Below are 110694 nucleotides of genomic sequence, written 5' to 3'. Positions count from 1 at the left end.
TCGGTCGATACCCTTCCCCAGCCGTCCATACCGATCACGTCGCCGCTGCGGCCGCGCTTCGGATTCCTCACCTCGACGCCCATCATCGCCACGGCGACGGTCTTGCTCGCGCTGATCGTGCTGGTCTCGATTCTGGCGCCGCTGATCGCGCCGCACGATCCGATCCAGCTCGCGCCGTCGCAACGGCTCAAGCCATCCTCGGCGCAGTTTCTGCTCGGCACCGACGCCTATGGCCGCGACCTGTTGTCCCGTGTCATCTACGGCGGCCGCATCTCGCTGCTGATTGGCGTCGGCTCGGCGATCCTGTCGATCGTCATCGGGCTCGTGATCGGCCTCGTCTCCGGCTTCTTCAAGCTGGTCGATTCCGTCCTGATGCGGATCATGGACGGCCTGATGGCGATGCCGAGCATCCTGCTCGCGATTGCCGTGGTGTCGCTGTCCGGTGCCAGCATCTGGACCGTGCTGATCGCGATCACGATCCCCGAAGTCCCGCGCGTGGCCCGCCTGGTGCGCTCGGTCGTGCTGTCGGCGCGCGAGGAACCCTATGTCGAAGCGGCGATCTCGGTCGGCTCGTCCCTGCCGAAGATCATGTGGCGGCATTTGATGCCGAACACGATCGCGCCTCTGATCGTGCAGGGCAGTTACGTGTGCGCGTCCGCGATCCTCACGGAGGCCATCCTCTCCTTCCTCGGCGCCGGCATCTCGCCGGAGACGCCGACCTGGGGCAACATCATGGCCGAGGGTCGCCAGTACTTCCAGCTCAAGCCGACGCTGATCTTCTGGCCGGGCCTGCTGCTCTCGATCGCCATCCTCAGCATCAATCTGATCGGCGACGCAGCCCGCGACGCACTCGATCCCCGCATGAAGCAGCGGGAGGGCAAGTGATGACCAATCAAGTGATGACCAACCCCATCCTCGACATCAACAATCTCGTCGTCTCCGTCGGCAAGAAGCCGAAGGGCGCGAACATCATCGACGGCATCTCGATCCAGGTGCACGAGCGCGAGACGTTGTGTCTCGTCGGCGAAAGCGGCTCGGGCAAGTCGGTGACCTCGCTCACCACGATGGGACTGCTGCCGAAGGGCACCCTGGTTCCCACCGGCGGCAGCATCAAGCTGGTCGGCGAGGAGCTGCTCACTGCGACCGACCGCCGCCTGCGCCAGCTTCGCGCCACGCAGATGGCGATGATCTTCCAGGAGCCGATGACGGCGCTCAATCCCGTGGTGCCCGTCGGCCGCCAGATCGACGAGGTCCTGCGCGCGCATACCGACCTCGATGCGAGAGCACGGAAGAAGCGCATCCTCGACATGATGGACCAGGTCCGCCTGCCCGAGGTCGAGCGCATCTTCGCCTCCTACCCGCACCGTCTCTCCGGCGGCCAGCGCCAGCGCATCATGATCGCGATGGCGCTCGTGCTGGAGCCGAAGCTTCTCATCGCCGACGAGCCGACCACCGCGCTCGACGTCACCACGCAGAAGCAGATCCTGACCCTGATCCGCGACCTCCAGCGCGATCACGGCACCGCCGTGCTGTTCATCACCCACGACATGGGCGTGGTCGCCGAGATCGCCGACCGCGTCGCGGTGATGCGGCAGGGCCGCCTGGTCGAGACCGGTCCGCTGGAGACCGTGCTGCGCAATCCGACCATGGAATACACCCGCAACCTGCTCTCTGCGGTGCCGAGCCTGGTGCCGCGCGTGGCGCGGCCCGAGACCAAGGAGCCGGTCGTGCTGGAGGCCAACGAGCTCAGCAAGGTCTACAAGGAGCGCGCGTTCTTCGGCAAAGGCCGCGAGGTCGTCGCCGCCGACAAGGTCACGCTGACGCTGCGCAAGGGCCGCACGCTCGGCATCGTCGGCGAAAGCGGCTCGGGCAAGTCGACCGTGGCACGCTGCATCGTCCGCCTAATCGACCCGACCTCCGGCGGCGTGCGCCTGGCCGGCCGCGAGATCGCGGACATCTCGCGCCGCCTGCTCCAGCCGCACCGGCAGAAGATCCAGATCGTGTTCCAGGACCCCTATCGCTCGCTCAACCCGCGCGTCACCGTCGGCGAAAGCATCGCGGAAGGCCCGATCAATTACGGCACCTCGCATGCCGACGCGATGAAGCGCGCCCGCGAGCTGCTCGAGCTCGTCGGCCTGCCCGCGGACGCCGTGGCGCGCTATCCGCACCAGTTCTCCGGCGGCCAGCGCCAGCGCATCGCGATTGCCCGCGCGCTCGCGCTCGATCCGGACGTGCTGGTCGCGGACGAAGCGGTCTCGGCGCTCGACGTCTCCGTGCAGGCACAGGTGCTGGAACTGCTCGACGAGATCCAGACGCGTCTCGGCATCGCCATCCTGTTCATCACCCACGATCTGCGTGTCGCAGCCCAGATCTGCGATGAAGTCGTGGTGATGCAGCACGGCCGCGTCGTCGAGCAGGGCCCGGCCGCCGAAGTGCTGACGCATCCGAAGGAGGCCTACACCAGGGCCCTGCTCGAGGCAGCGCCCGGCCGCAACTGGGACTTTGCGAATTTCCGGCCCGTCGCGGAAGGCGTGGCTGCGACAGCCTAGATCCATCCCTCGTCATTGCGAGCGTAGCGACGCAATCCAGTATCCCTCTGCGGAGACGGTCTGGATTGCCTCGCTACGCTCGCTATGACGGTGATCGCGGCAAGTATTCCCAAAACGGCTTAAGGCCATGCACGGCGCGAGTGCGTCCCACCTTGCTCTCGCCGCAGAGCCAAGGCTAACGTCGCCCGCTTTCAATCGCCTGGACTTGAATTGATGACACGTATCGCCGTCGGCGGCTTCCTGCACGAGACCAACACCTTCGCTCCGACGAAGGCGACTTTCGCGGACTTCCAGCATGGCGGCGGCTGGCCGGCGATGACTGAGGGCGCCGACGTGCTGAAGGTGATGCGGGCCATCAATGTCGGCCTCGCCGGTTTCGTCGACAGTGCAGAAGCCGATGGCTGGGAACTCATCCCGACGATCGCCTGCGGGGCCAGCCCGTCGGCGCATGTCACCAGGGACGCCTTCGAGCGCATCGTCAAGGTCATGGTCGACGGGATCGCCGCCGCCGGCCCGATCGACGCCGTCTATCTCGACCTGCACGGCGCCATGGTCACCGAGCATCTCGACGACGGCGAAGGCGAGATCCTGGCGCGCGTGCGCCGCGTCATCGGCAAGGATGTTCCGCTGGTCGCGAGCCTCGACCTGCACGCCAACGTCACGCCCGAGATGATGGAGCATGCGGACGCGCTGATCGCCTACCGCACCTATCCCCATGTCGACATGGCCGAGACCGGCCGCGCCTCCGCGCGACATCTCGCATTGCTCCTGAAGACAAGGCAGCGCTTTGCAAAAACGTTCCGGCAACTGCCGTTCCTGATCCCGATCAGCTGGCAATGCACCAACGACCACCCCACCAAGGGCATCTACCAGAAGCTCGCCGCACTGGAGGGCGATGCGGTTCCGACGCTCTCCTTCGCGCCCGGCTTCCCCGCTGCCGACTTCCGCGACTGCGGGCCGAGTGTGTTCGCCTATGGCAGGACCCAAGCCGACGCCGACCGCGCGGCGGATGCGATCGTCAAGCTGATCGAAAGCCACGAGGACGATTTCGACGGCAAGATCTGGTCGCCCGACGAAGGCGTGCGCCACGCCATGGAGCTTTGCAAGAGCGCGAGTAAGCCGATCATCATCGCCGACACCCAGGACAATCCCGGCGCCGGCGGCGATTCCGACACCACCGGCATGCTGCGCGCGCTCGTGCGCAACAAGGCCAGCGCCGCGACCGGCGTGATCTACGATCCCGCCTCGGCCAAGGCCGCACACGCGGCCGGCGTCGGCGCCACCGTGACGCTGTCGCTCGGCGGCAAGTCCGGCATTCCCGGCGATGAGCCCTATCGCGAGACCTTCGTCGTCGAAAAGCTGTCCGACGGCCGCTTCGTCGCGCCCGGCCCTTACTACGGCGGCCGCGAGATGGAGATGGGTCCGTCCGCGGCCTTGCGCATCGGCGATGTCCGCGTCGTCGTGAGTTCGCACAAGGCGCAGCTCGCCGACCAGGCGATGTACCGCTATGTCGGCATCGAGCCGACGCAACAGAAGATTTTGGTCAACAAGAGCTCGGTGCACTTCCGCGCCGATTTCGAGCCGATCGCGGAAAAGCTGATGATCTGCGCTGCGCCCGGCGCGATGCCGGCCGACACCGCCACGCTGCCCTGGACGCGGCTGCGTCCGGGCATCCGCATCAAGCCGAACGGCCCCGTTTTCAATCCCCCTTCACGCTAACCGGACAGGAACACATGCCCACGATCGAGCGCATCGACGGCTATGCCGACGAACTCACCGCCATTCGCCGCGACATCCACGCCCATCCCGAGATCGGCTTCGAGGAAGTGCGCACCTCCGGCATCGTCGCCGACAAGCTGAAGAGCTGGGGCATCGAGGTGCATCGCGGTCTCGGCGGCACCGGCGTGATCGGCGTCATCAAAGGCAAAGGTTCGGGCGGCAAGCGCATCGGCCTTCGCGCCGACATGGACGCGCTGCCGATGGAAGAGAACACCAATCTGAAATGGAGCTCGAAAATCCCCGGCCGCTTCCACGGCTGCGGCCATGACGGCCACACCACCATGCTGCTCGGCACCGCGCGCTACCTCGCCGAGACCAGGAACTTCGACGGCACCGTGCATCTGATCTTCCAGCCGGCCGAGGAAGGCCTCGGCGGCGCCCGCGCCATGATCAAGGACGGCCTGTTCGAGAAATTTCCCTGCGACGAGCTCTACGGCCTGCACAACGCGCCCGACCTCAACCACGGCGAGATCGCGATCCTGCCCGGCCCCGCGATGGCCAGCGCCGACTTCTTCGACCTCCGCATCACCGGCTATGGCGCGCATGGCGCGATGCCCGAGCGCTCCAAGGACGCTGTGATCATCGCGACGACGCTGGCGCAGGCGATCCAGACCATCGTCAGCCGCAACGTCGAGCCGCTGCAGGCCGCCGTCGTCTCGATCACGCAGATTCACGCCGGTTCCGCCTACAACGTCATTCCCGGCGACGCGCATCTTTGCGGCACCATCCGCACCTTCTCGAAGGAAGTCCGCACCCTGATCAGCGAGCGCATTCGCACGATCAGCGCCGGCATTGCGAGCGCCTATCAGTGCGTGATCGACGTCGACATCCGCGACACTTTCGATGTGCTGGTCAACCAGGTCGAGCAGTCCAAGGTGGTCGAGGAGGTCGCGCGCACGATCGTCAACCCCGCCAACGTGATCACCCGCGCCCAGCCGAAGATGGGCAGCGAGGATTTCGCCGACATGCTGCAGACCATTCCCGGCGCCTATTTCTGGGTCGGCCATGACGGCTCGGTGCCCGTGCACAACCCCGGTTTCGTGCTCGACGACAAGATCCTGCCGATCGGCGCCAGCATGTTCGCCCGGATCATCGAGACCCGGATGCCGGTGGGTGCCAATGCATAAAAAGGGCGTCGAAGAGGCGGTCACCTCGCTGCATGATCTGTCAGCGGTCGATCTGATCGCGGGCTATCGCGCCAAGCAGTTCTCGCCGAGCGAGGTGCTGGAGGACGTGCTCGCCCACGTCGCTGCGTGGGAGCCGCACCTGAAAGCGCTCTATGCATTCGATCCCGACGGCGCGCGCGAGGCCGCAATGGCCTCGACGGCGCGCTGGTCCGGGGGCGAGCCCTCCGGCGCGCTCGACGGCGTGCCTGTCACGGTGAAGGACAACATCGCGACCAAGGGCGTGCCGGTGCCGCTCGGCGCCGCCAGCGTCAAGCTGGTCCCGGCCGAGAAGGATGCTCCGCCTGCCGCGCGGCTGCGTGAGGCCGGTGCGGTCATCTTCGCAAAAACCACCATGCCCGATTACGGCATGCTGTCCTCGGGCCTCTCTTCGTTCCATGCGCTCGCGCGTAATCCCTGGGACCTCTCCAAGAATCCCGGCGGCTCCAGCGCAGGCGCGGGCGCCGCGGCGGCGGCCGGCTACGGCCCGCTGCATCTCGGCACCGATATCGGCGGCTCGGTTCGCCTGCCCGCGGGCTGGTGCGGCCTCGTCGGATTGAAGCCGAGCTTTGGCCGCGTGCCGATCGACCCCGCTTATGTCGGCCGCGTCGCCGGCCCGATGACCCGCACGGTCGACGATTGCGCGCTGATGATGAGCGTGATCGCAAAGCCCGACCGGCGCGACGGCACCAGCCTGCCCGCAGAGCCGCTCAACTGGAAGGGGCTGGAGAAGTCCCCGCGCAAACTTCGCATCGGTCTGATGCTCGATCCCGGCGTCGGCCTGGCGCTGGAGAAGCCGGTGCGCGAGGTCGCGGTGAAGGCTGCGAAAGCGTTCGAATCCGCCGGCGCGGTCGTGACCGAAGTCGACGGCATCCTCACGCGCGAAATGCTCGACGGCCTCGACAATTTCTGGCGCGCGCGGATGTGGGATGATCTCTCCAAGCTGACGCCGGAAGATCAAGCGAAGGTGCTGCCCTACATCTTCAAATGGGGCGAGTCCGGCGCCAGGCTCTCCGGCATCGACGTCATCCGCGGCTTCAACCAGACCATGGCGATCCGCGCCGCCGCAGGAAAGCTGTTCTGCGAGCTCGACTATGTGATCTCGCCGACCGCGCCGAACGTGAACTACCCGGCCGATTGGGCTTCGCCCACCAATGACCCCATGAAGCCGTTCGAGCACATCGCCTATACCGTGCCGTGGAATATGTCCGAGAACCCTGCCCTGTCCATCAACGGCGGCTTCGACGCCAAGGGCTTTCCCATCGGCGTGCAGATCGTCGGCCGCCGCTTCGACGATATCGGCGTGCTCGGCATGGCCAAGGCCTTTGAGGGCTTGCGCGGTCCGCAGCGGCCCTGGCCGCGCCCGCCGGCGAAGTAGCGACTAAGCACAAGTCGTCATGCGCGGGCTCGACTCGCGCATCCATCCCTCGTCAAAAAAGATGGATTGCCGGGTCAAGCCCGGCAATACACAATCGATTCAAGAATGACAGGGAAGGAAATCACCATGGCGTATGAGACGATCAAATACGAGGTCGCCGAACAGATCCTCACCATCACCCTGAACCGACCCGACAAGCTCAACGCCTTCAACGCGCAGATGCAAGCAGAGCTGATCGACGCGTTCGACGCCGCCGACAAGGACGACAACGTCCGCGCCATCATCGTCACCGGCGCCGGCCGCGGTTTTTGCGCGGGCGCGGACCTCTCCTCCGGCGCCGACACGTTCGATCGCGACGCGCGGCGCGGGCCGGTCAAGCGCTTCGCCGACGGCAAGGTCGACTACAGCGATCCGCAGGTGCGCGACGGCGGCGGCCAGGTGACGCTGCGTATCTTCAAATGCCTCAAGCCGGTGATTGCCGCAGTGAATGGTCCCGCCGTCGGCATCGGCGTCACCATGCAGCTCGCGATGGACATCCGCATCGCGTCGGACGCCGCACGCTTCGGCTTCGTGTTCTCCCAGCGCGGCATCGTGCCTGAGGCGGCATCGAGCTGGTTCCTGCCGCGCATCGTCGGCATCTCGCAGGCCCTGGAATGGTGTTATTCGGGCCGCGTCTTCCCGGCGCAGGAAGCGCTCGCGGGCCGTCTCGTCAGCAAGGTCGTGGCCCCGGATGATCTGCTGCCGACCGCGCGCGCGCTTGCCAAGGAGTTTGCGGCGAAGACAGCGCCGGTGTCAGTGGCGCTGATCCGACAGATGATGTGGCGCATGATGGGCGCCGACGATCCGATGGAAGCCCACAAGGTCGACAGCCGCGGCATCTACGCCCGCGGTCGCTCCGACGATGTGAAGGAAGGCGTGGTTTCGTTCCTGGAGAAGCGGCCGGCGCAGTTCAAGAACAAGGTGTCGAGCGACATGCCGGATTATTTCCCGTGGTGGACGGAGCGGGAGTACAAGTGATGCGAAGCGAAATTCCGGGTCTTGCGCAGCTCTCGTAGGGTGGGCAAAGCGCAGCGTGCCCACCATATCGACATCAGTTGCCGATAGCTGGTGGGCACGGCGCAAGGGCGCCTTTGCCCACCCTACGGCACCGTCACTACGGAACCGTCAATCCATCACCAGCGCGACACGCCCGATCGCCTTGCGGTCGAGCAACAGCCGCATCGCCTTGGCATAATCCTCCAGCGGCAGGCGGTGTGAGACGTTGGGGCGCAGCTTGCCCTCCTCCGCCCATTGCAGCAACGCCTCCAGGCGAACCTCGCCGAGTGCAGGATTTTTCCGGACAGCCTCACCAGCGCGCACGCCGAGCACGCTCGCACCCTTGATCAGCAACAGATTGGTCTTGGCCGAGCCGATGCCGCCGGTAAAACCGATCACCAGCAGCCGCGCGCCCCAGGCGATGCAACGCATCGAGTCTTCAAAAACCTGGCCGCCGACCGGATCGAACACGACGTCCGCGCCGCGGCCGTCGGTGAGGCGCTTGACGGCGTCGCGAAACGGTTCGCGATCGTAGCGCACGAGATGATCGGCGCCGCGCGATTTCGCAACGGCGAGCTTCCCGTCGCTGGAGGCGGTCGCGATCACGGTCGCGCCCAGCATCTTGCCGATCTCGACGGCAGCAAGTCCGACGCCGCCGCCGGCGCCGTGCACCAGCAGCACCTCGCCCGGCTCGACCCGGCCGCGATCGATCAGGGCGTGATAGGCGGTGCCGTGGCCGGCGAGATAGGTCGCGGCCTCCGCGTAGTCGAAAGTCGACGGCATCGGCGTGAGCTGCGACGGCGCGACGATGGCTTCGTCGGTGAAGGCACCATGGCGCATCTTGACGATGACCTTGTCGCCGACGGCAACGCCCCCCACCTCCGCGCCCACTTCGGTGACGTCGCCCGCCGCCTCCATGCCCGGCGTGAACGGCAGCTCCGGCTTGAGCTGGTACTCGCCGGCGGCCATCAGCACGTCAGGAAAATTCAGCCCGGCAGCCCGGATCGCAACGCGCACCTCGCCCGGCTTCAGCGCGCGCGACGGAAACGCTTCCAGCCGCAACGTCTCGGGCGCGCCGAGCGCGCGGCAGACGACTGCCCGCACCATCAGGCCGCGCTCGCTTTGCGGCGCAGGATCGCCTCGCGGATCAGCGGCAGACGATCATTGCCGAAATACATGTCGGTCTTGCCGACGAAGATCGTCGGCGAGCCGAAGCCGCCGCGCGCGACGACCTCCTCGGTGTTGGCCTTGAGCTGATCCTTGATCCCCTGCTCCGAGATGCCGGCAAAGAATTTTGGCTCGTCGACGCCGACCTTCCGGCAAATCCCGGCGAGCACTGCGTCCTGCGAGATGTCTTGATCGTCACCCCAATAGGCCTCGAACAATGCGGTCGCGAACGGCACCATGTCCTTGCCGAGCCAGATGCAGCCGCGCATCGCCTTCACGCTGTTCACCGGAAACACCGTCGGCGGCATCTTGATCGACAGGCCGGCCGATCGCGACCAATCGGCGAGGTCCTTCTTCATGTAGCGCGCCTTCAGCGGCACCGGCGTCTCCCGCTGCGCGTAGACGCTCGGGTTGACCGTGTTGAAGATGCCGCCGACCAGGATCGGCCGCCAAGTGATTTCGGCGCCGAGCTCCCTGGCCAGCGGCTGGATGTTGTGGAAGGCGAGATAGGTCCAGGGGCTGGAACAGTCGAAGAAGAATTCGATCATGGTGTCTCCCTTGTTTGTTTTGCTCTCTCTGTCATTGCGAGCGAAGCGAAGCAATCCGGACTGTCACCGCGGAAAGACCCTGGATTGCTTCGCTTCGCTCGCAATGACGGAGGAGCGATCAGTACCTATTTCTTTCCCAACAGCTCCTTAGCCTTCTGGCCGAACATGATCTTGCGTGATTCCTCGTCGAACGGCTCTTTCACGAACTTGCCGATTGCAAGCCCCGCCTGCACCTGCGGCCTCGCGCGCACCTCGGCATACCAGCGCTTCACGTTCGGATAGTCGTCCAGCGTAAAGCCCTGCGCCTTGTGGGTCATGGTCCAGGGGAAGCAGGCGATGTCGGCGATGGAATAGTCTCCGGCGACAAAGGCGCCGGTCCTGGCCAACTGACGGTCGAGCACGCCATAAAGCCGCGCGGCCTCGTCGCGGTAGCGATCGATCGCGTAAGGAATCTTCTCCGCCGCATAGAGCGCGAAATGGCCGTGCTGGCCGAGCATGGGCCCGAGGCCGGCCATCTGCCACATCACCCATTGAATGGTGGTGGAGCGGCCGCGCAGTTCCGTGGGCAGGAAGCGGCCGGTCTTCTCCGCGAGATAAATCAGGATCGCGCCGGTCTCGAACGCGGAGAACGGTGCGCCGCCATCGGCAGGATCGTGATCGACGAGAGCTGGAATGCGGTTGTTCGGGGAGATCGCGAGAAACTCAGGGGCGAACTGCTCGCCGGCGCGGATGTTGACGGGCTTCACCGTGTAGGGCAGCCCGAGTTCCTCCAGCATGATCGAGATTTTCCAGCCGTTCGGCGTCGGCGCGTAATAGAGGTCGATCATGACCTTTCCTTTTGGCCCTTCCTTTGGCCTTCCCTGTCATCGCCGCTGGAATAGAGAGCGACTTTTGTTGTTCTGTACCTCGACGTTAAGACATGGCAGACAGTGGCGCAACACAACCTGCCGGGAGGGCCGCCATGCTGTTTCCAACCACGATCGCCGGCTCCTTGCCGAAGCCGGAATGGCTCGCCGAGCCCAACATGCTGTGGGCGCCCTGGAAGTCGCAGGGAGCGGAGCTTCTTCGCGCCAAGCGTGACGCGACCATGCTCGCCGTCAAGGTGCAGGAGGACGCCGGCATCGACATCGTCACCGAGGGCGAGCAGGCCCGCCAGCATTTCGTGCATGGCTTCCTGGAGAAGATCGAGGGCATCGACTTCGCCCACAAGGTCGAGATGGGCATCCGCAAGGATCGCTACAAGGCGATGGTGCCGCAGGTAGTCGCCCCGCTGCGGCTGAAAGGCCGCGTTCATGCCGACGAGGCTCGCGTCGCGCGCGCGCATACCAGGAAGAAGCTCAAGTTCACCCTGCCCGGCCCGATGACAATCATCGACACCATCGCGGATCGCTACTATGGCGATCGCGTCAAGATGGCCTTTGCCTTCGCCGAGCTGTTGAACGAGGAGGCCAAGGCGCTCCAGGCCGACGGCGTCGACCTCGTGCAGTTCGACGAGCCCGCCTTCAACGTCTACATGGACGAGGTCAACGACTGGGGCATCAAGGCGCTCGAGCGTGCCGCGCAGGGCCTGACCTGCGCCACTGCCGTGCACATCTGCTACGGCTACGGCATCAAGGCCAATACCGACTGGAAGGAGACGCTCGGCGCGCAGTGGCGGCAGTACGAGCAGATCTTTCCGGCGATCGACGCCAGCCCGATCCAGCAGGTCGCGATCGAGTGCCGCAATTCGAAGGTGCCGCTCGACCTGCTCGCGCTGCTCAAGACCAAGATCGTGCAGGCCGGCGTGATCGACGTCGCCAGCGACACGGTCGAGACCGCCGATGACGTTGTCAAGGTGATCGACGCGGTGTCGAAATTCGTCCCCAAGAGCAACATCATCGCCACCACCAATTGCGGCATGGCGCCGATGCGGCGGGAGATCGCCGAAGCCAAGCTGATGGCGCTCGGTGCCGGCGCCGCGCTTGCGCGCGAGAAGCTAGGATGATCACGACGCGCTTGTTTTAGTCCAACGCCGTCGGATGCAGCACGGGACGGTAGCCGGCGTGGAGCGCGCGCAGCGTTGAGGGCGGCGTCAGCAGCTGGACGTCGCCGAGTTGACGCGCGCCCTTGATATAACCCGCCGGCGACCACGGCAGGGCGCTCCCCTGCATCACCAGAAAGCTCGCCTCGCCCTGCTGCACCATTGCGCCGTCGGGCAATTCTGCGAGGGGCGCCGGCAGTGGGTGCAGCCGCTTGCGACCGCGATCGAGACGCTCCCGGTGCAGCTGAGCATCCATCGCCTTCGCGCTGATGCCGCTTGCACCATTTCCTGCCTCCCAAGCCGCACGAAATCGTTTGGCATCGTCGCGGCGGCAGAAGAAGCAGGGACGGTGGCCTGCGGCAAAGGCGGTGGCCTCGTCGAGAAAGAACAGCTCGGTCCAGCTCCGCCGCGCCATCACCGGCCGCCGCCAGCCGCGGAATTCGCAAAGGCACGTGATCCAGGCCGGCGACGACCAGCGCTTCTTCAGCAGCGTCCTGGTCGCGGGATCATGAATGATGCCGCGATTGCCGGTGAACAGGCCGCGGTGCGGCGTTGAGATGATGTCGCCGGTCGGCGTGACGCGGTTTTGCAGGGGCATGGCTGCCTCCACCCGTCATTGCGAGGAGCGAAGCGACGAGGCAATCCAGACTATGTCCGCGGATACATTTCTGGATTGATTCGCTTCGCTCGCAATGACGGTGATCGTCACGCCGCGCCGTCGCGAAGCGGCGGGTGGTAGGACAGCGCGGTGTCCCAGGGGAAGAATATCCAGGTGTCCTGCGAGACTTCCGTGATGAAGGTGTCGACCAGCGGGCGTCCCTTCGGCTTGGCGTAGACGGTGGCGAAATGCGCATCCGGCAGCATCTGGCGCACCAGCCTGCCGGTCTTGCCGGTGTCAACGAGATCGTCGACGATCAGCAGCCCCTTGCCGGTGCCGCCGCCGAGCTTCATCGCCGATTCGGAAATACCCTTGAGGACCTGCAGCTCGCCCTGCTTGTCATGATCGTAGCTGGCGATGCAGACGGTGTCGATCACGCGGACGCCCAGCTCGCGCGCCACGATCGCGGCCGGCACCAGGCCGCCGCGCGTGATCGCGATCACCGCGTGGAACGGGCCGACCTCGTTGAGCCGCCAGGTCAGCGCGCGGCAATCCCGGTGGAACTGATCCCACGAAACCGGGAAAGCCTTGCCGGCCCGCTCCTGTGCACTCAGTTCCGGTGCTTCACCAGCCATTGTCTTCTCTCCTGCTTCGTCTGCCGGCAAGCCGGGGGCTCTAGCGGGTGATGTTCAATCCCGCCAGCATTTCCTTCACCGCGGCCATCGCTGCCGCCAGCTTGCCCGCATCGCGCGAACGCACAACAAGGTTGGTGTTCGGCTTCTGCTCCTCGTCCATGAAGGGATAGCTGCCGATGATGGTGTCGGGATGTTCGGCGGCGATCGCCCGCAGCGGGCTGCCGATGTCGCCTTCCCGCGCGTTGGCCCGGACCGATTCGGAGAGCATGCGCACGCCCGATTTCAGCTTGGGCGAGACGATGTCCATCATCGCCTGCATGATCGAGGGCACGCCGGCCATGACGATGACGTTGCCGATCTTGAAGCCGGGCGCGAGGATGGTGGCGCTCTGGATCAGCTCGGCACCGTCGGGGATGCGGGCCATGCGCAGACGGGCCTCGTTGAGGTCCTGCTCGCTCCAGCGCTCGCGGAAGCGGGCGACCACCTCCGGGTGATGGTCGATGCCGACGCCGAACGCCTTGGCGACGCTGTCGGCGGTGATGTCGTCATGGGTCGGCCCGATGCCGCCGGTGGTGAAGACATAGGTGTAGCGATGCCGCAGTGCATCCAACGCAGCGATGATGTCCGCCTCATCGTCGGAGACGACCCGGACTTCCTTCAGGTCGATGCCGATATTGGTCAGGTATTCGGCGATGAAGCCGATATTCTTGTCCTTGGTGCGGCCGGACAGGATTTCATCCCCGATGACCAGAATGCCCGCCGTGACGATCTCGCTCATGCCTTAAGTCCCTCGCCTATCGCACCGAATTTGCCGGGGTAACGCGTTGAAGTCACGCGGTTTTGCTGCCGAAATAAGCAGTCCTCAGCCATTTTTTCAGGCAAGCCGCCGGCCATCCCCGGCAAATGCTGCCCGTCTATGCTTATCGCGCTGGCCCGGCCCTTGCTACCACATGAAAGTCATGCACTCTTGCCGCATGGCCAGGACGTTGCGGTCTTCACCAAGGCCTGGCGACCTGTCGAATGGCGCAACGCCTTGCGGAGACAAGTCGGGATCTATGGCAGTCGCGTTTGACGAAATGAACATTCCCGGCGGGGACCTTCGCCCCGCCTATCAGGAGCTGGCGCGCTGGCTCAAGGAGACGCCTCCCGAGGCGCTCGAATACCGTCGCCAGGAGGCCGAGCTCCTGTTTCGCCGCATCGGCATCACCTTTGCCGTCTATGGCGATTCCGAATCCACCGAGCGCCTGATTCCGTTCGACGTGATCCCCCGGATCATGTCCGGCAAGGAATGGGCGCTGCTGGAGAAGGGCCTGAAGCAGCGCGTGCGCGCGCTCAACATGTTCCTGCGCGACATCTATCATGGCCGCGACATCCTGCGCGCCGAGATCGTCCCCGACGATCTGATCTTCCAGAACCCGGTCTTCCGCCCCGAGATGAACGGCCAGCAGGTGCCGCACGACGTCTACGTGCACATCGCCGGCATCGACATCGTCCGGGTCGATGCCGAGGACTTCATCGTGCTGGAGGACAATGCGCGCACGCCGTCGGGCGTGTCCTACATGCTGGAAAACCGCGAAATCATGATGCGGCTGTTTCCGGACCTGTTCGCCCGCCACAGGGTGGCGCCGGTCGAGCGCTATCCGGACGAGCTGCTGTCCGCCTTGCGCTCGGTCGCGCCGCAGGGTGCCTCGGGCGAGCCGACTGTCGCCCTGCTCACGCCGGGCGTCTACAACTCGGCCTATTACGAGCACTCATTCCTCGCCGACAAGCTCGGCATCGAGCTGGTCGAGGGCCGCGACCTCATCGTCAAGAACAACGAAGTGTTCATGCGGACGACCGAGGGGGTGAAACGGGTCGACGTGATCTACCGCCGCGTCGACGACGACTATCTCGATCCCCTCACCTTCCGCCCCGATTCCGCGCTCGGCGTGCCCGGACTGATGTCGGCCTATGCGGCCGGCAACATCACGCTCGCCAACGCGGTCGGCACCGGCATCGCCGACGACAAGGCGATCTACTCCTACATGCCGGACATCGTGAAATTCTACCTCGGCGAGGAGCCGATCCTGAAGAACGTGCCGACCTGGCGCTGCCGCGAGCCGAAGGACCTCGCCTACGTGCTGGATCATTTGAGCGAACTCGTCGTGAAGGAAGTGCACGGCTCCGGCGGCTACGGCATGCTGATCGGCCCTGCCGCGACCAAAGCGACGATCGAAGCCTTTCGCGAGAAGCTCAAGCGCGAGCCGGAAGGCTTTATCGCGCAGCCGACGCTGGCGCTCTCGACCTGCCCGACCTGCACCGCAAGCGGCCTCGCCCCGCGCCACGTCGATTTGCGGCCCTTCGTTCTGACCGGCAGCAAGCACACCACCATCGTGCCGGGCGGACTGACACGCGTCGCGCTGAAGGAAGGCTCCCTGGTGGTGAATTCGAGCCAGGGCGGCGGCACCAAAGACACCTGGATCCTGGACGAGTAGTCAGATGCTGTCGCGTACCGCCGAAAACCTGTACTGGCTCGCCCGCTACGTCGAACGGGCCGAGTATCTCGCGCGCACCATCGATGCGACGCTGCGCGTCACCGCGCTTCCCGCCGCCTATATCGGCAAGACCAACGAATGGGACTCGGCGCTGCTCACCGCCGGCGTCGCCGCCAGCTTCTATCAGACCTACGAGGAAGCCAACGAGCACAACGTCGTCGAATACCTGTCGTTCTCGCCGAACAACCCGTCCTCGATCCGCAATTGCATCGAGGCGGCGCGGCTGAACTCGCGCTCGGTGCGCACCGCGCTCACCAGCGAGATGTGGGACACCATCAACTCGGCCTGGATCGAGCTCCAGGAGGTCTGGAACAAGGGCACCTCGACGCGCGAGGACCTCGCCAAATTCCTGCGCTTCGTGCAGGAGACATCGCTGCGCTTCGACGGCTCGGCTTACCGGACCATGCTGCGTAACGACGCCTACTGGTTCTCGCGGATGGGCGTGCACCTGGAGCGTGCCGACAACACCGCGCGCATTCTCGATGTGAAGTATCACGTGCTGCTGCCCGAGGAGGAGCATGTCGGCGGTCCGCTCGACTTCTACCAGTGGACCTCGATCCTGCGCTCGGTCTCGGCGCTGACGGCCTATCACTGGGTCTATCGAGAGACGCTGAAACCCTGGCTGATCGCGGACCTGCTCATCCTCAACGACACGCTGCCGCGCTCGCTGGCGAGCTGCTACGGCAATCTCGTGCGCAATCTCGACCAGATCGGCGTCGCCTATGGCCGCCAGGGCCCGGCCCAGCGCCATGCCCGCGGCATCCGCAACCGGCTGGAACACAGCAATATGAACGACATTTTCCAGCATGGCGTGCATGAATTCATTCAGGAATTCATCTCGGACAATTCCAGGCTGGGCGAAATCATCACGAAGCAGTATTTGATCTGATACTGCGTCATCCGGGGCGCCCGCAGGGCCAGCCCGGAAGCGACGACGCAAGAACAACGGTCCCCCCATGCGCCTGCGAATCCTGCACACCACGACCTATCGCTACGAGCCGCCGGCCACCAGCGTGATCCAGATCCTGCGCATGACGCCCGGCAGCCATGACGGGCAATATGTGGCGGAGTGGCAGATCGACGTCTCGACCGACACCAAGCTCGACACCCACGAGGACGCGTTCGGCAACGTCACCCACGTGCTGTCCTGCGGACCGGTCGGCGACATCCAGATCACCGCCGAGGGCCTGATCGAGACCCACGACACCGGCGGCGTCCTGCGCGGCGCCGATGAACGCTTTCCGCCCGGCATGTTCTTGCGCGCCACCGACCTCACCACGGTCAATCCGGCGATGCATGCGGTTGCGCGCCAGTTGCGCAGCGAGGCCGAAAGCGACACGCTCGGCTTCCTGCACACGCTGATGACGCAAATCAGCGATCACATGACCTTCGACGAGGACCCGACCAACAGCGGCACCTCGGCGGCCGAGGCGTTCACGCTCAAGCGCGGCGTCTGCCAGGACTACGCGCATATCTTCATCGCCTGCGCCCGCAGCGGCGGCGTGCCGGCGCGCTTCGTCTCCGGCCACTTCCTGCGCTCGGACGGCACTGTGCATCAGGACGCCGGCCATGCCTGGGCCGAGGCTTACGTCGACGGTCTCGGCTGGGTCGGCTTCGATCCCGCCAACAGCATCTGCGCCACCGACGCCCATGTCCGCGTCGCGATCGGGCTCGATTATCTCGGCGCAGCCCCCGTGCGCGGCACCCGCTATGGCGGCGGCTCGGAGACGCTGTCGGTCGCGGTCAAGGTCGAGCAGGCCGGCCGCGGCGGCCAGTCGCAATCGCAGTCCCAGCGGCAGAGCTGAGCCGAAGCCGCACGCGTGCTATGCTCGCAGGGTCAAACCAGACCTGCGAGGCACCCAATGGCGACCGTGAAGCTGCTTTCGGACGATGAACTATCCAGCGAGGCCCGCGCCGTCTTCGACGATATCCGAAAAGTGCGGAAGTCGGATTTCGTCAACAATTTCTGGCGCGCGCTGGCGCATGATCCGAAGACGCTGCGGCGGACCTGGGAGAGCATCAAGGAGGTGATGGGTCCGGGCGCGCTCGATCCCAAGGTCAAGGAGATGGTCTATGTCGCGGTATCGATCGCGCATGGCTGCAGTTACTGCATCCACTCCCACACCGCCGGCGCACGGGCCAAGGGCATGACCGAGGCCGAATACGGCGAGTTGCTCGCCATCGTCGGCATGGCCGCGGAGACCAACCGGCTGGTCACGGCGCTCGGCGTCCCCGTCGATGCGGCGTTTCTCGTCGATGCCGCCGACTGAGGGGAATGACGGCTTGGCCCCAGCGGGATTCGGGGTTGGAGTGGCCCCTGAAATTGGCTAGTAATTCCGCGCAAACGCGTTCGGGGACTGGAAATGACCTATTGTTGCGGAATTCTGGTTCGGGACGGTCTGGTGATGATCGCCGACACCCGCACCAATGCCGGCCTCGACAACGTCTCGACCTTCCGCAAGCTGCACATCTTCACCAAGCCCGGCGACCGCATCATGGCGATCGCCAGCGCCGGCAACCTCGCCATCAGCCAGTCGGTGCTCTCCACGCTGACCGAAGGCCTGGAGGACCCCAACACCGGCGATATCGAGACGCTGATGAACGCGCCAACCATGTTCCAGGCCGCCCAGCGCATCGGCCGGGCGATCCGGGCCGTGCACGCCACCGAAGGCCCGGCGTTGAAATCCGAGGATGTCTCCTTCGACGTCTCCTTCCTGTTCGGCGGCCAGATCAAGGGCGCGCGCATGCGCCTGTTCATGGTCTACACCGCCGGCAATTTCATCGAGTGCACCACCGACACGCCCTATTTGCAGATCGGCGAGCACAAATACGGCAAGCCGGTGCTCGACCGCGCCATGCATTACGACGTCGAGCTCTACGAGGCGCTGAAGACCGGCCTGATCTCGATGGATTCGACGATGCGCTCCAATCTCGGCGTCGGCCTGCCGATCGACGTGCTGGTGGTGCGCGCCGATGCGTGCGATGCCGATCTCAACCATCGCATCGAGGCGGGCGAGCCCTACTTCCACGATTTGCGCTCGCGCTGGTCGGCGGCGCTGCGCGCCGCGCACCAGAACATTCCGCGGCCGCCCTACAAGAACGAAAAAGAACCCAAAACCTGACAAAAGAACTTGAAGAGAGAAAAGGCAGGAAACGATGAGTGAGGCAAAGAAGATCGCAGTGGTGACAGGCGCCGGCACAGGTGTCGGGCGCGCGGCGTCGCTGGCGCTGATGAACACCGGCTTCACCGTGGTGCTGGTCGGGCGCCGCCTCGACATGCTCGAGGAGACCGCCAAGCTCGGGCCCGCCGGCAAGAGCCTGTGTGTCACCGCCGACATGACCAAGCCGGATTCGATCGCCGCGCTGTTTGACAAGGTCAAGGCGACCTATGGCCGGCTCGACGTGCTGTTCAACAATGCCGGCATGGGCGCGCCGGCCGTCAACTTCGAGGACCTCAGCCTCGAGCAGTGGCAAGCGGTGGTGAACACCAACCTCACCGGCCCGTTCCTGTGCACGCAGCACGCCTTCCGCATCATGAAGGACCAGAGCCCGCGCGGCGGCCGCATCATCAACAACGGTTCGATCTCGGCGCATGCGCCGCGACCGTTCTCGGCGGCCTACACCTCGACCAAGCACGCCATTACCGGCCTGACCAAGGCCAGCAACCTCGACGGCCGCATGTACGACATCGCGGTCGGCCAGGTCGACATCGGCAATGCCGCCACCCCGATGACCGACCGCATGGTCAACGGCCCCGGCGTGCTGCAGCCCGACGGCACCACCAAGCACGAGCCGCGCATGGACGCCAAGGCGGTCGGCGATGCCGTCGCCTACATGGCCGGCCTGCCGCTCGACGCCAACGTGCTGACCATGACTGTCATGGCGACCAAGATGCCGTTCGTTGGACGTGGCTAAAGCTAAAATTGCGAAAACAACCCCATGCACAGTAGGCGTCAAGAGGCGCCTGCTGTTGCCTGGCTGCGGGGGTGATGTCGGCTAAGTCCCAGCACAGCCTCCGCAATCGTGAGAGACCGGCGCCCTACTCCAGACTCTCCACCCGCCGCAGGCTGGGAAACAGCCTCATCCAGAGCAGCGCCACGGCGACGGTGCAGACGCCGCCGAGCACGGCGGCCGGCATGGCGCCGACCAGTGCGGCCGCAACCCCGCTCTCGAACTGGCCGAGCTGGTTGGAGGCGTTGATGAAGAGGAAGTTGACCGCGCCGACGCGGCCGCGCATCTCGTCGGGGGTGGACAATTGCACCAGCGAGAAGCGGATCACGACGCTGATCGTGTCGGCCGCGCCGAGAACGGCGAGCGCGAGCACCGACAGCCACATCCACGACGACAGCGCGAACACGATCGTTGCGAGCCCGAACACGATCACGGCCTGGAACATGCGCAGACCCACGTGCCGCGAGATGGTGTGACGCGCCAGCACCATGGTCATCAGCAGCGCACCGACGGCCGGCGCGGCGCGCAATATCCCAAGGCCCATCGGGCCGGTCTGGAGGATGTCGCGGGCATAGATCGGCAACAGCGCGGTGACGCCGCCGAACAGCACCGCGAACAGATCGAGCGAGATAGTGCCGAGGATCGCCGGATTGCTGCGGATGAAGCGGACGCCGGCGAAGATATTGTCCGCGCCCGCCATATCCTTGGCGACCGCCTGCGGGCGTGGCCGGATGAAGCCGGTCAAAATCATTCCAAAAATCCAGAACAGCACCATCACGGCATAGGCGAGATGCGGCGCGACCGCGTAGGCGAAGCCGCCGAGCGCCGGCCCGGTGATGGTCGCGACCTGGGCCGCGCCGCTGGACACGGCGGTGGCGCGCTGCAGCGATCCCTGCGGCGCGATCAGCGGCAACAGCGCCGCCGTGGTCGGGCTCTCGAACGCGCCGGCAATGCCGAGCACGAAGGTCGCGACGAAAATCTGCACCTCGCCGACCGCGCCGAGATAGGTGATCACGGCCAGATAGAGCGCGGTCGCGGCCTCCACGAACTGGCAGAGCTGGACCACGCGCTTGCGCTCGTAACGGTCCGCGGCGTGGCCGGCGACGAACACCAGCAGTGCAGTCGGTAGGAACTGCACGAGGCCGACCATGCCGAGGTCGAAGGCCGAACCGGTGAGATCGTAGATCTGCCAGCCGATCGCAACCGCCGCGATCTGGCTGGAGAAGCGCGACAGGCTGCGCGAGAGCAGGAAGAACAGGAAGGCGCGATGGGAGAGGAGCGCGCGGGCACTGACCGGCGGATCGGCTGATATTGGCTGCTCTGGCATCGCCGCTTGGATTACCTCTCGGATGACCTCTTGGGTCAACCCTGGACCGTCCGCCCCTGATGTCGACGTGCTCCCCGCGTGACTGAGGCGGACCTGCTTGTCAACAGCAGGACGCCTCCCGCATGTCCCGGCATTGCCTTTGCAACGCAGGCGCGGCCATAATCACCGGGGCTTTGGGGACATCATGCTGCGCTTGCAATCGGCACTCGGCATTTTCGCATTGCTGCTGATCGCGTTCGCGTTGGCAGAAAATCGCCGCGCCGTCTCGCTGCGACAGGCGGCGATCGGTCTCGTCGCGACATTCGTCACGGCGATCGTCCTGCTGAAGGTGCCCGTCGTCGCGCGCGCCTTCGGCGCCATCAACGACGCCGTCGGCGCGATCTCGGCGGCCTCGCGCGCCGGCTCCTCCTTCGTGTTCGGCTATATCGGCGGTGGTCCCCTGCCGTTCGATTTGAAGGTGCCCGGCGCCGATTTCATCCTGGCGTTCCAGGCGCTCCCGATCGTGCTGATCATGAGCGTGCTGACGACGCTGCTGTTCTATTGGCGCGTGCTGCCGCCGGTCGTGCGCGGAATGGCCTGGCTGCTCGAGCGGACGCTCGGCGTCGGCGGCGCGGTCGGGCTGTCGACGGCCGCCAACATCTTCCTCGGCATGGTCGAGGCGCCGCTGTTCGTGCGGCCGTATCTGGCCCAGATGACCCGCAGCGAATTGTTCCTGGTGATGACCGGCGGCATGGCCGGCATCGCAGGCACGGTGCTGGTGCTCTATGCGACCCTGCTTGGCCCGCTCATTCCGGATGCGGCGGCGCACTTCGTCATCGCCTCCGTGCTGGGCGCACCGGCCGCGATCCTCGTCAGCCTGATCATGATCCCAGAGACCTCCGACCGGCGCACCGGCGGCACGCTCGAGGATCCGGAGATGGAAGTTTCGAGCACGATGGACGCGATCGTGAAGGGGACGAGTGCGGGGATCGAGCTGCTGATCAACATCGTCGCGATGCTGCTGGTGCTGGTGGCGCTGGTCTATCTCGTCAACGCCATCCTCGGCCTCTTGCCGAATCTCGGCGGTGCCGCGATCTCGCTGCAACGCCTGCTCGGCCTCGTGATGGCGCCGGTGTGCTGGCTGATGGGGCTGCCCTGGGACCAGGCCGTCAGCGCCGGCAGCCTGATGGGCACCAAGACCGTGCTCAACGAATTGATCGCCTATGTCGACTTCTCGAAGCTGCCGCCGGGCACGCTCGATGCACGCTCGCGCCTGATCATGCTCTACGCGATGTGCGGCTTCGCCAATTTCGCCAGCCTCGGCATCATGATCGGCGGGCTCGGCGTGATGGCGCCGGACCGGCGAGAGGAGATCAACGCGCTGGGATTGAAGTCGATCGTGTCGGGGACGCTGACGACGTGTTTGATGGGGGCGGTGGTGGGGGTGTTGACGTAGCGAAGGGCCCGCAGCCCGCGTGGAGCGCAGCGCAATCCGGGTCCACCTTAGAGACTTTCCCGGATTTCGCCTTGCTCCATCCGGCTGCAAGGGACCCGATTCACATCGGCGGATGCGCTAAACCAAAACTCCGGCCACGGTGCGAAATGCCGTGACCGCGCGATCGATATCGGCATCATCGATATGGCGATGGGTCACACAACGCAAGCGATGCAGACCCCAGGGCCGCGCCTTCAGGCCCGCCTTCTCGAGAGCCGCCGACCACGCGGCGCTGTCGCGTCCGGAGCGAGAGACATCGACCTGCACGATATTCGTTTGCGGGATTGTCGCGCTGAGCTTGGGATGCATCCCGTTCAGCGCATCACTCAGGATTCGCGCACGTCGGTGGTCCTCGCCCAGACGCGCACCCATGACCTGAACCGCCTCCAGACCGGCGGCAGCCAGGATGCCGATCTGGCGCTGCGTGCCTCCCAGCATGCGGCGAAACCTGCGGCTCCGGTCGATCACGGTGCGCGGCCCGGCTAGCACGGCACCTGCAGGTGCGCTCAGGCCCTTCGACAGGCACAGAGAGACCGTATCGCAATGCCTCGCAACCTCGGCCGGCGCCGTTTCAAGCGCGACCGCGGCGTTGAAGAGCCGCGCGCCGTCGAGATGCACCGGGACGCCGCGAGCCGCTGCCATGGCGTGCACAGCCTGCATATGCTCCAGCGGCAGCACGGCGCCGCTCGCATTGTTGTGCGAGGTTTCCATCGCGATAAGGGCGGTCCTGAGCTTGAGCCCTTCACCCTGTATGGCGTCTTCCAGCAAATTCAGGTCCATCGCGCCGTCGGTGCCTGCAATGGCGAGGTAGAACTGCCCTGTAAATGTCGCAGCCCCTCGTTCGGAGGTGTACATATGGGCATTCGCTTCCAACGCGATCTGTTCGCTGCGCTGCGACTGCGCCAGTGTCGCCAACAGATTGGCCATGGTGCAGCTCGGCACAAACAGGCCGGCGTCCTTGCCCAACGCCGCAGCCGCGACGGCCTCCAGCTCCTGCACCGTGGGGTCACCGTCCAGCCCGTCATCGCCGAGCGGCGTCGAGGCCATGCGGGCATACATCGCTGCGGTCGGCTTGGTGACCGTATCGCTGCGCAGGTCGATCGGCGGCAACTCAGAGCCCGCCGAGTTTGTCTCGTGTTGATGTGCCATCGGAGGACCTCTCAAGCACTTGGCGCGTCATTCGTAGACTGCCGGGTCGCCGGAATCGGTCGGGTTGGCCAGCGCCCGCTTGAGCGCGGTGCTCATCGGAAATTTCAGGTTGAGGCCATGTGGTGGGATTGGGGAATTGAAATATTTGTCGTAGAGCGCCGCGATCTGCCCGCTCTTCATCAGGTCGATCACGGCATCGTCGACCACCTTCTTGAAAGCAGGATCATCCTTGGGTTCGACGATACCGTAGGGCGCGAGTTCAAGACTCTTGCTGCCGATCACGAAATCATCCGGCGTCCTGGACGAGGCGACCGTGGCATAGGCGAGACCGTCATCGTTGGCTGTGCCGGCCACCCTGCCCGTCGAGACCAGCAAGAAGGTCTCCGCGGTATCCTTGGCCGGCACGAGCGTGATGCCAAGATTGTTCTTGGCATTGATCAGCGTAATCACCTTGAAGGTCTGGCCGCCTGCCTGGGCCGAGATGGCCTTGCCGCGGAACGAAGCCGGGTCGTTGACATCGACCCCGCCATTCTTGCGTGCGACGAGGACGACCTGCGCAACGAAGATGGTGGGAGAAAAGGCGGCGAGTTTATGTCGCTCGACATTATTGGTCGTGTTGCCGCATTCGAGATCGATCGTCCCGTTGGCGAGCAGCTGAATGCGTGTCGCCGAGGTTGTGGGGTTATAGCGGGTCTCGAGCTTGGGGAGCTTGAGGGCTGTCTTGATCGCCTGCACCACCCGTTCACAGATTTCCACGGTGTAGCCGATCGGCTTCTGATTATCGTCGAGATAGGCGAAGGGCACCGAGGTCTCGGGATACCCCAATGTGATCGAGCCGTTCTCACGGATCTTGTCCAGCCTGCTCGCACCCTGGGCCATGGCCTCGCCGGAAATAAGAACTACAGCGATGGTCGCCGCGGCGAGTGCCTTGATCCTTGTCGCTTTCATGTCGTCCCTCTCTTGGCGAATGTCCGTGACGCCGTCCGCGGTGGGTGAGCAATGACAGGACAGCTCCGTGCGAGCGGCTGCATGCTCTGGACTATCGTCCAAAAGCCCGATCTGATGAAATTCCAGTTTCACACTCCCCTATACGGATTTGATATGGCCACCAGACGCATGGGCTTGAAGCACGTGGAGGCTTTTCGGGCGGTCTTCGTGACGGGATCGATGACGCAGGCGGCGCAGCGCATGCATACCTCGCAACCCCAGATCAGCCGCCTGATCGGACAGTTGGAGGCGATCACGCAATTCCCGCTGTTCGACCGCAGTGGCGGCCGCCTGCGTCCCACCGTGGACGGGTCGCGCTTTTTCCAGGAGGTCGAGAAGACCTTCATCGGCCTGGCGGGACTGGAGGCCAGCGCAGCCAGCATCCGCTCGTTCGGCATGGGTCGGCTAAGCGTTGCGGCGATGCCGCGCCTGGCCGGCGGCCTGCTGACGCGCATAGCGGCGCGCTTCAAGGTGGACTATCCGCATGTGATGATCTCGATCCGATCCGGCACGGCGAGCGCCGTGCACGACTGGGTCAGCTCCGGGCTTTGCGACACCGGGTTGGCAATGCTCTACGGCGAGGTTGCGGGGGTGCATGTCGAGCCGGTGCTCAAGACCCGTTGCGTCGCGATCATGCCGAAGGCGCATCGTCTTGCACAGAAGAAGACGCTGCGCCCTGCCGATTTCGCCGATGACGCCTTCATCTCCTTCGCCACGGGGAGTCCGCTCCACGATCGCATCGATACGATCTTCGCGCAGGCTGGCGTCACCCGCCGCGTCGTTGCCGAAACCGATCTGGGCGCATCGGTTTGTGCCCTGGTCGCGGCGGGTCTCGGCATCAGCATTATCAACCCGATTGCCGCACATGACGAAAGCTCTGGCGCGGCGCTGATCACGCGCCCCTTCAACCCTGCAGTCCCCGTCACGATCGCGCTGCTCTATCCGCCCTATGCCGCGCGCGGCCGGTTGATCGATGTTTTTGGCGAATATGCTCGCAGGATCATGAGCGAAGAACTGGACTATCTTGAGCGGTAGTCGGCCGATAGCTGCCGTAGCCCGGATGGAGCGAAGCGCAATCCGGGCTACAAGGCACCCGTCATTGCGAGCGTAGCAAAGCAATCCAGAAATTTATCCGCGGAGACAGTCTGGATTGCCGCGTCGCATCGGCGCAAAATTGCTTCGCAATTTTGTCGCGAGCTCCTCGCAATGACGACCGAGAGGGTCGAGCGACCTACGCCTTCAGCTCCACCGTCTTGAACTCCGCCGGCAGGATCACCTCCAGCAGTTCGACGTCGTCGGAATAGTCCAGGATCATGTGCTTGATCTTCGGCGGCTGGGTCCAGGCGCTGCCTGCCTTCATCAGTGTCTCGCCCTCGCCGTCCATATAGGTCTTCACCCAGCCCTTGAGAACGTAGACCATCTGGAAGTCGACAGCGTGGAAGTGCAGCTTTGACACCTCTTCCGGATTGCAGGGGCCTTGCAGGCGGATCACATGCGCTTGCGCCAGGCCGTGGGTCGCATCGGCGATGCCGAGGTCGCGGTATTTTGCATAGGCGCGCAGGCCATCGGCCTTGAAGTCTTCCTCGCGGTGATGGCTGATCACGATGCGCTGCCTGGGACGTGCGGGCTTCTTCGGCGACGTCGCGCGCGCCTTCGTTTTCACCGCCTTGCGCGCGGACGAGCGCGCCGCGACCTTGGCTCCGCTCCGCTTCTTCACCACGGTCTTCGTTGCGGGTCTCGATGACTTTTGCCTGGCCATTGTCTGCCTCCCTGATCTGAGCCGCGCCCGCCGGACGGGTACAACATACGGGCAGACTATCCGCTCTTGAACGAGGCAGCAATTGCGGGGGCAATTGCGGCTTGGGCCGGTCACGCGATGACCCGACGGTCGTAGCTTGTCCCAGGCTGTCGTGGCGAGCCGCCGTCGTCTCGTAATAGCTCCCTCGCTGAATTAATCTCGCCGGGAGATTCTGGGGGATGTGATTCATGAGCAGCAGCGCAGGCCAGCGGGCATTTCAAAATGCCCGGTTGCAGAAACGGCAAAAAGCCGACGTGGCGCCGTTGCTCGAGCGCGCCCTCCAGATGCATAAGATGGGGCTTCTGCCCGAAGCCAAGGCCGCCTATCGCCAACTGCTGGAGCTCGCGCCCAATCAATTCATCGCGCTGCATTTGCTCGGCACTTTGGAGTCTGATGCCAAAGACTATCAGCAAGCCCAGGTACTGCTGAGCCGAGCGGTGACCGTGGATCCGCGATCTGCCGAAGCTCATATGAGCCTGGGCGTCGCGCTCAATGGCCTGGGACGTCACAATGAGGCCCGCGAGAGCTATCGAAAGGCTCTCGCCTTGCGATCCAACTACGCCTTGGCCCTGTCCAATCTCGGTAACGCGAACGCGGCCCTTGAGCTCTACCAGGATGCGCTCGAGAGCTTCGACAAGGCGCTCGCAATCAACGGAAACCTTTCCGAAGCCCATAACGGCCGGGGTTGGGCGCTCTGCCGCCTGCGCGCCTACGACGAGGCCATTGCAAGCCTGAGCCGCGCGCTGTCGATCAAGCCTGACTATGCCTCGGCGCTGGCGAACCGCGCCGTTGCATGGCGGGAGCTTCAGCGATTTGACGAAGCCATGGCGGATTGCAATCGCGCCATTGCCGTGGCACCCGGCGACGCGAATGGTTGGCTCTCGCGGGCCAATGTCTTGCTCCAAACCCGGCAAACCGCCGAGGCATCGCGCGATTGCGAGAAGGCTCTCGCCATCGATCCCGGCTTCGCTCAGGCCCACAGCCTGCTCGGCCAATGCTTCTTCGCACTCGGCCGGGTCGACGAAGCCCTCGCCAGTTTCGACAGAGCCCTTGAGCTCCAGCCTGACCTCGAGAGCACGATCTCCAGCAAGATATTTGCCCTCGATTTCGTGGGGGACGCCAGCGTCGAGCAGCATCAGCAGGCGCGGCAGGTATGGTGGGAGCGGATCGGCGCGAAAATCGCTCCAGGAGCAGCGGGACCGCACGACAACGGCCGCGATCCGGATCGCCGTCTGGTGCTCGGCTACGTCTCGTCCGATTTTCGGGTGCATTCGGCGGCTTTCGTTTTCAGGCCGGTCCTAGAGCATCACGATCCGGCACAGTTCGAGGTCGTGTGCTATTCGTGCTCACCGGGATCGGATGCAATGACCAGCGAATTTCAGGGGATCGCCGATCGCTGGCACGACGCCTCGCAATGGACCGACGATCATCTCGCCGCTCAGATCCGCGCCGATGGCGTCGATATCCTGATCGATCTGTCCGGCCATACCAGCGGAAACCGCCTCGGCGTTTTTGCGCGCAAGCCGGCGCCGATCCAGGTGCATGGCTGGGGCCACGGCACCGGCACAGGCCTGCCAACGATCGATTATCTGTTCTCGGACCAGGTCGCGATTCCTGTCGCGGTTCGGCATCTGTTTGCGGAGACCGTTGTCGACCTGCCGTGCTTTGTGACGCTGGCGCCGCTGCCGGCCGGGATTGCGCGGATGGAGGCGCCGGCGATCTCGAACGGTTTCGTCACATTCGGTGTCTTCAACCGCATCAGCAAGATTTCGGACGAGGCAGCGGACGTCTGGTCCAGAATTCTCGAGCGGGTGCCTGGGTCGCGACTGCTGATCAAGGATAGTGCGCTGGACGACCGGCTGGTCCGCGACAATCTGCTGGCGCGGTTTGCGGCTTGCGGGTTGCCCACCGAACGCGTCGATCTGCTGGGACGGACCTCGCGAGGCGAACATCTGGCAGCGTTCAATCGCGTCGATATTGCCCTCGACCCGTTCCCGCAAAACGGCGGCGTCAGCACATGGGAAGCCCTGCAGATGGGCGTGCCGGTGGTGGCCAAGCTCGGCAACAGCCTGCCCGGCCGTGCTGCCGGCGCCATCCTCACCGCGCTCGGCCTGCCGGACTGGGTCGCGGAGAGCGATGAGGCGTATGTCGACATCGCCGCCAGCCGTGGCTCGCAGATCGGCGAGCTGGAAAAGTTGCGCCGTGAACTGCCCGGACAGATCGGAGCTGCGGCCGCCGGCAACGCCGTATCATATGCGCAAGCGGTGGACGATGCCTATCGCACGATGTGGAAGCGCTATTGCGACGGCTGCGCCTGAGCCCTGCCCGATGCGCCGGCCATCTGGAGCCGCGCGGCCACCCTGAAACGAGATCGGCCAAACCGGCGATCGCAAGGCCCGCATCACGCGCTCTCTGCTTGCGCACGACGCAGCCATTCAAGCGACGAAAGCCAATTCGTCGGAGCCTTCAATGCAGCCGGAACACGCCGTCCACGGCGCGAAGCTCGGCCGGCTTGATCAGCTTGGAATGCGCAACCGTCACCGAATGAAGCGGGCCATCGAGCTTCTGCTGCCAGAAGGCGAGGAAGTCGGTCAGCGCCGGGAATTTCGGGAAGAGATCGTAATTCTGCCAGACATAGGTCTGAAGCAGTGAGGGATGATCCGGCATCCGGTAGAGAATTTCGGCCGTCGTCAGCCCGTAACCCAGCACCTGTTTCCGGAAGTCGTCGGAAACAACCCCAACCCGCGAGACCATGCCAACCTCCTTTTCAGGAGCGCATATCAAGGGGTGGCTTTCCGGTACGCTGCTTACGAGCCACCCGGTGGAGATGCGCTCACATGAGAGAAATGTGACGCAAACTGACAACCCATCTCAAGCCCAAAAGTTTAACAAGCTGTTGAAATTCAATGCGTTAGCAGCAGACCAGGCTCCGTGCTAATACGGTCCCGCAAAGCGGTTAACGATGGTAAAGGAAATTGGCAGACAGCGCTTTTGAGTGCTTATTTTTCTGCTAGAAGCCCTTGCCCCCGCAAAAATCCTGTCCTATTTGAGCTTAACCCGCATTGGCACTCGCGGGCATCGATTGCTAACACCCCTAAAACATCAATCTGAGCAAATGCTTAGGAGGACTGCATGAAATTCCGTCCGCTTCACGACCGCGTCGTGGTCAAGCGCATTGACGCAGAAGAGAAGACCGCTGGCGGCATCATCATTCCCGACACTGCCAAGGAAAAGCCCTCGCAGGGCGAAATCGTCGCCGTCGGCCCGGGTGGCCGCGACGAAGCCGGCAAGCTGATCCCGATCGACCTGAAGGTCGGCGACCGCGTGCTGTTCGGCAAGTGGTCAGGCACCGAGGTCAAGATCGACAGCGTCGATCTGCTGATCATGAAGGAAAGCGACATCATGGGCGTCCTCGACGTCCCCGCTTCCAAGAAGAAGGCGGCCTAAGAGCCCCCTCTCGCACCCAGCTAAACACCTAAGGAAAAATCCAGATGGCAGCTAAAGAAGTCAAATTCTCCGTCGATGCGCGCGACAAGATGCTTCGCGGCGTCGACATTCTCGCCAACGCGGTGAAGGTCACGCTCGGTCCGAAGGGCCGCAACGTCGTGCTCGACAAGTCGTTCGGCGCTCCCCGCATCACCAAGGACGGCGTCACCGTCGCCAAGGAGATCGAGCTCGAGGACAAGTTCGAGAACATGGGCGCCCAGATGGTGCGCGAGGTCGCCTCCAAGTCCGCTGACGCGGCCGGCGACGGCACCACCACCGCCACCGTGCTCGCCCAGGCGATCGTGCGCGAAGGCGCCAAGTCGGTTGCCGCCGGCATGAACCCGATGGACCTCAAGCGCGGTATCGACCTCGCGGTCGAAGCCGTGGTCGCGGACCTCGTCAAGAACTCCAAGAAGGTCACCTCGAACGAAGAGATCGCCCAGGTCGGCACCATCTCCGCCAACGGCGATGCCGAAATCGGCAAGTTCCTCTCCGACGCCATGAAGAAGGTCGGCAACGAGGGTGTCATCACCGTCGAGGAAGCCAAGTCGCTCGAGACCGAACTCGACGTCGTCGAGGGCATGCAGTTCGACCGCGGCTACATCTCGCCCTACTTCGTCACCAACGCCGACAAGATGCGCGTTGAGATGGACGACGCCTACATCCTCATCAACGAGAAGAAGCTCTCCTCGTTGAACGAGCTGCTGCCGCTGCTGGAAGCCGTGGTGCAGACCGGCAAGCCGCTGGTGATCGTGGCCGAGGACGTCGAAGGCGAAGCTCTCGCCACCCTCGTCGTGAACCGCCTGCGCGGCGGCCTGAAGGTCGCGGCCGTCAAGGCTCCGGGCTTCGGCGATCGCCGCAAGGCCATGCTGCAGGACATCGCGATCCTGACCGGTGGCCAGGCGATCTCGGAAGATCTCGGCATCAAGCTCGAGAACGTCACGCTCGCCATGCTCGGTCGCGCCAAGAAGGTGATGATCGACAAGGAGAACACCACGATCGTCAACGGCGCCGGCAAGAAGGCCGACATCGAGGCGCGCGTGTCCCAGATCAAGGCGCAGATCGAGGAGACCACCTCGGACTACGACCGTGAGAAGCTCCAGGAGCGTCTCGCCAAGCTCGCCGGCGGCGTCGCGGTGATCCGCGTCGGCGGCGCGACCGAGGTCGAGGTGAAGGAGCGCAAGGATCGCGTTGATGACGCGATGCATGCGACCCGCGCAGCTGTCGAGGAAGGCATCGTCCCGGGCGGCGGCGTCGCCCTGCTCCGTGCCTCCGAGCAGCTCAAGGGCCTGCGCACCAAGAACGACGACCAGAAGACCGGCGTCGAGATCGTGCGCAAGGCGCTGTCGGCTCCCGCTCGCCAGATCGCGATCAACGCCGGTGAAGACGGCTCTGTGATCGTCGGCAAGGTGCTGGAGAACAAGTCGTACGCTTTCGGCTTCGATTCCCAGACCGGCGAATACGGCGACCTCGTCAAGAAGGGCATCATCGACCCGACCAAGGTGGTCCGTACCGCGATCCAGAACGCTGCCTCGGTTGCCGCGCTCCTGATCACCACGGAAGCCATGGTCGCCGAGCTGCCCAAGAAGGGTGGCTCCGGCCCCGCAATGCCCCCGGGCGGCGGCATGGGCGGCATGGACTTCTAAGTCCAGCCACCTCGAGACCTACGAAACCCCGGCAGCGATGCCGGGGTTTTTGTTTTTGCTCGGCTCTTTCCACTCGTCATTCCGGGGCGCGCGAAGCGCAAGCCCTGACTGACGGAGATCTCACCACACCTTCCCGAGCCGCTCCATGTGCGGCTCGCCCTCTTCGTCGAGCGACCAGAATATCCGAGTCACGCGGCCGACCAGATTGTCCATCGGCACGAATCCGAACGTCGACATCAAGCGGCTGTCGGTGGAGTTGTCGCGGTTGTCGCCGAGCACGAAGAAATGGCCCGGCGGCACGGTGTAGGCGTCGGTGTTGTCGTAGTAGCCGTTGTCGACGCAGTCCAGCGTCAAGTAGGACGCGCCGTTCGGCAGCGTCTCGCGCCAGCGCCTGGCTTTTGCGCCGTCATCCACGCCGCAGGTGGAGCCGGCAGCCACCGCCTTCAGAGCCACGCGTGTCGCCGGACGGTCGTTGAGGATGAGCTGGCCCTGCCGCATCTGGATGCGATCCCCGGGCAGCCCGACCACGCGCTTGACGTAGTCGACCGAAGTGTTCTTCGGCGTGCGAAACACCACGACGTCGCCGTACTCGGGTTCGGCAGCCCGGAAACGGCCGGAAATCCATGACGGTGCGAACGGAAAGGAATAGCGGCCATAGCCATAGGCATATTTTGCGGCGAAGACGTAGTCGCCGACGACCAGGGTCGGCGTCATCGAGCCGGAAGGGATGTTGAACGGCTGAAACAGGAAGATGCGGAACAGGAACGGCGGCGACCACAGCACCGGGATCAAGAGGATCAAGACGACGATCGTCTTCCATTCCCCGGATTTGGCCTGCGGCCGGATCGTGCCCTGCAGAATGGTCATGCGCCTGCCCTGATCAAACCGTAGCCATCACGGGATTACGCAACCTTCGCGTGCACGCAATCCCGGCTTCAATGGTTTTGTCGTGCAACGCTTCGACCGCGTTCAACAAGGCTGATCCGACGGATCAGCCGCGCGCGACATCGCCGAAGCAGCGGCGGATCCATTCGATGGTGAGCCGCGTCGCCGGATCGCGCTTGAGGTGGTTCTGCACCAGCAGCCAGACGTCGCGGCGCCTCGGCAGCAGCGTCGCGCGCAGGCTGCGGTCGGCGAGCAGCGGCCCGCAGCTATGCTCCGGCAGCACGCCGATGGCCTGGTGCGACTGGATCATGGTCCTGATGATGCGGATATTGTCGGTGACGCAGCGCACGTTGTTCAGACGCTTCGCCCGCAGGAACTGCTGTTCGGGGATGTTATCGAGCTCGTCCGGATAGACGCAGGCGACAGGCTCGCCGCCCGCGCGATCGGCGGGCTCGAAGAAATACAGCCTGACATCGCCGAGCTTGGAGATGGTGAAGTCGCCCTTCTCCGGCTTGCGCAGGCGGATGGCAAGGTCGGCCTGCCAGCGCGAGAATTTGACGTTGCCGCTGGAGGTGAGGAATTGCAGCGTCAGGCCGGGGTGATCGCGCAGGAAGGCGCTGGCGTGGGGCGCCAGCAACTCCTCGGCGACCGCGTTGGTCGAGGCGATGCGCAGGCGGCCGACCGCGCCCGGCTGGCTCTCACCGATACGATCGATCGCCGCGACATGCGCGGCCATCGCGCCGACATGTTCGAGCACCGCTTCGCAATGGCGCGTCGGCCGGCGCTGGCCGTCGACCGCATCGAACAGCGGCACGCCGAGATCGCGCTGGATGCGTGCGAGCGTGCGGCCGACGGTGGTCTCGTCGATGCGCAGCCGCGCGCTGGCGCCGGCATAGGTGCCCTCGTCCCTGACCGCGGCGATGATGCGCAGATCGTCCCAGTTCATGGCGATGAGCCTAGCAGGCACGACCGGATCCTGCAAATTTGCAGCCATATGCTGCAATAGTCCTGCACAATGGCAGGCCGACGCCGCGCTAGGGTGGCGCCATCCGACACCGCCCTGAAGGCCTGACCCGCATGACCGCTCCCAAGACCCTGCTCGAATTGTCCGGCGCCGACCTCACTCCGCCCAAGCTCGCCGATTCCTGCCTCGTGCTGATCGACATTCAGAACGAATATTGCGCCGGCCCCCTCGCCTTGCCGGATGCGGAGCCCGCGATCGCCGTCGCCGCGCGCCTGCTCGCCCGCGCGCGGGCAAGCGGCGGTGCGATCTTCCATATCGCGCACAAGGGACGTGCCGGCAGCCTGTTCGACCGCGAGGCCGAGCGCGGCGCGATCGTCAGGAGCCTGATGCCGCTCGCGAGCGAAGCCGTGATCGAGAAGGCGCTGCCGAACGCTTTTGCCGGCACCGACCTGCAGGCCCGGCTGGCCGCAACCGGACGCACCAACATCGTGCTGGCAGGCTTCATGACCCATATGTGCATCTCTTCGACCGCCCGCGCCGCGCTCGACCTCGGCCTGCGCACGACGATCGCAGCCGATGCCTGCGCCACACGCGATCTGCCCGACGGCCGCGGCGGAGCGCTTGCCGCAAGGACCATTCACGAGGTCGCGCTGGCCGAATTGTCGGACCGCTTCGCGATCATCGCACGAGCCGAAGCGCTGACCTGACGGAGCGTGAGCGATGCTGCAACTCTATTTCTTTCCGATGGCCTGCTCGCTCGCCAGCCGTATCGCGCTGATGGAGGCCGGCCTGGACGCGCACTATCATCTCGCCCACATCTGGACGAAGAAGGTGGTGGACGACGGCAGCGACTTCCGCGGCGTGTCGCCGAAGGGTGCGGTGCCGGTCCTGGTGCTGGAGAACGGCGAGCGGCTGACCGAAAGCGCGGCGGTGCTGCAATACATCGCCGACGCGAAGCCGGAGGCGGGCCTTGCACCCGGGTTCGGCGATCCCGACCGTTATCGCCTGCAGGAATGGCTGAGCTTCATCGGCGCCGAGATCCACAAGGCGTTCCTGTTTCCGACCTTCTGGTACAAGGACGACGGCTCGCTCGCCAAGCCGCGAGCGAGGATCACGCAGACCTTGTCGGTGCCCTCGGCGCATCTGGCGGACCGCGAATTCCTTGTCGGCAACCGCTTCACCGTCGCGGACGCCCATCTCACCTGGGCCCTGCTGCTGCTCCGTCCTGCCGGCGTCGACATCGCGCAATGGCCGGCCTTGTCGGCCTATCTCGAACGCATGCAGGCGCGCCCCGCAGTGCGAGAGGCGGTCGCGACCGAGTTGGCACTACGCAAAACCGTGGCGGCGAGCCCGGCGTGACAGGATGCCGCGGCCGCCACGTTTGACGGTTCCGCAGCGAGGGCGTTGATGCCGGCGCGGCATGCGCTAGTCTGGGGGATATTTTTCGACTTTTCCTCGGGCGGCATTCATGCGCGCAATTTCAAGATTTCACTTGCCCGGATTCTCTCTGGCCCTCCTTGCCTGCTGGCTCTGTGTTGCGACCGCTTCGGCGGAGACGCGGGTCGCGCTGGTGATCGGCAACGGCGCCTATGTCTCGACGGCGCAACTCCCGAACCCGTCGCACGATGCTGAAGACGTCGCGGCCTCGCTCAAGCGCAGCGGCTTCGAGGTCTTTCAGGGTATCGACCTGCGCCAGGCCGACATGCAGGACCTGACCATCCGCTTCGCGCGCGCCGCAAGCAGAGCCGACGTCGCCATGTTCTACTACAGCGGCCACGCGATGCAGTACAACGGCGTGAACTACCTGATGCCTGTTGACGCCGTGCTGACGGATGAAGCGGACCTCAAGCGCTTCGTGCGGGTCGACGACATCGTGAACGATCTGCAGCAGGCCAAGAACCTGCGCATCCTCGTGCTGGATTCCTGCCGCGACAATCCGCTGGCCGAAACCCTCAAGCGCTCCGCCGGATCCACGCGCGCCGCCTCGATCGGACGGGGCCTGTCGAAGGTCGAGGCGCCGCGCGGCACGATCGTGTCGTTCTCGACGCAATCCGGGCAGGTCGCCGCCGATGGCGCCGGCCGCAACAGCCCCTACACGACCGCGTTCCTGAAGCACATCGAGGAACCGCAGGAAATCGGCGACGTCTTCCGCGACATCAGCAGCGATGTCTATGACTCAAGCGGCAAGACCCAGCTCCCCGAGCTGTCGCTGTCGATCATCGGCAAGTTCTACCTGAACGGGCCGGTGTCGGTCACCTTGGCGCCAGCCGCGCCCCAAGCCGCGCCGCGGGCGGATCCCTGCGCAGCCGCAGAGGCACACTGGAAGGCCGCGGACAGCATCGGCACGCTGGGGGCCTACGAGGACCATCTCGCCAGATTCCCGAACTGCATTTTCGCGACGCTCGCCAGGGCGCGCGTCGAGGGGTTGAAACAGAAGACGGCGCTTGCGCCGGCGGCCGGCAACGCCCGAACCGGCGGCAGCAAGGAGTTTGACGGCAACTGGGACGTGACGTTGAATTGCCAGACCAGCGGCAAGGCGCAGGGCTTCACCAGAGCCCTCGCGGCAACCGTGACGAACGGCGTTTTTCACGCCGAGGCGCAGGGCTCGAGTGGTGTCAACCGGCTGGAGATCGACGGCCAGATCCCGGCGGACGGCAAGACGACCTTGAGCGCGCGGGGGACGACGGGGGCGAGCACGTATACGCTCAACAACATCGCGCCCGGCTCGCCCTACGCCTTTACGGTCGATGCGCAGTTCGATCGCACCCGCGGCAGCGGCAAGCGCAACGAAGCACGTTCCTGCAATCTGGTTTTCGTCAAACGCTGATCGTGCAATATCACGCAGTGCAGGCGACGGCGATCGGCTCGATCCCGCGGCGGACTGACATCTCACGACAGGAACAAGATCATGGCATCGCATGACGGGAAGAAGATATTGGCCGGCAAGGTTGCGCTCGTGACCGGCGCCGGGCGCGGGCTCGGCCGCGCCTTCGCGGAGAAGCTTGCCGCGCTCGGCGCCGATGTCGCCATCCACGGCATGCGCGAGAACGGGCCGGCTGAATATGGCGAGGGCACCACCCTCACCGCGGTGGCCGCGGAGATCGGCCGGCAATTCGGCGTTCGCAGTCGGCGCATGCTCGGCGACCTCACCAAGGGCGAGGACATCGCGCGCGTGGTTGCGGAGACGGAAGGCGCACTCGGCCCGATCGACATTCTCGTGCACAATGCCGGCGGCGATATCGCGGCCGCCGGCGGCAAGCCCGACCCGAACGACGCGGTGAACATCAAGGAGGCCGACGTCCGCGCGGTGCTGGAGCGCAATCTGCTCTCCACCATCCTGACCTGCCAGGCGGTCGCGCGCGGCATGATGGAGCGCCGTAGCGGTCGCATCGTCACCCTGGGCTCGGTCGCCGCTTTCAAGGGACGCACCAACGGCTCGATCTATGCGGTGTCGAAGGCCGGCGTGACCCATTACACGCGATGTCTGGCCGACCAGCTCCGCCCCTACGACATCGCCGTCAATTGCATCGCGCCCGGAGATACCCGAACCGGCCGCTTCCTCGGCACGCGCGCGGTGGACCCCGGCAGAATGGTCGAGACCGGCACGCTCGACCGGATCGCAACCGTCGACGAGGTCGCGCGCGTCGTCGAATTCTTCGCAGGCCCCATGGGCGCGTTCGTTTCCGGCCAGGTGCTGCGGATCGACGGCGGCGGACAGTGCTGGCCGGGCTGAAACGTCGCGCAAAAGGAAAAGGCCGCTGCGAGCGGCCCTTTCTGCATCACCAGGAATGAGCCGGGATCATTCGACCCGCGCCAGCACCGCGAGCTTGCGGATGCCCTTGTTGCGGTAGGCGTCGAGGAACGCGTAATAGTCCTTGAACGACACGCAGCCGTTGGAATCGCCATTCGGCCCGAGCATGAAGGTGTGCGCCAGCAGGCCGTCGCGGCCGTAGATCGCGCTCTCGCCGCCGATCGGGGTCAGGCGCAGCGCGGGCACGCCGTGGAACAGCGCCTCGCGCGGCTTCAGCATGTAGATGTGCGGCGGGGTCACGCCGCGCATGCGGACGCGTGAGGAGCGCGGGTCGTCGAGATTGGAGCCGAGGCCGGAATGCGCCTCGAGCTTGGTGCCGTCCGGCAGATAGACCGTCCTGGCGGTGATGTCGTAGACCGCGGTGTCGCGCTCATAGGGCGCCGAACCGCCGAGCATGGGGTTCTGCTCCCGCGGCGCGATGGAGGCGGTCACGCTGGCGTCGGCCGAGGCATAGGCGAGCAGCCCGCCGGACGGCTCGCGCTTGCCCCAGAGCTTGTCCACCATCGACTGGCGCGGCCCGGTGATCGACATCACCGCAGCCTTGGCGCGATCGGCGAACGATTTTGGTTTTGCCTCAGGCGCCGGCACGATCTCGGCCGGATCAGCCGAGGCCAGTTGCACCGGTGCGTCGGCGCGCTTGGTCCTGGCAGAATCCTTGGCAGAATCCTTGCCAGCATCGGCGATCCTGGCGGGAGCAGGCTTCAGCGCTTCCGCGACCTTCGCGATCACGCCCGGCTTCGCCGTGTCCTTGGCCTCGGCAACCTTGGTCGCAGGCGCGACGCTCGCGGCGTTCGACTGCACGCCTTGGGTCGCAGCCGCGGCAAAGCGCTCGTTGAACATCTCGCGCGAGATCGGAGCTGCGACCTGCAACCGGTCGGGCAACAGCGCAAAGGCTTCCTTGACGGCCTCGCCCGCCTCGCGCAGCGCGACCCTGGGCGCCCGCTTGATCACGGGTGCGTCGTAGCCGATGCTGCCGACGGTCGGATAGACGCTGGCAGCGAAGATGTTGCTGTACACGGTCCAGCCGGCGCCAAGCACGACGCAGCCGATCACGGCGGCGCCAAGCGCGTTTTGGGTGGTCATCTTCCGGGAAGGTTTCCGATAAGAATTGCTCGAGAATTCTTTGGACTTCCGTGCCGCGTTACTCTGCGCAGCGATACTCGTACTCATTCGCCTTGCGTCCAGGACGGTGTCACCAAGTCCCCCTTCGAAGTGCCGCTGGTCACGATCCGGGAACAGCATCTCGCAGAGGGTCGGAGCGTCATTAAGGCGACTTTTAGTTAAATGCGGATTAAGTTCGGGCAGATGTGAGGCATCGGGTTAACGCTGTCCCATTTCGAGAAAAAGGCCCGCAGAATTACGGACTTAGGCGAAGCTGTTAACCATAATTCTCGCCCGGTTCAGCACGGTCAGCGGACGTCTCCGGCCGCATCTCTAAACGCACCAACCAAGTCGTTTTCGTGGTCTTCGATACCCGGACGATAACGGGGAAGCATTGCGTGACGCTGGTGCGCAATAGCCTCCCTCCACCTCTCGAGGCACGCGTGGCGGGCCACTCACACACCGCACGGGGCGCTCACGCCGTGCGGCGCCGTGAGTGAAAGTTGATCGCGCCGGTCTGGAAAATGCCGCAGCGAGGAAATAGCTGCGGAAGCGGCACTGTTCAGCAGCCTCTGCGTGTGATACGGTACCGTATCAACATCGCCTTGAACTGTGCCGGGCACGCTAACGGAGGCTGGCATGAGAGAGTTCGCGCGCGCAGGGTTTCTCGCTCTGGCGGGGTCGTTTCTGTTGATCGGACATGCGATTGCCCAGCCTGCAGCCAATGTTGGCTGCACGGCGTCGCCGTCTGCCGCCGGAACGCAGACCTGGCGCTGCGACAACGGCATCACGATCGTTGCCGAAAGCGGCGCCAGATTTGAACTTAAGGACGCCAACCGCGACGGACATATAGACTCCGTGGAGTTGAGCAGCAGAGCGCTGCTGGTCGAGGTGCCCAAGAAGCCCGGCGGCAACCGCTTCAAGGTCCTGACGCCGCAAGCGATCGCCGCGGTGCGCGGCACGAAATGGGCGATCGATGTCGCGGAGGCCAAGACGTCCGTGTTCGTCGCCGACGGCCGCGTCGGGGTGAGCCGCAGGGCTCGTGGACGCGGCGTCGTTTTGGGCCCCGGCGAAGGCGTCGATGTCGAGGCAGCCGGCCCGCTGACCGTCAAGACATGGGGCCAGCCGCGCGTCGACGCGCTGATGGCAAGACTGGGCCAGTAAAACTTGGCCGGTAAGACTGGGCCAGTAAGACCAGGCCAGTCAGGCGGGGTCAATAAGGCCCGGACGAGCATTTGGACGATAGAAGAGATTGCAAAACGACCGCATGAGTAGCCGACGCGTTCAGATCCTGGTGGCACTCGTCCTCACCGCGCTGTGGGGCGCGGGCATTTATGCCGGCCACGCCAACGGCCATCTGCGCTTTCTCGATCGCCTCGAGGCAGCACTGACTGATTGGCGGACGCAGGTCCGCGGCGTGCAGGCTCCGCCCGATCTCGTCACCATCGTCGCGATCGACGACACCGTCGTGAAGCGCGGCGGCAGCTATCCGCTGCCGCGCGCCGATCTCGCCCGCGTCGTCGACACCATCGTGCAATTCAAGCCGAAGGTCGTCGCGATCGACCTGCTGCTGGTCGACCGCAGCGCCGCGATCGGCGACGCCACGCTCGCCAACACGCTCGCCACCGGCCCCATGGTCCTCGCCGCCGCGGCGATTTTCCCGTCGGCCAGCGAAACGATAGAGCCCGGCAGCCAGGGCGCCCTCGCCGCCCTGCCGCAGGCCGAGCGCTTCCTGCTGCCCCTGCAGGCCTTCGCCGACCATGCCGAGGTCGGCGTCGTCAACGTGGCAACCGGACAATCGGGCTCGCCGCTCTCGGTGCCGATGCTGTTCCGGACACGCGACAAGCTCGAGCTGTCATTCCCGTTGCGGGTCGCGGCGCGCGCGCTCGACAAGCCACTGACGATCGCGCCGGATCACCTGATGCTCGGCGACCGCGCGGTGCCCACCGATACCGACTTCGCGCTGCCGATCACCTATTACGGCCCGCGCCGCACCATCCGCACCGTCAGCGCGCAGAGCATCTTCGACGGCACGCTCAATCGTGCGGCGATCGAGAACCGGATCGTCGTGATCGGCGCCTCGGTCGCGGGCGGCGGCGACTTTTATCCGACGCCGTTCGATTCCCTGATGCCCGGCGTCGAGGTGGTCTCGACCGCGATCACCCATCTCGTCGCCGGCGACAGCATCGTGCGCGACCGCAAGGTCCACATCGCCGACGCGCTCATCGCGATCCTGTTGCCGATGCTGCTGGTGGGCCTGCTCGCCTGGCGGCGCAGCGCGCTCGGTATCATGGCCGCGGCGGCGGTGATGATCGCCTGGGCCGGGTTCAATCTGTTCGCGTTCACGCACGGCATCTGGCTGAACGGTGCGACCACGCTCGCTGCAGCATTGCCGCCGGTTGCGGTCTTTGCCGGCGTGCAGTTGTGGGCGGGAGGCCGCCGCACGCAATATTTCGCAGACAAGAGCCGGTCGCTCGCGCAATTCCAGGCGCCGGCGGTGCAGGAGTGGCTGGCGCGTGATCCGAATTTCCTGTCCAAGCCCGTCCGGCAAGATGCCGCAATCGTCTTCATCGACCTCTCCGGCTTCACGGCGCTCAGCGAGCGGATCGATCCAAACCAACTCCAGGACGTCCTGAAGGCGTTTCACGCCCTGATCGACAAGGTCGCGGTCGATTGCGGCGGCATGATCACCGGCTTTCTCGGCGACGGAGCCATGATCCTGTTCGGCCTGCCCGGCGCGATGCCCGATGACGCCGCACGCGCGCTGAAATGCGCGATCGACCTGCATCGCGGCGTCGAGCGCTGGATCGTGTCGCTGCCGTCTGCGGTCAGGGATCAGCTCGGTTTCAAGATCGGCGCGCATTTCGGTCCGATCGTCGCCTCCCGCCTCGGCGAAAGCCATCAGCACATCACGGCGACGGGTGACACCGTCAACGTCGCGAGCCGGTTGATGGAGGTCGCCGTCCAGAACGGCGCGCGGCTCGCGCTCAGCGATACGCTGCTGGATACGGCCGACTTCCACGGCGCGCCCGACGGCGTCCTGTCGGGCCCGCTGCTCACGCAGGTCCGCGGCCGCTCCGGCGTCGTGACCGTCTGGTTCTGGCGTGACCGGAACAGGCCAAGCCAGGCCGCGACCAAGGCCGAGATGATCGACTAAGACGTCTACTCATCAACGTCGGCCCTTGCCTCAAAAACGGAAGTCTCCCGCTCTCGGCGTTATCGGCGCTTGTGACCTGGAACAGACATCGGATCGGAAAACCAACCGAGCGCATCCACCTCACAGCTACGTCGATGCTTTTGCATCCGGTCGCCTTGCGACGAGAACACTGCCGACGCACTGCAGCACCGACTCTCGTCTTTGGTTGTGCAGGTGGACTTGGACGCGAAGGATTCCCGTATCGGGTCTCGACTTCGACTCGCGCTTCTCTAGGACAGTCGACTCATAGTCGAGTTCGTCGCCCGGGCGTACCGCATTCGGCAGCCTCAGCTCTTCCCAGCCCAGTCCGGCAAGTGCACGGAGCGGAGGCTGCCCTTTGTCGGTTAGAAAGATGAAGATCGCGAACGTGTGGGCGGCAGATGCCGACAGTCCTCCAAAGACGGAACGAGTGGCAGCTTCCTCATCGATATGGAAAGGCCGGGGGTCGTACTGCTTGGCGAACTGAATGATTTCAGCCTTGGAGACTAAATAGGGACCAGCCTTGCGGCTATCGCCGACTTCGAAATCTTCAAAATATCCGCTGGTCATCGGGTCAATCCTCCACGCGGTTTAACGAAGGGGACGGCATGAAACGGCTGACTTTCGGCCACTATATCCAGTGCCGATCAATATCACCACGTCCCCTTCTGGCACGAACCGTCAAGTTTGCGCGGTGCAAGGCCACGTCCGCAGTTGGGGGCAAAGCCGATCTGCCGGTTGAACGCCCAGACTCATCACTCTGACCCGCAACGGACATCTATCAAATCGTCCATTTCTGCCTTGACCCCTTCTGGTATTGTCTGTTGACCACAGCCGGTGGAGGCATCGATGGCCAACCTCTATTTCGAAGAACTGCAGATCGGAGGCCGCAGCACGGCTGGGCCCTATCTGGTCTCGAAGGAGGGTATTATCCGATTTGCGAAGGAATATGATCCGATACCCCGTCACGTCGACGAAGAAGTCGCCGCGCGCTCAGCCTTCGGAGGGCTGACTGCATCAGGTTCACATACCTTTGCGATTTACATCCTTTTGACTGGTCAGCTTCAACCGCATTTTCAAGTGCTCATGGGATTGGGTTGGGACGAGGTAAAACTGCCGAACCCGGTGCGCCCGGGTGATGAGCTCGATTTGGAAATGACGGTTCTGGAGATACGCGAATCGAAATCCAGACCTGATCGAGGGATCGTTCGAAACCGAAATATCTTGCGCAACAAAAAGCGCGAAACCGTTCTCGAATGCATCTCCAACATATTCGTTGAGCGGAGACCGAACGCGAGTGTGTAGGACTCGGTTGCACAGGGCGACTTCTGCTGATTGGCCCAACGCGGAAGTCCCGCTATGCCCGCTTTCCCGCCGTTGTCAGGGGCATAGCAGACATCAAGCGGCGTCCTTGCTTGTGAGTACACGCCCTAGCCGCGGCTGCCCGCCCAATAGTCGCTGCCGTTCCAGCGAACGCACGCGTTCGCTGGAACAACGAAGAACTACCGCGCTTCCGGCGGCGGCGAGCGGTCGAGGACGTCGCCGTTGGGATGTTCGAGCAGATCGATGCCGTAGGTCTCGACCACCAGCGGCCCGCGCTTGCGCTGCAATTGTGCGATTCGCGTCACCTTCGCAAAGAGGTCGTGGACGGCGGGACCGCCGTCGCTGCGCAGCTCGTCGACATAGAGCAGCTTGCCCGCAAGCAGCTTTGGATCTGGCTCGGGCATGTTGACCCAGCGGATGCGCTGGTTCTGCTGCACCACGCAGGTGCCGCGCGGCAGATAGAAAGCGAGCCAGCCGGTAGTGCCGTAATCCGGCGCAAGTACGCAGGTCGCACCGTTGCGCGCGCGGACCGCTTCGATCTCCGCGGCGAGCTCGCGCCAGCCGACGCCGACGCTGCGCACGGTCGCATCGCGGCGGTACCCGGACAGCCAGCCGGTGTTGGCCTGCACGATCAGCGCTGCGAACATCACGATGCCGACCGGCGCGGCCCAGCGCAGGCAGAAGTCAGCGAGGCGCCGCTGGCGCGGCTTCCACTGCACGAGATTGGCGGCAGCCGCCGCGGCGACCACGAAGGGCGGATAGACCGGCGCGAACCAGTTGGCCTCGACGCGCGCATGCAGCGAATGCCAGATGAAATAGGCGACGATGGTCCAGAACATCGTCTCGATCAGCACGCGCGAGGCCAGCGCGCCGGCGCGGCGCCAGGTCAGCGCGTGCAGCCCCATCGCGCCGAGGATGAAGACCAGCGGCGTTGCGAACGCGATCTGGGTCGGCACCAGTTCGGCGATGAAGACCGGACGGAAGTCCTCGATCCTTGCCCGCCCGAGCTGCTTTGCGAACGAAACCCATTGATGATCGGCATTCCAGAGGATCACCGGCGCGAACAGCGCGAGCGCAACGAGGCCGCCGAGATATGGCCAGGGCGAGAGAAACCAGCGCCGCAGTTTCGGCACGGCCGCGAGCCAGATCAGGATCGCCGGGCCGAAGAACATCGCAGTGTATTTCGACAGCAGCGCCGCACCGACGGCCGCGCCGACCGCGAGCCACCAGACGCCGCGGCCGGTCTCCAGCACTTTTGCGAGCAAGAACAGCACGAAGCTGGAGGCAACGAGCAGCGGCGCGTCGGGCGTGACGATCAGCGTGCCGACCGAGGCCATCATCGTGACATTGAGCAGGATGGCGCTGGTCGCCGCCACGCGCGCGCCGCCGAACAGGATCGCCGCGGAGCGATAGACCGCATAGCTCATCGGCAGCGCGAGCAGGATCGAGACCAGGCGGACGCCGAACTCGGTGTCGCCGGCGATCATGGTGCCGGCGCGGATGACGTAGGCGACCATCGGCGGGTGGTCGTAATAACCGCCCGCCAGATGCTTCGACCACATCCAGTAATAGGCTTCGTCGAAGGTGATCGGCGTGAACGCGGCCGCGACCAGCCGCAGCACCACGAGAGCAACAATCACCAGCGCGGTGTTGCGGACGATCCGCGCGTCAGCCCCGCCCATCGTGGGTTATTTCTTGCGCCAGACGAACAGTCCGGACATCGCGTAGTTCCACACCACGCCCATCAGCGCACCGGCCATGCCGGCCAGCCACCAGATCGGCTCCTGGTCGTAGACAGAGAAGGCGACGCCGACATTGGCGAGCAGGCCGACGCTGCACACGATGTAGAAGGCAATCAGGCCGCCCAGCAGCGCAAAGCCCTTCAGCCGCTGGTCGCGATAGGTGAGAAAGTTGTTGAGAACGAAATTGCTGGTCATGGCGACGACGGCGCCGGCGGCCTGCGCCTCCGCGAACGGCGCCTTGAACAGCTGAAGCGCGATGAAGAGCGTCGTCAGATGCACCACGAGGCCGATGCTGCCGACCATCGCGAACAGCAGGAAGCGCAGCGAGACGGCATCGTTGGTGAACTTCGCCAGCACCAGACCGAGAAAATCCAGCGCGACCATGGAATCGAGCTTGCTTTCGCCGTGCTGGCGTTCGCCGAACGTATAGGGGATTTCGACGGCGCGCAGGCTGCCATGCGCACTCGCGACCAAGTCGAGCAGGATCTTGAAGCCGTGCACGGAAAGCTTCGGCGCGAGCTGCTCGAAACGATCGCGGCGAACCATGAAGAAGCCGCTCATGGGATCGGCGATCTCGACCCGCAGCATCTTCTTGGCGACCTCGGTCGCCAGCGCGCTGGCGCCGGCGCGCTGCTTGTTGAAGCCTTCGCTCTTGTAGCCCTCGATGTAACGGCTGCCGACGACGAGGTCGGCCTGCCCGCTTGCGAGCAGCGAGAGCATTTTCGGCAGTTGCGTCTCGTCATGCTGGAGGTCGGCGTCGATCACGGCCGCATAGGGCGCACTGGAGGCCAGGATACCCTCGATGCAGGCGCCGGACAGGCCGCGGCGGCCGATGCGACGGACACAGCGCACGCGGCTGTCGCGCTGGGCCAGCGCGCGCACGACGTCCCAGGTGCCGTCCGGCGAATTGTCGTCGACGAAGACGACCTCCCAGGCTGTGCCGGCCAGCGCCGCCTCCAGCCGCCGGTACAGCACCGTGACATTGTCACGCTCATTGAAGGTCGGGACGACGACCGACAGTTCCGCCGACGGGGACGCCGCCTGCGGGGCCTGCGGCGGGTTGTCGGAGCCCGGTCTGATCGCTTCATTCATGACGGCAGCGTATATCCGTCGCGTGCTGCGCTGCCAAGTTCTTGCGCAGCCAGGATCTTGTGCTGACGATTCGGGGGCGGGGAACGGCCCAAAGGGGCCCTAAAATGCCAACGACCCCGGAACGGCGGACCGCGCGTACATCCGGCGCAGGCCATCTATTCCAAGGTCGTCCCAGCGCCGGAGTTTTTTGCTCAACGTCGCCGTTAAAAGTTAGATAGGAACGACAAAGCCGCATCGCAAGGGGCGAAAGACGCCTTTTCAGCCCCTATTGGTTCGGGACTTCCTTGATCACCGGCCCTCGGGGCGCCGGGGCTGCGGGCACCGCAGCGGGCGCCGGCTCGACCTTCGCGGGCTTGGGCGGCTTGCCGTACTGGCCGATCGGCCCGAAGACGACGGCGACCGCAAGCACGATCGCCGCGACGATCGCCCCCAAAATGCCACCCACCGACTCAGACGACATCGAAGCCCATCCCTGTTCCCGTTGCGCCCAGTGATATCACGGATGAGCGCGGAGCCGGAAGGGCCTGCCGAACCGCAACGGTCAACGGGGGCTATTTCTGTGGCGGCCTGTGCTTGACGAAAGCCGTCACGATGTCCTTCTGCGCCGACTCCACCGCCCTGTTCGCAGTCGCGAGATGGGCGTCGGCATCGATGGCCGGATATTGCGTGGTGAGATAATCGAGCAACGCCACCCGGTAATATTGTCGCTCCGAGGGACAGGCGCCCGCGACCGAGCGGCCGAAGTCCTGTTCCGACAGACCCTGATTGCTGTCGCGCGAATATTCCCGCGCCAGGCAATGCCAGTAATCGTCGCGGCCCTGCATGGCGAGCTTCTGCGCGCCCTTGGAATCGTCGTCATCCGCCATGACTGAAGAGGTCATGGCAGCAGATGTCATCATGAAGAGCGCCGCTCCCAGCATCACCATCCGCATCTTGTTCTCCTTTTTCGCGGGTCCCGCCTGCGAGCTTAGACGGGACGTCGCAACTGGCCAATCACAACTGGTTTGATTAGGATCAGGGCCTCCCCTCCTCGTCGATGCGAGATTCCCCGTGGCCAAAGCAAAAACCGCGTCCAAAAAATCCGGCAACATCTTCATCGGCATCGGCGGCTGGACGTTCGAGCCCTGGCGCGGCGTGTTCTATCCGGAGAAGCTGACGCAGGCGAAGGAGCTGTCCTACGCCGCCTCGAAGCTGACCTCGATCGAGATCAACGGCACCTACTATGGCTCGCAGAAGCCGGAGAGCTTTCGCAAATGGGCGAGCGAGGTGCCTGATGGTTTCGTGTTCTCGGTGAAGGGGCCGCGCTTCGCCACCAACCGCCGCGTGCTCGCCGAGGCCGGGGATTCCATCAAGCGGTTCTATGATTCCGGCGTGCTGGAACTCGGCGATCATCTCGGGCCGGCGCTGTGGCAGTTCGCGCCGACGAAAAAGTTCGACGGCGCCGATTTCGGCAAGTTCCTCGAGCTGTTGCCGCGCAAGCTCGACGGCCGCGCGCTGCGCCATGTCGTCGAGGTTCGCCACGACAGTTTTTGCACGCCGGACTTCGTCGCGCTGATCCGCGAATTCGAGACGCCGGTCGTGTTCGCCGAGCACGGCAAATATCCGGCGATCGCCGACGTCGCCGGCGATTTCGTCTATGCCCGACTGCAGAAGGGCGATGACGAGATCAAGACCTGCTATCCGCCGAAGCAGCTGGATGCCTGGGCCCGACGCTTTCAGGACTGGGCCTCGGGCAGTGAACCCGACGATCTTCCGAAGGTTGACAAGACCAAGCCGAAGAAGGAGCCGCGCGACGTGTTCGCGTATGTCATCCACGAGGGCAAGGTGCGGGCGCCGGCCGGCGCCATGGAACTGATCGCACGGGTGAGCTGAGGGTCGCTCATGGCAAAGGCGAAGAAGCTCTTCACCATCGGCTACGAGCAGACGCCGCCCAAGGCGGTGCTGGACGAACTGGAGCAGGCCGGCGTCAAGCTCGTGGTCGACGTGCGCGCGGTGACGTCGTCGCGGCGGCCGGGCTTTTCCAAGAAGCAGCTATCCGCCGGACTCGACGAGCGCGGCATCGCCTATGTCCATCTCGCCGCGCTCGGCACGCCGAAGGAAGGTCGTCTCGCCGCGCGCAGCGGGCAATACGACGTGCTGGAGAAGATCTACGCACGGCACCTGAAGACGCCGCAGGCCAAAGAAGAGATGGACGAACTCTCGGCGCTGGTGAAGCAGGCCGGTCCCGTCTGCCTGCTCTGCTACGAGCGCGACCACACCCACTGCCACCGCCAGATGATCGCGGAGGTCATCGAGGAGCGCGATGGCGTGGCGGTGAGGAATCTTGCTGGGCGGCAGGTCTAGCCTACCCTTCCCCCGCCAGCTTGAACGTCCCCTCCATCATCTGCACGCAGCTGCCGCCGACATGGGCCGAGACGATCTTGCCGTCCTGTTTGCGCACGCGGGTCAGCAGCAGGCTCGGCCGGCCCATGTCGAAGCCCTGGCCGACCGTCAGCTTCAATTCGCCATCGCGCGTGGGATCGAGCTCGGCGAACAGCGCGGCGGCGGCGACCGTGGCGCTGCCGGTGGCGGGATCCTCGATCAAGCCGCTGGCGCCGGGGAAGAACATCCGCGCTTGGCGCTCGCATGGCGCCTCCACCGAAGGCACGTCGCGCGTGTAGAAATAGACCGAGAAGGCGCCGTCCCGCGGCAATACCCTGCCGAAAGCGGTCGCATCGGGCTTTGCGCGTCGCACGGCATCGCGAGAGCGCACTTCCGCCACCACGAAAGGCGTTCCGACGCCGACGACCTGCGGCGCGTGGTGGTCGGTCACGATGTCCTCCGCAGTCAGGGAGATGCAGGCCGCGACCTCGGCGGTGGAAAGCTGCGCAAGCCGCGACAATTGCTGGGGCGCCGTCAGCTCCGTGCTGACCACCCGGCCCTGCACCCTCACGATATCGACCGGCACGAGCCCGGCCTTCTCCTCGAACAGCAGGCGCGGCTTCGGTCCTTTCGCGAGGCTCGCCAGCACGAAGGCAGTACCGACATTGGGATGGCCGGCGAAGGGCAGCTCCCTCACCGGCGTGAAGATGCGCACCTCGGCGTCATTGGCCTTGTCGCGCGGCGGCAGCACGAAGGTGGTCTCGGAATAGTTGAACTCGATCGCGATCGCCTGCATCTGCGCGGTCGAAAGCCCGCCGGCATCGAGCACGACGGCGAGCTGGTTGCCGCCGAAAGCGCGGTCGGTGAACACGTCGACGGTGATGTAGCGGCGCTGCATCGTTCGCTTCCTCTTCACACAAGTCGCGGCCACGAGCGCGCCGCATCGCCGGCACTCTACAGGCCGTCGACATCGCTCGTCATGCCCCAAAATTCGGAGCAATCGGAGCAATCGCGCAAAGCGAAATTCAGAAGCGGAAGAGCGGACGCGGCGACGCCAGCACTTGCGCGCGCTCGCTTTGATCGGCGATCAGCGCGTCGAGAAATTGCCGGTTATTCGCGTAAGCCTGCGACGCCTCGAACTGCGTGTGCGGCCAGTCGCTGCCCCACAACAGGCGATCAGGTCCGTAAGCGTCGCGCAGCAGCGGATAGGCCGCCTTCGCAAGGTCTTCGCCGGCCGCGCCGTTACGATACGGCGCGGAAATCTTGACCCAGACGTTCCGCGTCGCACCGAGCTTCAGCACCGAGCGAAAGCCGGAATCGTCGACGCCGAGCTTCGGATCGGGCAGCGCATAGTGATCGAGCACGACGGAGACGCCGCGATCGAGAAGCTGCGGCGCGAGCACGGCGAGATCGGTGGCATTGCGCTGGATTTCGACCTGCCAGCCCATGGTTTTCACCTCTGCCAGCAGCGCCTTCCATTCGGCAGCGCCTAAATCCGGCAGGGGTTGGCCGACGAGATTGAGACGGATGCCGACCACGCCGGCGCGGTCGAGCGCGCGCAGTTCGTCCGCGGTGATCGTGGGATCGATCACGGCGATGGCGCGCAGGCGGCCCCCCGCCTGTTTCAGACATTCGACCAGGTAGGAATTGTCGGTACCGAGAAAGCTCGGCTGCACCAGCACGCCATGGGTCATGCCGTTGCGGTCGAGCTGCTCCAGATAAAGCGCGAGCGGCGCGTCGTAGTCGGGCGCATAGCGCCGGCCCGGCGCGAGCTTGAGGCCGCGATGGAAGACATGGGCGTGGGTATCGATCGTCGGCAAGGCCGCCTTACTCCTGGCTATGGTCGCGGCCATCGTCACGAGCGATGCGAGGCCCGCGGCAAACCGGCGGCGCGTGAGGTGGCGCTGGCCGAGTGCCATGGCAGATCCTCCCCATTCCGCGTCAGGCGCGCGTCGCGGCGGTCTGTTCAAAGACCTTGCCGCGGGTCTCGGGCAGCAGGACCACCGCGATCAACACCAGCGAATAGGCGAACGCCGCATCGATGCCGATCGCCGGCCCGAGCCCGATACGGTCGCTGAGGAAACCGACCAGAAACGGGAACGCGGCGGAAACGATGCGGCCGAAATTGTAGCAGAAGCCGACGCCGGTGCCGCGCACGCCGGCAGGATAGAGCTCGCTGAACAGCGCGGCCATGCTCGCAGGGATTCCGGCCGAGAAGAAGCCGAGCGGAAATCCGAGCACCAGCATCTCGCCGTTGGTCAGCGGCGCGAAGATATAGACCAGCACGGTGACGATGCAGGCGCTGGCGAACAAGGCGACATTGGCCCTGCGGCCGATCCGATCGCTGACGATTCCGCTGGTGACGCAGCCGCAGAAGAAAGCGACGATGATGACGGCGAGATAGCCGCTGGAGCCCAGCACCGACAGATGCCGCACCTCGCGCAAGTAAGTCGGCAGGAAGGTGGTAAGCGCAGCGTAGCCGCCATGGGCACCGATGCCGAACAATCCGCCGATCAGCGTCGCGCGCAGGACGTCGCGGTGGAAGATACCCGACAGCGTGGCGAAGAACGGCGTTTTGTCGGCTGCGACGGCACGTGGCGGCTCCTTCAAGCCGCGACGGATGAAGATGATGAGGAGCGCGGGCAAGAGTCCCAGCGCGAACAGCAGCCGCCAGCCGATGTCGGCCGGCGCATAAGTGAAGGCCAGCGCCGACAGCAGCACCGCCGCGCCCCAGCCGACCGCCCACGCGCTCTGCACCGAGCCCAGCGCCTTGCCGCGATGCTCGGGGCGGATGATCTCGGCCATCAGCACGGCGCCGCAGGCCCATTCGGCGCCGAAGCCGAGCCCCTGGATCGCCTTCAGGACCAGCAGCTGGGTGTAGGTCATCGCGAACGCGCAGGCGAAGGTCGCGAGCGCAAAGGTCAGAACCGTGATCTGGAGCGCCTTGACGCGGCCGAAGCGGTCGCCGAGTGCGCCGCCGAGCCAGCCGCCGAACGCGCCGAAGAACAGCGTGACCGAGCCGAGCAGGCCCGCATCGGCCTTGCTGATGCCGAACGCCGCGATCAGCGCGGGAATGGCGAGGCCGAACATCTGGACGTCGAGCGCATCCAGCGCCCAGCCGCCAAAGCTTGCCCAGAACGTGCGCCGCTCCAGCGGCGAGCTTTCGCTGTACCAGTTTGACATTGTTTCCCCCTGTACTCGTTTATTTGTTGATGTCGTTGAAAGGCCGCTTCACCTGATCTCGGCGTGGTAGCGGAAGCGGTCGGCCGGCCCGCGCGACCGGCGCCATTCGATCGGCCGTCGCTCGAGGTCGAGCGCGAGGCGCTCGATCACGATCAGCGGCGCATGGGCCTCGAGCCTGAGCAGGCGCGCCTGCATCTCGTTGGCGGTCTCGACCGTCAGAATTTCCTCGGCGGAGACAACGATCTCGCCGCAGCGCTCCTCGTAGAGCGGATACAGGAGGTCGCCGAATTCGGCGGTGTCGATCTGAAGGATCGGCGCGAAGCGCGACTGCTGCAGCCATATCTCTTCGGCGAGCAGCGGCACATCGTCGATCAACCGCAGGCGCGACAGGCTGATCACGGGCTCGCCGACCGGAATGCGCAGCGCGGACGCGACAGCCGAGGTCGCCGGCACGCTCTTGCGCCTGATGATGCGGCTCTTCGGTACGCGCCGCTCGCCGCTTTCGGACTGGAAGCGGAAGAAGCGGAACAGCGAGGAGTTGAAGCGCGCGCGGCGCACGAACGTGCCGCGGCCCTGCTGCCGTTCCAGCACGGTATCCGCGACGAGCTGGTCGATTGCCTTGCGCACGGTACCGATCGCAACGCCGTAATGCGCAGCCAACTCGGCCTCCGACGGGATCGGCTCGCCCGGCCGCCATTCATTGCGGTTGATCCGCGCGGCGAGGTCGTCGCGCAGGCGCTGGTAGCGTGGCAGGCGGTCGTCGCGCGGAGCTGAATTCATATAGTCATATAGATGACTAGATGACAACCGAGTCAAGCGCTACGTAAATACCTCCGGCGGACGCCGGACCGGCGAACTTCACCAGCCCGGCGTCGTCTGCCCCGATCGTTAGTACGCGTACGAGTACGTCGTGCTCGGCAGGCAAGGCGGCTGCTTGTAGGGCGCAGTGGCATACGCGCCCACCGCCGGAGCTCTGACGCAGTCCGCCATCGCCTGGGTCGCGGCACGCCGCGGGGCGATGTCGCGCGCGGCTGCGGCCTCGGTCTGGGTGACGGCGGCGGCGATCAGGGCGGCCGCAATAAAGGGCAATCTAGTCATTGGCTTTCTCCAGGTGACAAAGGGACGCCGAGACGTTTCGGCTTCCACAGTGCAAGACGCCAAAGCTAGCAGGGATATTTCATCACGCGCCTTCAACGGAACGCGACCTGCTTCAACGAACCGCGACTCGCATTTGAACGCGCGCTACCCCAGTTGAAACACCGCGACCTTCTGCTCGTAGCCGCGCACCTCGACCTCGCCCAGCGCGACGGCATCCTTGCCGTCGTCGCCCAGCACCTCGCGCACCGACGCGGAGATCAGGAACTGCGAGCCGAACTCCTTGTTCAGCGCCTCCAGCCGCGAGGCGAAGTTCACGGTGTCGCCAATGACGGTGTATTCCTTGCGCCGGGGCGAGCCGATGTTGCCGGCGACGACCTCGCCGAAATGAATGCCGATGCCGATTCTGAGCGGCCAACTCGTCTTTGCATTGATGCGATCCATCGCGGTCAGCATCTCGCGGCCCGCGGCGACCGCGCGATGCGCGGCATCGGAGGCCTCCAGCGGCGCACCGAACAGCGCGAGGAAGCCGTCGCCCAAAAACTTGTTCACGATGCCGCCCTGGCGGTCGAGGATGTCGACCAGCACCGCGAAGGCGCCGTCGAGCCGGTCGACCACCTCCTGCGGGGTGCGCGACTGTGCGCCGGCGGTGAAGCCGCGAAAATCGACGAACATCACGGCGACGCGGCGCAGGTCGCCGGCCGCGCTGGTGCCCGCCGCCATCAGCCGCTCGACCACCTGAGGTGAAACGTGCTGGCCGAACAAGTTCGTCACCCGGTCGCGCGCGGTGGCCGCGGCAATGCTCGCCGCGAATTGGCGCCGGAGTTGCGCGCCGACCGCGCCCGCGAGCACGCCGCAGACCAGGATGATGGTGCTGCGCACCGCGTGGAAATAGGCCTGCGGCTCGCCGGCGCCGCTGGCGGGATCGTAAATCAGCGCCACGACGAGCAGTTCAGCCGCGGCGATAAAGCCGGTGAAGGTCGAGAGCCGAAAATCGAGTCGCAGGGTCGAGAGAATGATGAAGATGAAGTACATCAGCGGTACGGCGAAGCCGAGCGCCTGGCTCGCGCCGATGGTCCGGATCTGCAGGATCAGGATCACCGTCGGCAGCGACGTCTCAATCAGCGCACCGATATAGCGCCGGGTCACCGGCAGGTCGCGATCGAGCCGGAGGTTCTTCCTTATCTGAGTGTGGACCCAGACCTCGAACAGGATGAAACCGACGAGCAGGCCGTAGACCTCGGCAAGCCCTTCCGTCCCGCGCCAGACCCGGTTCACGACGACTGGATCGATCAGATAGATGGCGGTGAGAGACACGGTCATGACGCAGCCCGTCAGGATCAGCGTCCGCACCCGCAACAGCTCGGTGCGAAGCACTTCCCGCGTCAGCTCGCGCTCGAAATCGCCCGATAGCACGGCATGCTGCCGCGTCTTCCTGCTCGCAAACCTGGCCATCTGCCCCTCGATTCCGGGGGCATCTTGCCTCAATCCAGCGTGCGGCGGAAGCGCGTCACGGCGACGGTCATGGCGAGCAGCATCAGGGTCGCCAGCGCCAGCGTGTCGAACTGCAAATTCTGCATGCCCGCGCCCTTCAGCATGATGGCGCGGACGATGCGCAAGTAATGCGTCAGCGGCAGGCATTCGCCGAGATATTGCGCCCAGGCCGGCATCCCCGCGAACGGGAACATGAAGCCGGACAGCAGGATGCTCGGCAGGAAGAACATCATCGACATCTGCATGGCCTGGAGCTGGTTCTGCACCAGCGTCGAGATCGTGTAGCCGATCGCCAGGTTGGTGGTGATGAACAGGGTCGAGAGCAGCGCCAGCAGGAACAGGTTGCCGAGCACGGGCACGCCGAACAGGCCGACGCCGATGCCGATGATGAGGAACGCCTGCAAGAAGCCGACCAGCACGTAAGGGATGATCTTGCCGAACATCACCTCGACCGGCCTGATCGGCATCGACAGCAGGCTCTCCATGGTACCGCGCTCGATCTCGCGCGTGACCGAGAGCGCGGTGAAGATCAGCATGGTCATGGTCAGGATGGTGCCGACGAGCCCAGGCACGATGTTGAGGCTGGAGACGGCGGCCGGATTGTAGCGGGCATGCGCGCGGATCTCGAAGGGCATCTCCGGGGGATCGCCGATATAGAGATCGTGCTTGAGCGCGGTCTGCACCAGCATGCCGAGCGATCCCATCGCCGCGCTCGCCGCGACCGGATCGGTGGCGTCGGCCGCGACCAGCAGCGCCGGCTTGTCGCCGCGCCGCACCGCCCGTTCGAAGCCGCGCGGAATCTCGACGCCGAACAGCACCTTGCCGGACTTCAGCAAATTGTCGAAATCGTCGACGTCGTGCACCTCGTAGATGAAGCGGAAATAGGCGGTGTTCTCCAGCGCCTTCAGGATCGAGCGGGCGAGATCGGAGTCCTCCTGGAGCAGCACCGCGCTGGGCAGATTGTGCGGCGTGGTGTTGATGGCATAGCCGAACAGGAGGAGCTGCATCACCGGCAGCATCACGATCATCGCGAACGACACGCGGTCGCGCCTGAGCTGGATGAACTCCTTGATCAGCATCGCATAGGAGCGCTTCCAGAAGCCGAAACGCTCCCGGAGCTCGTGCAATGGAGAGGGACGATCGACGGCGCTCATTGGAAATTATCCTTGGAACGGCTCATCAATTCGATGAACACGTCCTCCAGTGACGGCGACGTCTTGTGCCAGTGCAGCCCGCTTTTCTCGCGCCATGGTGCGATGCTGGCTTCGAGCGCGGCGACGTCGCGTCCTGAAACGTGCAAGGAGGTGCCGAACGGCGCGACCATGTCGACGCCCGGCTTGCCGGTGAGCGCGGCGGTGAGACCGTTCAGATCCTCGCCCGTCACGGTGTAGGTCGTCAGCGCGGATTTCGCGATCACCTCCTCGACGGTGCCGTGCACCAGCAGATGGCCATAGGCGATATAGGCGATCTCGTGGCAGCGCTCGGCCTCGTCCATGTAGTGGGTCGAGACCAGCACGGTGAGACCGTCGGCGGCGAGCGCATGGATCTCGTTCCAGAAATCGCGCCGCGCCTTGGGATCGACGCCGGCGGTCGGCTCGTCCAGCAGCAGCAATTTCGGACTGGGCAGCGTGCATGCGCCCAGCGCCAGCCGCTGCTTCCAGCCGCCGGAGAGTTCGCCCGCAAGCTGCTCCTCGCGGCCCGAGAGCCCGAGCCGTTTGATCATGTCGCGCGCGGCGCCGCGCGCATCGGCCAATCCATAGAGTCGCGCGACGAATTCGAGATTCTCGCGGACAGAGAGATCCTGATAGAGGCTGAAGCGCTGGGTCATGTAGCCGACCTGGCGCTTGATCTTCTCGGCATCACGGCGAATATCGTAGCCGAGGCAGGTGCCCTCGCCGCTGTCGGGCGTGAGCAGGCCGCAGAGGATGCGGATGGTCGTGGTCTTGCCCGAACCGTTCGGGCCGAGGAAGCCGTAGATCGAGCCGCGTTTCACCTGCATCGACAGATCGTGCACGACCTCGCGGCCACCGAACGATTTGGTCAGGCCCTTGACGTCGATCGCGATGCCGTTGCCGCCGTTCATCGCTTGTCCGCCACCGGAGTCTTTGGATTGAGATGGACGTCGATCGGCTGTCCCACCCGCAGGGCGTCCGGGCGCGAGGGTCGCGCCTGGATCAGATAGACGAGCTTGCTGCGTTCATCGAGGCTGTAGATGACAGGCGGGGTGTATTCGGCCGAGGTCGCGATGAAATAGATCTTTGCGGTGAGATCGGCGGCGCAATTGTCGCAAACGACCCGCACCGTGTCGCCGATCGCAAGCTTCGGAAGCTCGGTCTCGGGCACGAAGAAGCGCAGCTTCATGTTGCCGGGCGGCATGATCGAGAGCACCGGCCGCTGCGCCGCCACCATCTCGCCCTCGCGGAAATAGATCTGCTGGATGGTACCGGCGACGGGCGCAAAACCCTTGCGCCGCGCCATCCGCGTCTCCGAGGTCGCCACCCGTGCCTCGGCAACGCGCAAGGCCGACACCGCGGAATCGAGATTGGCCTGGGTGCCCGAGCCGGTCTTGCTCAGCGAGGCCGCGCGGTCATAGGTCTGCTGCGCATTCGCCAGCGTCGCCTTGTTCTGGTTGAGGTCGGCGAGTTGAAGATCGTCGTCGACGGAATAAAGGTTATCGCCGACCTTGACCTCGTCTCCTTCGCGGACGCCGAGCTTCGTCACCCGGCCCGCTTCGTCCGGGCTGACATAGATCATGTCGGCCTCGACCCAGCCCTGGAAACCGGCATCGCGCTTCTCCTTGCAGCCGGCAAGGCCGGTTGCGAGCACCAGAACCACGATCGAACAGAGGCGCGGCAGATACTGCTGTCGAACCCTCACCCTGAGGAGCCGCAAAGCGGCGTCTCGAAGGGCGAGGAGCCGCAGCCGGGCCTGCAATCTTCGAGACGCGCGTTCCGCGCTCCTCAGGATGAGGTGAGAGATGTTCTGCGACGGCGTCATGTCGTGCTCCGTTCGCCAAAGATCAAATCGAGATGGACACGCAGCATGTCCTGCGCGTCGAGCGGCGCGTGCCGCTCGAACAGGCTCTGCCAGATCACCGCGATCATCGCGGGCGCGACCAGGATCTGCGGATAGCGCGCGAGGTCCTTCTCGCGGATCTCGCCGCGGGCAATGCCGAGCTCGATCAGTGCGCGCATGCCGGCGATCCCGCGCGAGACGACCTCGCGGTAGTAGAAGTCGGCCACGGACGGAAAGCGCGGCCCCTCCGCCACGATCAGGCGCACGAGATCGCCGCGCCTTGTGCCGATCACCTCTTTCAGGAAGCTGCCGGCAAACGCCTCGACGAGATCGCGCACCGAGCCCGCCGGCAGCGGCAGTGCATTCAGCTTCTCCACCACCGGCACGATCACCGTGCGCACCAGTTCCTCGAACATCGATTCCTTGTCCTTGAAGTGCAGGTAGATGGTGCCCTTGGCGACACCGGCGCGCTTGGCGATGTCGTCGAGCCGCGTCGCGGCAAAGCCGCGCGCGATGAATTCCTCCATCGCGGCGTCCACGATCGCCGTGCGCCGCTCCGCTGCGCGAATGGCGCGGTTCGAGGCGGGGGCGGCAGCCTCCCGGTCAGCGTCGGGCGAACGGTCCCTTGCAGGGGGCGTGACGGGCTTCTTTGTCATTTCTCATATCTGACTGACTAGTCAGTCATTGTCAATTGCAGAATCGGATATCCGAAGACTGAGACGAATTAGCATTGACTAATGCATTAGCCTTCGCTAATTTGTTGACATGATCGAAGCAGCCCCGAATGCCGTCACCACCGTGATGCGCGCCCTCGCCGATCCCACCCGCCGCGCGGTGTTCGAGCGCGTGTTCGAGAGCAAGGAGATCAGCGTTGCCGAACTGACGCGCGGCAGCGGCGTGACCCAGGGCGCGATCTCGCAGCACCTGAAGTCCCTCAGGCAGGCCGGCCTCGTCGCCGAGCGCGCCGAGGGCCGCAATGTCTATTACCGCGCCGCGCCGCAAGGACTTGAGCCTCTGGTCACCTGGATGGACCATTACGGGGTGTTCTGGCGCGAGCGTTTCCAGAATCTGCGTGACCTCTTGAAGGAGATCGATCCGTGAGTGCAGCCGAATTGAAAGCCGAGACCCAGGAAAACTTTCGCGACATCGTCATCGACGAGGTCTTCCCTCACGCAACGGAAACGATCTGGAAAGCGCTGACCAGCGCCCAGCTCGTTGCGCGCTGGCTGATGCCGCCGTCCGGTTTCGAGGCCGTCGAAGGCAACACTTTCACGTTCAAGACCAATCCGGCCGGCGCATGGGACGGCACGATCCATTGCCGCGTTCTGGAGGTCGTACCGAACCGGCGCCTCGCCTACGCCTGGAAGGGCGGCGACGCGGGCAATACCGGCTACGGCTCGGCACTCGACACCGTCGTCACCTGGTCCCTCACGCCGGTCGAAGCAGGGACGCGCGTGAGTGTTGTGCATTCGGGCTTCGTAACGCCGAAGAACGACACCGCTTATCAAAACATGAGCGACGGTTGGGTCAAGGTGATGCAGCGGCTCGATGCCGTCACCGGCGAAGGCAAGTGAGGAGGCGTCACGATGGACAAGCCCTATACCGGCGGCTGCGCCTGCGGCACGATCCGCTATTCGATTGCCAGTGAGCCGCTGTTCAGCAATCACTGCCAGTGCCGGGACTGCCAGCGGGAAAGCGGCAGCGGCCACGGCTCGTACATGACCTTCGCGCGCGCCGGTGTCACGGTGACGGGTGAGGCCAGGCACTGGGACATGGTCGGCGACAGCGGCAACGTGAAGACGCGCGGCTTCTGCATTCAATGCGGCCTGCCGGTCTATATGACCTTCGCCGCAATGCCAGACATCTTCACGATCCGCGCCGCAAGCCTCGACGAGCCCGCCCGCTACAAGCCGCAAGTCGTCACTTACGCCGCGCGCGGACATGATTGGGATCGTCTCGATCCCGACCTGCCGAAATTCGCCGGCATGCCGCCTGGGTGAGTTGACGTTTTCTTGACGCGAACCGGTATCCACTTCGCTCGAAAACGCTTTAGCCAAAATCCAGCACCATGCGGCCGTCGATCTTGCCGGCCTTCATCCGGTCGAATACGTCGTTGATTTGCGCAAGTGGCACCTTCGTCACCTCGGCCTTGACCTTGCCGTCGGCGGCGAACGCGATGGCCTCGTCGAGATCCCGCCTCGTGCCGACGATCGAGCCGCGCACGGTGATCCGCTTGAGCACGACGTCGAAGATCGGCGTCGGGAATTCGCCCGGCGGCAGGCCGACGAGACTGACGGTGCCCTTCCGCCGGACCATCTTCAGCGCCTGGGCGAAGGCGGCGGTCGATACCGCGGTCACCAGCACGCCATGGGCCCCGCCCCCGGTTGCCGCCAGCACCTTGTCCACCGCATCGCCAGCAAGCGCGTTCACCGCAAGATCGGCGCCCGACTCGCGCGCGAGCACAAGCTTGTCCTCGGCGATATCGACGGCGGCGACCTTGAGTCCCATCGCCTTGGCATACTGGACAGCAACATGGCCGAGCCCGCCGACGCCTGAGATGACGACCCACTCGCCGGGCCTTGCCTCGGTCTCCTTCAATCCCTTGTAGGTGGTGACGCCCGCGCACAGGATCGGCGCAATGGCGGCAAAATCGACCGTCGCCGGCAGCTTTGCAGCGAAGGCGGCGGAGGCGATGACATATTCGGCAAAGCCGCCGTTCACGCTGTAGCCGGTGTTGTGCTGGTGCTCGCACAGCGTTTCCCAACCGGTCTCGCAATATTCGCAGGACATGCAGGCGTCGTGCAGCCACGCGACGCCGACGGCATCGCCGACCTTCAGGTTTTTCACGCCGGGCCCCAGGGCCGCGACGATGCCGGCGACCTCGTGACCGGGGATGAAGGGCGGCACCGGCTTCACCGGCCAGTCGCCGGAGGCGGCGTGCAGATCGGTGTGGCAGACGCCGCACGCTTTCACCTTGACCAGGACTTCGCCGGGACCGGGCTGCGGCACCGGCACGTCCTCGATCGCCAGCGGCTTGCCGAACTGTCTGACGATGGCGGCTTTCATGGTCGGCATTGGTCTGCTCCGTTGCATTGCGGATGCAGACTAGCGAGGCCCGCGCAGCGCTCCCTTGATGGGAGTCAAACAGCACAAAGTTTGCGCAGGCAGGCTCAACAATGACAACGCGCTGACGGCACAGCGCCAAGCGCCGTCAGCTATGGAACTTCAGCCCGTCGACGATCTTGTCGATCACCTTGCGCTCGGCGCGCATGGCGATGCCGACGAGATTGAGGTCAGTGCGTGCCACCGCTTTCACCGCCTCGCGATTGGCGGCGTCGTGCGTGGTCCTGAACATGTCCTCGGTGTAGACCGCAGGCGTCACGTTGCGCGTGAGCGCGCGATCGAGCGCGCGCGTCAATGCGGGACCGTCGGCGCCGTAGATCAGGATCGGCTGGCCGATCAGCGCCTGATATTTGGTCCCCGTGGCGTCCTCATAGGGCTCGCCGATGCATTCCCGAAAGGCCGCGGCGATGCCGCTGGTGAGGAAGGCCGCGACGTTGAGCTTCTGCCAGGCCTGAAGATCGGTGCGGATCACGACGGCGATCTTGGTGTCGAACTGCATGCAACTCCCCAAATGTCATTCCGGACTCGATGCTACGCATCGCCGAAATGACAGCAAGAGGAATCAACCCTTGGCGTCGCAGGCCCAGGCGCGGATCACGCATTCCTTGCCGCCGTATTTGTAGCATTCGCGGGTGGCGGCGTTGAGAGAGGCCGAGATCTTCGGCTTGACGGCATAGCCATAGGCGCCGCAAGGATTTGACAGATCGACCGACATCGCGGCGCAGGCGCGCTTCATCGTCACGGTCGTGCAGTCGCCCTTGCACTGCTTCTGCGCCGCGGCGCGCGCCTCGTGTTCGGCGACGTAGTCAAACGCCTGGCCATAGGCGCCACACTTGCCGACCGCAATCGCACCGGCGGCATGCGCATCCGTGATGTGGCGGGCACCCGTCACACAAACCGACAGCGCAAAGAAAAACATCGCGCAACGGCGCGCGACGATGGTCGAAGCCATGGAAAAACCCCTCCCCCCAAGGCAGGTGGGAGCGACTCTAAGCGGCGGTCGTTTCCAGATGGTGAACGGGGAGTTGAAATCGTTGGAAAGTGCTTCGTAGGGTAGGCAAAGCGAAGCGTACCCACCGATCGCGGATCATCATGTGGAGAAATGGTGGGCACGGCGCTACGCGCCTTTGCCCACCTACGGCAGCGTCATCCCCGCCGCGCTGCTTCAAGCGCCTGCGGCGTGTCGATGTCGAGGAAGGCACTCTCGCCATCGACCGGCACTTCGGACACAGCTTCCGTGTGCTTGGCAATCAAGTGCCGCGCGCCGATGTCGCCGTCGAGCGTCATCAGCTCCCTGAAGAAGCGGCGCGACCACAGCACGGGATTGCCGCGGCGGCCCTCGCTGACGGGCACGACGATGAGGTTGCCGCGGTCCGGTGCAAAGCCGTCGATGAGGCGGTCGATCAGGCCGGCATCGATCAGCGGCATGTCGCCGAGACAGACGACTGCGCCGTCACTGGTCTCGGACACGGCCGCGATCCCGGCCTTGACCGAGCTTGCGATGCCGCCAGCGAAATCGGGGTTTTTGACGAACCGCACCTTCAGGCCCTGCAGCGCCTGCTCGACCAGCTCGGTCTGATGGCCGGTGACGACGATGACCTCGGAAGCCTTCGAGGCCAGCGCCTGCTCGGTCGCGATCCGCACCAGCTTCTTGCCGTCGAGCTCGGCGAGCAGCTTGTTCGGTCCGCCCATCCGGGTCGAGCGGCCCGCCGCGAGCACGATGGCGGCGACCTGGCTGTTGCCCTCGATCTCCGGCTTTGCGCGCGGCTGCGGCCGCGTCACGATCTCCATCAGGAGGCCGCCGACGCCCATGCCCATCAGCTCGGCGCGCGTCACCTTGATGCCGGCAAGCAGCCGCATCAGCACCCAATCAAAACCGTTCTCGACCGGCGAGCGCGCGCAGCCCGGCGCGCCCAGCACCGGCACGCCGCCGGCACGCGCGATCAGAAGCAGATTGCCCGGATCGACCGGCATGCCGAAATGCTCGATCTCTCCGCCGATGCCGGTGACGGCCGCCGGGATCACGTCGCGCCGGTCCGCGATCGCGGACGCGCCGAAGACGATGACGAGCTCGGCGCCAAGTCCGAGCAATTCCTTGATCGCGGCCGACAGCGCATGCTCGTCATGCTGGACCCGCCGCTCCGCGATGATGCCGGCGCCGGCCGGCGCGAGCCGCTCGGCGGTGACGCGCAGCGTCTTGTCGATCACCTTGGAGGACAGGCCCGGCAGCAGCGTCGACACCACGCCGACCCGCTTGATGACGTAAGGCGCGACCTTCAGGACGTCCGTGCCCGCCGCCTCCACCGCGGCATCGCGCAAGCTTCCTTCGACGCCAAAGGGAATGATCTTGACGGTGCCGACCATCTCACCCTCGACCACCGGCTTGAAGGCGGTGAGCGTCGCAAAGGTGATGGCCTCGTCGATGTTGTTGATGCGGTCGACCGCCGCGCGGTCGATCACCAGCACGCCGGGGCGCGCGGCGAACAGGTTGGCGCGGCCGGTGAAAGCGCGCTCGACATGGATGCCTTCGCCGCCGACGGCGAGCGCGATGCTGGCGGCCGCGACATCCTCGGAGACGTCGCCCTCCTCCATCCGCACCACGACGACGTCCTTGATGCCGGCGCGCTCCAGCGCCTCGACTTCGGCCGGCCCGATCGTCGTGCCTTTCTTCAGCACCAGCGGCCCCTGGCGCAGGGTGTGGACGGTCACCCCGCCAATCGCATCCCTGGGGCTCGCCGGACCGAACTTCATGCCGCTTCTTCTTTTTCTTTGGGTGGCAGCCGAAGCACCGCCGTGATCTCGGCCATGATCGACACCGCGATCTCGGACGGCGAGACCGCGCCGATCGCAAGGCCAATGGGCGCGTGGATGCGCGCGATGTCGCTGTCCCTGGCGCCTTGCGCCCTCAACCGGTCGCCGCGTTTGGCATGCGTCTTCCGCGAGCCGAGCGCGCCGATATAGAAGCAGTTGCGCTCGAAGGCGTGGAGCAGCGCGGGATCGTCGATCTTGGGATCGTGCGTCACTGCGACGAAGGCGGTGTAGGCATCGACGTTGAGCGGCGGCAGCGCGGTTTCGGGCCATTCCGCGACCAGCGGAATGTCGGGGAAGCGCTCGGGGCTTGCAAAGGCCGTACGCGGATCGACGACCGTGACGTCATAGCCGAGCGAGCGCGCCAGCGGCGCCAGGGCCTGGCTGATATGGACCGCGCCGACGATGACGAGCTTCGCCGTGGGCGCGTAGACGTTGAGGAACAGCTTCTTGCCGCCGGCCTCGACATTGGCGCTCTTGCCCATGCGAAGCTGTTTTTCAAGCTCCGCGCCCAGCGGGTCTTTCGCGAAATCCTTCGCCTTCACCAGGCGCTGCTCGCCGCTCTCGGTGTCCGTCACCAGGATCACCGGCCGGCGCGCGGCGCGCTCGGCATTGAGTTCGTGCAGGATATCGAGCTTCACGGCTAACCGACTTTCTCGACGAAGACGCGAATGGTTCCGCCGCAGGACAGCCCGACATTCCAGGCGGTCTCGTCGGCGACGCCGAACTCCAGCATTTTCGGCTTGCCGCTCTCGATCACGTCCATGGCCTCGGTGACCACGGCACCCTCGACGCAGCCGCCGGAGACCGAACCCAGGAACGTGCCCTCGTCGTTGATGACGAGGCTGGAGCCCGCCGGGCGCGGCGCGGAGCCCCAGGTCTCGACAACGGTCGCCAGCGCGACGCCACGGCCGGCCTTCTGCCAGTCCTCCGCCGCCTTCAGGATATCCTCGTCGCGATCGAGCATGGTGGACCTCTCAGGCTGCGGAGCGGATCAGGCTGCGGTGATGCGGCGGCAGTGGCCGGGAGAGCGTGGCGATCAGCTCCTGGATCGAACTCAAATTATGTACCGGGCGGAATTCGTCAACGTGCGGGAGCATCATTTTGATGCCCTGCGCCTTGGCCTCGAAGCCGCCGAACCGCAGCAGCGGGTTGAGCCAGATCAGCCGCCGGCAGGAGCGGTGCAGCCGGTCCATCTCGAAGGCAAGCTTGGAATCGGCCTCCCGCTCCAGCCCGTCGGAGATCAGCAGCACGATGGCGCCCTGGCTGAGCACGCGCCGTGCCCACAATTTGTTGAAGTTGTGCAGCGAGGCCGAGATCCGCGTGCCGCCGGCCCAGTCCTCGACCGAGGCCGAGCAGCTCGCGAGCGCCTCGTCCGGATCACGCTGCCGCAGCGCCCGGGTGACGTTGGTCAGCCGGGTGCCGAACAGGAACACCGAGACGCGCTTTCGCGCGTCCCCGATGGCGTGCAGGAAATGCAGGAACAGGCGGGTATACTCGCTCATTGAGCCCGAGATGTCGAGCAGCGCGACGATCGGCGCCGGCTTCTCGATCCGCCCGAGGCGATGGATGTCGATGATTTCGCCGCCGGTGCGGAGCGATGCGCGCAAGGTGCGGCGCAGATCGAGGCGAAGCCCGCGCGGATCGGGCCGGTGCCGGCGTGTCAGGAGCTCGGCCTGCGGCAATCGCATCCGCTCGACGGCGCGGAGCGCCTCGGTGATCTCCGCCGCGCTCATCTGCGCAAAATCCTTCTTCTGAAGGATCTCCTTGTCGGAGACCGACAGGCGCAGATCCTGCTCCTGGTGCTGCGGCGTCTCGGTCATGCGCGGCTGCGACATCGCCTCCTGCACGCGGCGCGAGCCGGCCTGCGGCTTCTTCTTGGCCTGTTCCGGCAGCGGCACCGAATCCAGCATATGCTTCCACTCTTCCGAGGCGCGGAAGAACAGGTTGAAGGCCTGCTTGAAGATCAGCGCATGCTCGTGGCGCTTGACGAAGATCGCCTCCAGCGTGGTGAATACGTCGGCGCGATTGCCGATGTCGATCACCTGCAGCGCGCTCATGGCATCGATGACGGCGCCCGGCCCGACCGGCATGCCGGCCGCGCGGAGCGCGCGGGCAAAGCCGACGATGTTGTCGGCGAACTGCTCGGTTTGCTCGGGCGCAAGGTGGTTGATGGCCATGATCGTACCAATCTTCCCGTCATTCCGGGGCGATGCGCAGCATCGAGCCCGAAATGACGGACTCGATTTGACGCGAGATCAATCCTCGCTCGTCGCTTCCTTCAGCACCTTCTGCAGGGTGTCGCCCTGCATCCGGGTGATGTCGTCCTGGTACTTGAGCAGCGCGCCCAGCGTGTCGCCGACCACTTGCGGGGTCAGCGAGCGGGCGTCGAGCTCGGACAAAGCAGTCGCCCAGTCGATGGTCTCGGCGACGCCCGGCGATTTGTAGAAATCCTGGTTGCGCAGCGCCTGCACGAAGCGCACGACCTGCTGCGACAGTTTCGCGGAGATGCCGGGCACGCGCGACTTGACGATCGCGAGCTCGCGCTCGGCGGCGGGATAATCGACCCAGTGATAGAGACAGCGCCGCTTCAGCGCGTCGTGGATCTCGCGGGTGCGGTTTGAGGTGATGATCACGATCGGCGGACTCGGCGCCTTCACGGTGCCGAATTCGGGGATCGTCACCTGGAAGTCGCTGAGGATTTCAAGGAGGTAAGCCTCGAACGCCTCGTCGGCGCGGTCGAGCTCGTCGATCAGAAGCACCGGCGGGCCGGCAACGTCGGGCTGCAGCGCCTGGAGCAGCGGCCGCTTGATCATGTAGCGATCGGCGAAGATGTCGCTCGAGAGCTGATCGCGGTCGGTGTCGCCGGCGGCCTCCGCCATCCGGATCGCGATCATCTGCGCGGCGCTGTTCCATTCGTAGACCGCCGAGGAGACGTCGAGGCCTTCGTAGCATTGCAGGCGGATCAGCTTCCGCCCCAACGCTGCCGACAGCACCTTCGCGATCTCGGTCTTGCCGACGCCGGCTTCGCCCTCCAGGAACAGCGGCCGGCCCATGCGCAGCGACAGATAGGTCACCGTGGCCAGCGACCGCTCCGCGAGGTAGCCGCGCGACGTCAGGAGTTCGAGCATCGCATCGACCGATGCCGGCAAGGCCCCGGAAGTATTGGCCGTGAGAGTCATGAAAGAGCCAGTCTCGCTAAGCCCTTACCGGGGGCAGGTGTCGGGCCAGTCGATCCGGCCCGCTCATTCCTTGGCATTGGCGGCATCGAGAGCGCGGCGCGTCAACACCCCGATCAGGTGTGCGCGATATTCGGCGCTGCCGTGGATGTCGCTGTTGAGGCCTTCCGCGGGCACCTCGATACCCTCGAGCGCCTTGGCGGCGAAGCGCTTCTTCAGCGCTTCCTCGAACGCGGCGACGCGGAACACGCCTTCGGAGCCGGCACCGGTGACGGCGACCCGCACATCCGACGGACGCCGAGCCACGAACACGCCGACCAGCGCGTAACGCGAAGCCTGGTTGCGAAACTTGATGTAGGCCGCTTTCTTCGGCAGCGGGAACATCACCTTGGTGATGATCTCGTCGGCTTCCAGCGCCGTCGTGAACAGGCCCTGGAAATACTCCTCCGCCTTGAGGCGGCGCTTGTTAGTGACAATGGTGGCGCCGAGCGCGAGCACCGCAGCCGGATAATCGGCGGTCGGATCGTTGTTGGCGAGCGAGCCGCCGATCGTGCCCTTGTGGCGCACGGCAGGATCGCCGATCTGGCTCGCAAGATTCGCCAGCGCCGGGATCGCTTCGCCGACGATGGCCGAGCTTGCGACCTCCGCATGCCTGGCGGTGGCGCCGATCACCAGCGAGCGGCCCTTCATCTCGATCGTGCCCAGTCCCTCGATATGGGAGAGGTCGACCAAATGCGGCGGGCTGGCGAGACGCTGCTTCATGACGGGTATCAGCGTGTGGCCGCCGGCGATCACCTTGGCGTCTTCGTTCTTCACCAGGAGGTTGGCGGCCTGCCGAACGGTCCCGGGGCGATGGTATTTGAATTCGTACATCTGAATGTCCTGATCGCGGGATGCGCGTTACGCGAGGTCGGATTTCGCCATCGCCTTGGCGCCGGCGGAGATCGAGGCGACGATGTTCTGGTAGCCGGTGCAGCGGCACAGATTGCCTTCCAGCTCCTCGCGGATGGTGTGGTCGTCGAGCTCGTTGCCCTTGCGATGGACGATGTCGATCGCGGTCATGATCATGCCGGGCGTGCAGAAACCACACTGCAGACCATGGTGCTCGCGGAAGGCCTCCTGCATCGGATGCAGCGGCGCGCCGTCGGCGGCCAGTCCCTCGATCGTCTTGACCTCGTGGCCGTCGGCCATCACGGCCAGCGTGGTGCAGGACTTCACGGCCTTGCCGTCGAGATGCACGACACAGGCGCCGCACTGCGAGGTGTCGCAGCCGACATGGGTGCCGGTCAGGCGCAGATTCTCGCGCAGGAACTGCACCAGCAGGGTGCGGGGATCGACGTTGGCCGTGACAGGATTGCCGTTCACGATGAGGGAGATTTTTGCCATAAGCACTCTCTAATCAGCGCCCCGACGGGTCCCGTCGAAGCGGTTCTTATAATTATTCCAACCCATCATATGGACCATTATGCCCCGGGGCAACATCACCCGGAACGCAAGGCGCCATACCGAAAGGCGATAGCCTTCAGCCCTGTACCGCCTTGGCGAAGTTCGCGAAAAATTCGTCGGCCAGTTTCTTGGCGGTGCCGTTGATCAGGCGCTGGCCGAGCTGCGCCAACTTGCCGCCGATCTGGGCCTCGACCTCGTAGGACAAAAGCGTGCCGCCGTCCTTCTCCGCAAGCTTGACCACAGCGCCGCCCTTGGCGAAGCCGGCCACCCCGCCCTCGCCCTCGCCGGAAATCTTGTAGCCGTTCGGCGGGTCGAGATCGGAGAGCGTCACCTTGCCCTTGAAGCGCGCCGACACCGGGCCGACCTTCATTTTCGCGGTCGCACGAAAGCCGCCGTCCTCGGTCTTCTCCAGCTCCTCGCAGCCGGGGATGCAGGCCTTCAGCACCTCGGGATTGTTGAGCTTCTCCCACACGGCCTCGCGCGGCGCCGCAAGCTGGACTTCGCCGTTCATCGTCATGGCCATGGGTGCCTCCCGGGAATCTTGCTTGGATCACGTCAGTATAGCGCAGCTCAAGTAACGCAGGGAGGCGGCAAAAGAAAGGGCGGACCCCGATCATGTGCAATGCATATTCGCAACTGCACAAGGCTTTGCGCGGATGGTTTGGGATTGGCACAGGCGGGTCATGGTGGTTAGGTCCCGCCCAAGATGAGCACATCTCTGTCCCCCCTTCTCGCGCCGATGCTGTCGAGCGCGGCCATGCGCACGGTCTGCGACGACCGGTCGACCCTGCAGAACATGCTCGATTTCGAGGCAGCCCTGGCGCGCGCCGAAGCGGCCATGGGTGTGATTCCGGCGTCCGCGGCGGCCCCGATCGAAACCGCGTGCAAGGCCGATACCTTCGACATGGCCGCGCTGGCCGAGGCCGCGACGCGATCCGGCAATCTCGCGATCCCCCTGGTCAAGACGCTGACCGCCAATGTCGGCAAGGCCGACGCGGAGGCCGCACGCTATGTGCATTGGGGGGCGACCAGCCAGGACGTCATCGACACCGCGACAATGCTCGCGCTTCGTGCCGGCATCGACGCGCTGGACGCCGATCTCAGTCGTGCCATCAAGGGCTTTGCCGCACTGGCGCGCAGCCATCGCAACACGGCGATGGTGGCGCGGACCTGGCTCCAGCACGCGCTGCCGATGCCGTTCGGCCTCAAGGCCGCCGAATATGCGGCAAGCCTCGCCCGCGCCCGCTGCCGCCTGCGGCGGCTCTCCCGCGAGGGCCTCGCGCTGCAATTCGGCGGCGCGGCCGGCACGCTCGCCGCGCTCGGCGACAAGGGGCTCGCGGTGGGCGAACGGCTGGCGCAGGAGCTGAACCTGCCGCTGCCGGAGGCACCCTGGCATACCCATCGCGACCGCATCGCGGAAGCCGCATCCGGCTTTGCGATTCTCGCCGGCAGCTGCGGCAAGATCGCGCGCGACGTCTCGCTGCTGATGCAGACCGACGTCGCCGAGGCGTTCGAGCCCGCCGGCGAAGGCCGCGGCGGCTCCTCGACCATGCCGCACAAGCGCAACCCGGTTGCGGCCGCAAGCGCATTGGGCTGCGCGACCATGGCGCCGCAGCTGGCCGCGACAATTTTTGCAGCGCAGGTGCAGGACCACGAGCGCAGCGCCGGCCCGTGGCACGCGGAATGGCCGACGCTGCCGCAATTGATGCTGGTGACCTCCGGCGCGCTCGCTGCGATCGTGGACATCGCGGAGGGCCTGGACGTCGACGCCGCGCGCATGCGCAGCAATCTCGATGCGACCCACGGGCTGATCATGGCCGAAGCAGTCACCTTTGCGCTGGCCGAGACGATCGGCAAGAGCGATGCGCACCATCTCGTCGAAGCCGCGAGCAAGCGCGCCGTCGCCGAGAAGAAGCATCTGCGCGACGTGCTATCGGCCGATTCGCGAGTTACCGCGCATCTGACGTCCCAGAAAATTGCGGCATTGTTCGAGCCGATGGCCTATCAAGGGGTTTCCCAAGTCCTGATCGACCGGCTGCTCGCTTCACTGGATCTCCCTTGATGTCACTGCCGGGCTTGACCCGGCAATCCATCATCTTGGATAGATTCACTTTTTGGATGGATGCGCGGGTCAAGCCCGCGCATGACGAGGAGTAACCCATGCCCATGATCGATGCCGACGGTTGCCTGATCAACGTCTCCGTCGAGGGCCGCGACGGCGGGCCGACGCTGATGCTGTCGAACTCGCTCGGCTGCACGCTGCAGATGTGGGAGCCGCAGATGAAGGCGCTGACGCAGGTGTTCCGCGTCATTCGCTACGACCGCCGCGGTCATGGCAAGTCCAACGTGCCGCCCGCCCCCTATACGCTGGAGCGCTTCGGCCGCGACGTGCTGGCGATCCTCGACGACCTCAACATCGAGAAGGTGCATTGGTGCGGCCTGTCGATGGGAGGCATGGTCGGGCAATGGCTGGGCGCCAATGCGCCCGACAGGTTCGGCAAGCTCATCCTCGCCAACACCTCCTGCTATTATGCCGAGCCGACCAAATGGCTGGAACGCATCGACGCGGTGAAGAAAGGCGGCATCGCGGCAGTCGCCGACGCCGTCATCGCCGGCTGGCTGACCCAGGATTTCCGGGAGCGCGAGCCTGACATCACCGCCAGGATGAAGTCGATGCTGCTTGCGACCCCGGTCGAGGGCTATCTCGCCTGCTGCGAGGCGCTGTCGACGCTCGACCAGCGCGCGCTGCTGCCCAAGATCAAAAGCCCGACGCTGGTGATCGCCGGCCGCCACGACATGGCGACGCCGATCTCGGCGGGTGAATTGATCCGCTCGAGCATTCCCGGCGCGAGCATGACCATCATCGACGCCGCCCACATTTCCAATGTCGAGCAGCCGCACGCGTTCACCGATGCGGTGGTGGGATTCTTGACGCAGCGCTGATCTCACAACGCGTCATTGCGAGCGCAGCGAAGCAATCCGGAAAATCCCTCCGCGGCGACAGACTGGATTGCTTCGCTGCGCTCGCAATGACGAGAGGAGGAAAGAACATGGACGACCAGAAACGCCGCGATGCCGGCATGAACGTGCGCCGAAAGGTGCTGGGCAATGCCTGGGTCGACAAGTCGATCGCGAACCGCAATGCCTTCAACACCGACTTCCAGGACATGATCACCCGCTATGCCTGGGGCGAGATCTGGACGCGGCCGCATTTCGACGAGCGCACGCGCCGGGTGCTGGTGATCGGCACCATGGTCGCGCTCGGGCAATGGGACGAGTTCCGCCTGCATGTGCGCGCGGCGCTCGCCGAGGGCGGCTTCACGCCGGACGACATCAAGGAAATTCTGCTGCAGCAGGCGATCTATTGCGGCGTGCCGGCGGCGAACCACGCCGTCAAGGAGGCCTCAGCGATTGTGCAGGAGCTCGGCCTGCTCAAGCCCTAGCGGCGGCGCAGCCTCGACGGTCTTCGGCGCCGGCGCGGGCCGTTCGATCACGATCACGATGGCAGCGCCAAGCAGCAGCAGGAGCTCGGTGGCGTGGAGCCGCAGGGCGGCCATCTCGCCGACCTTGGAGGCCATCACCATGCTGGCAAACGAGATGATGCTGCCGATCGCCAGCGCGATGCCGAGCGCCTCGTCGCTGCCGCCATTCTTGCGGACGCGCGGGATGCAGAGCAGCGCCAGATAGATTGCGAAGAACGCCACCACGGTCAGCCGGCCCAGCGCCAGCAGCCAGGCGGCACGCACGGTGTCCATCCCCGCCATTTGGAGATGGTCGCTGAGGAACAGCGCCACGGCGACGCTCGGCCGCTCGTAGAGGCCGTGCACCGGTGCCACCATGATGTTGAAGGCGACGAGGATCCAGGCCGGAATGAAATAGGCCGCCAGCAGCGCACCGTTGACCGAGCCGATCCGCCAATTCCTGAACATGCCGCTTCCCGCTTCGCCTGCCGCGCCTTCGATGGAAGGCTTTGCCGGGAGCTAACTCGCATCAGACTGTGGCGGCAATTTAAACCCTTTGTTTACCTTAATCGCCTGACCGACCGGCCGAGCGCCCAAAGGAAAAGGCCCCGCCTTCCGGCGGGGCCCTCCTCACTACCCTTGGTTCACTACCCTTGTTCTTGGGCAAATTCCCGGGCTCCCAAACTACTTGTTGTGCTGACCGTGCTGGCCGCCCTGCTGCTGGCCGGGACGGTCGCCCTGGCGCATCGGATCGTTCTGCTGCTGCTGTCCGGGCTTCTGACCACCGCCCTGCTGCCCTGGCTGTTGACCTGACTGTTGACCTGGACGCTGCTGGCCGGGGTTCTGACTCTGCTGACCCGGATTCTGGTTCTGCTGCTTCGTCATTCGGGGAAACTCCCTTGTTGGACAGAGCAGAGACAACGGCCGGCATCCACTTTGGTTGCCTCCCGGAACCCGGTTCCGCCGCTCGCGGGAACCGGAGCGCCAAATGATCTCTGTACAATCCCCCCGGGGTAAGGCCGGGACAGTTGCGGCCGCCAGTTCCCTCCTGTTACAAAACCAGCAGAATGCTCAAGGGCTGCCAGGGCCCAAGAACTCTCTCTCGAAGAGCTCCCTTTGAGCCCGCGTCAGGTTTGGTAACGGCAGCCTATGGATTATTTCGCCCAGCAGCTCATCAATGGCCTCGTGCTCGGCTCCATCTACGGACTGATCGCGATCGGCTACACGATGGTCTACGGCATCGTCGGCATGATCAACTTCGCCCATGGCGACGTCTTCATGATCGGCGGCTTCATCGCCCTGATCACCTTCGTGCTCCTGATCTCGACCGGCCTGACCGCGATCCCGGTGATCCTTCTGGTGGTGTTGCTAGTCTCGATGGCGATCACGGCGCTCTACGGCTGGACCATCGAGCGTATCGCCTACCGGCCGCTGCGACACTCTTTCCGCCTCGCTCCAATGCTGTCGGCGATCGGCATGTCGTTCGTGCTGACCAACTATTCGCAGGTGGCGCAAGGCGCGCGCGTCAAGCCGATCCCGCCCTTCATCACCGGCGGCTACACGCTGCATGAGAGCCAGGACGGCTTTGTCATCCAGCTCTCCAACATCCAGATCATGGTGGTCGTCACCACCATCGTGCTGCTGGCGATCTTCACCTGGCTGGTGTCGCGCACCCGTCTCGGGCGCGACATGCGCGCCTGCGAGCAGGACCAGACCATGGCGGCGCTGCTCGGCGTCAACGTCGATCGCACCATATCGATGACCTTCGTGATCGGTGCCGCGCTCGCCGCGGTCGCCGGCCTGATGTACCTGCTCTATTACGGGCTGGTCGATTTCTTCATGGGCTTCGTCGCCGGCATCAAGGCGTTTACCGCGGCCGTGCTCGGCGGCATCGGCTCGCTGCCGGGCGCGATGCTTGGCGGACTTGCGATCGGGCTGATCGAGACATTCTGGTCGGCCTATTTCTCGGTCGAGTACAAGGACGTCGCCGCGTTCTCGATCCTGATCGTCGTGCTGATCTTCATGCCGACCGGCCTGCTCGGCCGTCCCGAAGTCGAAAAAGTCTGACGGGCCGGCCGCGTGACACCCATTCCGCACGAGACCACGCACGCAAGCCGCACCGCCGGCATTTCCGCCCTTCTGAAGACAGCCTTCATCAACGCGCTGATCGCGCTGGTGCTGTTCTCCCTGATGGTCGGCATCCGCACCGAAGCAGGCTCCGACGGCCAGCTCACTTATTGGACACGCTTCGGCGACCTCGCATCCCTCGTCGCCGCGGTGTTCGGCGGCTCGATCTTGATCGAGCTGCTCCGGCAATGGATCGGCTCGACCGGAACCGAGAAGCTGGTGCCGCCGGCGGTGAAGAGCGGCATGTCGTTCGTCGGCCACTATCTCGCGCCCGCGCTCCTGATCTTCACGCTGCTGGTGCCCGTGATCTTCTATAACCAGCGCTACATCCTCGACCTCGCCATCCTCGTGCTCACCTATGTCATGCTGGGCTGGGGCCTCAACGTCGTGGTCGGCCTCGCGGGCCTGCTCGATCTCGGCTACGTCGCCTTCTATGCGGTCGGAGCCTATTCCTACGCTCTGCTTGCCACCAATTTCGGCTGGTCGTTCTGGGTCTGCCTGCCGCTGGCAGGCATCCTCGCCGCGTTCTGGGGCGTGCTGCTCGGCTTTCCCGTGCTGCGTCTGCGCGGCGACTATCTCGCGATCGTGACGCTCGCCTTCGGCGAGATCATCCGCCTCGTCATCATCAACTGGCAGGAGCTCACCGGCGGTCCCAACGGTGTGTCCAGCATTCCCCGCCCCTCCTTCTTCGGCATCCCGCTCGACAACAGCGACAGCGGACTCGCCGCCAGGCTCGGCATCGAATACTCGCCGACCCACCGTATCGTCTTCCTGTTCTATCTGATCCTCGCGCTTGCGCTGCTCACCAACTGGGTCACGATCCGCCTGCGCCGCCTGCCGATCGGCCGCGCCTGGGAGGCGCTCCGCGAGGACGAGGTCGCCTGCCGCGCGCTCGGCATCAACACCACGACCACCAAGCTGACGGCGTTCGCGACCGGGGCGATGTTCGGCGGCTTTGCCGGCGCGTTCTTCGCGACACGTCAGGGCTTCATCAGCCCGGAATCCTTCACTTTCCAGGAATCGGCGCTGGTGCTCGCCATCGTCGTGCTCGGCGGCATGGGCTCGCAGCTCGGCGTGGCGCTCGCCGCGCTCGCGATGATCGGCGGCTTCGAGCTGTTCCGGAGCCTCGAGACCTACCGCATGCTGGTGTTCGGCATGGCCATGGTGCTGATCATGATCTGGCGGCCGCGCGGCCTGATCGGCCATCGCGCGCCGACCGTGTACCTGACCAAGGCACAGGCGATCTCATCCGACCTGGTCAAGGAAGGCCACGGATGAGCCGCGACGAGATTCTCAGCGTCGACCGGCTGACCATGCGCTTCGGCGGCATCGTCGCCGTGCAGGACCTGTCCTTCGCGGCCGAGCGGAAAAAGATCACCGCGCTGATCGGACCGAACGGCGCCGGCAAGACCACGGTCTTCAACTGCATTACCGGCTTCTACAAGCCGAGCGACGGCACCATCCGCCTCGCCCATGACGACGGCAAGGTGATCGCGCTGGAGCGGCTGAACGATTTTCGCATCGCCAAGCAGGCCAAGGTGGCGCGAACATTCCAGAACATCCGGCTGTTTCCCGGCATGACGGCGCTGGAAAACCTGATGGTGGCGCAACACAACGCCCTGATGCGGGCCTCCGGCTTCACCTTGCTCGGGCTCATTGGCGCGCCCGGCTATCGCGACGCCGAGAAGCGCGCGATCGGTCTCGCCACCGACTGGCTCAGGCGGGTCAATTTGCTCGATCGCGCCGACGACGCCGCCGGCAATTTTGCCTATGGCGACCAGCGACGGCTCGAGATCGCACGCGCGATGTGCACCGAGCCCGCGCTATTGTGCCTGGACGAGCCTGCAGCCGGCCTCAATGCGCGCGAGAGCGCCGCCCTGAGCGAGTTGCTGCTGTCGATCCGCAACGAGCTCGGCACCTCGATCCTGCTGATCGAGCACGACATGTCCGTGGTGATGGAAATCTCCGACCACATCGTGGTGATGGACCATGGCGTGAAGATTGCGGAAGGCTCCCCCCGCGAGGTTCGCGATGACCCCAAGGTGATCGCCGCCTATCTCGGCACCGATGAGGAAGAGGCGGTGGCCGTGATGGAGGGCGGGTCGTGACCGCGGCGCCCGCTCCCATGCTCGCGATCCGCGGCCTTCGCGCCGCCTACGGCAAGATCGAAGCGCTGAAGGGCGTCGACGTCGAGATCAATGCCGGCGAGATCGTGGCGTTGATCGGCGCCAACGGTGCCGGCAAGTCGACGTTGATGATGACGATCTTTGGCAAGCCGCGCGCCCGCGCCGGCCAGATCCTGTTCGAAGGCCGCGACATCACCGACGTTCCCACCCACGAGATTGCGCATTTGCGCATCGCGCAATCGCCGGAAGGCCGCCGCATCTTCCCGCGCATGAGCGTGGCGGAAAACCTCCAGATGGGGGCGGACGCCACCGACTGCACCGAGGCGGAGCGCAACGCGACGCTGGAACGCGTGTTCACGCTGTTTCCGCGACTGAAGGAGCGCTACGCCCAGCGCGGCGGCACCCTGTCCGGCGGCGAGCAGCAGATGCTGGCCATCGGCCGCGCCTTGATGAGCCGTCCCCGCCTGCTCCTGCTCGACGAGCCCTCGCTCGGGCTGGCGCCGCTGATCGCGCGCCAGATATTCGACGCGATCCGCACTCTCAACCGGCAGGACGGCCTGACCGTGCTGATCGTCGAGCAGAACGCCAACCATGCACTCAAGCTCGCCCATCGCGGCTATGTCATGGTCAACGGCCTGATTACGCTGGCCGGGACCGGCGCAGAGTTGTTGCAGCGCCCCGAGATTCGCGCCGCCTACCTGGAAGGCGGCCGGCACGGCTGAGGCCGTCCAAGAACGAACCCCAAGAACGAACCCCAAGATCGAACCCTGCGGACCGGCGTGCGGCCGAATATGGCGAGATATCTCCGCCAATGCCCGTATTTTGCCGGTGACTTCTCCCCGAATTCATTCAAGAATGGCGCCGGTTTGGACCGGGCGTACCCGGCAACTTCCACAGGCGACCACCCACGAGGTATCTCATGAAATCACTGAAGCTCATCGGTCTGGCATTCGGCGCGTCGATTGCGCTGTCGAGCGCGGCATTCGCGCAGGATGTCACCGTCGCAGTCGCAGGTCCGATGACCGGCGGCGAGTCCGCCTTCGGCCGCCAGATGAAGAACGGCGCCGAGATGGCCGTGGCCGACATCAACGCCGCCGGCGGCGTCAACGGCAAGAAGCTCGCGCTGTCCATCGAGGACGACGCCTGCGATCCGAAGCAGGCCCGCTCGGTCGCCGAGAAGATCGCCGGCGCGAAAATTCCGTTCGTGGCCGGGCATTATTGCTCGTCGTCGTCGATCCCCGCTTCGGAAGCCTATGCCGACGGCAACGTCCTCCAGATCACGCCGGCCTCCACCAATCCGAAGTTCACCGATAGCGGACTGTGGAACGTGGCTCGCGTCTGCGGCCGCGACGACCAGCAGGGTTTGGTCGCCGCCCAGTACATCGCCAAGAACTTCAAGGGCAAGAACATCGCCATCCTCAACGACAAGACCACCTACGGCAAGGGTCTTGCGGACGAGACCAAGAAGGCGCTTAACAAGGCCGGCGTCACCGAGAAGATGTACGAGTCCTACAACAAGGGCGACAAGGACTTCAACGCGATCGTCTCGCGGCTGAAGCGCGACAACATCGATCTGGTCTATGTCGGCGGCTACCACCAGGAGAGCGGCCTGATCCTGCGCCAGATGCGCGACCAGGGCCTCAAGACCGTGTTGATGGCCGGCGACGCGCTCGCCGACAAGGAATACGCCTCCATCACCGGCCCGGCCGGCGAAGGCACGCTGTTCACCTTCGGTCCCGATCCGCGCAACAAGCCGACCGCGAAGAAGATCGTCGAGGCCTTCAAGGCCAAGAGCATCGACCCCGAAGGCTACACGCTCTACACCTACGCGGCGATGCAGGTCTGGTCCCAAGCGGCCAAGAAGGCCGGCACCACCGACGCCAAGAAGGTCATGGCGGCGATCAAGGCCGGCAAGTGGGACACCGTGATCGGGCCGATCGAGTATGACGCCAAGGGCGACATCAAGCAGCTCGACTACGTCGTCTACAAATGGGACGCCAAGGGCGGCTACGCCCAGATCAGCGGCAACGGCACGTAAGCGCGCTTGCCTGAAGGCCGCGTCCAAACATCCCGCGCCCCGGCTTACCTCCGGGGCGTTTCTTCTTGCGGCAGGGTCAGACGGCTGCGGGCAACTCGCCGTCCGCCGCGGCCTGGGCCTTCCGCAAGGCTTGAAGAAGATCGTTCGGCCGAAACGGCTTTTGCAGGCAGACGACGTTGCCGAGGTGGGGCGATTGTTCCATGAAATCCAGCGCCGTCATTCCCGACACGGCAACGATCGGGAGGCTTGGGGCCAGCTCGCGCAGCGTCGCGATGACTTCGACGCCGCTGGTGTCGCCGAGGAAAATGTCCACGATTGCCGCATCGAAGGGGGCCTCGGCGAAGGCGTTCACCCCGCCCGCGCCGCTCTCGGCCTCGACGACTTCGTACCGGTTGACACGCAGCACGATCGCAAGCATCGCCCGGACGTCCTTCTGGTCGTCGATGATGAGAATGCGAGGCATGGGGAACAACTCCCGGATCTCGAAGTCAAAATCGCCTGATTCAAACCTGGAACCCGAAGCATCGGGAGGGCATTATGGCACCGTCCAGTAAAGCGCATCTTACCCGATCCCCAGTGCGCTCCCAGCAAAATTAAGTAATCTGTAACCTTCGGTTGAGTCGCGGCGGGTTTTGTCATGATGCGTGCCCGGAACCCGCTACCATGGACGGAAACCAATTGGGCCAAATGAGATTGGCGGAGATGCTCAAGACCGATCTGCGAGAGCTGGACGTCGGCGCGACCACCGATCGAAGCACATTCCTGTCGACGTTGCCTGCAACCCCGACAGACCGCGCCGCAGCATTTGCGATCGTCGGCGTCTCCGCGATCGTGTTCGCGTTGGCCGTCCCCTTCGCTGGTATCCCGCTGCTGCCGGTGCCAGCCTTCGTCGCGAGCTATCAATCCGCCCTCGCCGTCGCAGACATCGTCACCGCGGTCCTGCTGCTGTCGCAATTTGCGGTGCTCCGGACCCGTGCGCTGCTCGTGCTCGCGACGGGCTATCTGTTCACCGCCGCGGCCGCCATACTCCATGCCCTCACCTTCCCCGGACTTTTTTCCCCGACTGGATTGCTGGGGGCCGGCCAGCAGACCACCGTCTGGCTCTACATGATCTGGCACGGCGGCTTCCCGCTCTGTGTGCTCGCCTATGCCTGGCTGAAGGAGGCCGATGGCGGTGCCCGGATCGCTGGCTCGGCAAGCAGGGCGATCTACGCCAGCATTCTCGGCGTCGTCGCGGCCATGATCGTTTTCGCCTGGATCGTCACCGCCCAGCACGATTTGCTCCCGGTGCTGCTGCGCGATGGCCGTTACACGCAGATCATGATCGGCGTGGTATCCTTCGTTTGGTCCCTGAGCTTCGCAGCGCTGGTCTCGCTGTGGTTCCGGCGGCCGCACTCGATCATCGACGCCTGGCTCATGGTCGTGATGTGCGCCTGGCTGTTCGACATCGCGCTGTCGGCGATCGTCAACGTCGCGCGCTTCGATCTCGGCTTCTACGCCGGCCGCCTCTACGGCCTGTGCGCGTCGACCTTCGTGCTTGCGGTGCTTCTGATCGAAAACGTCCGCCTCCAGGCCCAGACGGTGGGCCTCGTCGGCAAGCTGCGTCAGCAGTCGGCGCTCGATCGCGACTATTACGGCAAGCGCCTTGCGCTATACGGCGCCGTCGTCGAATCCGCCAATGACGCCATCATCACGAAGACGCTCGACGGTATCATCACGGGCTGGAACAAGGCCGCCGAACATCTGTTCGGCTTTTCCGCCGCGGAGGCCGTCGGCCAGCCGATCGACATCATCGTCCCGGAGGACCGCAAGGCCGAGGTCAGGGGCATCCTGAACCGGGTCGGCGGCAACGAAACGATCGCCCAGCACGAGACGGTCCGCATCCGCAAGGACGGCCGCCCGCTCGACGTGGTTCTCAATGTGTCTCCGCTCAAATCAGACAACGGAAAGATCATCGGCGCGTCCAAGATCGCCCACGACATCACGGAAGAGAAGCAGGCGCGGGAGAAACTGCGCCGCGAGATCGAGGAGCGGGAGCGCATCTTCGAGACCTCGCAGGACCTGATCCTGGTCACCGACGGCTTCGGCAATTTCATCCAGGTCAGCCCGAGCGTGAAGACCATCCTCGGCCTCAACCCGGACGACATGATCGGGCACAGCGCGACCGAGTTCATTCATCCCGACGACCTCGAGAAGACACGGGACGAGATGCGCGCGGCGCGGCGTGGCGCGGTCAAGCGCAGCTTCGAGGCGCGCTACTACCATGACGATGGTCACGAGGTCACACTGAACTGGATGGGCACCTGGTCCGACCCGGTGAAGCGGCATTTCTTCATCGGCCGCGACCTCACCGAGAAGCAGGCCGCCGAGGCCCAGTTCAGGCAAGTCCAGAAGATGGATTCCATCGGTCAATTGACCGGTGGTGTCGCCCACGACTTCAATAATGTGCTGACCGTCATCACCGGCACGATCGGCATTCTGTCGGACGCGGTGGCCGACCGTCCTGAGCTCGCCGCCATCACCAAGCTGATCGACGACGCCGCCGAGCGCGGCGCGCAACTGACCAAGCATCTGCTCGCCTTCGCCCGCAAGCAGCCGCTCCAGCCGCGCGAGATCGACGTCAACGCATTGATGCTCGAGGCCGCGAAGCTGCTGCATCCGACCCTCGGCGAGCAGATCACCATCATGCCGCAGCTTACCGAGGATGCGTGGCCGGCATTGGTCGACCCCGGTCAGCTTTCCACCGCAATCCTCAATCTTGCGCTGAACGCGCGCGATGCCATGCCCGACGGCGGCACGCTGGTGCTGGAGACCCGCAACATCTTCCTCGACGACGGCTATGCCAGCATGAATCCCGACGTGCTTGCCGGCAACTACGTGATGATCGCCGTCAGCGACACCGGCTCCGGAATCCCGCCGGGGTTGATCGACCGCGTGTTCGACCCCTTCTTCACCACCAAGGAGGTCGGCAAGGGGACCGGCCTCGGGCTCAGCATGGTGTTCGGCTTCGTCAAGCAATCCGGCGGCCACATCAAGATCTACAGCGAGGAAGGCCACGGCACGAGCGTGAAGATCTACCTGCCGCGCTCGAGCGGCGTGCAGGAGACCGAGTACGAGGTGCTCCAGAACGTGCCCATCACCGGCGGCAACGAGAAGATTTTGATCGTCGAGGACGACGCGCTGGTCCGGCAATACGTCGTGACCCAGATCAAGAGCCTCGGTTACGCCGCCCTCGAAGCCGCCAACGCGGCCGAAGCCCTCGTCATCATCGACGCCGACAAGGACATCGACCTGCTGTTCACGGACGTCATCATGCCGGGCAACATGAACGGCCGCCAGCTCGCCGATGAGGCGGCTCGGCGCCGTCCCGACCTGAAGACGCTGTTCACCTCGGGCTATACCGAAAATGCCATCGTCCACCACGGCCGGCTCGATTCCGGGGTGCTGCTGCTGGCAAAGCCCTACCGCAAGTCCGAACTCGCCAAGATGCTCAGGACCGCGCTCGCCGGTTGAGCCTGCGGCATCCCTGCGCTATCGCTGAAGCGAGCTCCTTTCAGCCGGCGAGGCCAACCTTGAAAAATCTGCTCACCGATATCGCCGGCGTCCGCGTCGGCCATGCCGAGGATGCGAAAGCGGCCACCGGCACGACCGCGATCGTCTTCGATGCACCTGCGGTTGCGGCGATCGACGTTCGCGGCGGCGGACCCGGCACGCGCGAGGACGCATTGCTCGACCTTGCCAGCACGCAAGAACGGGTCGATGCGATCGCACTGTCCGGCGGCTCCGCCTATGGCATCGAGGCCGGGGGCGGCATCCAGGCCTGGCTTGCCGAACAAGGCCGCGGCTTGCGGATTCGCGAGGCGGTGATTCCGCTCGTGCCGGGTGCGATCATGTTCGACCTGCTCAACGGCGGCGACAAGGCCTGGGGACGCTTCGCGCCCTATCGCGATCTCGGTTACGAAGCGGCCGCAGCAGCAGGCCACGACTTCGCGCTGGGCAGCGTCGGCGCCGGCCTCGGAGCCACCACCGCGACCTTCAAGGGCGGGCTCGGGTCGGCTTCGGCAGTGCTGGCCAACGGCATCAAGGTCGCCGCGATCATCGTCGTCAACGCGGTCGGCAGCGCAACCGTCGGCGAGGGACCCTGGTTCTGGGCGGCGCCGTTCGAGGAGAATGGCGAGTTCGGCGGGCGCGGCCTGCCGCCCGCCTTCACCCCGGACATGCTGGCGATGCGCATCAAGGGCGGTCCCGCCGCGAGTGCGCGCGAGAACACCACGATCGGTCTCGTCGTCACCGACGCGACGCTGACCAAGGCTCAAGCCAAGCGGCTTGCGATGATCGCGCATACAGGGTTTGCCCGCGCCATCTATCCGGTGCATGCCCCGACCGACGGCGATGTGCTGTTCGCCGCGGCGACCTGCGACAAGCCGATCGAGCCGCTGGTCGGCCTCACCGAGCTCGGCACCGTCGCCGCCAACGTGGTCGCGCGTGCGATCGCGCGGGGCATCTACAGTGCAAGCGCGCTGCCGTTTGCGGGCGCGCTGCCGGCGTGGAAGGACCGGTTCGGCTAGCGCGTGATCCGGAGAAGTGCGACGCGGTTTTCCGAACAGATCATGCTCAGACTAGCCGCAGGCAAGGCTAGACGCTCATCGACATCGATGAGGCCGTTGATCCCGCTGAAGCCTGCGCCTGGCGCTGCATCATCTGTCCGAACCAGTCGTAGGGCGAATTGCCGCCGCCGTTCGCATTCGAGGAGCTGGAAGCGCCCGGGACGGTCGTCGACATCTTGAAGCCGTCGGCATAGGTGACGGTGGTGGTGGTCGAGCCGTCGGCACCGGTCGTCGTGGTCGAGGTCGATCCGCCGCTCGATGACGAAGAAGAATCCGAGCCGCTGCCCGATCCGCCCGCACCTTGCGCGTGGTGGCCGTGATGGCCGTTCTTCAGCGCCTTCGACATCTCGTCCAGGCTGACGCTGCCGTCGGAATCCTTGTCCAGCTTCGAGAACACGTCGTCGGCCTGCGCCACATTGGTACCGCCGGCGCCGAGTGCATTCTCGAATTCGGACTTGGTGATGCTGCCGTCGCCGTCCGCATCGATCTGCGAGAACAGGTCCTTGAGCGCAGCATCCCGGCTCGTCGAGGCCGAGGAGGTCGAGCTCGCCGAGGTCGAGCTGGTGGCGCTGCTGGTGCTGTTCGAGGACTGGCTTTGCGCCGCGAGCAGCGCGCTCATCGTCTCCGGCGCGATCTGCGGACAATTGCCCGAATTGACCGACGAGGTCGCGCCGCTGGTCGTGCTGCTGCTGCCGCTGTCGATCGCGAACGGATTGGTCGCGCCTTGCGAAGTCCCGGTCTTATGCGTCGCCGACGACGATTTCGAATTCGTCAGCGACTGGATCGCGTCGAGCGCGCTCGATACGGCCCCAAGAGCGAACAACATTGCACAAACTCCAAACGATGCGGCGCGCCGCAGCCAATGTTCTGGCGGTAAAGTCAGCAAGCACCGTGCCAGCGCAAAAAGCTCAATGAAATCCGCCTTCACCGCGCTTGATGCGTCCCGGAAACACCGGCAATTCATGCCGGTCACGGCAGAAATTTCCGCCCACAGGAAGCACGCCTGCCCTGCATTGCCCGGCTGAGAGGCCCATGTTAGGCGAGGTTCATCTTTCACGGCCGCCACGGGAAACCGCGCCATGACCCAAGCCTTCAGCCCCCGCCCCCTGGCAATCGCGCCCTCGATCCTGGCATCGGATTTCTCGAGGCTCGGCGAGGAGGTGCGCGCGGTGGACGCCGCCGGCGCCGACTGGATCCATCTCGACGTGATGGACGGGCATTTCGTTCCCAACATCTCCTATGGCCCGGACGTCATCAAGGCGATGCGCCCGCACACCAGGAAGATCTTCGATGCGCATCTGATGATCTCGCCCTGCGATCCCTATCTGGAGGCTTTCGCGAAAGCCGGCTGCGACCACATCACGGTGCATGCGGAGGCCGGTCCCCACCTGCACCGCTCGCTCCAGGCGATCCGCGCGCTCGGCAAGAAGGCCGGCGTCTCGCTCAATCCGGGCACGCCGATCAGCGTGCTCGAATACGTGCTCGACCTGGTCGACCTCGTGCTGGTGATGTCGGTCAATCCCGGCTTCGGCGGCCAGGCCTTCATCCCCTCCGCGATCGGCAAGATCCGCGACATCCGCGCGATGACGGCGGGCCGTCCGATCGACATCGAGGTCGACGGCGGCGTCGGTCCCGACGTCGCGGCTTCGCTGGCGGCGGCCGGCGCCAACGCCTTCGTCGCCGGCACTTCCGTGTTCAGGGGCGGCACGCAGGACGCCTACAAGACCAACATCGCCGCGATCCGCAACGCCGCCGCCGGCGCGCGCGGCGAGGCGATCTGAGGCCTCACGCGCAGCTCCGCAGAGGTGCGGCTTCCACGGGCGTTGCGGCGCGCAATGCCTAAAATTGCAACCTTGATCCGTACTCCTCCGGACTTCCCTGATTCGCGCAAATCACCGCTAGTGATTCTTGCCTGTTTTCACGGGAGCACATCATGACGACGACCCTGGTTTGGACTGGCGTGGCGTTGTGGATCGGTTTTTGTGCGTTTGTTGTGTTTGGCCCATCGGCCGGACCGGTGAAGGCCCCGGCGCGTTCCGCCCGCATCTCTCACGCGCGACTCCGCCGGGGTTGATGCCATGGAAATCTCGCTCGTGAAGCGTCAGCCGAAGCGCAGGTGTCGCATCCCGCGGCGCCCGCATCCGAGCCTCGACTATTTCTTCGGTCGGCTCGAACGCACCGAAGGCGAGATGCGCGACGACACCGGGCCGGAAACGGCGGATCCGGATCACCCGCTCCGGTCGCCGCGCCGGCATTGAAATCCTTTCTGGACCAAGCCCGATGAAACCGCATTGCCCGAACTGCCTGAAGGAAATGACCAAGGCATCCGCGTCGCGCAACCTCTTCAATTGCGAGCCCTGCCGCGAGATCATCCAGTATTTCGGCGGCAGCGCCGATCACGGCGAGCCGGGCCCGCAATTCTCCTGGCCGATCCGCCGCAAGCGCTCCGTTCACGCCGCCCACGCGGCCTGATCCCTTCCAGGATCCGGAACCGGCCCCTACCCGGCCTCCTCATCGGCGTCCGCAGCCATCCGCGGCGGCCGCACCACGGTGACGGTGCAGGCCGCTTCCGCAGCCACCTTGGCCGAAACGCTGCCGAGCAGCGTGCGCCTGAACGAGCCCTGCCGCGCCCCGATGATGAGGTGGTCGACATGGTTGACCTCGGCGAATTCCAGGATCGCCGCGGCGGGATCCACCGCCTCCAGCACATGAGCCGACAGCCGGCTCTCGTCCAGCTTCAGCGGCGTGGCCCAATGCCGGAGCGCCACCAGGCGGTCGATATGCTTGTTGGAGCCCTGCTCGTCCAGGGTCCGGTCGATTGCGATGCGGTTGAGCTTGAGCACGTTGAGGCAGGCAAGCCGCGCCGACGGCAGCGTGGCGAGAATGCGCTCGGTGGTGACACGCAGCGCCTCGTTCAGCTCGGGCTCGCCTTCCGCCGTGTCGAGCGCGACCGCGAGGATCGGACTCGATGCGATCTGGGCTGCGACATCTGATTTCGCACGCGGCGCCATGACGCCCTGGTTGAAGCGCCGCCGCCAGGCGATGCTGAGGGGATCGCGCTTCATCCGCTCCGAGCGCGTCGTGAGCCTGATTTGGTCCGGATGGGTCAGATCGAAGGCGAGCTGGGACGCAGTCGGATAGCGCCGCACCGGCTCGATCTCGAGGCACCGCAGCACCACCTCCTGGAGCCAGGGCGGATAATCGGCGCGAAGTGCGCGCGGCGGATGCGGATCGCGCCACAGCCGGCGCCGCATCGCGCGCAGCGTCTCGCCCTCTCCGAACGGCCGCTCGCCCGTCGTGAAGAAATAAAGCAGCACGCCGAGCGAGAACAGATCGCTGCGCGGATCGTCCCGGACGCCGAGCAGCCGCTCGGGTGCCATGTAGGGCGCGGTGCCGTAAGGCAGGCGGAATTCCTCCTGCAGCAGATCGGGCAGATGGTTGTGGTGCGACAGGCCATAGTCGATCAGCACCGCCTCGCCGCTGTCGCGGAACATGATGCTGCTCGGCTTGATGTCGTGATGGATCACGTTCTGCCGGTGCAGGTCGGCGAGCCCCGTCGCGATCCTGGCAACCAGCAGCCTGGCCTCGTCATACGGCAGCGGCAGGTCTGGCAGCCGCTTGTAGAGCGTGGTCCCGGGGATGCGCTCGATCACGGCATAGGCCTGGTGGGCGAAATCGCCGGTGCCGAAACACGTGGGCACGTGCGGCCCCGCAAGGCGCGGCAGGATCATCATCTCCATCTCGAAGGAGACGATCGCGGCGGGGTCTTCGCCCTCCGACACCCGCGGAATCTTCATCAGCAGCGGCACGTCGATACCGGGATGGGTGACGGTCCACAGCGTCGCCATGCCGCCGGCATGGACGCATTCGCCGATGGTATAGCCGTCGATCTTGGCGCCTGATTTGACCAGGGGTTTGGGCATCGGCCTCTAGCGCCCCTGCGACAGCCGGTCGGCGAGCCAATGCGGCAGGCCGTTCTCGCGGATCCGGTTCGCGGCCGTCTCGATGTCATAGGGCGCGCGGCAATAGGTGATCTGGCACGAGACCGTGTCGAACAGCACGAAGGCCGCGGATGGATCGCCATCGCGGGGCTGGCCGACCGAGCCGAGCACCGCAAGCCATTGCCGTCCGCGCAGGAGCTGCACCGGGACGTCGGTCTTGGGCACGAAGCTCGTCATCTTCGCCGTCACCGACATCGAGTAGAGCGCCGGACGGTGGATGTGGCCGCAGAACGTGACATGGGCGGGCGTCGCGATCAGACTCTTGGCGGCATCCGCGGTCGATCGGACATAGTGCCAGCGCTGCGGGCTGGAGGCTTCCGAATGCACGAACAGACGGTCGCTGTCCTGCACCAGCATCGGCAACTCCGCCAGGAACCGCCGCTGCACGGCATCGAGCCGGCCGCGGGTCCATTCGATCGCGACTTGAGCCTCCGCATTCATGGTCTCGGCCGAGGAATTGACCGCCTGGTCATGATTGCCGCGCACGGCGACGGCGCCCTGCGCAACCAGCTCCATCGCGGTATCCACGACCCATTCCGGGTCGGCGCCATAGCCGACGAAATCCCCGAGCAGGATGAATCGCTCCGCCCCTCTCGCCCGTGCGAGCTTCAGGCACGCCTCGAGCGCCTGCCGGTTGCCGTGGATATCCGAGAAGACCGCGAGAAGCACACACCCTCCACCCTCAGGTTCTTATCGAAAGCCGATAAGGCCAAATTGAGGGAGGTCAACATGCGCCAGCGCGGCGCGGTTTTCCAGCGCGCCTCTGCGGCGATGGTGAAGAGCCTATTGCTCGTCCTTCGGCGGCATCCGGGGCGGCGGCAGCGGGGTGAACGCGATGCCTTGCGCGCCGGCGGGCGGAGCGTTGAATTCGCCGGTCGAGGAATCGCCGCCGCTGGTCTCCAGGATGGTTTTTGGCGTCACGTATTCCCGGACCATGTCGATCAGCGAGCCCTCGCCGCCACCGAAATCTGCCGCGCGGCCGCCCTGCAAATGGCCGGCCGCGATCTCGTTTTGCGCGGCGTGGGTCTTGTCGGCCAGCCTGTCGTCGTAGGGCACGCGGAACGCCCGGGGGATGCCGCTGGGGCGATTGTCCTCATCCAGCTGTTCGACCCACAGATAGATCGAGCCGGGATCGCCCTCCAGCGAATGCGGCTCGACGATGCGGGCCTGCAGCAGCTTGAACGAGGTTGGCAACCGGTCGGCGCTCGCCCAGCCGAGCAGCCCGCGCATTTCGGTGAAGCTGACGACATAGAAGGCGCTGGTCACGACCACCGCGACCGCCTTCAGCGACCAGTGCAGCCGCGCATAGACCAGCACGACCAGCAGCAGCGCGCCGATCACGGCGTAGGCGATCGACAGCGTCAGGATGACCGTCTGCAGACTAGTCACGGCGCACCCTCGCAGCGTTCCTGCTCACCCCGGTGTTCGGATCGAGATCGGCGCCGTTGCGCCAGCCGCTGCGGAACGTCTCCAGCAACGATTTCGGCCGCTGGTCCACATTGACGACCTTGCCCTCGGCATCGAGCCGGAACCGCACCGCGGTCTTCTCGTCGCCGGTGTGGTCGAGCGTGAACTTGTTGTCGAACACCACCTGCGCCGTCGGATTGAGTTTTTGTACTTTCACATTGGCCGTCACAGGCTCGCCGGTCGTTGCGGCGAAATGCGAGACGTTGACGGTGTATTCGCCCGGCACGATGCCGCGCACCGTGACGATCTCCTCGCGGATGGGGGAAGCGATCTTCTTGCCGGCGACCATGATGAAGTCGTTGGCCCCGCCGCGGTCGTCGCGGTCGAGGGTCAGGAAGCCGGCCTCGCGGTGGCGATACCAGGCGATGTTGCCGGCGGGATCCTGCACGAACAGGTCGAGATCGTCGGGGTGACTGTCCGGCCAGTCCAGCGTGATCATGAACTCCGCCTTGGAATCGATCTTGCCGTCCTTGGCGTCCGGGGAGACCGCGAGCAGTGCCAGGAAGAACAGGAACGCGATCACCTGGAGCGCCTTGAACAGCATCACGCCCAGCGGATCGAACGGCTCCTCGCGCGGATAGAGGCCGAAATCATCCATCATGACGGGGTTCCGGCGCCCTTGATTCCAGCCCCCTTGCGCTCCAGCTCCGGGGTCACATAGGTCTCGGTCAGCACCACCGCATCCGAGAACACCCGCTGGGTCGCGGCATCCAGCATGTAGTACTGGATGCGAACCAGGATCGAGCCGACGAGGCCCGCGAGCGTCGTGTACATCGCGACCGCCATGCCATCGCTCATCAGCCCCATCGAGGAACGCATCGCGACCTTATCGGCGGCATCCAGCCCCGCGATCGGCGCCAGCATGATGATGAAGCCGATGATGGTGCCGAGCAGGCCGAGCTTCATCAGCGTATCCGAGACGAAGGCCCCGAAGCCGTTGGAGCCGCGCAGCCGATCGGCGAGCGTCCGCAGCAGCAGCGTCTGGTCGACCGGCCGGAAATCCTGCGCGGTCGCTTTCGTCACGAGGCTCTCGATGTGGTCCCGGACCAGCCCGCGCGGCAACACGTTCGCTCCGGCATCGAGCGCCTTGCTGCCGTCGGGTGCCGCGAGCACCGCGCGGCAGCGCCGCGCCGCCGCGCCTTCACGGGCGATCGCCCGCGTGCGCAGGAAGCAGTGGCCGCAGGTGAGGACATAGAGCAGCGCGATCACGCTGGAAATGTAGGTCCGGTCCGAGGTCAGCATCAGACGGATCAGGCCGAACCGCCACAGCAGCACGACGGCGAAGATAGAAAGCCCGGTGAAGATCATCCAGAACAGCAGCGCGCTGCGCTCGGATGGGTCGGCAGCAGGCCCCGCGATCGGTCCAATCGTCATCGAACTCATGCTGCGCTGCTCCCGGCTTGCAGGGACTCGCCCTGCAACGATTCCCCATCCAATAGATCAAAGCCGCCGCACCCGTCCAAAGAGCCATGCCCAATTCGGCTTGGGAAATTTGCCCGAGCTGCCACTCTGCCAAACCCTGCAATTGGCAAGGCGCAGCGGCGTTGTTAGGCTGACCCTACCAAATGTCGGGGATGATCGCATGCGCCTCGTGCTCCAGCTTGTCGCCCGTCTGCTTCTCATCGTCGCGCTCTGTCTTGGCGCTGCGACCGTCTGGGCCACGTTCGACGCCTATCGCAGCGTCGACCGGGCGACTGCGGCTTCGGCGCAGCGGGTCGCGCAGGCGCTTCAGGCCCTGTACTGGCGCGAATTCTTGTTGCGCAGCAGCAGAACACGCGAGCAGCTTTTGCCGGTTCCGGAGTGGCGCACGCTGGAGACCATGAAGCTGATCTCGCCCGGCGTTTGCGTCGAGTTCCAGCCGACCATTGCATTCGAAAGGCCGCTGTGTGGCCAGAGCGAGGGGCTGGGCAAGACGCCGCCGCGCTGGTTCGCATCGATCGTGCCGACTTTCCTCGGCAGCCACGCCGAAGTCATACGGCCGGTCAGTCCCCGGGCGGCGGCCGCCGGAACGGTGGTCGCGACGCCGGATGAAGCAGCAGCCATCTTGCTCGCCTGGGAGTACATCCTCAACGTGATCGACGTCGCGCTTTTGATGGCGGCGGCAATCGCGCTCCTGGCTTCGCTTGCGATCGCGCATGCACTGGCGCCGGCGCGCACGATCGTGATCGCATTGCAGCGCATGGCGCGCGGCCAGTACCGCACCAAGCTGCCGCGCTTCCGCTCGATGGAGCTTGCGATGATCGGGGGCGCCGTCGGCGAGCTCGGCGGCCGGCTGGAGGAAGCCACCGAACAGCGCGCGGCACTCACAAGACGCCTGATCGAGATCCGCACCGACGAACGCCGCGCGCTCGCCCGCGAGCTGCACGACGAGTTCGGGCAAAATCTTTCCGCGATTCTCGCTTTCGCCAACACCATCGAGACCGCGATCACGAAGCAAAGCCGGGACAACGACATCGCGCAGGATGCCCGCATGATCTCGCAGGCGACCCATCATCTGATGGCCTCGCTGCGCGATGCGCTGAAGCGGCTGCGCAATCCCCTGCCCGAGGAGCTCGGGCTCGAGGCAAGCCTCGTCAATCTCGTCGACAGCTGGCGCTCGCAGAGCGCGGCGCGGCCGACGATCCAGCTCGATCTCAGGGGCGACCTCACCGACATCAGCGGCCCGGCCGCCGTCACCGTCTATCGCGTCGCGCAGGAATGCCTGACCAACGCGCTCCGCCACGGCGCGGCGCGCGAGATTTCCCTGCGCGTCGAGCGGCGCACGGGCGAGGACGACATGCTGCTGGTCCACGTCGAGGATGACGGTGGCGGCGATGCGGCGCGCGTGGCGCAGTCGGCCGGCTTCGGCCTCACCGGCATCCGCGAGCGGATCGCGGCGGCCGGCGGATCGCTGTCGATCCTGCCTGCGAGAGGCGGCCTCAGCGTTGCCGCCACCATCCCGTTCGCCGCGTGAGGCCGGGATGAGCGAGGTTGCGGCTACAGGAATCTCCGTGCTGCTGGTCGACGACCATCCGATCGTACGGCAGGGCTACCGGCGCGTGCTGGAGAGCCAGGGCGATCTGCGGGTCGTGGCGGAAGCCGACAACGCCGCGGATGCCTACGTCGCCTTCAAGGCCCACGATCCCGATGTCGTCGTGCTCGATATCTCGATGCCCGGCGCGAGCGGGCTGGAAGCGATCCGCAACATCCGCGCGCGCAGCCCGCGGGCGCGGATCCTCGTCTTCACCATGCACAACGAGGCCGTGCTGGTGAAAGCCGCCTTCAGTGCCGGTGCCTCCGGCTTCGTCACCAAGAGCAGCGAGCCGTCCGCCGTCGTGACCGCGATCCGCAGCGTTGCCCGCGGCGAACGCGCCATGAGCGACGACATCGCGCATATCCTGGCCGAGGACAGCCTGTCGGCGGGTTCAGTGCTGGATCAACTCGGTGAGCGCGAGATCGAGATCGTGCGCCAATTCGCCGGCGGCGCGACGACCGAGCAGATTGCCGCGCACCTCAATCTCAGCGTCAAGACGGTGCAGAACTATCACTATCTGATCAAGACCAAGACCGGCGCGCGAACGGACGCGCAGCTCGTGCGGCTGGCCGCGGCTTGCGGGCTCACGAAGATTTAGCTGGGAGCGTCAAGCCTTCAACCCGCGCAGCACCAGCGCCAGCGTCGCATCGACGCGTGCCGGCAAGTCCGCATCCTTCCACTCGTCGGCATGGGCCGGATGGTGGAAGCGGACGGTGGCATCGAAGATCGCGCGCGCCGTGACCTTGGCGTCGTCCACGGCGAACACGCCCTGCTTCACGCCGTCGGACAGGATCGCCCCGATCTGGTCGATCATGGTGTCCTTGTGGCACTTGACCGCCGCGCAGGCCTCGCGCGCCAGCGTCAGATAGGTCTCGAACATTTCGGGGTCGTCGAGCACGCGCGAACGCTTGGCTTCGAACAGCGTGCGGAGCCAGCGGTCGAGGCGCGCCGGTGCCGGCCCCTGCTCCTCGGCGATCGCCAGCAGCGGCGCATCGATGCGATCCAGCCAGCGTTTGGCGACGGCCTCGCGTAGCGAGGCCTTGCTCGGGAAATGGCGATAGACGCTGCCGTGGCTCACATCGAGCGCACGGGCAACGTCGACCACGGTGGCCTTGGCAAGTCCGTAGCGCCGCAGCACGTCCTCGGTGACTTCGAGGATTCGCTCCGGCGTCAGGATAACGGCTTCATTCATGCCAGCACCTTGTTCCCGTTGAGGGCCCAGTTACCCGGCGATGGAGCTGCTTCCGAAGCGCCCGTGCCGGTCGTTTCGGAAAGCTCTCGCCTTAATGAGGCAGTTTTGCAGCCTGCGCCGCGATCTGGCGCGCGACCAGTAAATTGAGCCAATGCCCAATCGTCCCGGTCAGATTGATGATTTCGGTCGTCATTGTCTTAAGTCTCCATTCGTCCGCGGTCCCCTCTCTTCAATTTCGCCCTTCGAACCGTATTTGTTTCGGATCTCGGGGCTTCCGGGGGTGGCCGCGGGACGCCCAATCGGAGCGTCCGGGAACGGATATACACGTCTCGCTGACAGATTTCAATATCTGTCAGTCAATGATCCGTGATTGACAGTTAATTTTTGAGACCCGGAGCTGGTGGCCCGCTTGCCGTGCCGCGCCCCGGGTCATGCTGCGGGCTGGTGCACCTCGCCGGCCTGATCGACAAGTTCCTGTGACACGGCGGAGGGTTACGGTACGCTCACCCACCTTAGAAGCTCATCATAAGAAACGGACCCTCCCCATGCCCATCGTCAACCGCATTGCCGCCCTCTCCGACGAAATGGCCGCCTGGCGCCATGACTTCCACGAGAACCCGGAGCTGCTCTACGAGGTCCACCGCACCGCCGGCATCGTCGCCGACAAGTTGCGCGAATTCGGCTGCGACGAGGTGGTGACGGGCATCGGCCGTACCGGCGTGGTCGGCGTGATCCGCGGCCGGAAATCAGCCTCCGGCAAGACCATCGGCCTGCGCGCCGACATGGACGCGCTTCCGATCATGGAGACCTCGGGCGTGCCCTACGCCTCCAAGGTCGCCGGCAAGATGCACGCCTGCGGCCATGACGGCCACACCGCCATGCTGCTCGGCGCCGCCAAATATCTCGCCGAGACGCGCAATTTCGACGGCACTGCGATCATGATCTTCCAGCCCGCCGAGGAAGGCGGCGGCGGCGGCAAGGCCATGGTCGAGGACGGGCTGATGACGCGCTGGAACATCCAGGAAGTCTACGGCATGCACAACATGCCGGGCCTGCCCGAGGGCCATTTCGCGACCACGCCCGGCGCGATGCTCGCCTCCTCCGACAACATCCAGATCACGGTCCACGGCAAGGGCGGCCACGCCGGCGCGGGTCCGCACAAATCGGTCGACAGCGTGCTGATCGGTTCGCAGATCGTGGGCGCGCTGCAATCGATCGTCGCGCGCAACGTCGATCCGCTCAAATCGGCCGTCATCTCGATCACGCAATTTCATTCCGGCACGGCCTTCAACATCATTCCGGAGGTCGCCGAGCTCGGCGGCACCGTGCGCACGCTCGATCCCGAAGTGCGCGATCTGGTCGAGCGCCGCATCGGCGAGGTCGCCGAAAGCGTGGCGCGCGCCTATGGCGGCTCGGCGGAAACGAAATACACGCGGATGTATCCGGTGACGATGAACCATGCGCGCGAAGCCGGCCTCGCCGCCGACGTCGCCCGCGACATCGTCGGCGCCGAACGCGTCAACGACAAATTCATTCCGATGATGGGCGCCGAGGATTTCTCGTTCATGCTGGAGGCACGTCCCGGCGCGATGGTGCTGGTCGGCATGGGCGACGGCAACGAGTGCCACCACCCGGCCTACGTCTTCAACGACAACATCCTCGGCCACGGCGCGTCGTTTTGGGTGCGGCTGATCGAGACGCGGATGCCGACGGGGTAGCGCCGCATTCGCCGCTGCCGCAGCTTGCAAATTCAGTTGCAGACTTCAACCATGCTGCTGCCGCCTCCGCTCGTCAGGCCCGCGGTCCTGTTGCCCCACCCTTCCAGGCGACACCCCTGACGGACCGGACGGCAACCTGCATTGTTGCAAAAAATCTGTCCTGTCGCCTGCGGCTTCGACGGCGCGGACTCGGTTTTCTTCCGATCCTCGTCTCGCGGCTTGGAGTCCTGTCGGGTTGCGACCGGCTTCTTCTCCTGGATCTTCTCACATTCGTTGTCGTCGCCGACGCGATAACCGGCGCGGCAGGTGATCTTCATGCATTGGTCGCCGTCGGCCTTGAAGCCGAAATTGCACACCAGCGGGCAAACCCGTCCCGGTTTCGCCTTCAGCGCATCGAGGGCGTCGACGCTCGCCAGCTTCGCGTCGAACTGGGTCCCAGCATATTTGTTGAACAATGCCAGCGAGCGCTGCGCCGCTGAATTCCATTCGCCGTCAGCAGCGGCGGACAGGCAACCGACTCGGCGCAATTCGCTCTGCACGGATTTCGTCAGATCGGCTGCAGACAATGTCGATGCCGGCGCAGGCGAGAGCGCGGCCACTTTCTGGCTCTCGGCTTCGAGCATCTGTCGATCGGCAGTTAGTTTTGCGGCCGGCTCTGCCGCCGCCTTCTCCGCCTCCTGCTTGGCAGCAAGTTCGGCCTTGGCTTTCTCAGCCGCCTGCTTCTCGGCAAGCATTTTTGCGGCGGCCGCTTCGGCCGCCTTGCGCTGCCGCTCGGCCGCTTCCGTTCTCGCCTGCTCGATCTGCCTTTGCTTCTCTGCAGCGATCCGCGCCTCCTCGGCGGCCTTGGCCGCCGCAGCCGCCTTGTCCTGCTCAGCCTTCTGGGCGCGTTCGGCAACGAGCCTCGTCTTTTCCTGCTCGGCCGCCTTGGCCCTTTGCTCGGCCGCCGTGCGCGTCTCTTCGGCGGCGATCTTGTTCAATTGGCCCTTGGCCAGATTGGCATAGAACCCGTCGGGGTATTGCGCCAGGAAGGCTTCCCAGCCATCGCGCGTCGCGAGCTGGAGCGCGAGCTCGTAGTCCCTGCGAATGGCATCCTGTGGGTTGGCCTGCGGTCCGGTCGCAGCCGGTTTGACCACGACCAGGGGCACATCGTCGCCGCCCAGCGAGCCATAGACATAAGGCTCCTGCTTGTAGCCCGTGCTCTTGAGCACGTCGTCGCGCACGAAGCCGAAGGCCTTGCGCAAATCCAGTCCCGGCTTCGGCAGGTGCTCGACCAATGCGATGGCGAACGGGCTGTTTTTGGAATCGCCGTCTGACGCAGTCGAACCCGCCTTTGCAGCGAAGGCGATCATGGTGTTGGGACTGGTCGGCTCGACCTTGGCAAGCCCGCGTCCAATCGCGCGCGAGGCCAGCGTGCGCTTCATGGTCTTGGAAAACGGATTGTCGCGGCAGGCGTCCAGGATGATCAGGCGCAGCTGCTTGGCCGGCTCGACCGCGAACAGCGCGCGCTCCACCGGGATGGTCTCGTCAAGCACGTCGCCATCCGTCTCGAGCGTAGCGTCGGTCGGAATGAGATAGTTGGTGCCGTCGAGCTCGATGCCGTGACCAGCGTAATAGATCACCGCCATGTCCGCGTCGCGCGTTCTGCCGGCGAACTCACGCAACATGCGCCGCATCTCGCTGGCACTGAGATCCAGCCTGACGTCGACGGAATCAAAGCCCGCTTTCTTGAACATGCCGCCGACCAGTGTGGCATCGTTAACGGGATTGCCGAGCTTGGGCGCGCTCTTGTAGGCGGAATTGCCGATGATGAGCGCCACACGCCGGTCCGCATGCGCCGGTCCGCAGCCAAGGACAATGGCAAAAATCAACAATCCAAATATCCGAAACGGAATCACTCGCAATCCCCCGAATGCAATTCCACGAGACTATTCGGAGTTATCGCCCGATGCCAATTCTTCCCTATGTGACAAAAGTCACACAAGAGCTCTCAGGCAGCCTGTGATCCTGCGGCGAAGCACCGCCTCTCGCCGAGGTTATAAGCCAGCGTCTCGCTCCTAGGCCGCCTAGACCTGCACCACCTCGTGCCGCATCACGAACGGGTCGAGCAGCGTGTGCACCTCGCCCGCGACGACCTCGCGCTGGTCCGGCGGCAGGCCTGCAAGCGTCACCGTGGCGATCGAGCCGTGGCTGCCATGTGCGCCGACCTTCACCTTGCAATCGATGCCGCGCTCGATGATGGGCGTCAGTACCTTTGTGAACACGCGTTGCGCGGCGTCCCATCGCAGCTGCGGCTTGAACACCTTGCCGACCCCGGTCACCGGCATCGGATCGATCGGGATGACCTGCACCGGAACGGCGGCGCGCTCCGGTGTGCGCTCGCGCACCCAGGCTTCCAGCTCGCCCGGCTCGACCGTCGCGCCCGGCTTCAGCTGCACGTATCCCACCGGCAGTTCGCCAGCGTAGGCATCGGGCTGGCCGACCACCGCGGCAAAGCCGACGGCGGGATGGCGGAACATGATCTCCTCGATCGGCGCCGGATCGATGTTGTGGCCGCCGCGGATCACGAGGTCCTTGGCGCGGCCGGTGATCCAGAGATAGCCGTCGGCATCGAGCCGGCCGAGATCGCCGGAATTGACCCAGACTTCGTCGACGAAGGCCCCCTTGTTGTGCTCGTCGTTGAGATAGCCGCCGAATACGCCGGGCCCGGCCATGATAACGACGCCGATCTCGTCCGGCGCGCAGTCGCGGATCAGCCTGCCATCGGCATCGAGCTGCACGATGCGCACACGCGCATAGGGCATGGGAAGGCCGACCGAGCCAAGCCGGATCGGCCGCGACGGATAGGCCAGCGTGTGCACGCTCGAGGTCTCCGTCATGCCGTAGACCTCGACCACCGGCAGCTTCAGCCTGTCCTGGATCGCCGAACCCACGGCGACGGGAATCGCCGAGCCGCCGCCGGCGGCATATTTCAGGCTGGAGATGTCGGCATTGCCTGTTGGCACCGCGAGCGTTGCGGCAAGCACCGTCGGCACACTCGACAGCGCCTCGGGCTTGAAGCGCTCGACCAGCCCCCAGATGTTCTTGACCGAGTTGGGATTGCGCCAGCCGCTCGGAGACAGCACCACCAGCGAGCCGCCGGCCGACAGCGTCAGCAGCACCTGCGTCAGCGAGCCGCCGACGTGAAACAGCGGCATGCCGAACAGCATGTTGGCGCCCGGCCTTGACTTCAGCAGCAGGTTGAGCGCCCAGGCCTGATAGACCTGGTTGGCATGGGTGTGCCGCACCAGCTTCGGCGTGCCGGTCGTGCCGCCGGTGTGGAAATAGGCGGCGATGTCGCTGCCGGAAATCTTGCGTCCGCTGACAAGCCGGTCCGCCGGCTGCTGCTTGATCAGGTCGCTGAAGGCATAGATTCCCTTCGCCGGATCACCGCCGCCGAACACCTGCACGATCGCCTTGAGTTGTTTCAACTGCGGCCTGATCTGCTCGACTTTCTGCCAGATGTCGGTGCCGGGCATCGGCCCGAGCGCCACCAGGATCCTTGTGTTCGCGGCCTCCAAAATCTCCGCGATCTGGTGCGGCTCCAAGAGCGGATTGACGGGATTGGCGATGCCGGCGGCCTCCGCGCCGAACAGCGTCACGAAGGCATCGGGTACCAGCGGCAGCATGAAGCTGATGACGTCGCCCTTTTCGACACCGAGCGCGTGAAACATGTTGGCCGCTTGCGTGACGCGCGCGATGAAATCGCGGTACGTCACCACGACCGGCGTGTCGGCGGGATCGGCATTTTGAAGGAACTGGATCGCCGCCGCGTCGGGATCGCGCGCCGCACCCAGCCTGATCGCGTCATAGGTGCTCTCGGCCGCGACGCGCTCGGCGTAAGGGACCTGTTCGAAGGCACGAACCTCCGCGTCCGTCGCCAGATCCGGATAGTCGTCGCCAATGAAGCGATCGAGCGCGTGGATGCCCGCCATGGAATTCCGTCCTCCCTCAGATGCATTTCCCCGCCCCCTGTCTTTTGACTTTTTGGTTCGGCAAGGCCCCGACCGACGGCCGGTCGAGCGCGGACAGAATGATGCATGATTTGGCGTTCGTCCATGACCTAACGGTCACGGTGGCAGCACCCGGCCTGGAGGCCTTTGAACCTCCGCGCCCGATCCGGGGACCAAGAACTGGCATCGGACTCGCTCGGCAGCGTCCTGCCGCAAGACCTGAGGTGATCATGACCACGCCCCTGCGGGATCGCGTCTCACGGCTGATTGTCGCGCTCGCCATGACATCGGGGATCATGACGTCGATCATCGTGGTTTCGACGATCGCGCTGCCCCGCGCTGCGATCGCCGAGGACAGCCAGTTCGACAGGATGCGCGCCAAGATCGCGACTTTCGTCGCCGACAAGATGGAGAAGCTGGGCGGCTCGCGCATCGTCTACAAGGTGGACACCGACGGCTTGCGCGAGAGCGTCGTCACGGATCTGCGCGACGACGTCTACAAGGCCCTGCGCGAGGGCAAGATCGCCTTCTCCGGTCTTGCGATCCGCGACGGTGGGGTCGAGTTGAAGATCGCCGACGCCAAGGGCCGCGAGCAACTCGCGCGCAAGCTGGCGTCAGCCGCGGAGGGACTGCCGTCGCATGCGCTGAGCGTGACCGACGGCGGCAACGGACCGGTCAGGCTCGCGCCGACCGATGCCGCAGCCGCGGCGCGGCTGCACGAACTCGTCGAAGATTCCATCGCCATGATCGAGCAGCGCCTGAAGGACGCCGGCATCCAGCTCGCCAGCGTCCTGCCGGACGGGCAGGACCGAATCCGCATCTTCCTGCCTGGTATGATGGAGCCCGAGCGCGTGACCGCGGTCTTCGCCAGAAGGGTCAAGGTCAGCTTCCGTCTGATCGACCTGTCGATGCCAGCGGAGCAGGCGCAATCCGGCACGCCGCCGGCAGGCACGGAAGTCCTGTCCGGCTTCAAGGACAAGAGCCTTTATCTGGTCGCCAGGGACAGCGCGCTCGACGGCGACGACATCAGCTATGCCGCCCCGGGGTTTGCGAGCGGCACGAAGGACCCGATCGCCTCGTTCCGCTTCAACGGCCGCGGCACACGGCGCTTCGCCCACGTCACCGAAGAGAACATCGGAAGGCCCTTCGCCATCGTGCTCGACGGCAAGGTGATCTCCGCCCCCGTGATCCGCGAGCCCATCACCGGCGGTTCGGGCCAGATCTCCGGCAATTTCACCCTGGAGGAAGCCAATAGCGTCGCCATGTTGCTGCGCGCCGGTTCGCTGCCGGGACACCTCGGCCTGGTCGACCAGCAGGTCGTGCAACCCGCCGCCAAGCCCTAAAGCCGGAGATCGTCACGCCCCCGCCCCGTCGGCAGCGCCGAGGTCCATCCACGACGCCGGGACTCGCATCCGGGGCGCCGAATCGCGGCATGTTACGGCATGCAAGCAGCCAAACGGGCAATTGCCGAAATCACCGATCAGGCTAAAATTTGCCTCTTGCGGCATGACGGCCGGAGGCTTCATTCAAGCGGTCGTCATTCGATTTCGGCTATAGGTGTCGAGAAGACCGACCAGGACTGAAGGCCTTACGCGGGGATAGTACCATGCCGTCCGGCAGCGCAGACATTTCGGCGATCCTCGACCGCATTCTCGATGCGGCGACGGACAATCTCAGGATCGCGAAGATCCTGGTCCAGATGGGCCTCGATCCGAACAACGTCACCTACGACTCGATCTTCAATCGGATGCTGGAGATCTTTGTCCAGAACATCACGCTGGCCAATCTGTTCGCCGCGGTCGGCGCCGGCTTCTTCGTCGCCACCCTCTTGATGCGGACGATGGTGCCGCTGCGCGTCGCCAACATGATCGGCTGCGGGTTCTTCGCCGTTTTCGGCGCGCTCTCCGCCAACGTCTCGACGTTCCTGCTGTATCTGCTCTTGCTTCCGATCAACGCCCTGCGCCTGCGGCAGATGCTCAAGCTGGTCAAGAAGGCGCGTCATGCCGCCGAAGGCGACATGTCGATCGAATGGCTCAAGCCGTTCATGACCGAACGCAAATATCGCCGCGGGGACACACTGTTCAAACTGGGCGATCCTGCCAAAGAGATGCTCCTCACGGTCACAGGAAAATTCCTGGTCAAGGAGATCAAAGTCGAGATCGGCCCCGGAGCTCTCATGGGGGAGCTTGGTTTCCTCACGCCTGACAACCGGCGGACCGGAACGATCGAATGCATCGAAGACGGACAGGTGCTGACGATCACCTATGACCGGCTGCTCGAGATCTACTTCCAGGATCCGCAGTTCGGCTATTACTTCCTGGTGCTCACCAGCCAGCGCCTGCTGCAAAACATCGACCGCCTGCAGAAGCAGCTGGCGAGCGAGCGGGCGGCCACGACGAACCGAATCGCATGATCGCCGACGCCACTCAGCTCAGCAGCAGAGCCATGCCCGGATCGCCCTTCTCCATCGCCCGCTGGTAGGCCGGACGCGCGCCGATGCGGCCGAGATATTCGACCACGTTCGGGCAGCGCGACAGATCGTAGGGCTGGAAGTAGCGCATCGTGGTGAGCGAGAAGCCCATCATGATATCCGCGGTGGTGAAGGTGCTGCCGGCCAGATATTCGGCGTTGCGAACGCGCGCATCGACCAGATCGAAGGCGCGGTCGACGCGCCCCCTGGTCGCGACCAGCATCGGGTTGTCCTCGGCGAGCTTCAGGCGGTTCAGGATCATCAGTCGGCCCATGCCGGCCTGCAGCGTGCCGTTGGCGAAGTGAAACCAGTACAGGAACTGCGCGAAGTCAGGATCATCAGGGCCGAGCACGAGGCGCCCCTTACCGTATTTGGCCATGATGTAATCGACGATGGCGCCGGATTCGGCGAGCACAAGGTCTCCGTCGGTGATGACCGGCGCCGCCCCGATCGAGTGCAGCGCCTTGTAGTCGGACGGCGCCAGCATGGTCACGGAGTCGCGGGTATAGCGCTTCAGCTCGTAAGGAAGTTCGAGCTCTTCGCAGAGCCACACGATGCGCTCGGATTGCGACTTGCCGAGATGATGGACGGTGAGCATGAGGCCTCCTGCGACGTAACGTAGGCTCGATCAGTGGTGACGCCGCATCATATCCCGTCATTGCGATGTAGAAGCAATGTCATTCCTCTCCGTCACCCTGAAGTGGCCGCTTCTTCAGCGGTCTTCGAAGGATGACGGATCGAACTGAAACGCGAGCCGCCCTACGCCGCCTCGTCTGTCACCATCCGTGCCACGACGCGGTCGCGGCGGATGAAGTGATGCCAGAGGGCCGCGATCACGTGAACCGCGATCAAGGCGAGCAGCACATAGGCAAAGAGGATGTGGCGGTCCTCATAGGCGCCCGCCGCCGCACGGTCGGGAGAGGTGAATTGCGGTACGTGAAACAGGCCGAAGAAGTCCGAGTAGTCCGGCGCGTGCGCGCCGGAATGCGCCCAGCCGAGCAGGGTCACGACGATGACGGCGAGATAGAGCGCGCCATGGCTGATATGGGCCGCAACCTTCTGCCAGCGCGAGGTATCGGCCGGCATGGCGGGCGTCGGGTTGATGAGGCGCCAGACCAGGCGCAGCACGGTCAGCAGCAGGATCACATAGCCGATATCGGCGTGGATCGAGCGGTAAAAGAAGCGGTCGGGCCGCGCCGGGATGTGGTTCATCCACCAGCCGAAGCCGATCATGCCGATGATGGTCAGCGCCAGGATCCAGTGCATCCACCGGGAAACGCTGCCCCAGCCAGCATTGGTGTTTCTGATCATGTCGGCACTCCGGAGTTTTGCGGGCCTGTCCCTGTGCGCACCGCAATACGGCTGCTGATAACGGGAACAGGCGGCAATCGTGAAATTGAATCGCTCCAAATCGGGTCCCGCCGCAAAACCGCCCAAAAACCGAATGGTAACCATGGCTCCCTTAAGGTAGCGACGTGACCAATTCCCCGACGATCCTGGTGTTCGATTCCGGCCTTGGCGGGCTCACGGTCCTGCGTGAGGTCGTGGCCGCGCGTCCGGACGCGCACTACGTCTACGTCGCGGACGACGCCTTCTTCCCCTACGGCCACCACGGCGAGGACGAGATCATCGCCCGCGTGGTCCCCCTGATGGGGGAACTGATCGGCGCGCATGATCCTGACCTCGTCGTCATCGCCTGCAACACTGCGTCCACCCTGGTCCTATCGCATCTGCGCGCCGCTTATTCCCTGCCCTTCGTCGGCACGGTACCGGCGATCAAGCCGGCCTGCGCGCAGTCGAGGAGCCGGCGGGTATCGGTGCTCGGCACCAAGGGCACCGTGAAGCGCGAATACACCAAGGCGCTGATCCGCGATTTCGCACTGGGCTGCGAGGTGACGCTGGTCGGCTCGCCCGAGCTGGCCGCGCTGGCTGAAGCCGAGCTCAGCGGCTCTTCCGTCAGCGACGACGCCATCCTCGCCGAGATCGCCCCGTGCTTCGTCGGCGATGCCGAAGAAGCAGGCGCCCGTACCGACACCGTGGTGCTGGCCTGCACGCATTATCCGCTGCTGCTCGACCGGCTGAAAAAACTCGCGCCCTGGCCGGTCGACTGGATCGATCCGGCGCCCGCGATCGCCCGCCGCGTCTCGGATCTGCTCGGCGTGCGCATCGGCGGCATCGCGCAGTCAGGCGCCGAGATGATCTTCACATCCAACCGTGCGCATGGCCTCAGCGCCACCCTGAGGCCGTTCTTCGGCGGCCGCATACCGGCCTGACTTTTCGGAGTCACGGCGGGCTGCTAGGCTTCGCCGTCGTCATTGTCCCCGCAGGCTCTTTCATGTCAGTCCCGACCACGCCGCTCAACCGCCTCCGCCAGCTCTGGCGCGAGGGCCGTCCCGCCTTCGGCGCGATCGCGACGATCCCGAGCGTGCAGACCGTGCAGATCATGGCGCGTTCGCTCGACTGGATCATCGTCGATCTCGAGCATGGTCCGATCGGGCTGACCGAGGCGCATGCGATGATCGCGGCGACGACAGGCACACCCTGCACGCCGCTGGTGCGGATCGCGGCGAACGAGCCGTGGCTTGCGAAGGCGCCAATGGACATCGGCGCCTTCGGCATCAACTTTCCGATGATCACCAATCGCAACGAGGCCGAGAAGGCGGTGCGAAGCGTGCGCTATCCGCCGCGCGGCGATCGGCTCTGGGGTCCCTTCCACGCGCCGTTCCGCTGGGGCCAGTCGATGCCGGACTACATGGCCAGCGCCGATGACGAGATGATCTGCATGATCACCATCGAGCATGTCGACGCGGTCAACCGCATCGACGAGATCATGGCGACGCCCGGCATCGACGTTGCCGTGATCGGCCCCGGCGATCTCGCCACCTCCATCAACAAGCGCGGCCAGATGGACGATCCGGAATTGCTGGAGCTGGTCGCCCGGGCCGAGGCCGGCATCCTCAGAAGCGGCGTGCCGATCGGTGGCGTCGCCCGCACGGCGGACCAGGCCAACGCCTTGGTCGACCGCGGCTACCGTGCGATCGCCCTCGGCTTCGACTGGTCGCTGTTCCAGCGCGGCATCATGGCGGCGTTCGAGGGCATCAAGCGCTGAAGCAAGCCGATTGCCACCTTGCCGGGAACGACCGCGCTGCTAGGGTCGGCGAACCGACTGGGCCCAACCGGGTTAGTTCGTGCTAGAGCAGGCGGCGAGCAGGAGGCCTGCTCGCTGCACATATTTTAATCCGCGGGAACCGGAACAACGATGCGCGGGAAACCCAAGCACATTTCACTGCCGCGCCGCCTGATTTGCGACCTCATGCGGGCTTCGATGGACGTGCCGTTCGTGTCGCTGTCCCGATCGCTGCATATCCGCCCCCTGCTGGAGGCCCGCGCGGGCACGATGACGCCCGCCGGCTGGGCCGCGATGTTCGTCAAAGCCTTTGCCCTGGTCGCCAGGGACGAGCCGATCCTGCGCACCGTCTACGCCAAATGGCCCTGGCCGCAGCTCTACGAGCTGCCGAGGAGCGTGGCGCTGGTGGCCATCGCCCGGGTCGAGGACGGCGAGGAATGCGTGATGCCGCAGCGAATCGCGGCCCCTGAAACCATGGCGCTAGCCGCGGTCGACGCCGAGATCCGGCGCGCCAAGACGGCCCCGATCGACGACGTCCCCATGTTCCGCAAGATCATGCGGGCGACCCGCCTGCCGCTGCCGCTGCGGCGGCTGTCCTGGGCGATCGGACTGAATTTCGGCCGCCAGCGCGGCAACTGGTTCGGCAGCTTCGCGGTGAGCTCGGTGGCCGCCTACGGCGGCGGCGAGCTCCACCCCATCACGCCGGGCCCCTTCATCGTCAGTTACGGGGTGGTCGAGCCCGACCAGACCATCCATGTCGTGATCCGCTGGGATCACCGGGTCACCGACGCTGCCCCGATCGCGCGGGTCCTGACCCGGCTGGAACAGGTCCTGAACGCTGAAATTGCTGCCGAATTGCGCTCCGCCGGTCCGAAACCGATCCGGGCCGTCGGAACGTGATTCCGGGGCCATTCGCATTGACAGCGAACCCCAAACTCCCCTAAAAGCCGCCTGCTCGCGGGCCGATTTCGGCCCGCGAAGCGTTTCGCGACCCGTGGTCCTGCCCCCTATGCTTTGGGGATCGGACCTGTCGGTGCCGGGCCTCGCCCGTCACACAGGAGGGCGCGTTTCCTCAAACCATGGACCTGAAGAGGACGCGATGACTAAGCGCAGTGAAGCCAAGTACAAGCTCGACCGCCGTATGGGCCAGAACATCTGGGGCCGCCCGAAGAGCCCCGTCAACCGCCGCGAATACGGCCCCGGCCAGCACGGCCAGCGCCGCAAGGGCAAGCTCTCCGATTTCGGCGTGCAGCTGCGCGCCAAGCAGAAGCTGAAGGGCTACTACGCCAACATCTCCGAGCGCCAGTTCCACAGCATCTATGTCGAGGCCAGCCGCCTCAAGGGTGACACCGGCGAGAACCTGATCGGCCTGCTCGAGCGCCGTCTCGACGCGGTCGTGTACCGCGCCAAGTTCGTCTCGACGATCTTCGCCGCGCGCCAGTTCATCAACCACGGCCACGTCAAGGTGAACGGCCGCAAGGTCAACATCTCGAGCTACCAGGTCAAGATCGGCGACGTGGTCGAGGTCAAGGAAGCCTCCAAGCAGCTCGCCCACGTCCTCGAAGCCAGCCAGCTCCCCGAGCGTGACACCCCCGACTATCTCGAAGTCGACCACGGCAAGATGACCGCGAAATACGTGCGCATCCCCCACCTCTCCGACGTGCCGTTCCCGGTGCAGATGGAGCCGCATCTGGTCGTCGAATTCTATTCGCGCTGATAATCGGCAAGATCAATCGCTCAAAGGCCCCGGTTTCCGGGGCCTTTTTGTTTGAACCGGCCATTCCCATGTCTCGATCCACTTGTGCTATGATCGCACGTGGTGGAGCTTCATCATGACGCGTCTTCTGGAAGAGGCCTTTAGCAAGGTTTCCGCCCTGCCTGATTCAGAGCAGGACGAGTTGGCGCGGACCCTGCTTGAACTTGCCGGGGTCGATCAGCCTCCGATCAAGCTGACGGCGGCGGAAGAGGCAGACCTCGCCGAGGCCGAAGCTGAAATCGCCCGCGGCGAATTGGCCAGCGCCGACGAAGTTCGCGCGATGTGGGCCAAGCACGGGCGGTGAATGTCCGCTACACAAAGCGGGCGCTCGCCCAGATCGACGAAATCCTGACCTATCTCCAAGCGCGCTCTCCTCAGGGAGCGGGCCACGTGCGCGATCGCATTGCCGCTCTCATCGCGCTGCTCCAGGATCATCCCTATGCAGGGCGGCAGACCACTCGCGCATACGTCCGTCGCTTGCCGGTCAATCCATATCCCTATCTGATAGACTATCGTGTGGCCGAGACGGAAATCGTTATTATGCGGTTTCGTCACGCCGCCCGGCGTCCACCCAGAACTCGCTGACCGCGAGTGAGTGCCATTCCCTTAGGGAGCAAGCTGATGCTCTACACCCCTCCCCCGATCGATCCCAAGGCGCCGCCGGTGCGCATCAATCTGCTCTCGGACACGCAGACCAGGCCGACGCCGGCGATGCGCGAGGCGATGGCGCGGGCGGAGGTAGGCGACGAGCAGGTCGGCGACGATCCGACCGTGAACGCGCTGTGCGAGCGCGTTGCCGAGCTGCTGGGCAAGGAAGCCGCCGTCTACATGCCGTCAGGCACCATGTGCAACGTCACCGCGACGCTGGTGCATTGCCGCCCCGGCGACGAGATCCTCGCCCATGAGAGCGCGCACATCATCGCACGCGAAGGCGGCGCGCATGCCGCGATTGGCGGCTTCCAAGTCACGCAGCTGAAGGGACCCGACGGCCAGTTCACGCCGGAGACCTTGCGCAAGGCGCTGCATCCGCGCACCCGCTACCAGCCGCCGCAGACCGTAGTCAGCGTCGAGCAGACCGCCAATATCGGCGGTGGCACGATCTGGAAGAAGGCCGCCCTCGACGAGATCGTCGCGATCGCCAGGCAGCACGGGCTCGTGACCCACATGGACGGCGCGCGCCTGCTCAACGCCACCGTGGCGAGCGGCATCTCTCCGCGCGACATGACGGCGGGCTGGGATTCGGCGTGGATCGACTTCTCCAAAGGCCTCGGCGCGCCGATCGGCGGCGTGCTCGCAGGCTCGCGCGCCTTCATCGAAGCGGTCTGGCAGTGGAAGCAGCGTCTCGGCGGCTCGATGCGGCAGGCCGGCATCTGCGCCGCCGCCTGCATCTACGCGCTCGATCATCACGTCGAGCGGCTCGCCGACGACCACGCCAATGCGCGCGCGCTCGCCCGCGGACTGTCGCAGATCGCAGGCATCGAGGTGCAGGAGCCGGAGACCAACCTCGTGTTCTTCAAGCCTGATGGCGCCGGCGTGCCCGGCGACAAGATGGTCGCCGCGCTGCGCCAGCGCGGCGTGACGCTCGCAATGATGGACGGCCGCATCCGCGCCTGCACCCATCTCGACGTCAATGCGAGCCAGATCGAGGAGACGATCGGATACGTGCGCGAGATCGTGCGCGGGGCGTAAGTCCGCAGCCCGATATCACCGCCCCATCGCCTGATAGATCAGCGTCTTCAGCGCCAGTTGAATCCGGCCGCGCTGAGACGGGGTCTGCACCATGAAGATTCCGAGCAGATCGTCCTCGGGATCGATGAAGAAGAACGTGCCGCCGACGCCGTCCCAGCGATATTCACCAAGGGGCCAGTCCGTTCCCGGCGGCACCGAGGTGCGCACGGCGAAGCCGAGACCGAACCCGGAAGACCCGCCCGGATAATAGTTCTGGTCGCGCGCGACCTTCGTCTCCGGTCCGATATGATCCGACGCCATCAGCGCAATGGTCTCGGGCTCGAGATAGCGCCGGCCTTCGTAGGTCCCGCCATTGAGCAGCATCTGCGCGAAGCGGGCGTAGTCGCCGACCGTACCGACCATGCCGGCGCCGCCCGACTCCCATTTCGCGGGCCGCCTGATATCGCGAACCTGCGTTGTCGCATTGATGTGACGATCGTCCGGCATCGGCTCGGCAATGCGCGGAAATTTTGCCGGATCGGCGATGTAGAACGCCGTCTCGGTCATGCCGAGCGGATCGAGCACCCGCTCCCTCCCGAACTGGAGCAACGTCTTTCCAGAGACCACCTCGACGACGCGGCCGAGCACGTCGGTGGAAAAGCCGTAGTCCCACACCGTGCCCGGCTGTTCGGCGAGCGGCAGCGTGATGAGCTTCGCGATGAAGTCGGCGTTGGAAAGATCGCTGTTGAAAAGGTTGGCCGCAGCATAGAGCTCGCGCACCGGTCCACCGCCGGAGAAGCCGTAAGGCAGCCCCGAGGTGTGGCGCAGCAGGTCCTTGATCGTGACCGGACGATCGAGCGGCTCCAGCGCCAGCGCCACCTTGCCGCCCTCGGCCTTCTTCTCGACGCCGACCTTCATGCCGGCAAAGGCCGGAATGTATTTCGAGACGGGATCGTCGAGCGCGAGCTTGCCCTCCTCGACCAGCATCATCGCCATCACGGAGGTGATCGGCTTCGACATCGAATAGAGGCGGAAGATCGTGTCCGCACTCATCGAGATCTCGGTCGCGACGTCGCGGACGCCGAAATTCTCGTAATAGACCGGCTTGCCGTGCTGCTGGAGCAGCAGGATGGCGCCGGGGATCTTACCGGTGGCGACCTCGTTGCGGATGTAGTCGGAAACCTTCGCCAGCCCCTCGGGCGAGAGAGTGTGGACCCTGCCTCCCTCGGAACCCGCCTTCGCACCGAAGCCACCGACCAGAACGACGAGCGCCGCGATCAGCGCGCGGCGCCCGAACATGTCACTTCTCCATGGCTTCATAGACCAACTGCTTCAGTGTCCGCTGCACCCGCTGCCGCTCGGACGGGGTCTGCTCCAGCAGCACGAAGAACATGTCCTGCTTGGGGTCGATCACGAAATAGCAGCCGGAGGCGCCGTCCCACTTCAACTCGCCGAGATCGCCGGGCGGCGGCGGCTTGGCGTTGCCGGGGTCGGTACGGACCGCAAGGCCGAGGCCGAAGCCGAAGCCGTCGCCGGGGAAGTAGAAATAGTCGCGATCGACGCCGGAGCCGGGGCCGATCTGATCGGTCGCCATCAGCTTGAACGACTCGGGCTTGAGGATGGTCTTGCCATCGAGGCTACCGCCATTGAGCAGCATCTGTGTAAAGCGCGCGTAGTCCGCCATGGTCGTGACCATGCCGCCGCTGGCGAACTGGATCTTCTTGACGACGGTCGGATCGTTGATCCGGCCGACGCGGAAATCGGCGTCGTTCGGCACCGGCTGCGCCAGGAGCTTCTGCTTCTCGGGGTCGGTGACGAAGAATCCGGTGTCGACCATGCCGAGCGGATCGAGCAGCTTCTCCCGCTCGATCTCGATGAGCGGCTTGCCCGCCGCGATCTCCATGACACGCGCGAGGATGTCGGTGGAATGGCCGTATTGCCAGAGCGCGCCCGGCTGGTTGTGCAGCGGCAGCTTGGCGATGCGCTCTGCGAACTCGGCGAGGTCGAAATCGCCGGCATAGATGTTGGCGTCGCGATAGGCCTTGCGGACCAGGCTGTCGCCGTAGAAACCATAGGTGACGCCGGAGGTATGGCGCATCAGATCGAGCACCGTCATTGGCCGCACGGGCGGCACCAGCTCGAGCGACTTGGTGCCGTCGTCGGCCTTCTTCTCGACGCCGACCTTCACATTGGCGAAGGACGGGATGTATTTCGAGACCGGATCGTCGAGCTTGATCTTGCCGTCCTCGATCAGCTGCACCGCGACAACGGACGTGATCGCCTTGCTCATCGAGAACAGGCGGAAAATCGTCTTGTCGGTGATCGGCGCCTTGCTGACCACGTCCTGCACGCCGAAGGCTTCGTGATAGACCGGCTTGCCGTGCTGCTTGATCAACACGGTCGCGCCGGCGATCTTGCCGGTGGCAACCTCGTTCTTGAAGAACTCGCTGACCTTGGCGAGCTTGTCCTGATTGAAATGCGCGCCGGCGGGAATCTCGTAAGTCCCCTCAGCGCACGCGAACGACGTCGCGCCAACCGATAGAAGCGCGCTGCAAACCAGCGCACGCAGTCCAAAACGCAAAATCATATCCCCTCCCCGGAACATGGCCGGGCGGAGTGTACTGACCGTAGCATCAGGCACAAGGGCTGCCGTACCGCGCCAAAACGTCCGTGTGGAAAGCGGCGCTCGTCTCCGAAAAGCAACAAAATATGACGTGGCCGACCAGCGGCGCAGCCGGCAGGGCTTGAATGGTCGCATGAACTGCGATCTCCGCGGCCTGGTCGGCCGGAAAGCGATACACCCCGGTCGAGATCGCGGAGAACGCCAGCGAGTTCAGCTGATTGATTTGGCAGAGCTCGAGCGCGCGACGGTAACAGGAGCGCAGCGCCTCGGCCTCACCGCGGCCACCGCCGTGCCAGACGGGGCCGACCGCGTGGATCACATGGCGCGCGGGCAGAAGGTAGCCCTTCGTGATCTTGGCATCACCGGTCGGGCATCCTCCGAGCGTCTGGCACTCGGCAAGAAGCTCGGGACCGGCAGCGTCGTGGATCGCCCCATCGACGCCACCCCCTCCAAGGAGAGACGAATTTGCGGCGTTGACGATGGCGTCAACGCTCAGCATGGTGATGTCAGCAACGATGACCTCGAGCTCCGCGCCGCCGATCCGGCGCGTCAGCTGGGTCACGTATCAGGCCGCGACCGCGACGCCCTTCTCGGAGAAGAGCTGCTGCAGCTCGCCGGCCTGGAACATCTCGCGGACGATGTCGCAGCCGCCGACGAACTCGCCCTTCACATAGAGCTGCGGGATGGTCGGCCAGTTGGAATAATCCTTGATGCCGTTGCGCAGTTCTGCGGATTCGAGAACGTTGAGGCCCTTATAGCCAACGCCGATATGGTCGAGGATCTGGACGACCTGGCCGGAGAAACCGCACTGCGGAAATTGCGGCGTGCCCTTCATGAACAGTACCACGTCGTTCGACTTCACTTCGTTGGCGATGAATTCCTCGATGCTCATATCCATGTCCTTCTGGGGCCGAGCCCACTCCAATTGCTTCGGGCCGGCTCAGCCGATCTAACCCGATACCTGCCTATATATGTAGCCCAAACCGTTGTGCATCCAAAGTAAAATGGCAGCGAACAGCCGCCGGGCGGCGGTCCGGGGGAGCTCCCTCCCCATTGCATGATGACACGAATATCATCGCCGGGGAGGACTTTCATACCGTAACGGAGCCCCTATCTAGGACGAACCCAGGTTTTGGAACCGGGCAACGCCAACAACGTTCTCTTGTCCTGTCTGGAGAAAAACGTGACGAAACAAGCCTCCGCTTCGGCCCCTGCCCCGCTTTCGTCACCGTCGGCCGATCTGGGCGGCCTCGCCCAGGGGCTGGAAGACGCGTTTCTCACCGTCCGCAACGAGACCGAGCGCCGGGCCGCGCCGCTGTCAGCGGAGGACCAGCAGATCCAGTCGATGCCGGACGCGAGCCCCACGAAATGGCACCGGGCTCATACCACCTGGTTCTGGGAGCAGTTTTTGCTCGGCGAGCACTCCCCGGGCTACCGGCCATTCCATCCCGACTTCGCCTTCCTGTTCAATTCCTATTACGTCAGCGCAGGCCCGCGCCACGCGAGAGGCCATCGCGGCGACATCACCCGGCCGAGCGCGAGCGAGGTCGGCGCGTATCGCCGATATGTCGATGCGGCGGTCGTAAAGTTCTTCCGCGAGACCCGCGAGGACGAGCTTCGCGCCGTCGCGCCGCTGGTAGAGGTCGGGCTCAACCACGAGCAGCAGCATCAGGAATTGATGTTCACCGACATCCTGCATGCCTTCGCGCAGAACCCGGTCTATCCGACCTACGATCCGGACTGGCGCTTCCCTGCCTCGACACGAACGGCTGAGGATTGGCTGATGCTGAACGAGGGCATCCACACCGTCGGCCATGTCGACGACAGCTTCCATTTCGACAACGAGAAGCCCGCGCATCGCGCCCTCGTCGTCCCCGTCAAGGTCGCGCGCAATCTCGTCACCAATGGTGAATGGCTCGCCTTCATGCGCGATGGCGGGTACCGGACCGCGACGCTCTGGCTGATGGACGGCTTTGCGGAGGTCAGCAAGGAAGACTGGCAGGCCCCGGGCCATTGGCGCGAGATCGACGGCCAATGGCATGTGATGACGCTGGCCGGCCTCAAGCCGGTCGATCCGGACGCACCAGTCTGCCACGTCAGCTATTACGAGGCCGACGCCTTCGCGCGCTGGGCCGGAAAACATCTGCCGACCGAAACGGAATGGGAGGTCGCGGCCCGCGCCGGCCAGCTCAACGACGCCTTCGGCATCGTCTGGCAGTGGACGCGATCTTCGTACTCACCCTATCCCGGCTATCGCGCGATCGAAGGCGCGCTCGGCGAGTACAACGGC

The 110694-nt window shown here is 65.0% G+C and carries 114 protein-coding genes (2 of these 114 only partly in view); 56 read left to right on the top strand and 58 right to left on the bottom strand.

Annotation, left to right across the window (positions count from 1 at the left end):
- The 6 genes from NR187_RS27210 to NR187_RS27185 all read left to right on the top strand — a co-directional run.
- Positions 1 to 885, top strand: the 3' portion of a protein-coding gene (locus NR187_RS27210; protein ID WP_256808270.1) for an ABC transporter permease. Its footprint begins 3 nt before the window's first position; only the last 885 of its 888 coding nucleotides appear in the window; its start codon lies off the left edge, out of view; its stop codon occupies positions 883 to 885.
- 14 nt (positions 886 to 899) lie between these two features.
- Positions 900 to 2549, top strand: coding sequence for an ABC transporter ATP-binding protein (locus NR187_RS27205; protein WP_211385383.1), 1650 nt, complete (start codon positions 900 to 902; stop codon positions 2547 to 2549).
- Positions 2550 to 2762: 213 nt separating this feature from the next.
- A complete protein-coding gene (locus NR187_RS27200) occupies positions 2763 to 4268 on the top strand; it encodes a M81 family metallopeptidase (protein ID WP_211385137.1) in 1506 nt (501 codons plus the stop codon).
- 14 nt (positions 4269 to 4282) lie between these two features.
- Positions 4283 to 5455 carry a M20 aminoacylase family protein gene (locus tag NR187_RS27195; protein ID WP_211385138.1) on the top strand — a complete coding sequence of 391 codons (1173 nt, stop codon included), beginning with the start codon at positions 4283 to 4285 and terminating at the stop codon, positions 5453 to 5455.
- The gene (locus tag NR187_RS27190; protein WP_211385384.1) at positions 5448 to 6869 is read left to right on the top strand and encodes an amidase; all 1422 of its coding nucleotides are present in this window, start codon (positions 5448 to 5450) and stop codon (positions 6867 to 6869) included. Before NR187_RS27195 ends, NR187_RS27190 begins: the two co-directional genes overlap by 8 nt.
- 126 nt (positions 6870 to 6995) lie before the next feature.
- A complete protein-coding gene (locus NR187_RS27185) occupies positions 6996 to 7886 on the top strand; it encodes a crotonase/enoyl-CoA hydratase family protein (RefSeq protein ID WP_015685180.1) in 891 nt (296 codons plus the stop codon).
- A 147-nt stretch (positions 7887 to 8033) separates the two neighbouring features.
- Here the strand turns inward: NR187_RS27185 and NR187_RS27180 are convergent, their stop codons facing one another.
- The 3 genes from NR187_RS27180 to NR187_RS27170 all read right to left on the bottom strand — a co-directional run bounded on the left by NR187_RS27180 (position 8034) and on the right by NR187_RS27170 (position 10446).
- Positions 8034 to 9011, bottom strand: coding sequence for an NADPH:quinone oxidoreductase family protein (locus NR187_RS27180; RefSeq protein ID WP_211385139.1), 978 nt, complete (start codon positions 9009 to 9011; stop codon positions 8034 to 8036).
- Positions 9011 to 9619, bottom strand: coding sequence for a 2-hydroxychromene-2-carboxylate isomerase (locus tag NR187_RS27175; protein WP_211385140.1), 609 nt, complete (start codon positions 9617 to 9619; stop codon positions 9011 to 9013). The genes NR187_RS27180 and NR187_RS27175 overlap by 1 nt, the downstream gene beginning before the upstream one ends.
- A 125-nt stretch (positions 9620 to 9744) precedes the next feature.
- Positions 9745 to 10446, bottom strand: coding sequence for a glutathione S-transferase N-terminal domain-containing protein (locus tag NR187_RS27170; RefSeq protein ID WP_211385141.1), 702 nt, complete (start codon positions 10444 to 10446; stop codon positions 9745 to 9747).
- 134 nt (positions 10447 to 10580) lie between these two features.
- On the opposite strand from NR187_RS27170, the gene NR187_RS27165 reads away from it, so the two are divergent.
- The gene (locus NR187_RS27165; RefSeq protein ID WP_211385142.1) at positions 10581 to 11603 is read left to right on the top strand and encodes a methionine synthase; all 1023 of its coding nucleotides are present in this window, start codon (positions 10581 to 10583) and stop codon (positions 11601 to 11603) included.
- A 16-nt stretch (positions 11604 to 11619) separates the two neighbouring features.
- Here the strand turns inward: NR187_RS27165 and NR187_RS27160 are convergent, their stop codons facing one another.
- The 3 genes from NR187_RS27160 to NR187_RS27150 all read right to left on the bottom strand — a co-directional run bounded on the left by NR187_RS27160 (position 11620) and on the right by NR187_RS27150 (position 13650).
- Positions 11620 to 12237, bottom strand: coding sequence for a hypothetical protein (locus tag NR187_RS27160; protein ID WP_211385143.1), 618 nt, complete (start codon positions 12235 to 12237; stop codon positions 11620 to 11622).
- Between the two features lie 107 nt (positions 12238 to 12344).
- The gene (gene gpt / locus NR187_RS27155) at positions 12345 to 12872 is read right to left on the bottom strand and encodes a xanthine phosphoribosyltransferase (RefSeq protein ID WP_211385144.1); all 528 of its coding nucleotides are present in this window, start codon (positions 12870 to 12872) and stop codon (positions 12345 to 12347) included.
- A 40-nt stretch (positions 12873 to 12912) separates the two neighbouring features.
- Complete coding sequence (locus NR187_RS27150; RefSeq protein ID WP_211385145.1) at positions 12913 to 13650, bottom strand: molybdopterin-binding protein; 738 nt, start codon at positions 13648 to 13650, stop codon at positions 12913 to 12915.
- A gap of 277 nt (positions 13651 to 13927) precedes the next feature.
- On the opposite strand from NR187_RS27150, the gene NR187_RS27145 reads away from it, so the two are divergent.
- The 6 genes from NR187_RS27145 to NR187_RS27120 all read left to right on the top strand — a co-directional run bounded on the left by NR187_RS27145 (position 13928) and on the right by NR187_RS27120 (position 19321).
- Entirely contained in the window at positions 13928 to 15346 is a 1419-nt protein-coding gene (locus tag NR187_RS27145) for a circularly permuted type 2 ATP-grasp protein (protein WP_211385146.1), read from the top strand.
- 4 nt (positions 15347 to 15350) lie between these two features.
- The gene (locus NR187_RS27140) at positions 15351 to 16295 is read left to right on the top strand and encodes an alpha-E domain-containing protein (protein WP_211385147.1); all 945 of its coding nucleotides are present in this window, start codon (positions 15351 to 15353) and stop codon (positions 16293 to 16295) included.
- 67 nt (positions 16296 to 16362) lie between these two features.
- Positions 16363 to 17211, top strand: coding sequence for a transglutaminase family protein (locus tag NR187_RS27135; RefSeq protein ID WP_211385148.1), 849 nt, complete (start codon positions 16363 to 16365; stop codon positions 17209 to 17211).
- A gap of 57 nt (positions 17212 to 17268) precedes the next feature.
- A complete protein-coding gene (locus NR187_RS27130; protein ID WP_211385149.1) occupies positions 17269 to 17676 on the top strand; it encodes a carboxymuconolactone decarboxylase family protein in 408 nt (135 codons plus the stop codon).
- A 93-nt stretch (positions 17677 to 17769) separates the two neighbouring features.
- Complete coding sequence (locus NR187_RS27125; RefSeq protein ID WP_211385150.1) at positions 17770 to 18528, top strand: proteasome-type protease; 759 nt, start codon at positions 17770 to 17772, stop codon at positions 18526 to 18528.
- A 34-nt stretch (positions 18529 to 18562) separates the two neighbouring features.
- Positions 18563 to 19321, top strand: coding sequence for an SDR family oxidoreductase (locus NR187_RS27120; RefSeq protein WP_211385151.1), 759 nt, complete (start codon positions 18563 to 18565; stop codon positions 19319 to 19321).
- Between the two features lie 124 nt (positions 19322 to 19445).
- Here NR187_RS27120 and NR187_RS27115 read toward each other — a convergent pair whose 3' ends face one another.
- Positions 19446 to 20684, bottom strand: coding sequence for an MFS transporter (locus tag NR187_RS27115; RefSeq protein WP_256808264.1), 1239 nt, complete (start codon positions 20682 to 20684; stop codon positions 19446 to 19448).
- Between the two features lie 184 nt (positions 20685 to 20868).
- Between NR187_RS27115 and NR187_RS27110 the strand changes: the two genes are divergently transcribed.
- Entirely contained in the window at positions 20869 to 22119 is a 1251-nt protein-coding gene (locus NR187_RS27110; protein WP_211385153.1) for a NupC/NupG family nucleoside CNT transporter, read from the top strand.
- A gap of 117 nt (positions 22120 to 22236) precedes the next feature.
- Here the strand turns inward: NR187_RS27110 and NR187_RS27105 are convergent, their stop codons facing one another.
- The gene (locus NR187_RS27105) at positions 22237 to 23268 is read right to left on the bottom strand and encodes a low specificity L-threonine aldolase (protein ID WP_306235728.1); all 1032 of its coding nucleotides are present in this window, start codon (positions 23266 to 23268) and stop codon (positions 22237 to 22239) included.
- Between the two features lie 66 nt (positions 23269 to 23334).
- A complete protein-coding gene (locus NR187_RS27100) occupies positions 23335 to 24255 on the bottom strand; it encodes an amino acid ABC transporter substrate-binding protein (RefSeq protein WP_211385385.1) in 921 nt (306 codons plus the stop codon).
- Between the two features lie 51 nt (positions 24256 to 24306).
- On the opposite strand from NR187_RS27100, the gene NR187_RS27095 reads away from it, so the two are divergent.
- Positions 24307 to 25329, top strand: a complete 1023-nt coding sequence (locus tag NR187_RS27095; protein ID WP_306235727.1) for a LysR substrate-binding domain-containing protein — start codon at positions 24307 to 24309, stop codon at positions 25327 to 25329.
- A 196-nt stretch (positions 25330 to 25525) separates the two neighbouring features.
- On the opposite strand, the gene NR187_RS27090 is transcribed toward NR187_RS27095, so the two are convergent.
- The gene (locus NR187_RS27090; protein ID WP_211385156.1) at positions 25526 to 26053 is read right to left on the bottom strand and encodes a cupin domain-containing protein; all 528 of its coding nucleotides are present in this window, start codon (positions 26051 to 26053) and stop codon (positions 25526 to 25528) included.
- Positions 26054 to 26280: 227 nt separating this feature from the next.
- On the opposite strand from NR187_RS27090, the gene NR187_RS27085 reads away from it, so the two are divergent.
- On the top strand, positions 26281 to 28410 hold the full coding sequence (locus tag NR187_RS27085; RefSeq protein ID WP_211385157.1) for a tetratricopeptide repeat protein: 2130 nt from the start codon (positions 26281 to 26283) through the stop codon (positions 28408 to 28410).
- A gap of 148 nt (positions 28411 to 28558) precedes the next feature.
- Here NR187_RS27085 and NR187_RS27080 read toward each other — a convergent pair whose 3' ends face one another.
- Positions 28559 to 28846, bottom strand: a complete 288-nt coding sequence (locus tag NR187_RS27080; protein WP_211385158.1) for an usg protein — start codon at positions 28844 to 28846, stop codon at positions 28559 to 28561.
- A gap of 378 nt (positions 28847 to 29224) precedes the next feature.
- Between NR187_RS27080 and NR187_RS27075 the strand changes: the two genes are divergently transcribed.
- Both NR187_RS27075 and groL read left to right on the top strand, forming a co-directional pair.
- Complete coding sequence (locus tag NR187_RS27075; protein WP_211385159.1) at positions 29225 to 29539, top strand: co-chaperone GroES; 315 nt, start codon at positions 29225 to 29227, stop codon at positions 29537 to 29539.
- 44 nt (positions 29540 to 29583) lie between these two features.
- The gene (gene groL / locus NR187_RS27070) at positions 29584 to 31224 is read left to right on the top strand and encodes a chaperonin GroEL (protein WP_211385160.1); all 1641 of its coding nucleotides are present in this window, start codon (positions 29584 to 29586) and stop codon (positions 31222 to 31224) included.
- A gap of 120 nt (positions 31225 to 31344) precedes the next feature.
- On the opposite strand, the gene lepB is transcribed toward groL, so the two are convergent.
- Both lepB and NR187_RS27060 read right to left on the bottom strand, forming a co-directional pair.
- Positions 31345 to 32091, bottom strand: coding sequence for a signal peptidase I (gene lepB / locus NR187_RS27065; RefSeq protein WP_256808260.1), 747 nt, complete (start codon positions 32089 to 32091; stop codon positions 31345 to 31347).
- A gap of 124 nt (positions 32092 to 32215) precedes the next feature.
- A complete protein-coding gene (locus NR187_RS27060) occupies positions 32216 to 33055 on the bottom strand; it encodes a LysR family transcriptional regulator (RefSeq protein WP_256808283.1) in 840 nt (279 codons plus the stop codon).
- 131 nt (positions 33056 to 33186) lie between these two features.
- Between NR187_RS27060 and NR187_RS27055 the strand changes: the two genes are divergently transcribed.
- From NR187_RS27055 to NR187_RS27040, 4 genes are all read left to right on the top strand, one after another.
- Positions 33187 to 33780 (top strand): cysteine hydrolase family protein, encoded by a 594-nt coding sequence (locus NR187_RS27055; protein ID WP_256808258.1) that lies wholly within the window; start codon positions 33187 to 33189, stop codon positions 33778 to 33780.
- A gap of 13 nt (positions 33781 to 33793) precedes the next feature.
- Entirely contained in the window at positions 33794 to 34432 is a 639-nt protein-coding gene (locus NR187_RS27050) for a glutathione binding-like protein (protein WP_256808257.1), read from the top strand.
- 109 nt (positions 34433 to 34541) lie between these two features.
- A complete protein-coding gene (locus tag NR187_RS27045) occupies positions 34542 to 35900 on the top strand; it encodes a caspase family protein (protein WP_256808256.1) in 1359 nt (452 codons plus the stop codon).
- Between the two features lie 81 nt (positions 35901 to 35981).
- Complete coding sequence (locus NR187_RS27040) at positions 35982 to 36806, top strand: SDR family NAD(P)-dependent oxidoreductase (protein WP_211385165.1); 825 nt, start codon at positions 35982 to 35984, stop codon at positions 36804 to 36806.
- Between the two features lie 66 nt (positions 36807 to 36872).
- Here the strand turns inward: NR187_RS27040 and NR187_RS27035 are convergent, their stop codons facing one another.
- Positions 36873 to 37967: a tlde1 domain-containing protein gene (locus NR187_RS27035; protein WP_256808255.1), complete on the bottom strand. Its 1095-nt coding sequence runs from the start codon at positions 37965 to 37967 to the stop codon at positions 36873 to 36875.
- A 657-nt stretch (positions 37968 to 38624) separates the two neighbouring features.
- On the opposite strand from NR187_RS27035, the gene NR187_RS27030 reads away from it, so the two are divergent.
- Together NR187_RS27030 and NR187_RS27025 are read left to right on the top strand one after the other, a co-directional pair.
- The gene (locus tag NR187_RS27030; protein ID WP_211385167.1) at positions 38625 to 39149 is read left to right on the top strand and encodes a FecR domain-containing protein; all 525 of its coding nucleotides are present in this window, start codon (positions 38625 to 38627) and stop codon (positions 39147 to 39149) included.
- Positions 39150 to 39252: 103 nt separating this feature from the next.
- On the top strand, positions 39253 to 41142 hold the full coding sequence (locus NR187_RS27025; RefSeq protein WP_211385168.1) for a CHASE2 domain-containing protein: 1890 nt from the start codon (positions 39253 to 39255) through the stop codon (positions 41140 to 41142).
- Between the two features lie 126 nt (positions 41143 to 41268).
- On the opposite strand, the gene NR187_RS27020 is transcribed toward NR187_RS27025, so the two are convergent.
- A complete protein-coding gene (locus NR187_RS27020) occupies positions 41269 to 41730 on the bottom strand; it encodes a MaoC/PaaZ C-terminal domain-containing protein (protein WP_211385169.1) in 462 nt (153 codons plus the stop codon).
- A gap of 279 nt (positions 41731 to 42009) precedes the next feature.
- Between NR187_RS27020 and NR187_RS27015 the strand changes: the two genes are divergently transcribed.
- Positions 42010 to 42465, top strand: coding sequence for a MaoC/PaaZ C-terminal domain-containing protein (locus NR187_RS27015; protein ID WP_211385170.1), 456 nt, complete (start codon positions 42010 to 42012; stop codon positions 42463 to 42465).
- A gap of 197 nt (positions 42466 to 42662) precedes the next feature.
- On the opposite strand, the gene NR187_RS27010 is transcribed toward NR187_RS27015, so the two are convergent.
- The 4 genes from NR187_RS27010 to NR187_RS26995 all read right to left on the bottom strand — a co-directional run bounded on the left by NR187_RS27010 (position 42663) and on the right by NR187_RS26995 (position 46249).
- Positions 42663 to 44165: a glycosyltransferase family 39 protein gene (locus tag NR187_RS27010; protein WP_211385171.1), complete on the bottom strand. Its 1503-nt coding sequence runs from the start codon at positions 44163 to 44165 to the stop codon at positions 42663 to 42665.
- Between the two features lie 6 nt (positions 44166 to 44171).
- Positions 44172 to 45317, bottom strand: coding sequence for a glycosyltransferase family 2 protein (locus NR187_RS27005; protein ID WP_211385172.1), 1146 nt, complete (start codon positions 45315 to 45317; stop codon positions 44172 to 44174).
- 265 nt (positions 45318 to 45582) lie between these two features.
- A complete protein-coding gene (locus tag NR187_RS27000) occupies positions 45583 to 45777 on the bottom strand; it encodes a hypothetical protein (protein ID WP_211385173.1) in 195 nt (64 codons plus the stop codon).
- Between the two features lie 91 nt (positions 45778 to 45868).
- Complete coding sequence (locus NR187_RS26995) at positions 45869 to 46249, bottom strand: hypothetical protein (protein WP_211385174.1); 381 nt, start codon at positions 46247 to 46249, stop codon at positions 45869 to 45871.
- Positions 46250 to 46367: 118 nt separating this feature from the next.
- Here NR187_RS26995 and NR187_RS26990 point away from each other — a divergent pair, with 118 nt between their 5' ends.
- The gene (locus tag NR187_RS26990) at positions 46368 to 47189 is read left to right on the top strand and encodes a DUF72 domain-containing protein (RefSeq protein WP_211385175.1); all 822 of its coding nucleotides are present in this window, start codon (positions 46368 to 46370) and stop codon (positions 47187 to 47189) included.
- A 9-nt stretch (positions 47190 to 47198) separates the two neighbouring features.
- On the top strand, positions 47199 to 47660 hold the full coding sequence (locus NR187_RS26985; RefSeq protein WP_211385176.1) for a DUF488 family protein: 462 nt from the start codon (positions 47199 to 47201) through the stop codon (positions 47658 to 47660).
- Between the two features lies 1 nt (position 47661).
- Here NR187_RS26985 and NR187_RS26980 read toward each other — a convergent pair whose 3' ends face one another.
- From NR187_RS26980 to NR187_RS26935, 10 genes are all read right to left on the bottom strand, one after another.
- Entirely contained in the window at positions 47662 to 48576 is a 915-nt protein-coding gene (locus NR187_RS26980; protein WP_256808253.1) for a PhzF family phenazine biosynthesis protein, read from the bottom strand.
- Positions 48577 to 48703: 127 nt separating this feature from the next.
- Positions 48704 to 49597: an amidohydrolase gene (locus tag NR187_RS26975; protein ID WP_256808252.1), complete on the bottom strand. Its 894-nt coding sequence runs from the start codon at positions 49595 to 49597 to the stop codon at positions 48704 to 48706.
- Between the two features lie 22 nt (positions 49598 to 49619).
- Positions 49620 to 50861, bottom strand: coding sequence for an MFS transporter (locus tag NR187_RS26970; protein WP_211385179.1), 1242 nt, complete (start codon positions 50859 to 50861; stop codon positions 49620 to 49622).
- A gap of 48 nt (positions 50862 to 50909) precedes the next feature.
- Positions 50910 to 51641, bottom strand: coding sequence for a GntR family transcriptional regulator (locus NR187_RS26965; RefSeq protein WP_211385180.1), 732 nt, complete (start codon positions 51639 to 51641; stop codon positions 50910 to 50912).
- Positions 51642 to 51749: 108 nt separating this feature from the next.
- Positions 51750 to 51959, bottom strand: coding sequence for a hypothetical protein (locus NR187_RS26960; protein ID WP_211385181.1), 210 nt, complete (start codon positions 51957 to 51959; stop codon positions 51750 to 51752).
- A 144-nt stretch (positions 51960 to 52103) separates the two neighbouring features.
- The gene (locus NR187_RS26955; RefSeq protein ID WP_211385182.1) at positions 52104 to 53411 is read right to left on the bottom strand and encodes an adenylate/guanylate cyclase domain-containing protein; all 1308 of its coding nucleotides are present in this window, start codon (positions 53409 to 53411) and stop codon (positions 52104 to 52106) included.
- Positions 53412 to 53440: 29 nt separating this feature from the next.
- Positions 53441 to 54604 (bottom strand): ABC transporter permease, encoded by a 1164-nt coding sequence (locus tag NR187_RS26950; protein ID WP_256808250.1) that lies wholly within the window; start codon positions 54602 to 54604, stop codon positions 53441 to 53443.
- On the bottom strand, positions 54601 to 55533 hold the full coding sequence (locus NR187_RS26945; RefSeq protein ID WP_211385184.1) for an ABC transporter ATP-binding protein: 933 nt from the start codon (positions 55531 to 55533) through the stop codon (positions 54601 to 54603). Before NR187_RS26945 ends, NR187_RS26950 begins: the two co-directional genes overlap by 4 nt.
- Complete coding sequence (locus NR187_RS26940) at positions 55530 to 56447, bottom strand: HlyD family secretion protein (RefSeq protein WP_256808249.1); 918 nt, start codon at positions 56445 to 56447, stop codon at positions 55530 to 55532. The genes NR187_RS26945 and NR187_RS26940 overlap by 4 nt, the downstream gene beginning before the upstream one ends.
- Positions 56444 to 57121, bottom strand: coding sequence for a TetR/AcrR family transcriptional regulator (locus NR187_RS26935; protein WP_256808247.1), 678 nt, complete (start codon positions 57119 to 57121; stop codon positions 56444 to 56446). Before NR187_RS26935 ends, NR187_RS26940 begins: the two co-directional genes overlap by 4 nt.
- A 109-nt stretch (positions 57122 to 57230) precedes the next feature.
- Between NR187_RS26935 and NR187_RS26930 the strand changes: the two genes are divergently transcribed.
- The 3 genes from NR187_RS26930 to NR187_RS26920 are packed head-to-tail and all read left to right on the top strand — an operon-like array spanning position 57231 to position 58465.
- Positions 57231 to 57566 carry a helix-turn-helix transcriptional regulator gene (locus tag NR187_RS26930; protein ID WP_211385185.1) on the top strand — a complete coding sequence of 112 codons (336 nt, stop codon included), beginning with the start codon at positions 57231 to 57233 and terminating at the stop codon, positions 57564 to 57566.
- Positions 57563 to 58039, top strand: coding sequence for an SRPBCC domain-containing protein (locus NR187_RS26925; protein WP_211385186.1), 477 nt, complete (start codon positions 57563 to 57565; stop codon positions 58037 to 58039). Before NR187_RS26930 ends, NR187_RS26925 begins: the two co-directional genes overlap by 4 nt.
- 12 nt (positions 58040 to 58051) lie before the next feature.
- Positions 58052 to 58465, top strand: a complete 414-nt coding sequence (locus NR187_RS26920; protein ID WP_256808246.1) for a GFA family protein — start codon at positions 58052 to 58054, stop codon at positions 58463 to 58465.
- 49 nt (positions 58466 to 58514) lie between these two features.
- On the opposite strand, the gene adhP is transcribed toward NR187_RS26920, so the two are convergent.
- From adhP to NR187_RS26865, 11 genes are all read right to left on the bottom strand, one after another.
- Positions 58515 to 59540: an alcohol dehydrogenase AdhP gene (gene adhP / locus NR187_RS26915; protein ID WP_211385188.1), complete on the bottom strand. Its 1026-nt coding sequence runs from the start codon at positions 59538 to 59540 to the stop codon at positions 58515 to 58517.
- 136 nt (positions 59541 to 59676) lie between these two features.
- Positions 59677 to 60087, bottom strand: a complete 411-nt coding sequence (locus NR187_RS26910) for a DUF2000 family protein (protein ID WP_211385189.1) — start codon at positions 60085 to 60087, stop codon at positions 59677 to 59679.
- Positions 60088 to 60150: 63 nt separating this feature from the next.
- Positions 60151 to 60540, bottom strand: a complete 390-nt coding sequence (locus tag NR187_RS26905; RefSeq protein ID WP_211385190.1) for a DUF4189 domain-containing protein — start codon at positions 60538 to 60540, stop codon at positions 60151 to 60153.
- Positions 60541 to 60734: 194 nt separating this feature from the next.
- Positions 60735 to 62339 carry an NTP transferase domain-containing protein gene (locus NR187_RS26900; RefSeq protein ID WP_256808245.1) on the bottom strand — a complete coding sequence of 535 codons (1605 nt, stop codon included), beginning with the start codon at positions 62337 to 62339 and terminating at the stop codon, positions 60735 to 60737.
- Positions 62336 to 63037 (bottom strand): XdhC family protein, encoded by a 702-nt coding sequence (locus NR187_RS26895; protein ID WP_211385192.1) that lies wholly within the window; start codon positions 63035 to 63037, stop codon positions 62336 to 62338. Before NR187_RS26895 ends, NR187_RS26900 begins: the two co-directional genes overlap by 4 nt.
- A 2-nt stretch (positions 63038 to 63039) precedes the next feature.
- Entirely contained in the window at positions 63040 to 63363 is a 324-nt protein-coding gene (locus NR187_RS26890; RefSeq protein ID WP_008564652.1) for an XdhC family protein, read from the bottom strand.
- Between the two features lie 10 nt (positions 63364 to 63373).
- Positions 63374 to 64576, bottom strand: coding sequence for a VWA domain-containing protein (locus NR187_RS26885; protein ID WP_211385193.1), 1203 nt, complete (start codon positions 64574 to 64576; stop codon positions 63374 to 63376).
- Positions 64577 to 64654: 78 nt separating this feature from the next.
- Positions 64655 to 65578: a MoxR family ATPase gene (locus NR187_RS26880; protein WP_211385194.1), complete on the bottom strand. Its 924-nt coding sequence runs from the start codon at positions 65576 to 65578 to the stop codon at positions 64655 to 64657.
- Between the two features lie 63 nt (positions 65579 to 65641).
- Positions 65642 to 66448, bottom strand: a complete 807-nt coding sequence (locus tag NR187_RS26875) for a xanthine dehydrogenase family protein subunit M (protein ID WP_211385195.1) — start codon at positions 66446 to 66448, stop codon at positions 65642 to 65644.
- 27 nt (positions 66449 to 66475) lie between these two features.
- Positions 66476 to 66961 (bottom strand): (2Fe-2S)-binding protein, encoded by a 486-nt coding sequence (locus NR187_RS26870; RefSeq protein ID WP_008137528.1) that lies wholly within the window; start codon positions 66959 to 66961, stop codon positions 66476 to 66478.
- Between the two features lie 136 nt (positions 66962 to 67097).
- Complete coding sequence (locus tag NR187_RS26865; RefSeq protein WP_211385196.1) at positions 67098 to 67544, bottom strand: carbon monoxide dehydrogenase subunit G; 447 nt, start codon at positions 67542 to 67544, stop codon at positions 67098 to 67100.
- Positions 67545 to 67727: 183 nt separating this feature from the next.
- Here NR187_RS26865 and NR187_RS26860 point away from each other — a divergent pair, with 183 nt between their 5' ends.
- The 3 genes from NR187_RS26860 (at position 67728) to NR187_RS26850 (ending at position 70464) form a co-directional block, all read left to right on the top strand.
- Positions 67728 to 69083, top strand: coding sequence for a 3-carboxy-cis,cis-muconate cycloisomerase (locus NR187_RS26860; RefSeq protein WP_211385197.1), 1356 nt, complete (start codon positions 67728 to 67730; stop codon positions 69081 to 69083).
- A gap of 98 nt (positions 69084 to 69181) precedes the next feature.
- Entirely contained in the window at positions 69182 to 69964 is a 783-nt protein-coding gene (gene pcaD, locus NR187_RS26855; RefSeq protein ID WP_211385198.1) for a 3-oxoadipate enol-lactonase, read from the top strand.
- A gap of 107 nt (positions 69965 to 70071) precedes the next feature.
- The gene (locus NR187_RS26850; RefSeq protein WP_135169198.1) at positions 70072 to 70464 is read left to right on the top strand and encodes a carboxymuconolactone decarboxylase family protein; all 393 of its coding nucleotides are present in this window, start codon (positions 70072 to 70074) and stop codon (positions 70462 to 70464) included.
- On the opposite strand, the gene NR187_RS26845 is transcribed toward NR187_RS26850, so the two are convergent.
- Together NR187_RS26845 and NR187_RS26840 are read right to left on the bottom strand one after the other, a co-directional pair.
- Positions 70426 to 70950, bottom strand: a complete 525-nt coding sequence (locus NR187_RS26845; protein ID WP_211385199.1) for a hypothetical protein — start codon at positions 70948 to 70950, stop codon at positions 70426 to 70428. The two genes, NR187_RS26850 and NR187_RS26845, sit on opposite strands and share 39 nt — an antisense overlap.
- 216 nt (positions 70951 to 71166) lie before the next feature.
- A complete protein-coding gene (locus NR187_RS26840; protein WP_211385200.1) occupies positions 71167 to 71367 on the bottom strand; it encodes a hypothetical protein in 201 nt (66 codons plus the stop codon).
- A 264-nt stretch (positions 71368 to 71631) separates the two neighbouring features.
- On the opposite strand from NR187_RS26840, the gene NR187_RS26835 reads away from it, so the two are divergent.
- The 5 genes from NR187_RS26835 (at position 71632) to NR187_RS26815 (ending at position 76773) form a co-directional block, all read left to right on the top strand.
- Positions 71632 to 72549 carry a branched-chain amino acid ABC transporter permease LivH gene (locus NR187_RS26835; protein ID WP_256808233.1) on the top strand — a complete coding sequence of 306 codons (918 nt, stop codon included), beginning with the start codon at positions 71632 to 71634 and terminating at the stop codon, positions 72547 to 72549.
- A gap of 12 nt (positions 72550 to 72561) precedes the next feature.
- The gene (gene livM / locus NR187_RS26830) at positions 72562 to 73887 is read left to right on the top strand and encodes a high-affinity branched-chain amino acid ABC transporter permease LivM (protein ID WP_256808232.1); all 1326 of its coding nucleotides are present in this window, start codon (positions 72562 to 72564) and stop codon (positions 73885 to 73887) included.
- The gene (locus NR187_RS26825) at positions 73884 to 74717 is read left to right on the top strand and encodes an ABC transporter ATP-binding protein (RefSeq protein WP_211385203.1); all 834 of its coding nucleotides are present in this window, start codon (positions 73884 to 73886) and stop codon (positions 74715 to 74717) included. The genes livM and NR187_RS26825 overlap by 4 nt, the downstream gene beginning before the upstream one ends.
- A gap of 17 nt (positions 74718 to 74734) precedes the next feature.
- Positions 74735 to 75457 carry an ABC transporter ATP-binding protein gene (locus tag NR187_RS26820; RefSeq protein WP_211385389.1) on the top strand — a complete coding sequence of 241 codons (723 nt, stop codon included), beginning with the start codon at positions 74735 to 74737 and terminating at the stop codon, positions 75455 to 75457.
- Positions 75458 to 75654: 197 nt separating this feature from the next.
- Positions 75655 to 76773: a branched-chain amino acid ABC transporter substrate-binding protein gene (locus NR187_RS26815; protein ID WP_211385204.1), complete on the top strand. Its 1119-nt coding sequence runs from the start codon at positions 75655 to 75657 to the stop codon at positions 76771 to 76773.
- Between the two features lie 76 nt (positions 76774 to 76849).
- Here NR187_RS26815 and NR187_RS26810 read toward each other — a convergent pair whose 3' ends face one another.
- The gene (locus NR187_RS26810) at positions 76850 to 77236 is read right to left on the bottom strand and encodes a response regulator (protein WP_211385205.1); all 387 of its coding nucleotides are present in this window, start codon (positions 77234 to 77236) and stop codon (positions 76850 to 76852) included.
- Positions 77237 to 77475: 239 nt separating this feature from the next.
- On the opposite strand from NR187_RS26810, the gene NR187_RS26805 reads away from it, so the two are divergent.
- Both NR187_RS26805 and NR187_RS26800 read left to right on the top strand, forming a co-directional pair.
- Complete coding sequence (locus NR187_RS26805) at positions 77476 to 80286, top strand: PAS domain S-box protein (RefSeq protein WP_256808231.1); 2811 nt, start codon at positions 77476 to 77478, stop codon at positions 80284 to 80286.
- A gap of 59 nt (positions 80287 to 80345) precedes the next feature.
- Entirely contained in the window at positions 80346 to 81341 is a 996-nt protein-coding gene (locus tag NR187_RS26800) for a P1 family peptidase (RefSeq protein ID WP_211385207.1), read from the top strand.
- Positions 81342 to 81408: 67 nt separating this feature from the next.
- Here NR187_RS26800 and NR187_RS26795 read toward each other — a convergent pair whose 3' ends face one another.
- Positions 81409 to 82206, bottom strand: a complete 798-nt coding sequence (locus NR187_RS26795) for an EF-hand domain-containing protein (RefSeq protein WP_256808230.1) — start codon at positions 82204 to 82206, stop codon at positions 81409 to 81411.
- A gap of 253 nt (positions 82207 to 82459) precedes the next feature.
- Here NR187_RS26795 and rpe point away from each other — a divergent pair, with 253 nt between their 5' ends.
- The 3 genes from rpe (at position 82460) to NR187_RS26780 (ending at position 83852) form a co-directional block, all read left to right on the top strand.
- Positions 82460 to 83161, top strand: a complete 702-nt coding sequence (gene rpe / locus NR187_RS26790) for a ribulose-phosphate 3-epimerase (protein ID WP_211385209.1) — start codon at positions 82460 to 82462, stop codon at positions 83159 to 83161.
- A 297-nt stretch (positions 83162 to 83458) separates the two neighbouring features.
- A complete protein-coding gene (locus NR187_RS26785; RefSeq protein WP_211385210.1) occupies positions 83459 to 83638 on the top strand; it encodes a hypothetical protein in 180 nt (59 codons plus the stop codon).
- A 22-nt stretch (positions 83639 to 83660) separates the two neighbouring features.
- Positions 83661 to 83852, top strand: a complete 192-nt coding sequence (locus tag NR187_RS26780) for a hypothetical protein (protein ID WP_211385211.1) — start codon at positions 83661 to 83663, stop codon at positions 83850 to 83852.
- A 26-nt stretch (positions 83853 to 83878) separates the two neighbouring features.
- On the opposite strand, the gene NR187_RS26775 is transcribed toward NR187_RS26780, so the two are convergent.
- The 5 genes from NR187_RS26775 to NR187_RS26755 all read right to left on the bottom strand — a co-directional run bounded on the left by NR187_RS26775 (position 83879) and on the right by NR187_RS26755 (position 88231).
- On the bottom strand, positions 83879 to 85303 hold the full coding sequence (locus NR187_RS26775; RefSeq protein WP_211385212.1) for a bifunctional serine/threonine-protein kinase/universal stress protein: 1425 nt from the start codon (positions 85301 to 85303) through the stop codon (positions 83879 to 83881).
- A gap of 6 nt (positions 85304 to 85309) precedes the next feature.
- Positions 85310 to 86050 carry a metallophosphoesterase gene (locus tag NR187_RS26770; protein WP_211385213.1) on the bottom strand — a complete coding sequence of 247 codons (741 nt, stop codon included), beginning with the start codon at positions 86048 to 86050 and terminating at the stop codon, positions 85310 to 85312.
- Positions 86051 to 86164: 114 nt separating this feature from the next.
- Positions 86165 to 86770 (bottom strand): hypothetical protein, encoded by a 606-nt coding sequence (locus tag NR187_RS26765; RefSeq protein ID WP_211385214.1) that lies wholly within the window; start codon positions 86768 to 86770, stop codon positions 86165 to 86167.
- The gene (locus NR187_RS26760) at positions 86763 to 87449 is read right to left on the bottom strand and encodes a hypothetical protein (protein WP_211385215.1); all 687 of its coding nucleotides are present in this window, start codon (positions 87447 to 87449) and stop codon (positions 86763 to 86765) included. The genes NR187_RS26765 and NR187_RS26760 overlap by 8 nt, the downstream gene beginning before the upstream one ends.
- Complete coding sequence (locus NR187_RS26755) at positions 87446 to 88231, bottom strand: MotA/TolQ/ExbB proton channel family protein (protein WP_211385216.1); 786 nt, start codon at positions 88229 to 88231, stop codon at positions 87446 to 87448. The genes NR187_RS26760 and NR187_RS26755 overlap by 4 nt, the downstream gene beginning before the upstream one ends.
- 199 nt (positions 88232 to 88430) lie before the next feature.
- Between NR187_RS26755 and NR187_RS26750 the strand changes: the two genes are divergently transcribed.
- A complete protein-coding gene (locus NR187_RS26750) occupies positions 88431 to 89801 on the top strand; it encodes a sensor histidine kinase (RefSeq protein WP_211385217.1) in 1371 nt (456 codons plus the stop codon).
- A gap of 7 nt (positions 89802 to 89808) precedes the next feature.
- Entirely contained in the window at positions 89809 to 90459 is a 651-nt protein-coding gene (locus tag NR187_RS26745) for a response regulator transcription factor (protein WP_211385218.1), read from the top strand.
- 9 nt (positions 90460 to 90468) lie between these two features.
- On the opposite strand, the gene NR187_RS26740 is transcribed toward NR187_RS26745, so the two are convergent.
- Positions 90469 to 91053, bottom strand: coding sequence for a TetR family transcriptional regulator (locus NR187_RS26740; protein WP_211385219.1), 585 nt, complete (start codon positions 91051 to 91053; stop codon positions 90469 to 90471).
- Between the two features lie 545 nt (positions 91054 to 91598).
- On the opposite strand from NR187_RS26740, the gene NR187_RS26735 reads away from it, so the two are divergent.
- Positions 91599 to 92771, top strand: coding sequence for a M20 aminoacylase family protein (locus NR187_RS26735; protein ID WP_211385220.1), 1173 nt, complete (start codon positions 91599 to 91601; stop codon positions 92769 to 92771).
- Positions 92772 to 92803: 32 nt separating this feature from the next.
- On the opposite strand, the gene NR187_RS26730 is transcribed toward NR187_RS26735, so the two are convergent.
- Together NR187_RS26730 and NR187_RS26725 are read right to left on the bottom strand one after the other, a co-directional pair.
- Positions 92804 to 94666 carry a caspase family protein gene (locus NR187_RS26730; RefSeq protein WP_256808227.1) on the bottom strand — a complete coding sequence of 621 codons (1863 nt, stop codon included), beginning with the start codon at positions 94664 to 94666 and terminating at the stop codon, positions 92804 to 92806.
- 168 nt (positions 94667 to 94834) lie between these two features.
- On the bottom strand, positions 94835 to 96742 hold the full coding sequence (locus NR187_RS26725; RefSeq protein ID WP_256808226.1) for an acyl-CoA synthetase: 1908 nt from the start codon (positions 96740 to 96742) through the stop codon (positions 94835 to 94837).
- Positions 96743 to 96990: 248 nt separating this feature from the next.
- Between NR187_RS26725 and NR187_RS26720 the strand changes: the two genes are divergently transcribed.
- The gene (locus tag NR187_RS26720) at positions 96991 to 98103 is read left to right on the top strand and encodes a preprotein translocase subunit SecD (protein ID WP_256808223.1); all 1113 of its coding nucleotides are present in this window, start codon (positions 96991 to 96993) and stop codon (positions 98101 to 98103) included.
- A 263-nt stretch (positions 98104 to 98366) separates the two neighbouring features.
- Positions 98367 to 99173 carry a Crp/Fnr family transcriptional regulator gene (locus NR187_RS26715; protein ID WP_211385223.1) on the top strand — a complete coding sequence of 269 codons (807 nt, stop codon included), beginning with the start codon at positions 98367 to 98369 and terminating at the stop codon, positions 99171 to 99173.
- A gap of 13 nt (positions 99174 to 99186) precedes the next feature.
- On the opposite strand, the gene NR187_RS26710 is transcribed toward NR187_RS26715, so the two are convergent.
- Entirely contained in the window at positions 99187 to 99828 is a 642-nt protein-coding gene (locus NR187_RS26710; RefSeq protein ID WP_211385224.1) for a glutathione S-transferase family protein, read from the bottom strand.
- Positions 99829 to 99989: 161 nt separating this feature from the next.
- On the bottom strand, positions 99990 to 100541 hold the full coding sequence (locus NR187_RS26705) for a cytochrome b (protein ID WP_211385225.1): 552 nt from the start codon (positions 100539 to 100541) through the stop codon (positions 99990 to 99992).
- Positions 100542 to 100705: 164 nt separating this feature from the next.
- Here NR187_RS26705 and murI point away from each other — a divergent pair, with 164 nt between their 5' ends.
- From murI to NR187_RS26670, 7 genes are all read left to right on the top strand, one after another.
- Positions 100706 to 101503: a glutamate racemase gene (murI, locus tag NR187_RS26700; protein WP_211385226.1), complete on the top strand. Its 798-nt coding sequence runs from the start codon at positions 100706 to 100708 to the stop codon at positions 101501 to 101503.
- 62 nt (positions 101504 to 101565) lie between these two features.
- Entirely contained in the window at positions 101566 to 102339 is a 774-nt protein-coding gene (locus tag NR187_RS26695; protein ID WP_211385227.1) for an HpcH/HpaI aldolase/citrate lyase family protein, read from the top strand.
- Positions 102340 to 102489: 150 nt separating this feature from the next.
- On the top strand, positions 102490 to 103257 hold the full coding sequence (locus tag NR187_RS26690) for an acyltransferase (protein ID WP_211385228.1): 768 nt from the start codon (positions 102490 to 102492) through the stop codon (positions 103255 to 103257).
- 199 nt (positions 103258 to 103456) lie between these two features.
- Positions 103457 to 104074, top strand: coding sequence for a 30S ribosomal protein S4 (rpsD, locus tag NR187_RS26685; RefSeq protein WP_129268552.1), 618 nt, complete (start codon positions 103457 to 103459; stop codon positions 104072 to 104074).
- 115 nt (positions 104075 to 104189) lie between these two features.
- Entirely contained in the window at positions 104190 to 104417 is a 228-nt protein-coding gene (locus tag NR187_RS26680) for a hypothetical protein (protein ID WP_211385229.1), read from the top strand.
- Positions 104396 to 104698 carry a type II toxin-antitoxin system RelE/ParE family toxin gene (locus NR187_RS26675; protein WP_211385230.1) on the top strand — a complete coding sequence of 101 codons (303 nt, stop codon included), beginning with the start codon at positions 104396 to 104398 and terminating at the stop codon, positions 104696 to 104698. The genes NR187_RS26680 and NR187_RS26675 overlap by 22 nt, the downstream gene beginning before the upstream one ends.
- Positions 104699 to 104734: 36 nt before the next feature.
- Complete coding sequence (locus tag NR187_RS26670) at positions 104735 to 105802, top strand: low specificity L-threonine aldolase (RefSeq protein WP_211385231.1); 1068 nt, start codon at positions 104735 to 104737, stop codon at positions 105800 to 105802.
- Between the two features lie 15 nt (positions 105803 to 105817).
- Here the strand turns inward: NR187_RS26670 and NR187_RS26665 are convergent, their stop codons facing one another.
- Genes NR187_RS26665 through grxD form a run of 4 tightly spaced genes read right to left on the bottom strand, consistent with a single transcriptional unit; the run spans position 105818 to position 109296 of the window.
- A complete protein-coding gene (locus NR187_RS26665; RefSeq protein ID WP_256808219.1) occupies positions 105818 to 107080 on the bottom strand; it encodes a serine hydrolase in 1263 nt (420 codons plus the stop codon).
- 1 nt (position 107081) lies between these two features.
- Positions 107082 to 108368 carry a serine hydrolase gene (locus tag NR187_RS26660; RefSeq protein WP_211385233.1) on the bottom strand — a complete coding sequence of 429 codons (1287 nt, stop codon included), beginning with the start codon at positions 108366 to 108368 and terminating at the stop codon, positions 107082 to 107084.
- A gap of 46 nt (positions 108369 to 108414) precedes the next feature.
- Positions 108415 to 108966, bottom strand: coding sequence for an O-acetyl-ADP-ribose deacetylase (locus NR187_RS26655; RefSeq protein WP_211385234.1), 552 nt, complete (start codon positions 108964 to 108966; stop codon positions 108415 to 108417).
- 3 nt (positions 108967 to 108969) lie between these two features.
- Positions 108970 to 109296 carry a Grx4 family monothiol glutaredoxin gene (gene grxD, locus NR187_RS26650; RefSeq protein ID WP_007602294.1) on the bottom strand — a complete coding sequence of 109 codons (327 nt, stop codon included), beginning with the start codon at positions 109294 to 109296 and terminating at the stop codon, positions 108970 to 108972.
- A 240-nt stretch (positions 109297 to 109536) separates the two neighbouring features.
- Here grxD and egtB point away from each other — a divergent pair, with 240 nt between their 5' ends.
- Positions 109537 to 110694, top strand: partial view of an ergothioneine biosynthesis protein EgtB gene (gene egtB / locus NR187_RS26645; RefSeq protein WP_256808216.1) — the 5' portion only. Its footprint extends 141 nt past the window's final position; the window shows 1158 of its 1299 coding nt (coding positions 1–1158); the start codon lies at positions 109537 to 109539; its stop codon lies off the right edge, out of view.

The sequence above is a fragment of the Bradyrhizobium sp. Bra64 genome (assembly GCF_024519875.1).
In the GTDB taxonomy this organism is placed as follows: domain Bacteria; phylum Pseudomonadota; class Alphaproteobacteria; order Rhizobiales; family Xanthobacteraceae; genus Bradyrhizobium; species Bradyrhizobium japonicum_G.
Note: the sequence above shows the minus strand (reverse complement) of the source record. Positions and strands in the feature narration are given on the sequence as shown.

What these genes read in the sequence shown, in the direction of transcription:
- NR187_RS26820 (WP_211385389.1), top strand. Translation starts at nt 74,735, where the DNA reads ATGCTCGCGATCCGCGGCCTTCGCGCCGCCTACGGCAAGATCGAAGCG.
- NR187_RS26905 (WP_211385190.1), bottom strand. Translation starts at nt 60,540, where the DNA reads ATGGCTTCGACCATCGTCGCGCGCCGTTGCGCGATGTTTTTCTTTGCG.
- NR187_RS27195 (WP_211385138.1), top strand. Translation starts at nt 4,283, where the DNA reads ATGCCCACGATCGAGCGCATCGACGGCTATGCCGACGAACTCACCGCC.
- adhP (WP_211385188.1), bottom strand. Translation starts at nt 59,540, where the DNA reads ATGCCGACCATGAAAGCCGCCATCGTCAGACAGTTCGGCAAGCCGCTG.
- NR187_RS27000 (WP_211385173.1), bottom strand. Translation starts at nt 45,777, where the DNA reads ATGTCGTCTGAGTCGGTGGGTGGCATTTTGGGGGCGATCGTCGCGGCG.
- NR187_RS26660 (WP_211385233.1), bottom strand. Translation starts at nt 108,368, where the DNA reads ATGATTTTGCGTTTTGGACTGCGTGCGCTGGTTTGCAGCGCGCTTCTA.
- NR187_RS26755 (WP_211385216.1), bottom strand. Translation starts at nt 88,231, where the DNA reads ATGAGTTCGATGACGATTGGACCGATCGCGGGGCCTGCTGCCGACCCA.
- NR187_RS26950 (WP_256808250.1), bottom strand. Translation starts at nt 54,604, where the DNA reads ATGAGCGCCGTCGATCGTCCCTCTCCATTGCACGAGCTCCGGGAGCGT.
- NR187_RS26845 (WP_211385199.1), bottom strand. Translation starts at nt 70,950, where the DNA reads ATGTTCAGGAATTGGCGGATCGGCTCGGTCAACGGTGCGCTGCTGGCG.
- NR187_RS27200 (WP_211385137.1), top strand. Translation starts at nt 2,763, where the DNA reads ATGACACGTATCGCCGTCGGCGGCTTCCTGCACGAGACCAACACCTTC.
- NR187_RS27115 (WP_256808264.1), bottom strand. Translation starts at nt 20,684, where the DNA reads ATGCCAGAGCAGCCAATATCAGCCGATCCGCCGGTCAGTGCCCGCGCG.
- NR187_RS27050 (WP_256808257.1), top strand. Translation starts at nt 33,794, where the DNA reads ATGCTGCAACTCTATTTCTTTCCGATGGCCTGCTCGCTCGCCAGCCGT.
- NR187_RS26725 (WP_256808226.1), bottom strand. Translation starts at nt 96,742, where the DNA reads ATGGCGGGCATCCACGCGCTCGATCGCTTCATTGGCGACGACTATCCG.
- NR187_RS26890 (WP_008564652.1), bottom strand. Translation starts at nt 63,363, where the DNA reads ATGCTCGATCGCGACGAGGATATCCTGAAGGCGGCGGAGGACTGGCAG.
- NR187_RS26930 (WP_211385185.1), top strand. Translation starts at nt 57,231, where the DNA reads ATGATCGAAGCAGCCCCGAATGCCGTCACCACCGTGATGCGCGCCCTC.
- NR187_RS27125 (WP_211385150.1), top strand. Translation starts at nt 17,770, where the DNA reads ATGACCTATTGTTGCGGAATTCTGGTTCGGGACGGTCTGGTGATGATC.
- NR187_RS27175 (WP_211385140.1), bottom strand. Translation starts at nt 9,619, where the DNA reads ATGATCGAATTCTTCTTCGACTGTTCCAGCCCCTGGACCTATCTCGCC.
- NR187_RS26720 (WP_256808223.1), top strand. Translation starts at nt 96,991, where the DNA reads ATGACCACGCCCCTGCGGGATCGCGTCTCACGGCTGATTGTCGCGCTC.
- NR187_RS26665 (WP_256808219.1), bottom strand. Translation starts at nt 107,080, where the DNA reads ATGTTCGGGCGCCGCGCGCTGATCGCGGCGCTCGTCGTTCTGGTCGGT.
- NR187_RS26850 (WP_135169198.1), top strand. Translation starts at nt 70,072, where the DNA reads ATGGACGACCAGAAACGCCGCGATGCCGGCATGAACGTGCGCCGAAAG.
- NR187_RS27185 (WP_015685180.1), top strand. Translation starts at nt 6,996, where the DNA reads ATGGCGTATGAGACGATCAAATACGAGGTCGCCGAACAGATCCTCACC.
- NR187_RS27045 (WP_256808256.1), top strand. Translation starts at nt 34,542, where the DNA reads ATGCGCGCAATTTCAAGATTTCACTTGCCCGGATTCTCTCTGGCCCTC.
- NR187_RS27120 (WP_211385151.1), top strand. Translation starts at nt 18,563, where the DNA reads ATGAGTGAGGCAAAGAAGATCGCAGTGGTGACAGGCGCCGGCACAGGT.
- NR187_RS26870 (WP_008137528.1), bottom strand. Translation starts at nt 66,961, where the DNA reads ATGGCAAAAATCTCCCTCATCGTGAACGGCAATCCTGTCACGGCCAAC.
- NR187_RS27205 (WP_211385383.1), top strand. Translation starts at nt 900, where the DNA reads ATGACCAACCCCATCCTCGACATCAACAATCTCGTCGTCTCCGTCGGC.
- rpe (WP_211385209.1), top strand. Translation starts at nt 82,460, where the DNA reads ATGACCCAAGCCTTCAGCCCCCGCCCCCTGGCAATCGCGCCCTCGATC.
- NR187_RS27100 (WP_211385385.1), bottom strand. Translation starts at nt 24,255, where the DNA reads ATGAAAGCGACAAGGATCAAGGCACTCGCCGCGGCGACCATCGCTGTA.
- NR187_RS26910 (WP_211385189.1), bottom strand. Translation starts at nt 60,087, where the DNA reads ATGCAGTTCGACACCAAGATCGCCGTCGTGATCCGCACCGATCTTCAG.
- NR187_RS27020 (WP_211385169.1), bottom strand. Translation starts at nt 41,730, where the DNA reads ATGACCAGCGGATATTTTGAAGATTTCGAAGTCGGCGATAGCCGCAAG.
- NR187_RS27090 (WP_211385156.1), bottom strand. Translation starts at nt 26,053, where the DNA reads ATGGCCAGGCAAAAGTCATCGAGACCCGCAACGAAGACCGTGGTGAAG.
- NR187_RS27170 (WP_211385141.1), bottom strand. Translation starts at nt 10,446, where the DNA reads ATGATCGACCTCTATTACGCGCCGACGCCGAACGGCTGGAAAATCTCG.
- NR187_RS26745 (WP_211385218.1), top strand. Translation starts at nt 89,809, where the DNA reads ATGAGCGAGGTTGCGGCTACAGGAATCTCCGTGCTGCTGGTCGACGAC.
- NR187_RS26785 (WP_211385210.1), top strand. Translation starts at nt 83,459, where the DNA reads ATGGAAATCTCGCTCGTGAAGCGTCAGCCGAAGCGCAGGTGTCGCATC.
- NR187_RS26750 (WP_211385217.1), top strand. Translation starts at nt 88,431, where the DNA reads ATGCGCCTCGTGCTCCAGCTTGTCGCCCGTCTGCTTCTCATCGTCGCG.
- NR187_RS27005 (WP_211385172.1), bottom strand. Translation starts at nt 45,317, where the DNA reads ATGAATGAAGCGATCAGACCGGGCTCCGACAACCCGCCGCAGGCCCCG.
- NR187_RS26945 (WP_211385184.1), bottom strand. Translation starts at nt 55,533, where the DNA reads ATGAACGGCGGCAACGGCATCGCGATCGACGTCAAGGGCCTGACCAAA.
- NR187_RS27095 (WP_306235727.1), top strand. Translation starts at nt 24,307, where the DNA reads ATGACAGGACAGCTCCGTGCGAGCGGCTGCATGCTCTGGACTATCGTC.
- NR187_RS27165 (WP_211385142.1), top strand. Translation starts at nt 10,581, where the DNA reads ATGCTGTTTCCAACCACGATCGCCGGCTCCTTGCCGAAGCCGGAATGG.
- NR187_RS26960 (WP_211385181.1), bottom strand. Translation starts at nt 51,959, where the DNA reads ATGACTAGATTGCCCTTTATTGCGGCCGCCCTGATCGCCGCCGCCGTC.
- NR187_RS27085 (WP_211385157.1), top strand. Translation starts at nt 26,281, where the DNA reads ATGAGCAGCAGCGCAGGCCAGCGGGCATTTCAAAATGCCCGGTTGCAG.
- NR187_RS27180 (WP_211385139.1), bottom strand. Translation starts at nt 9,011, where the DNA reads ATGGTGCGGGCAGTCGTCTGCCGCGCGCTCGGCGCGCCCGAGACGTTG.
- NR187_RS26835 (WP_256808233.1), top strand. Translation starts at nt 71,632, where the DNA reads ATGGATTATTTCGCCCAGCAGCTCATCAATGGCCTCGTGCTCGGCTCC.
- NR187_RS26670 (WP_211385231.1), top strand. Translation starts at nt 104,735, where the DNA reads ATGCTCTACACCCCTCCCCCGATCGATCCCAAGGCGCCGCCGGTGCGC.
- NR187_RS26825 (WP_211385203.1), top strand. Translation starts at nt 73,884, where the DNA reads ATGAGCCGCGACGAGATTCTCAGCGTCGACCGGCTGACCATGCGCTTC.
- groL (WP_211385160.1), top strand. Translation starts at nt 29,584, where the DNA reads ATGGCAGCTAAAGAAGTCAAATTCTCCGTCGATGCGCGCGACAAGATG.
- NR187_RS27015 (WP_211385170.1), top strand. Translation starts at nt 42,010, where the DNA reads ATGGCCAACCTCTATTTCGAAGAACTGCAGATCGGAGGCCGCAGCACG.
- NR187_RS26805 (WP_256808231.1), top strand. Translation starts at nt 77,476, where the DNA reads ATGCTCAAGACCGATCTGCGAGAGCTGGACGTCGGCGCGACCACCGAT.
- NR187_RS26875 (WP_211385195.1), bottom strand. Translation starts at nt 66,448, where the DNA reads ATGTACGAATTCAAATACCATCGCCCCGGGACCGTTCGGCAGGCCGCC.
- NR187_RS27130 (WP_211385149.1), top strand. Translation starts at nt 17,269, where the DNA reads ATGGCGACCGTGAAGCTGCTTTCGGACGATGAACTATCCAGCGAGGCC.
- NR187_RS26775 (WP_211385212.1), bottom strand. Translation starts at nt 85,303, where the DNA reads ATGCCCAAACCCCTGGTCAAATCAGGCGCCAAGATCGACGGCTATACC.
- NR187_RS26975 (WP_256808252.1), bottom strand. Translation starts at nt 49,597, where the DNA reads ATGGCACTCGGCCAGCGCCACCTCACGCGCCGCCGGTTTGCCGCGGGC.
- NR187_RS27035 (WP_256808255.1), bottom strand. Translation starts at nt 37,967, where the DNA reads ATGACCACCCAAAACGCGCTTGGCGCCGCCGTGATCGGCTGCGTCGTG.
- NR187_RS26715 (WP_211385223.1), top strand. Translation starts at nt 98,367, where the DNA reads ATGCCGTCCGGCAGCGCAGACATTTCGGCGATCCTCGACCGCATTCTC.
- NR187_RS26970 (WP_211385179.1), bottom strand. Translation starts at nt 50,861, where the DNA reads ATGTCAAACTGGTACAGCGAAAGCTCGCCGCTGGAGCGGCGCACGTTC.
- NR187_RS26810 (WP_211385205.1), bottom strand. Translation starts at nt 77,236, where the DNA reads ATGCCTCGCATTCTCATCATCGACGACCAGAAGGACGTCCGGGCGATG.
- gpt (WP_211385144.1), bottom strand. Translation starts at nt 12,872, where the DNA reads ATGGCTGGTGAAGCACCGGAACTGAGTGCACAGGAGCGGGCCGGCAAG.
- NR187_RS26900 (WP_256808245.1), bottom strand. Translation starts at nt 62,339, where the DNA reads ATGAAGTTCGGTCCGGCGAGCCCCAGGGATGCGATTGGCGGGGTGACC.
- NR187_RS27110 (WP_211385153.1), top strand. Translation starts at nt 20,869, where the DNA reads ATGCTGCGCTTGCAATCGGCACTCGGCATTTTCGCATTGCTGCTGATC.
- NR187_RS26780 (WP_211385211.1), top strand. Translation starts at nt 83,661, where the DNA reads ATGAAACCGCATTGCCCGAACTGCCTGAAGGAAATGACCAAGGCATCC.
- NR187_RS26995 (WP_211385174.1), bottom strand. Translation starts at nt 46,249, where the DNA reads ATGCGGATGGTGATGCTGGGAGCGGCGCTCTTCATGATGACATCTGCT.
- NR187_RS26795 (WP_256808230.1), bottom strand. Translation starts at nt 82,206, where the DNA reads ATGTTGTTCGCTCTTGGGGCCGTATCGAGCGCGCTCGACGCGATCCAG.
- NR187_RS26840 (WP_211385200.1), bottom strand. Translation starts at nt 71,367, where the DNA reads ATGACGAAGCAGCAGAACCAGAATCCGGGTCAGCAGAGTCAGAACCCC.
- NR187_RS27145 (WP_211385146.1), top strand. Translation starts at nt 13,928, where the DNA reads ATGGCAGTCGCGTTTGACGAAATGAACATTCCCGGCGGGGACCTTCGC.
- NR187_RS26695 (WP_211385227.1), top strand. Translation starts at nt 101,566, where the DNA reads ATGTCAGTCCCGACCACGCCGCTCAACCGCCTCCGCCAGCTCTGGCGC.
- NR187_RS26860 (WP_211385197.1), top strand. Translation starts at nt 67,728, where the DNA reads ATGAGCACATCTCTGTCCCCCCTTCTCGCGCCGATGCTGTCGAGCGCG.
- NR187_RS26710 (WP_211385224.1), bottom strand. Translation starts at nt 99,828, where the DNA reads ATGCTCACCGTCCATCATCTCGGCAAGTCGCAATCCGAGCGCATCGTG.
- NR187_RS26735 (WP_211385220.1), top strand. Translation starts at nt 91,599, where the DNA reads ATGCCCATCGTCAACCGCATTGCCGCCCTCTCCGACGAAATGGCCGCC.
- rpsD (WP_129268552.1), top strand. Translation starts at nt 103,457, where the DNA reads ATGACTAAGCGCAGTGAAGCCAAGTACAAGCTCGACCGCCGTATGGGC.
- NR187_RS26940 (WP_256808249.1), bottom strand. Translation starts at nt 56,447, where the DNA reads ATGACGCCGTCGCAGAACATCTCTCACCTCATCCTGAGGAGCGCGGAA.
- NR187_RS27030 (WP_211385167.1), top strand. Translation starts at nt 38,625, where the DNA reads ATGAGAGAGTTCGCGCGCGCAGGGTTTCTCGCTCTGGCGGGGTCGTTT.
- pcaD (WP_211385198.1), top strand. Translation starts at nt 69,182, where the DNA reads ATGCCCATGATCGATGCCGACGGTTGCCTGATCAACGTCTCCGTCGAG.
- NR187_RS26740 (WP_211385219.1), bottom strand. Translation starts at nt 91,053, where the DNA reads ATGAATGAAGCCGTTATCCTGACGCCGGAGCGAATCCTCGAAGTCACC.
- lepB (WP_256808260.1), bottom strand. Translation starts at nt 32,091, where the DNA reads ATGACCATTCTGCAGGGCACGATCCGGCCGCAGGCCAAATCCGGGGAA.
- NR187_RS27075 (WP_211385159.1), top strand. Translation starts at nt 29,225, where the DNA reads ATGAAATTCCGTCCGCTTCACGACCGCGTCGTGGTCAAGCGCATTGAC.
- NR187_RS26680 (WP_211385229.1), top strand. Translation starts at nt 104,190, where the DNA reads ATGACGCGTCTTCTGGAAGAGGCCTTTAGCAAGGTTTCCGCCCTGCCT.
- NR187_RS27055 (WP_256808258.1), top strand. Translation starts at nt 33,187, where the DNA reads ATGACCGCTCCCAAGACCCTGCTCGAATTGTCCGGCGCCGACCTCACT.
- NR187_RS27140 (WP_211385147.1), top strand. Translation starts at nt 15,351, where the DNA reads ATGCTGTCGCGTACCGCCGAAAACCTGTACTGGCTCGCCCGCTACGTC.
- NR187_RS26705 (WP_211385225.1), bottom strand. Translation starts at nt 100,541, where the DNA reads ATGATCAGAAACACCAATGCTGGCTGGGGCAGCGTTTCCCGGTGGATG.
- NR187_RS26985 (WP_211385176.1), top strand. Translation starts at nt 47,199, where the DNA reads ATGGCAAAGGCGAAGAAGCTCTTCACCATCGGCTACGAGCAGACGCCG.
- NR187_RS27190 (WP_211385384.1), top strand. Translation starts at nt 5,448, where the DNA reads ATGCATAAAAAGGGCGTCGAAGAGGCGGTCACCTCGCTGCATGATCTG.
- NR187_RS26965 (WP_211385180.1), bottom strand. Translation starts at nt 51,641, where the DNA reads ATGAATTCAGCTCCGCGCGACGACCGCCTGCCACGCTACCAGCGCCTG.
- NR187_RS26690 (WP_211385228.1), top strand. Translation starts at nt 102,490, where the DNA reads ATGCGCGGGAAACCCAAGCACATTTCACTGCCGCGCCGCCTGATTTGC.
- NR187_RS27010 (WP_211385171.1), bottom strand. Translation starts at nt 44,165, where the DNA reads ATGGGCGGGGCTGACGCGCGGATCGTCCGCAACACCGCGCTGGTGATT.
- NR187_RS27160 (WP_211385143.1), bottom strand. Translation starts at nt 12,237, where the DNA reads ATGCCCCTGCAAAACCGCGTCACGCCGACCGGCGACATCATCTCAACG.
- grxD (WP_007602294.1), bottom strand. Translation starts at nt 109,296, where the DNA reads ATGAGCATCGAGGAATTCATCGCCAACGAAGTGAAGTCGAACGACGTG.
- NR187_RS26885 (WP_211385193.1), bottom strand. Translation starts at nt 64,576, where the DNA reads ATGGCCATCAACCACCTTGCGCCCGAGCAAACCGAGCAGTTCGCCGAC.
- NR187_RS26980 (WP_256808253.1), bottom strand. Translation starts at nt 48,576, where the DNA reads ATGCAGCGCCGCTACATCACCGTCGACGTGTTCACCGACCGCGCTTTC.
- NR187_RS26880 (WP_211385194.1), bottom strand. Translation starts at nt 65,578, where the DNA reads ATGACTCTCACGGCCAATACTTCCGGGGCCTTGCCGGCATCGGTCGAT.
- NR187_RS26955 (WP_211385182.1), bottom strand. Translation starts at nt 53,411, where the DNA reads ATGGCCAGGTTTGCGAGCAGGAAGACGCGGCAGCATGCCGTGCTATCG.
- NR187_RS27150 (WP_211385145.1), bottom strand. Translation starts at nt 13,650, where the DNA reads ATGAGCGAGATCGTCACGGCGGGCATTCTGGTCATCGGGGATGAAATC.
- NR187_RS27025 (WP_211385168.1), top strand. Translation starts at nt 39,253, where the DNA reads ATGAGTAGCCGACGCGTTCAGATCCTGGTGGCACTCGTCCTCACCGCG.
- NR187_RS27135 (WP_211385148.1), top strand. Translation starts at nt 16,363, where the DNA reads ATGCGCCTGCGAATCCTGCACACCACGACCTATCGCTACGAGCCGCCG.
- NR187_RS26935 (WP_256808247.1), bottom strand. Translation starts at nt 57,121, where the DNA reads ATGACAAAGAAGCCCGTCACGCCCCCTGCAAGGGACCGTTCGCCCGAC.
- NR187_RS26760 (WP_211385215.1), bottom strand. Translation starts at nt 87,449, where the DNA reads ATGATGGATGATTTCGGCCTCTATCCGCGCGAGGAGCCGTTCGATCCG.
- NR187_RS27040 (WP_211385165.1), top strand. Translation starts at nt 35,982, where the DNA reads ATGGCATCGCATGACGGGAAGAAGATATTGGCCGGCAAGGTTGCGCTC.
- NR187_RS26920 (WP_256808246.1), top strand. Translation starts at nt 58,052, where the DNA reads ATGGACAAGCCCTATACCGGCGGCTGCGCCTGCGGCACGATCCGCTAT.
- NR187_RS26815 (WP_211385204.1), top strand. Translation starts at nt 75,655, where the DNA reads ATGAAATCACTGAAGCTCATCGGTCTGGCATTCGGCGCGTCGATTGCG.
- NR187_RS27080 (WP_211385158.1), bottom strand. Translation starts at nt 28,846, where the DNA reads ATGGTCTCGCGGGTTGGGGTTGTTTCCGACGACTTCCGGAAACAGGTG.
- NR187_RS26865 (WP_211385196.1), bottom strand. Translation starts at nt 67,544, where the DNA reads ATGGCCATGACGATGAACGGCGAAGTCCAGCTTGCGGCGCCGCGCGAG.
- NR187_RS27060 (WP_256808283.1), bottom strand. Translation starts at nt 33,055, where the DNA reads ATGAACTGGGACGATCTGCGCATCATCGCCGCGGTCAGGGACGAGGGC.